Here is a 115,343-nt window from a genome sequence, read left to right as displayed (position 1 = left end):
GGGTCGCCGCCGCGAGACGCGTCTTGGCGACGATGAGGCAGCCGGCCGTATCCTTGTCGAGGCGGTGGACGAGGCGCGGCTTCTGCCCGTCCGGTCCGGTCAGGGCCTCTAGCAACCCATCCACGTGGCGCACGGTGCCGGAGCCGCCCTGGACCGCGAGGCCGAAGGGCTTGTTCAGCACCATCATGTCCGCATCCTCGTAGAGGATGAGCGAGCGCAGGAAGTCGGCGTCGGTGGCGTCACGCGCGATACTGCGTGGCCGTTCCGCCACGGGGTCGAGCTTGAGGGGCGGTACGCGCACGCTCATGCCCGGCAGGAGGCGATCGTTCGGCTTGGCGCGCTTGCCATCCACCCGCAGCTCACCCTTGCGGACGATGCTCTGGACACGGGTGAAGGGCAGCTGCGGAAAGCGCGTGGTGAGGAAGCGGTCGATCCGCATCTCCGCCTCGTCTTCCTCCACGATCAGCGTCTGCACGCCGGAGGCCAGGGTCGCGGAGGCGGCGGCGCGCTGCTCTCGCCGGGTCGGGCCTTCGACTGCCGGTTCCGGAGGCTTAGCGCCGGCACGGCGCGGGCGCGGCGCATCGAAGGCTTTCGCCGCGACCTCGTTGCGGGGCGCCCGCGTCCGAGGAGCTCGGGGAGCCGAGGCTTCGTCGTCGGCCGGCGTCTCCGGGGCATCGCCGGGGCGCCAGGGCGCGCGCTTGTCCGCTTCGCCGCGCAATTGCGCCGCGCGCTGGGCGGCATCGAGGGCGCTGGTGCGCGGGCCGGTGCCTTCGCGGTCGGGCCTGCGGAACGCGCCGGGCTTGCCGGGACGGTAGGGCTTACCGCCACTGCCCGGCGGCCTGCCCTTGCCGGCGCCGGAACCTTTGCGTCCGGCATTGCCGCGTGATGGTGGTCTGGTGGTCATCGGGTGCTCGTAACACCCTCGCCCCTCTCGGCAAAGCGCTTCGCGAGCGGGGCGATGCGTGAACCGGAGGTCAGGCCGCGCGGCGGCCCGCCTCGATGGTGAGGCCGGTCCCGACCGAGCCGAACGTGTCGCCGTCAACAACGCGGGCGTTCGGCACGCCCGCCACCAAGGCGGCACGGACATGCGGCAGGCCCGTCGACCCGCCGGTGAGGAACAGGGCGTCGATGCCCTCCGCCGGCAATCCTGCCTGATTCAGGCAACGCCCGATCCTTTCGGCAATTCGCCGTGAGAGCTCCTCCGTCTGAGCCACGAGGCCGGCATGGTCGAGATTGGCGGCGAGGCCCGGCTCGACCCAGCCGAGGGCCACGCCGCCCTGGCCCGCATCCGAGGCCGCGATCTTGGCGCCCTCGACCTCCATCGCCAGGGAATGCCCGCGCTCAGCCTCCACCACGGTGTAGAGCCGCGCGATCAGGTCCGGCCGGCGTGCGTCGCGGCGGACCTCCTCGATCTCGCGCAAGGTCTTGGCGTTGTAGAGCCGGTTGATGCTCGACCAAGTGGCAAGGTCGTGGAAATACCCGCTCGGCACGTCGAGATCGCCCCGGTTCATCGGGCTGCCGAGGCCGAACAGCGGCATCACCGTGCCGAGGCTGAGGCGCCGGTCGAAATCGGTGCCGCCAATGCGCACGCCATCATTGGCGAGGATGTCGCCGGACCGGTCGACCTTGGCATGGCGTTCCGGCGAGAGCCGCACGATGGAGAAATCCGAAGTGCCGCCGCCGATATCGGCAATGAGCGCGATCTCCTCACCCGTCACCTGCTGCTCGTAATCGAGCGCCGCGGCGATAGGCTCGTACTGGAAAGAGACGTGGCGGAAGCCGATGCTCCGGGCGATCTCGCGCAGGGCATCCTCGGCGCGGGCGTCGCCCTCCGGGTCGCCATCGACGAAATGGACCGGACGGCCATGGACCACTGTGTCGATCCCGGTGTCTGCCTGCGCCTCGGCGCGCGTCTTCACGGCGGAGAGGTAGCGGGCGATGACGTCGCGGAAGCGGATGCGCTCACGCCCTACCGGCGTCGTCTCCTCGAGCAGGGAGGAACCGAGCACCGATTTGAGACTGCGCATCAGCCGGCCCGGCGTGCCCTCCACATACTCCGCCATGGCCGCTCGGCCGACGAGGGGCGTCCCGCCCGGTGGGAAGAAGATCGCACTGGGAATCGTGACGTGGTCGCCCTCCAGCCGCAGCAGGGCGGGCCGCCCCTCGGTGACGAGACCGAGCGTGGTGTTGGACGTGCCGAAATCGAGGCCGCAGGCCGCCATGTAGAATCTCCGGACGGTCTGTCCGCTGTAAGGGGGGCCGCCGACCTACAAGCTGCGCCCCGCCGGGTCTACCGGTCTCAGCGCCCGAAATCGCCGGCCCGGCTCGTCTTCAACGCAGGGCTCCCGCCGGTGAGCCGGCGCTTGAGCCGCACGATCGCCTCGCGCTGCAGCTCGCTTGCGGCGGAATGGGCGCTGGCGACTTGCGAGAGCATGTCGATGAAGTGCAGGCGCTCGGCCTCGGTCAGGTTATCCCGGAGCAAGGGCAGCAAGTCGTCGGCCACGAGGGAGAACGGCCGCCGGGCCTCAGTGTAGGTCCATGCCCGTTCGAACGTGGCCGAGATGGACTCGATCCGGAGCGGAGAATCCATGAATTCCAGGATTTTCGTTTTCTCGGCGGCGGTGACCGGGCTGCCCGTGCGCACGAGTTGGATCATCAGGATCACCGCTGCGAGCCGTACGTCCCGTACCCGCTTCAGCGGCGTGCCGATGATCTCCTCCAGGGTCGATTTTGCCCGGCGCTGAAGGCCCTTTGTGTCGCGGTTGACTTCCCTCAGCGCCGTCGCGGTCCCGTGCGCGCGGAGTATCCAGAACAGGATGGCACCTGCGATCCCGATCACTGCGACGATGACGACCATCGGAATGTCCCTTTCTCCAGAGCCGGACCGGACGGACGGTTGAATCAATCGTCAGCTTAGCGTCGCAGATGGAGCGGCAAAACCCGAAGCGTGCGCGACCCTGCGAGGGATCGCCCCGGCGCGATCGATTCGTAATCGGTCGATGCGGGCGTTCAGCCTTCCCCGAGATAACGGTGGCGCAGGTGGCGCATGTAATCCTCGGCCCCCAGGGGCTTGCCGGTGGCGGCGACGAGCATCTCGTCGGTCTCCATGAGACTGCCGCGCCCGTGCACGTTCCCGCGCAGCCAACCTCGCAAGGCGGTGAAATCGCCCTCTGCCAGATCGGCGGGGATGCCGGGCAGGCTCTCGCGAGCGGCACGGAAGAGCTGCGCTGACGCCATGGCGCCGAGGGTATAGGTCGGAAAATAGCCGAAGCTGCCGCCGGGCCAGTGGATGTCCTGCAGGCAGCCGAGCCGATCGTTCGGTACGGTCAGACCGAGTAGGCCTCGAATGCCATCGTCGAAAGCGCCGGGCAGGTCGGCGACAGCGAGGTCGCCAGCGATCATTGCCGTTTCAAGGTCGTAGCGCAGGAGGATGTGCGCCGGATAGGTCACCTCGTCGGCATCAACCCGGATCAGGCCCGGCTCCACCCGCGTGTAGAGGCGGTGCAGGTTGTCCGCGTCCCAGGCGCTGCCCTCTCCGCCAAAAGCCTCGCGCAGGCGAGGCGCGAGGTAGGCGCAGAACTCGGCCGAGCGGCAGGCCTGCATCTCGATCAGCAGCGACTGACTCTCGTGCAGGCTCATCCCCCGCGCGTTCCCCACGGGCTGATGGAGCCATTGGGCCGGGCGGCCCTGCTCGTAAAGGGCGTGACCGGTCTCATGCAGCACGCCCATCAAGGCGCCGGTGGCGTCGGTCTCGTCGTAGCGCGTAGTGATGCGCACGTCGTCGGTGGCCCCACCACAGAATGGGTGCAGGCTGATATCGAGCCGTCCGCGCTCGAAATCGAATCCGGCGGCGCGCATCAGCGCCAACCCCAGAGCTTTCTGCGCTTCCACCGGGAACGGCCCCGGCAGCGGGATCGGCGCCGGCATCGCCGCCTGCCGGTCACGGATCGTCCCGATCAGCCCCGGCAGCGTCGCGCGAAGCTCAGCGAAGAGCGGATCGATTGCGGCCCGGCGCATGCCGGGATCGTAGCCGTCGAGGAGGGCATCGTAAGGGGCGAGCCCCAATGCTGCGCCCTTGGTCTCCCCGACCTCCCGTTGCAGGCGCAGGGTTTCGGCGAGGTGAGGCGCCAACATCCCGAAATCGGATGCCGCTCGCGCTTCCCGCCAGACCATTTCGGAATGGGACGAGGCCTTGGAACTCGCGGCCACGAGATCGCCCGGCACGGCCGAGGCGTGACGATAGGTGCGGCGCATCTCACGCAGGTTGGCCCGTTCCCATGCACCGAGGCAGGCCTCGTCGTCCGAGGCCTGCGCGATCAGGTCGCCGGTCTCGGCAGCCGTGAGGATCTCGTGGGCGATGACCCGAAGCTGGGCGAGCTGCTCGGCCCGGCCTTCCGCCGCGCCATTGGGCATCAGCGTCTGGGCGTCCCAACCGAGGATGCCGGCGGCATCCTCGATGGTGCCGATGCGGGCAAAGCGGGTGGCGAGGTTCCGATAGGCGTGCATGGTCGTGGATGGCCGTCCTTCATGACTGAGCGCCGCCCTATCACGGGATTGAGGGGCGGACGAAGACCTCAGCGCTCCTCTTCACGGCGTTGCCTCCGCAAGGCCTCCCAATGGGCGAGGCGGTCGCCGTAGCGGATCTCCATGCCCCGGTCCGTGGGCTCGTAGAAATGCTGCCGGCCGAGCGCCTCGGGCCAGTAATCCTGGCCGGAGAACGCATCCGGCTCGTCGTGATCGTAGCGGTAGCCCTCGCCGTAGCCGATCTTGCGCATGAGCTTGGTCGAGCCGTTGAGGATGGTCCGGGGCGGCGGCAGCGAGCCGTGCTCTTTGGCTACCCGCGTCGCCGCCTTGTAGGCGTTGTAGACCGCGTTCGATTTCGGCGCGCAGGCGAGATAGACGGTGACCTGCGCCAGAGCGAGTTCACCCTCCGGCGAGCCGAGGAAGTCGAACGCATCCTTGGCGGCGGTGGCGACGACGAGGGCCTGCGGGTCGGCGAGCCCAATATCCTCCACTGCCATGCGTACGAGGCGCCGGGCGATGAACAGCCTGTCCTCCCCGCCGTCGAGCATGCGGCAGAGGTAGTAGAGCGCTGCATCGGGGTCGGACCCACGCACGGTCTTATGAAGGGCGCTGATGAGGTTGTAGTGCCCCTCCTGGCTCTTGTCGTAGATCGGCGCACGGCGCTGGACGATCTCCTGCAGGGTAGCGGCATCGAAGATCTCGTCGCGCTTGGCCGAGCGCCAGACCTCTTCGGCGAGGGTCAGGCAGGCGCGCCCATCGCCATCGGCCATGCGGACCAGGGCGCTACGGGCTTCCTCGTCCAGCGGCAGCGGCCGTTCGGTCAACGCCTCGGCGCGGACCAGTAGCTTGGCGATGGCCGCATCGTCGAGGGAGCGGAACAGCAGTACGCGGGCGCGCGAGAGCAGAGCGGCGTTGAGCTCGAAGGACGGGTTTTCCGTCGTAGCGCCGACGAGCGTCACGGTTCCGTCCTCCATGACGGGAAGGAAAGCGTCGAGCTGCGCCCGGTTGAAGCGGTGGATCTCGTCCACGAAGAGCAGCGTCCCCTGCCCCATTGTCCGGCGCTGGCGCGCCGCCTCGAAGACCTTCTTCAGGTCGGCGATGCCGGAGAAGATCGCCGAAATCTGCTCGAACTTGAGATCGGTCTCGTGGGCCAGGAGGCGGGCCACAGTGGTCTTGCCGGTGCCCGGCGGACCCCAGAACACGAGCGAGCCAAAGGATTTTCCGCTGAGAAGTCGGGTCAGGGAGCCGTCCGGCCCGGTCAGGTGCTCCTGCCCCACCACTTCGGCGAGGGAACGCGGGCGCAGGCGGTCGGCAAGTGGGCGCGGCGCGTCGTTCTGCAGACCGGCGGAGGCGAAAAGATCGGACATCGACGCATAGAAGACGCGGCCCGCGTCATCCCGCAATCCGCAAATGGCGCCGTCCCCGCGTTTCGGTGGACCTGCCCCGGTGCAGCTGTTGCTCCTTGCCGTGTTCGAGGAGTGTCCCGTCCGCCCCGTGGATGATGCATTTGGGCGGCCTTTTGGCTCCCCATGAGAACAATATGAACAGAGTTTGGTCGAAGGTCAGGCGCGGCCATGCAATGGCTTTGTCGTCGTCTCTTTCCGCCATGAGATCGGCATAAGCCAGGCCGGGAGCTGTGCCACGTGGCTCTCCCGCGAGCGCATCCAGGGACACGTGCCTACCACTCATACTGCCAAAATCGCGATGCTCCTGGTTCTACCCCTCTGGTTTGAGGCAGTGCAGAAGGCTGCATCCGGATGAATGGCCCCGGATGCCGGCCGCGTGAACCGACGTAAGACCCTACCCTCCGAACACCGAGGTCAGCACGGCACCGCCCCGGTTGATCGCGATCTCCCACATACCGGAGTTGGACCGCGTCAGGCGCTCGAGGTCCTTGGTGGTGGTTACCGGGGCGCCATTGATGGCGACGATCACGTCGCCGATCTGCAGGCCGGCGCGGGCCGCCATGGACCCTTCGTCGATGGACGAGACCGCAACCCCGTCGCTGGCGAAATCCTTCTGCAGTTCCTCGGCCACGGCCGGCGAGGTATTGACCAGGGTGGCCCCAAGGAAGGGCGAGCGCGTACGCACCTTCACCGCATCGCGCGGCCGCGTCTCGGGGGCCGAGGCGAGTTTGACCGAGATGGTGGAGCGGGTGGTGCCGCGCAGGATACCGAACTTCGCGGTTCCACTGATCCCCTTGAGGGCGAAGCGGTAGCCGAAAGCTTCCGGATCATCGACAACCTTGTCGTCCACCGTGAGGATCAGGTCGCCGCGCTTGAGGCCGGCCTCCTCGGCCGGGCTCTTCGGCTGCAGGGTCGCCACCAGCACCCCGGTCGGGTGGTCGAGGCCCATGCTCTCGGCGATGTCGGGCGTAACGTTCTGCACCCGTGCCCCGAGCCAGGGGCGACGCACGGTGGTGGCGCCACCCTTGGCCGTCTCGACCACGGCGCGGACCATGCTGGTGGGAATCGCGAAGCCAATGCCGTGGCTCCCCCCCGATTGCGAGTAGATCGCCGTGTTGATGCCCACGAGCCGACCTTTAAGATCCACGAGGGAGCCGCCGGAATTGCCCGGATTGATCGCGGCATCGGTCTGAATGAAGAACTGGTAATCGGACGAACCGACCTGCGTCCGCGCCAGGGCCGAGACGATGCCCTGTGTCACCGTCTGGCCGACCCCGAACGGATTGCCGATCGCCATGACGAAGTCGCCGACCTCGAGGGCTTCCGAATCGCCCATGGGCATGGGCACGAGACCGCCTACGGGGCTCTTGATCTTGATCACGGCGAGATCGGTGCGGGGATCGCGCAGGACGATGCTCGCCTCGAATTCCCGCCGATCAGAGAGCGAAACACGAACTTCGTTCATGTTGTCGATGACGTGATTGTTAGTGATGACGAGGCCGGATTCATCGACGATGACGCCGGAGCCGAGCGACTTCTGCGCCCGCTCGCCCGGCATGCCCTGGCCGCGGCCTGAGCCTTGCTCGCCGAAGAACCGGCGCATGAATTCGTCCATGGCGCTGCGCGATGTGCCGCGCTGCTCCACATGCGAGGCGTAGACGTTCACCACCGAGGGCGCCGCCCGCTTCACCACCGGCGCGAAGGAGAGATCGACCTCGCCCTTCGAATTCGGCACGGTCTTAGCCGGCGCGTGAGCCTCCTGCGTCTTCATCATCTGCGCCTGGGCGCTTGGCGAGACGACGATGGTCGCCGTGACGAGGCAGGCGAGCAGCGGCCGATGAAACATCGCGATCTCCCGGATGGCAGGCGCAGACGGCGGAACCGCTGCGGAATCCGGGATATCTAGACGCGCTGGGGCTTCAGCGCGAGGGGTGTCAGGGGCGGCGGAGCGTTGCGGCGATGCGCCCTGCCCGGCGTGCGAGACTTGCAATGCAATTGAGCGAGGCATCGGCTGCCCGCTGCATCTCGGTGACCTGGAGGCGCAGTGCATCGGCCGGATTCTTCGCCGTCGACAGGGCGCGCCAATGCGCGAACGTAGCGATGCTCTCGTTGCGGACATAGGTCACCAGCGTGTCGTTGGCGGCCGTGATCTCGGTCAACGCCGAGGCGGTGACGGCGGCGGTGTGCGCCGGCGGCGCGGCGAGATCCTGCGCCGAGGCGATCGCGCTTTCGATCTCGGCAGGCAGCAGGGAATCCTGAGCCGCCTCACCCTTGCCTTGTGTGCTGACGTCGGAAGGAGCGTGATTCGTCGAATCGTCATCAGCGACGGCGGCCACGGCATCGGCGGCAGGCGGGCTGTCCTGAGGTTTGGCCTCGTCCGAGGGGGCGGTTTCCGGAACGACGAGAACAGCTTCCGCCACAGCTTGTCCGGTCAGCAGCGCATCCGGCGACACGCTCTCCATCAAGGTCTCGGTCACGGGGGACGCGGCGTCAGGTATGGATGCCGCGATCAGTCCATGGTCCACAGGTGGGGTCTGCGAAACCGGTTTCAGGTCAGGAGCGGTCTCGGCAGTCGTGTCCGCGCCGGAGAGCTGCGCCGATTGCCCAGTTTTGCTTCCCCCGCGATCGACGAAGCGTGATTGTCGGCGTGTGGCCATGATTTGCGTCCCCTTCGTCTACAATCGGTCGCGCATGGCCCGGCCCCGGGGTGCGCCCATGGTCCGAGCCACGATACCGCGTCCACGCCCTACACGCGAACCGGGCCGGTTCGCGCGAAGGGGCCGGGATCAGACGCCTTTGGCGGCGGACTGAGCCAAGGCGCCGAGATCCTTGGCCTGGGCCTGGAGCGTCGCAATCTGGCTGCGCAGGAACTCGCTCTGCAATTCGAAAGCCTCTTTCGGATCGCGGGTACGCACCAATTTCTGGGCGAAATCGAAGGTCGTGCTCGCATTGGTCTGAACCTGGTCGAGGCCCTTGGCGATCACGGATTGGATCGCCCCATGCACCGTTGTCGAGGAGGTCTGGAGCTGTTCGGCGGATTTCACCACCGTGCCGAGCAGGTTGGTCACGGCGGTGCGGGCTTGCTCGACACTCTTTTCCGCAAAGTCGCGCAATTCGGCGGGGATCTCAAAGGTCGGCGCGTTCATGTCGGTCCTCACTCAATCAACGGGAGCGACACGGAATAACGCGCCGCACCATTGATATGTTGCAGTGCAATATGAGAGTCAAGAAGGGGGTTGAGCAAATGCACGACAGTAGCGGTGCAATCCGGCCTCTCGCTCGCAATAAACCAAACAGAGACGGAATTTGAGCGCGCAGTCTAAGAAAGCACATCGAGGACCATCAAATGCAATGCGCGTAGTAATGACACGTCGGCGGCTGTGTTATGTATGCAGGGACGCTGGATTCTTCCGCGTGATGGGGGGGCGGCTGCGAAGCACGACCGCGCGGGGCTTGTGCGAGGACGGCTATCCTGATGTTCCGAGGATGTCGGTCGGTGTGAGCGATACGTTTCGCGCGATCCTTCGATAGAGGTGGACGAGAGCATCGGCATGGTCGTCGATGGACATGGGGGCGTCCCAGTAATGGGCGTGAGCGGCGCGCCCGAGCGTTTCCGCCGTGCTGGCGTCGAGATTCCGGAACGCCGTCGCGAGGGCTGCCCGCTCCGGCGCAACAACATAGCCGGTGACGCCGTCGATGACTTTCTCCGCGGCCCCGGACCGGTCCGACGCGACCACTGGCACCCCGGTGGCCAGGGCCTCGTAGACGGTCAGAGGGCCGGTCTCGAACCACCGCGACGGCGCGGCCAGCGCCCTCGCCCCTCGAATGAGGATGGCGGACACCTCGTTCGGTGAACGCCATCCGAGCATCTCGACATGCGGCTGCGCCCGTAGTTCCGCCTCCAGCGGGCCGGTGCCGATGAAGAGCGCTGGCATGCCGGCATCCCGCGCCGCCTCGGCGACGAGATCTGCGCCCTTCTCGCGGGTCAAGCGGCCAACATAGGCCATGGCTTTCCCGGCCGCCGGATTGGCCCGCACTTCCTTCTCCACGCGCACGGGATTGTCGATGCGGTGATGGGTGATGGACAGGGAGCCGAGGAGATCGCCCATCCGACGGACGCTGGCATCGCAGACATGGACCACGTGGAGATGGCGGCGACGCAAGGCGCGGTTCTGGGCGATGCTCCGCCCGACCCGTATTGCCTTGTGAAGGCGGCTTTTCGGGTCGCAGGGAGCCGCGACGCATGAGGCGGAGAGCGGCGTCAGTCCGCACGGGCGATCCTGATCGAAGCGGTAATAAACTCCGTTGGGGCAGGCCAGGAAGTAATCGTGCAGGGTCACCACCAGCGGGATGCCGCTGTCGAGCAGGACGGGGAACACGCTCGGCGACAGGCTGCGGGTCCATTGATGCAGATGGACGATATCCGCCGGTCGCGGGAGGGCGCCGAGTACAGCGCGCAAACGGTCGGCTGAATCTCGGCTCCAGATGCCGGACAGCGCAGCCTCCAGGGCCGGGCGGTTCCAGATGTCGGTATTGCCGAGGCAGACGCGCCGGATGTTCGGATGATCGAGGAGCGGATCCGCTGGTCCTTCGATCGCCTGGATGAAGGTGATGTCGACCCCCGCTCTGGCGAGGCCGTACGCCGACTCCACCGCGACCTTCTCGGCACCGCCGCTCGCCACGGCGAACTCTGCGAGGATCACGATATGCATGGCCTGCCCGGAACCTCGGCCGGCCTTCGGGTCAGTCCTGCCCATGCCGCTACGGCGACGCTAGGGGCTATCGCCTCACGTCCGGTAAACGCCACCGGCCGAGCGGCAAGCCGTTATGTCGGCGGCGACGAAAGGGATCGGGCATCGTCTCCTCGCGTTGGTCAAGGTGAATCCGCCGCCCCTGGTGGCGGGCAGGCGAGCCAGAGGAAGCACCCATGTCGAACCCCAAGCCAACATCCACGCCAGACACCGACGAGAAGCGTCGCGTGGATCCGGCGCCCAGCAACGACGAGATGAATCCCGAAAATCATCAGGACGAAATGAGCGAGCGCCTGGACGAGGCGCTGGAAGAGACGTTCCCGTCAAGCGACCCGGTCTCGGTCAAGATCACGAAGTAACCGGCCATAGAGGCGAAAAACGCCAAAGCCGAGATGCGGTGCATCTCGGCTTTGGCAACAATCCGCTGTCGGGCGGTCGCGCATCAGACCTCGCGCGACACCATCATCTTCTTGATCTCGGCGATGGCCTTTGCCGGGTTCAGGCTTTTCGGGCACGCATTGGCGCAGTTCATGATCGTGTGGCAGCGATAGAGCCGGAACGGGTCATGAAGGGCGTCGAGGCGCTCGCCCGTATTCTCGTCGCGGCTGTCGATGAGCCAGCGATAGGCTTGCAACAGGGCCGCCGGGCCGAGGAAGCGGTCGCCATTCCACCAGTAGCTCGGGCACGACGTGGTGCAGCATGCGCACAGGATGCACTCATAGAGACCGTCGAGTTGGGCGCGATCCTCAGGGGTCTGCTTCCACTCCCCTTCGGGCGCAGGGGTCTCGGTCTGGAGCCAGGGCTCGACCGAGGCGTGCTGGGCGAAGAAGTTGGTGAGGTCGGGAACGAGATCCTTGAGCACAGGCATGTGCGGCAGCGGGTAGATCCGCACCGCGCCGGTCTTCTTGCCCTTCGCATGCTCCTGGCACTCGTCGATGCCCATGGTGCAGGCGAGCGCATTCTGACCCTCGATGTTCATGGCGCAGGAGCCGCAGATGCCCTCGCGGCAGGAGCGGCGGAACACCAGGGTCGAATCGACCTTGGCCTTGATCCAGAGCAGCGCGTCGAGGACCATCGGTCCGCAATCGTCGCGGTCGACCTGATAGACGTCGACGCGCGGATTAGCGCCGTCATCCGGGTTCCAGCGATAGATGCGGAACTCTTGAAGGTTGTTGCCCCCGGTTGGCCGGGGCCAAGTCTTGCCTTCAGTGACCTGCGAGTTCTTGGGAAGGTTGAATTGAGCCATGGTTCGGCGTGCCTAAATCCGTCTCGTGAGTACCATCGTCGGGGGCAATTTCCGTCTTTTCCCTAGTAAACGCGAGCCTTCGGTTCGATGTACTGAATCTCATTTGACATTGTATAGGTATGAACCGGGCGGTAATCGATATTCACCTGCTGGGATTTATCGTCGAGCCACGAAAGGGTGTGCTTCATCCACTCCTTGTCGTCACGGTCGGGGAAGTCCTCGCGGGCATGCGCGCCACGGCTTTCCTTGCGGTTGGCCGCGGATTCCATAGTGACGACGGCCTGACCGATCAGGTTGTCGAATTCCAGCGTCTCCAGCAGGTCGGTGTTCCAGATCAGCGAGCGGTCGGTGATCCTGATGTCGGCTTCGCCCTGCCAGACCTTATGGATCAAGGTCTTGCCCTCCTCCAGCACTTCACCTGTGCGGAACACCGCGCAATTGTTCTGCATGGTCTTCTGCATCTCGGCGCGGAGTTCCGCCGTCGGCGTACCGCCATTCGCGTAGCGGAAGCGGTCGAGGCGAGCGAGCGCCTTGTCGGCGGAATCCTTCGGCAGGTCCATCTGGCGGGCGCCGGGCTCGACGATCTCGGCACAGCGCAAGCCTGCTGCGCGGCCGAACACCACGAGGTCGATGAGCGAGTTCGACCCGAGGCGGTTGGCACCGTGCACGGAGACGCAAGCCGCTTCGCCGAGCGCCATCAGGCCCGGCACCACTGTGTCGGGGTTGCCGTTCTTCAAGGTCAGCACCTCGCCGTGGTAGTTCGTCGGGATACCGCCCATGTTGTAATGGACCGTGGGCAGGACCGGGATCGGCTCTTTGGTGACGTCGACGCCCGCGAAAATCTTGGCCGATTCCGAGATGCCCGGCAGGCGCTGGTGCAGGATCGCCGGGTCGAGATGGTCGAGGTGGAGGTAGATGTGGTCGCTCGTCTTGCCGACGCCGCGACCCGCCCGGATCTCCATGGTCATCGAGCGCGAGACCACGTCTCGGGAAGCCAGATCCTTGGCGCTGGGAGCGTAACGCTCCATGAAGCGCTCGCCCTCGGAATTCGTCAGGTATCCGCCCTCTCCACGCGCGCCCTCGGTGATGAGACAACCGGCGCCGTAGATGCCGGTGGGGTGGAACTGCACGAATTCCATGTCTTGCAGCGGCAGACCGGCGCGCAGCACCATCGCGTTGCCGTCACCCGTGCAGGTATGGGCTGAGGTTGCCGAGAAGTACGAACGGCCATAGCCGCCGGTGGCCAGGATCGTCATCTGGGCCCGGAAGCGATGGATCTCGCCGGAGGCCTGATCAATGGCGATGACGCCCAGGCAGCGGCCCTCCTCATCCATGATGAGGTCGAGCGCGAAGTACTCGATGAAGAAGTTAGTGTGGTTCTTCACCGCCTGCCCGTAGAGGGTGTGAAGCATGGCGTGGCCGGTCCGGTCGGCCGCCGCACAGGTGCGCTGGGCGGTGCCCTTGCCGTAATCCGTTGTCATGCCGCCGAACGGGCGCTGGTAGATCTTGCCCTCCTCGGTCCGCGAGAACGGCACGCCCCAATGCTCAAGCTCGTAGACGGCGGCGGGTGCGTTGCGCACGAGATACTCGATGGCGTCCTGGTCGCCGAGCCAGTCCGACCCCTTCACGGTGTCGTACATGTGCCAGCGCCAATCGTCGGGCCCCATATTGCCAAGCGAAGCGGAGATGCCGCCCTGGGCCGCCACGGTGTGCGAGCGGGTGGGGAAGACCTTCGAGATACAGGCGGTGCGTAGGCCCGCTTGCGAGCAGCCCACGGTGGCGCGCAGACCGGCGCCGCCAGCGCCGACGATCACAACGTCGAACGTATGGTCGATGATGGAATAAGCGGGCGCGCCGTTGCCGTTGGTTCCGTTGGTGGCCATGGGCAGATCCTTCGGGTTCGGGGGGCGGTCAGACGAGCTTGCCGAGGCTCACGCGTAGGATCGCGTAGAGGCAGGCAACGGCGACGATGACCGCGTAGGCATTGTTGGCGAACAAGCTGGCGAGCTTCAGTCCCTTGGAGTGGACGTAATCCTCGATCACGACTTGCATGCCGATCCTCATGTGGAGCGTGACCGAGATCACGGCGAGGATCAGGACGAGCGCGACGAGCGGGTGCGACATCAGCGCGACTGCTTCAGGGTATGGCCGGTTGGCCATCATCGCGACGATGACGATGAAGCCTAGCATCAGCGGCGCGTTGGCGGCGGCGGTGAGACGCTGCTGCCAGAAGTGGCCGGCCCCGTGGCCAGAGGCGCCGAGGCCCTTCACCCGGGCACGCGGGGTCCGCATGGTCACGTTGGTGGTCTGACGGTTGTCTGTCATGGCGATCGCTCCTCAGCGTAAGGTGAGGGCGAGCGCCCAGATCAGGACGGTCAGGATCACAGAGCCGATCAGAGTAGCGCGGGCGAGGCCCATGCGCTGCTCGCGGTCGAAGCCGTAGCCAAAATCCCAGATGAAATGGCGCAGGCCACCCAACATGTGGTGCATCAGGATCCAGGTATAGGCGAAAAGGACCAGCCTCCCGATGATCGAGCCGAAGAACCACGCCACCCAGCCATAGGCCGCCGGGCCGGAGGCGAGTGCAACGAGCCAGATCGCCACCAGACCGGTGCCGCCATAGAGCGCGGTGCCGGTGACGCGGTGGAACACCGACATCGCCATTGTCCAGGTCCAACGGTAGATCTGGAGGTGGGGCGAGAGCGGCGGAGCGACCGTGGGTCTGACGGTAGGTGCCATTCTGCGAAAGTCCTCGGCGCTGTGGAGCCAATGCCAGCAGGGATGCTGCTCAGATTGGACCGTCTCTAAAGGGGTACGCCCTGCGCGCCAATGCGCAAGCCGTGTTGATGTGCATTGCGGTGTGACACACGGAACCGATCGTCATTCGGCTAGCGCTCATGGAAACCGGCCCAGAATGTGCCACCAGAGGTAGTTCAGCGGAGCGATGACGAAGAGTGAGGCGAGACCGACCACGAGGGTCAGGATAGTCGCCGACCGGAGCGGTACCCGCCCCAGATCCATTGCCATCACGATGGGTGGGGCTTGGTAGGGCAGGAACAGGGTCGAGTACCCCACGACCTGAATCATCACCACGTTGGCCAGGTCCAGACCGCTCGCGCGCGACATCTCGCCGGCCAAGGCCGTGTAAAGGGCCGGAGCGCCGTTAGCGGTGACGACGACGGCGAAGAGCGACGCGATGATCGTCAGCACGCCGAAATTCTGCGCCGGGGCTCCGTGTTCCAGGGGGGCGACCGCGAGTAGAGCATGGCCGAGCCTGGCGCCCAGGCCCGTCTCGTCGACCACCGCCACCAGTCCCAACAGCGCGGCCACGTAGAAGCAGGTTCGCAGGTTCACCGCACCGAAGGCTTCCGCAGGCAACACGCCGATGCGGGGTAGTAGGCAGATCACCGCCGCCGTCAATCCGACCCAGGCCGGGGCGATATGGTGGAGACTGTCCGTCACCCAGAAGACCAAGGTCAAGGCGAGGATGATCGTGAGCCGCCGCTCCTCCGGCGAGAATGCCGGCGCGGGCTCGTCCGTATCCGCGGCGGCGGGGCTCATCCGGTCCGGGAACAGGCGCACGATGGCTGCCACTAGGAGCATGCCCTTCACGCCGGCAAGGACGGGGGCGTGGAGCAGAAGGTAGGGCAAATAGGCGAGGTGCAGGCCGTATTGCGTCTCCGCAGTGCCGGCCATGACGAGATTAGGAACGTTGGCAGGCAGGATCGCCGCGGACAGCAGCGGCGTCGCTAGCGCTACTGCAAGAACCGCCCCGCTCCGGCCGGCGCGGCCGGGCTCCAGGCCGAACGTGTCGCAGAGCGCCAACACCACCGGGATCATCAGGGCAATGCGCCCGAGGTTAGAGGGCATCACGAAGGCAAGGACGAAGGACAGGGTGACGACGGCGGCGATGAAGCCCGCGTAGGAGCCCGACAGCCGGCCCGCGAGGCTGCGCGCGAGGCGGGTGCCGAGGCCGGTCCGGGTGATCGCAAGGCCGACCACCATCCCGCTCAGCACGAGCCAGAAGGCCGATGAGGAGAAGCCGGAAAAGACCGTCGATGCAGGCGCGAGCTTCAGTAGCATCGCCGCAGCAAAGAACAGCATCGCGGTCACGACTTCGGCAACGATGCCACTTGCCCACAGGCCCATGCAAACGACGAGCAGCATTGCGGTCACGAGAACCGTCTGTTCGTCTGCGAGGATGGATGCCGCCTGCATCTGCGGGAAATGCTCCGCTGGAGCCGGGCAGGAATGGGTGCCCCGTCTCACGGCGCGAACATTGATCTCGAATTGGAGTTGTTCGCAATTCGGATGTCGCCGACCGATCCTTCGCGAGCGGCGAAGGATCTGCGATGCGTGGGGCATCGAGGACGCTGTTCAGCGCACCCGCTTCTCCTGCTCCACGGCGAGGCGAATGAGATCCGCCAAGGTCCGGACGCCGAGTTTCTGGCGCATAGCGGAACAGGTGTTGAGGACGGTGCGGTACTTGATCGACAGCGTGTCGGCGATGCTCTGATACGAGGTGCCGCGGCTGAGGAGGGAAAGGATCTCGCGCTCGCGGTTGCTTAGATCGGCCAGGGGCGAGCGGCGAGCTCCGGCCTGCAGCACTGCGATCTCTACCGCAAGGTCGTGATCGAGGTAGCTTCGCCCCGCGCGTACCGCTTCGAAGGCCTTGAGGAATTCCGCTGTCCGAACATCCTTGAAGACGTAGCCGATGGCGCCGCTTTCGAGGGCGCGGGAAACGATCACCGGGTCGTTGTGCATGCTGAAGGCGAGGATGCGCGTCTCCCGCGCGAGGGTGTGGATCCGCCGGATCAGCGACAGGCCGGACAGCCCCTCCCCCTGCAGGCTGAGGTCGGCCACCACCATCTGCGGGCGCAGGCGGTGGAAGATCCGGTAGGCGGACATGATGTCGGTGGCTTCATGGATGGTCTCGACCCCGGCATCCTCCATGAGGCGCCGGAAGCCGCGCAGGACCACGGGATGATCGTCCACCACGAGGACGGCGGTCACGGGCTCACGCGTCCTTCGCCCTGGAGCGAGTAGCGCTCCTTCAGCTTTGCAAGGGCGGTGGCCCGGTCGGCTCCCTGCTGGCGGGTGTTGTAATAGTGCTGGCACATCTCGCCGAAGAGCTGCTTGCGATGGGTGGCGGCGGCGACCTCCTCCAAACCGTCGAGGAGATCGGCATAGGGTTCGGGCTTTCCCGCCTCGGCCAGCATCTCGCCGAGCTGGACGATGCGGTTGGCCATCATGCGCGGATCCTCGATGAAGACCTCCCTGGCGCGGGCGAGGCTGTGGCGGAGATGCTCGGTCTGCGAGCCCACCTCCGCGGCGGGCCTGCCGATCTCGCGGCTGGCGAGCCACCGGGCGGGCTCCGTCGGGTCGGTATGCGAGAGCCAGGTCGGAACGTCGGCATCGGATTTCGTGGCGACGAGGGCCTGATCCCCGGTGCTCGCGGCCTCGCTGCCGGCGTCTTCGCCCTTGTCGCAGGCCGCCAGGGCAAGGGGGAGGCACAGGATCGCGTGTCTGATCCGTTTCATCGCACCGCCTCCGGGTTCGAGCCGACGGTGAGGCTGCGCGGCCCCTCCGCCACGGGGATGCGGGCGGTTTCCGTCAGCGACTTCAGGTCGATGACCGAAACCGAATCCGAGAACCAATTCGCCACATAGGCGAAGGCCCCGTCCACCGCGATCCCTTCCGGATAGAGCCCGACCGGGATCGTCGCCTTGAGGCCGAGGCTGCCCGAGTCGAGCACCGCCACGGTGCCCGCCTGCTGATTGGTGACGAGGACGAGGCTGCCATCCTCGCTGGTCGCGACGCCGTAGGGCATCCCGCCGATCCTCACCGTGGCGGTCACCGTCAAGGTGCGGGTGTCGACGACGCTGAGGTCGCCGCTGCGCACGTTGCCCACGTAGAGCCTGTCTTCCCCTGGGCTCAGACCGAGGGCGAACGGGCCCTCGCCCACCGGCACCGTCGCCACCCGCTCCATCCGCGCGGTGTCGATGACGCTCACCTGGCGGCTCTCGCGGTCGGCGACGTAGAGCCGGCCCTTGCGGTCGAGGACGAGGCCGGCCGGGTCCTTGCCCACGGGGCAGTCGCCCTCGACGGCGCCGGTCGATGCGGAGAGGCGGACCACCCGTCCCCCGGCCCAGTCGCCGACGAAGAGACTCGTCCCGTCCGCCGAGGCGGCGATGCCGAAGGCCTGGCCTGGAAACGGCAGGCGCTCCAGCACGGTGCCGTTTCGCCTGTCGACCACGTCGATTCCCGCATGGTCCGGCTGGCTCAGATAGAGGCGGCCGTTCGGTCCGGCCGCCACCTGCGCGATCCCCTGCCCCACCGCGATGGTGGCCGCGACCGTGGTTGCCCCGGCCTCGATGCGGCTCAGTGTCCCGGCTCCCTGGCTCGCCACATAGACCGGCCCAGCCTCCACCCGAGGGGTGGAGAGCGTCAGGACGAGACCGGCAAGGAGCATCGGGAACACAGGATTCATCGCGCCGTCTTGCCCTCCAGGCGCGCCTTCAGACCCTTGAGTCCATTGCTGAAATAGAGGTTCATCGCATCCTTGCCGGCGGCATCGCTGAGCTCCTCCGGCGGCTCGTTGCCGGTATCGCCGCGATAGAAGCGGCCGAGCCACTCGACCTTCGAACCCTCGCCCTCCGGCGTGACGGAGAGCGTCGCCGAGTAGGACGAGACCGGCAGCGCCTTCAGGTCGGCATCACCGAGACGGTAGGAATAGCTGCGCTTGGCCGCGTCCCATTCGTCGAGGCCTTCATCGAGGGTGCCGCCGTTCTTTAGGGTCAGGGTGCGACGACCGCCCGAGGCGTTGCCGCCGGTGCCGACGCTTTTCGCCACGTCCGGATGCCAGTTCGAGATGCCGGCGAAGTCGCCGACCACGGCCCAGACGGCATCGGGCTTTGCCGCGATGGCGATGGACTGATCCACCTTCTGCGGCGTCGGGCCATGCGCGAGGGCCGTGGTTGCGAGGAAGGCGGTGGCTGCCAGGGGAGCGAGGAACGCAGACGGCAGGGCAAAACGCATCGATCAGACCTTTTTTACCGGGACAGAACGGCCGGCCCCGAGCAGAGGGGCGGCGAAGACGGCGAGGATCAGCGCGAGGGCGATCCCGCCGAATAGGGGGCGCAGGTCGAGGCTGCCGGGGAGCGGGCGCGGGGTCGCCGTGCGGACCAGCGCGGGGCCGAGCCCGGCAGGGCCGTCGAGATGGGCGTAGGTCAGGCCCGTCGCCTGAGCGAGGGTCTTGAGGTACGGCTCGCGCACCGAAGAGAGATGCTCGGTGCCGGAGGCCGCCGCGGCGCCGAAGGGGGCGTTGCGCGGGTTGTAGCCCTCGCGGCTCTCGGCATCGGCGGGGGGCGGTCCGAACCGGTTCTCCTGCTGGACGTCGCCCGACCCGTAGAACCCGGTCTCGCGGCCGCGATCGTTGTAGCGCGGGATCGGGGACAGGGCGTAGGCCCCCGCTCCGACGATGAGGCCGCGCACGGCGCCCGGCTTGCCGTCGAAGGCGGGGCCGCCGGTGCTGGGCAGGGGCGGCGCTTCCTGGCCGTCGGTGATGAAGACGAGGTCGGTGCCGAGACTGGCCGCCATCTCCACCGATCGGAACAGGCCGGCCGAGATGCGGCTGTCGCCCTCCCAGGCCATGCGCCAGTCCACGGCCCCGAGAGCACCGTCGAGGGGGGCAAAGTCGGCGCAGACTTCGATGGGGGTGAACAGGAGGAACGGCCGGCGCTCGGTGAACAGGCCCAACCCCACCCGCGACCCGCAGGGCAGCGAGGTGACGAGTTCGCGCAGGGCCGCCTTCGCCGTCTCGAGACGGCTTTCCGGTTTGCCGTCCGCCCCGACGTAATCGCGGACATTCATGCTGCCGGTGATGTCGAGGATCGCCAGAATCTCGACGCCGTTGCGGGTCAGCGGCAGGGGGCGGGCCACGAAGGTCAGGGCCACGAGCGCCAATGCGCCGGCCAGGAGCTGGAACCGCCGGTCGCGCAGGTTTCGCCGGACGAGGCCGGGCGCGCTCACGGTTCGCCCCGCGGTTGGCCGGGGATTTCGGTCCAGATCTTCTTCGGTTCGGCCTTCAGCTCGTCGCCGGTCTTGCGATCGAATTCTGGGAAGTCGCGGAGCAGGCGCGAGGCCACGTCGAGGTTGAACTTGGCGTCCCACAGGTCCGGCCGGCCCTGGAGCGCGCGCCGATAATCCTGACGGGCCAAGGTGATGAGCGGTCCGGCCGGATCGAGATTGCTCCGTTCGAGATGGTCGAAGGCCTGGCGCAGGCGGGCATTGCCGAGCGCATAACGGGCGCGCGCGGAGAGGTCGGTCTCGCCCCGGCGGTCGAGGGCTTCGATCAGCGGCTCGATCTCCTCGGTCACGCCGCGGCGGGCGAGATGCTGCACCCGCGCCAGCAGGAGCGGAGCCGGGGCGTCGAGGGAGACCGGGACGTCTTTGCCGGCCACCAGAGCCGCGATTGCGGCGTTGTCGCGCGCCGCCCGCCAGGCCGCTGCGCCGAAGCCGAGGGCCACGAGGAGCAGGAGGATCGGCAGGGCGAGGAGGAGGTGCGGGCGGGCACGGCGCAGGGCCTTGCCGAGCGTGGCACCGGCTCCCCCTCGCCCCTCTGCGGGAGCGGGTGGCCCTCGCGTCAGCGAGGGTCGGGAGAGGGGAGCGCGCTGCCCGGAGAGGTCGCCCCCTCTCCCGGTCGCTCCGCGACCACCCTCCCCCGTAGAGGTTACTGGATGCACAGATTTGCTCCACGGCTGTTCGCTTACCCAAGAGGGCTCGACATGAGGCGCGACGGGCTCCCTCTCCTGGAAGGAGAGGGTTGGGGTGAGGTGTGGTCCATCTCCGGAGGGGTCACGCACCTCACCCTGTCCCTCTCCTTCCAGGAGAGGGGACCCGTGGTGCACGCCAGACGGTTGAATATCGTAGTCCGCAGAGGGGGGAGGGTTGGCGCGCTGCGGCGATACAGGATTCAAAAGCGCCTTCATGCGGCGAGCCTCTGTGGCTGAGGCGCCGGCGCGGCGGAAGTGGAAACCACTGGCCGGCGCAGGCTAAGATCCGCCTCGGCGAGCTTGGCCGCGACGAGCAGGATCAAGCCCAACAGGCTGAGTCCATAGGCCCATCCGGCGAGGTCGCGACGCGGACGCTGCTCGCTATAGGGGATCGGGTCGCGCTCCAGGCGCTCGATCTGGCCGATGGCATCGGCCACCGCCTCGGCGCCCTCGGCCTCGAAGGCGCGGTAGGGCGTGCCGAGGCTCTTGAAGAACAGGTCGAGATGACGTTCGGGCGCGGCCTGAGGGGTATCCTCGCCCGACGGCCTGTCGGAGATGGACGGCGAGCCCTTGGTGCGCAGGAACAGCCAGTAGAGGTTCGGGCGAATACGCGCGAACTCGGCGCGCAGGGTCCCCTGGACGCGGGGATCGATCACCGCCGCGCCGTCGGAGACGATGAGCAGGGCGCGCGAGACGTTGGCGGTACTGGCGCCGAACTGCGAGAGTGCCATGCCGAGACCGCGCGCCACGTTGGTGTAGTCGAGGCCCGGCCGGTCGATGGCGGCGATGGCCGCGCGAACGGCTTCGTGCCGGTCGGTCATCGGCACCACGAGCATGGGGGCCGTGGAGAAGGCCGAGACGGCGAACTGGTCATGGGCGCGGCTGCCGACGAACTCGCCGAGGAGCCGGCGCGAGGCCGCCGCCTTCGATTCCTCGGCGCCCGAGGGCTGCAATCCGGCGAAGGTCTCGTTCATGCTGCCAGAGCGATCGACGAGGATCGAGACCTGGGCGCCGATGCCTGTCCGGGTGATGGTCTCGCCCTGGCGATAGGGGCCGGACAGGGCGACGACGAGGCCGGCGATGGCGAGGATGCCGGCCGCGCGCAGGCTCCAGCCGATGAGGCGCGACAGGCCGTCGACGGGGCTCGCCGCGATGCTGGAGAGGGGGGTGACCCGCTGGCTCGACGCGGCGAGCGGCAGCAGCGCCAACGGCAGCAGCCACAGGACCCAGGGAAAATCCGCCATCAGGCGCATGACACCACCGCCATCAGACCCATGCTTCGACCGCCATCGGACGGGTTTTCGGCCCGTTCATGATTCCCGCTCGATGGCGGTGAGTTTTCGGGTCAGGACGACGATGTCGGCCAGTGGCAGACGCCGCATGGCGGCCGCCGGACCGGGTCCGAAGAAGCTGTGACGCGACGCGTCGAGGAAGGCGGCGAGGCTGGCCCGTTCCCGCGCATAGGCGGGATGGCGGGTGAGGAAGGCCGGCAGGTCGTCGGCCAGGACCCGGCGCCCGTCGGTCTCGTCCAGCGCCCGGTGGAGGGCGAGAAGCGCGGTCTCGTAGGCCGCCTCGTCCTCCCCCCGTTCGGCGAGGGCGCGCAGGCGGCGCAGGCACGCCGCGAAGGCCCTTCCTCCGCGTTTGGCGAAGGGCCACCAGGTCCGGTCCCAGGCCAGGCCGGCGAAGGCCAGCACGGCCATGGCCGCAAAGCCGGCGCCGCCGACGACGAGGGGCTGCGTGTCGAGGGAGGCGACCCGCCCGTCCGGACGCAGGTAGGTTCTCGGGTCTTCGCGGGCCGGCGGCTGGACCTCGCGCAGGGGCGAGATGTTGAACGACCAGGGCGGGATCTGGGCCTTGGCCGTGGTTGCGCCCTTGTCCGTATCGCTCACGAAGGTGACGACGAAGCCGGGGATCTCCAGGGCGCGGGCATCGAGGGCGGCGTAGAAGTTCTGATAGGTGAGATCGAGGCGGACCCGGCTGCCGCCGCTCACGGAATCCTGCGTCACCGCGACGGTGCGAAGGTCGAGCCAATAGGTGATCGCGCCGGGCTGGGGCAGCGAGGCGGCCTGCAGGGCAAAGCCCGGCTCGACCACGATATCGATTTGGGCGCGGACGAGATCGCCGAGGAAGTAGCCGAACGGGCGCGGCGTGCGCACCTCGACGGTCCGCACCTGGGAATGGGCGGCAAGGGACGAGCAGAGCAGGAAGAGGAGCGGGGCGAGGCGGCGCATGGGATGCCTCACTGCGCCAGTAGGTGGCGGCTGACCGCGTCCGGGTCGAAGCGGCCCGCGAGACGGAAGGGCGGACGGCCGTAGGTGGAGGCGATCCGGCGCAGGGTCTCGGCCCGCTCGGCTTCGCGCGCGATCCAGCGGCGGCGCAGGCTAGGGCGCATGAAGACCACGCGGCGGCCGGCGCCTTCGAGATCATCGAGCTCCATCAGGCCCCATTCGGGCAGATTGTCTTCCTCGGCGGCGTCGGCCAACACCACCGGCACGAGGTCGTGGCGCGACAGGCTCGCGAAGGTCCCGGCGATCAGGGCCTCCGGCCAGCGGAAATCGGAGACCAGGAACACGATCTTGGGACGGCCGACGAGGCGGCGGGCCGCTTGCTCCATCCCGTCGGCGCGGTCCCCGGTACAGGCCGCGCCCGCCAGCCGGGAGACCACGTCGCCCGCCATGCTGCGGCGCCGGCTCGCGGGCAGGAACACGTCCTCGCGCAAGGCGGCGTCACAGCCGATCAGGCCGAAGGCGTCGCCGATGCGCGTGGCCGAGGCCGCGAGGCAGCCGCACAGGCGCGAGACCAGTGCCATCCGGTCCGCCTCGCCGGAGAAGCGCATGGAGGCGGAGAGATCGACCAGCGCCCAGACTTCGAGGGCCGTGCGGCTCTCGAAGCGGCGGACATAGGTGCCCTCGAACGGATCGCGCAGGGTGGCGCGGACATCGATGCGGCGGGCATCCGGCATGCGCAGGAATGGCACCTGATCGCGGAAGGTGCCCAGCCCCCCGGCATCGCGGCCGCGATGGGCGCCCGCCACCATGCCGGGCACACGGCCGCGCGGGCGATAGACGATGTCCGGCGTCGGCTCCTGGGGCGTTGTCTCGGGCGCCGTCACGGGGCGGGCACGGTGTCGAACACGGCGCGGCAGAGCTCCGGCACGATGGTGCTGCGGCGCATCTCGTAGATCGGCTCGAGGAAGACGCGGTGGGCCATCACTTCGGGAAAGATCGCGCGGATGTCTTCCGGCACGAGCCAGTCGCGGCCTTCCAGCCAGGCACGGACGCGGGCGGCCCGAACGAGGAAGGCGACGCCGCGCGGCGAGGCCCCGCCCTGGATCAGCGCCGACATGTCGATGCCGGGCAGGCGGATGCCGGCCTCGTGCGGGCGGACCAGGGCCTCCCACAGAGCGACGACATAGGTTTCGATGGCCGGGCTCGCCTGGATGCCGTGCTGGATCGCCGCGCCGATCCCCGCCATGGCGGCGTGATCGAGGACGCCGCTTTCGATGCCGGCGATGAGGGCGTCGGTGTCGTGGAAGCGCGGATCGAAGACGAGGGCGCGGCGCGCCTCGGCGTCCCGCGGCGCTTCGAGCCCGATCTCCATTAGGAAGCGGTCGCGGGCGGCGGCGGGGAGTTCGAAGGTCTCCTCGCGCTCGACGCGGTTGCGGTCGGCGAAGACCTGAAGGTTGGGGAAGCGGTATTCGCGGTTGAACGCGGTCAGGCTGCGCTCGGCCATCAGGCGGAGCAGGAGCGAATGGACCTGCGGACGGGCGCGGTTGATCTCGTTGAAGAAGAAGATCGACAGGTCTTCGGATTGCCGCAGCACCGGCCCCGGCTCCACCCGCGGGCGGCCGTCATTGGCGAGGTAGGTGTGATAGATGAGGTCGGACGGCATCATGTCCACCGTGCCCTCGATGCGCTCGTAGGCGCCGCCGAGCGCCCGCGCCACGGCGCGCAGCAGGGTGGTCTTGCCGACGCCGACATCGCCTTCCAGCAGTACGTGGCCGCGGGCGAAGAGCGCGATGGTGAGAAGCCGGATGGCGCGGTCCTGGCCCACCACGGCACCGCGCACCGCGCGTTCGAAACGGCCGGCCGCCTCGCGCCAATCGGTGAGCATCGCGTCGCCGGAGCGGATGTCGTTCATGGGGTTTGCCTTTGAGGACAGCGGCCGCGATCCCCGGACGGAGCGGTCCAGGCGCCTGAGGGGATCGCGGTCACCGTGAGGGCCGCCCAGAGCGATGGGCGGCGACGACGTCAGTTGGAGGAGATCTTGGTGACGTCGTATTCGAACTTGCCGGTCTTCTTGGCGGCTTCGATGCGCTTCTTGTTGCGCTCTTCCATCTGCTTGATCGAATCGGCCTGCTTGTTCAGTTCCTTCGGATCGTGCTTCGGGTCGTATTTCGTGCCGGCGATCTTCTCGGGGAAGCCGGGCTTGGGCTGCCAGCAATCGCCGGCGGCCTTGCACTTGGTGCCGTCATAGGCGAGCGCGGGAACGGCGAGCAGCGCGCCCGCACCGATTGCGAGAGCCGTGATGAGTGTCCGCATGGTCGTCTCCTCTGGTTTTGATTGTTACGGCGTTCGCCGCTTCTCGCTCACCGCGCGGGGCATCCCCGCGCGCCGTGACTTCCCAAGACCGCTACTCCAGCGGTGGGCACTGGCCCGGAGCGTCCTTGGGGAAGGTCTCGCCCTGCTTGTAGGGCGTGTATTTCTTCTTCTGCTCGTCGTTGAGCCAGACGGCGTCCTTGACCGGACCGGTATAGAGATGCCGGATCCAGGCGATCGTCTGCAGCATCTCGTCGGGCGTCAGGTTCTCGTTGTGCGGACCCATCATGCCGTTGGCGCCGCCGAAGATGGTGGCGAACAGGCCGGTATCCTCGGTGTTGGACGGATAGGTCCAGTAATTGTCGTTGAGGCCGGGGCCGAGCTTGCCTTCGGCCAGGTGACCGTGACAGCCCGAGCATGAGGTCGCGAACAGCGACTCGCCGTTGCGCAGGCAGGACTTGTCGTCGATGTAGACGTTCTTGCCGGTCTGGAAGAATTCCTTGACGGCTGGAGTGTCGCGTCCGCCCTCCTTGCCTTCCGAGACGTTCAGTTCTTCGCCGGTCACCGTGTTGCGGAAGGTGATCCCCGTCGAGGGGCCCGCGGAGGGCTGGGCCAGGGCCGCCAGACCGGCGGAGGCGAGGCCGAGCCCGAGAAGGGCGGCGAGGACACGGTTCGTGTGACGCATCAATTTGCTCTGTTTATCCCCGGACTTGCGGCCGAGGTGGGCGTACCGGTGCGCAGCGCGCCGGCGACGCGGGACAGGGTGGGAGATCAGTTGGAGACGGGGGTGACGGGCACGCCGTCCTGGCGCAGGATCGCCTCGATCTGCGGGCGGGCCTTGGCGATCGCGGCATCGAGCGCCGTCTTCAGGGCCTGGTCGTCACGCCGCACGCCCATGGACTGGTCGAAGCTCTGCGGCATCTTCTGGCCGTCGCTGCGCACCGTATCGTCGGGCACGGGCGTCATGCGCAGGGGCTGGCTCGAATCCTTGACGTAGCGGGCGACGTCCGGCGCGAAGGCCACCGCCACGTCGGCCTTGTTGGCGACGACTTCGCTGACCATCCGGGCCGGATCGATTTGCGTGTAGGTGTTGCGGGCCGCGCGGAAGTTCACCAGCGAGTAGAGGTAGGCCATGTCCTCCTCGTAGCGGCCGATATCCTTGAGCATCGCCTCGCCGGGCGTGCCGAAACCGACGACCATATGGTCGATGGTCTTGAGGCGCGGATCGGACCAGGACTTGATGTCGAGATCCCGGTCGGCGCGGGTGATGAAGACGTAGCCGCTGCGGTAATAGGGTTTCGTGGCGAGGACGCGCGGGTCGTCGCTGTCGAGGCCGACCACCACGTCGCAGAGCTTCTTGTCGAGGCTGTCGCGCACGAGATAGATCGCCGCCTTGTCGGACCAGACGAACTGCGCCTTGCGGCCCATGGCTTCGGCGACGGCGGAGACGATGCGGTTCTCGAGCCCGGACCCGTCCTTCATCGAGAGCGGCGGCTGGTTGGCGGCGCAGACCCGGAGGACGCTGTCATCGGGCGCGGATTTCGTGTCGGCCTGGGCGAACGCGGCACCGCCGAAGGCGAGGACAGCGGCGACGGACAGGCATCCTTTGGCGAAGGACATGAGAGCGTTTCCGTTGTTTTTTTAGGGGTCGGATTTTTTTGGGATCGAGGCGTAGGCCCTCCCCGACGACTCCCGGGCTTGCCCGAAATCGGCCGGCGACGGCATTCACACGATCTCGCAGGATGCTCGGGTTCCCTCTCCTTTCAGGAGAGGGAGTCCTCTGGTGCCTCACGCTCACTCGAAGCTGACCTTCATCATAGTAGTTCGGATGAAGGTCGGCCCCGCCCAAGTTCGGTCAACCGGGCGGGGTCCGCGAGTGAGAAAGGGGCGCTTGGCCTACTTCGCGGCCGCCGTCTGGTACTCGCCGACGCTCGGATCGTCGTAGGGACCCTTGCCGTTGAGCGAGAACACCATCACGCCGCCACCCATCTGGGTGTAGTTGGCGAGCTTCTTGAAGGCGCCGACCGCGCCGAGACCGGCGGTGGGATCCTGAAGGTCGAACACGAGGCCGACACCCGGCCAGCCGCCGACGCCGTAATAGATGGCGACGTACTGATCACCCTTGTGGCTGTAGGTGATCGGGTAGCCGATGGCGCCGGACGGCATCTTGAACTTCCAGAGCAGGTCTCCGTTGTCCGAGTTGCGCGCCTTGATGTAGCCGTCCAGCGTTCCGTAGAACACGAGACCGCCGGCGGTCGCCGTCGTTCCGCCCCACACGGCGAAGCGCTCCATCTTCTCCCATTTGAACTCGCCGGTGATGGCGTTGTAGCCCTTGATCTGGCCCAGACCTTCGTAGTTCTGGCGATCGCCCTTCGGGCCGGGATACATGTTCAGCGTGGCGCCGACGAAGAACTGACCGGCACGGTAGGGAAGCATGAAGGGCTCCCAATCCATGCAGATGTGGTTGATGCCCATGAAGAAGAGCTTGCGCTCCGGATCGTAGGAATCGTGGCCCTGGTTGTGGTAGCCCATCGCCGAGGGACAGATGTCCTTGGCGAGGTGGTCCATGCGGGTGCCGTATTCGGGATCGCGCACCGGCTGGCCGGTCTTCAGGTCGACCGACTTGAACACGTTGACCGTGTCGTCGATCTTGTTGGCCGAGACGAGGGAGCCGTCCGTCCGGTCGAGGGTATAGACGATGCCGTTCCGGTCCGGATGGGTCAGGAGCTTGCGGTCCTTGCCGTCCTTGTCCTTCTGGTTCGACAGCATCATCACGTTGACGCCGGCGTAATCCCACTCGTCGTGCGGAGTCTTCTGGTAGCCGAACTTGGCTTCACCCGTATCGGCGTCGCGGCCGAAGATGGTCATCGTCCACTTGTTGTCGCCGGGACGCATGGTCTCGTTCCACGGCGCCGGGTTGCCGGTGCCGAAGTAGATCAGGTTGGTGCCGGGATCGTAGGCGTACCAGCCCCAGTTGGTGCCGCCGCCGATCTTCCAGGCATCGCCCTCCCAGGTGGCCGTGCCGAGGTTCTTCTGGCCGTAATGGGGGTTCTTGATGTTGAAGTCGGAGCCGAGCAGCAGGTCCTTGTCCGGGCCGGTGGCGTAGGCGCGCCAGACCTGGGAGCCGGTCTTCACGTCGTAGGCGGTGAGGTAGCCGCGCACGCCGAGCTCGGCGCCCGAGGAGCCGATGATGACCTTGTCCTTCACCACGTAGGGGGCGATCGTCAGGGTGGAGCCGACCTTGATGTCGGAATTCTCGACCTTCCACACCGTCTCGCCGGTCTCGGCGTTGAGCGCCATGACGTTGCCGTCGAGCAGCGTCTTGAGGATCAGGGCCGGGGTCTTTCCGTCGCCGGGCCAGTAGGCGAGGCCGCGGTTCACGAGATCGCAGCAGGCGACGGCGCGGGCGGCCGGGTTCTGCTTCGGCTTGTCCTGCCACAGGATCTTGCCCGGATCGTCGAGACCGAGGGCGAAGGTGTTGTTCGGGAAGGAGGTGTGGATATACATCTTGTTGTCGACGACGACGGGCGCGCCCTCGTGGCCGTTGAGCAGGCCGGTCGAGAACGTCCACGAGACCTTGAGGTCCTTCACGTTCGTCGTGTTGATCTGCTTCAGCTTGCTGTAATTGTCCGAGTCGTAGTTCTTGCCCGGCATCACCCAGTTTTCATCGCTGTTCGACAGATCGATGAGCTTGTCGTTGGCTGAGGCGATCCCTGACAGTCCGATCGGTGCCAGGGCCAAGACGGCCAGCACCGAGACTGAATTCAGTAACCTGTTCATTCTGCGTCTCCTGCCCTTCTGCCACGTGCTCGACCCCTGGGGATCGGCCGCGGCCATTGCTTTCGCCGGTTCAGCAAACAGTCAGTCGATCGTTATTATGAACGTATTTATAAGAATAACCTGGCGCCGGCCGCTCTTATAAAAGACTTATTACTGATCCATCGGCTCGCTATATAATCATTTGCTTTGCCTGATGTCTTTAGCCACTTCAACCTTTTTTTACAGGACGATTTGGCAACTTGATCCATACCTTTGTGCAGCGGTTCCCGGTCGAGCCGAGCGGGATTTGCCGGACGACGACATCGGTGAACGGCCGGTCTTTCCCTGTGGGATGAAGCACTTCGCCGGCTGAGCGATCGTGGCCGACGCGATGGAGCGATCCCGCGATCGGCCGCGGAGATGCGCGTTGCGCGGAGGACGCTATGGTCAAGATGCGCAAGCTTTGGCTCGCCCATCGCATCAGGAAAAACGTCCTGTACCCCCGAACCTGCGCTTTACTCGATGTGGACCAGCGCTAAACTAAGGGTGGGTAGGAAACAAAAACGAGACATGCCGATGATCAGAAGAACAACTGCGCTCGTGATTTGCCTGATTGTCCTGCCGTCGATTGCCAATGCGGCACGGTTGACCATGGATGACAAGGTGTCGCGCTGGCCGCGGGCGTCCACGGACGAGAAGATCGACTTCGCCACGCGGATGGGCAAGGCCTTCTCCAGCCTGAACGCCGAGCTCGACAAGAACTACTTCATCCGCTGCCTGGAAGAGACCGCGAACATCGGCAATCCGGGCGAGATCAAGCTGGAATCGGCGGTGAAGATGTGCGTGTCCGTGAAGAAGGACCCGCCGGACTAGGCGGCTCTCATCGGAGGCCCCGGCCTACGCATGACCGACAAGTTCCGAACCGCCCTCCTCCCCCGGATCGAGCGGCGATGGCGCAGCATCAGCATCGGTTCACACCCCAGATGACCCTTGTCGCAGCCGAAAGCCCGATCCGCCACGCCTGGGTCCGCCGGATGCGCAGTCTGGCGCTGGCGGGGCTCGCCGCCTTGGCGACGGGCACCGCATCGGCGGACGAGCTGCGCATGGCCGCCCTGTATCCGCATGACGGGCGCCGCGATCTCACGGGTGCCGACATCACCCGCTATCCCGGCGCGGGCGTCCTGTTCTGCCATCGCCGGCCGGACGGTATTCCGCAGAAGGCGGCCGCCGCCTGGCTCGTGGGGTCGCCGCGTCTCGTGGTGATGAACGCGCACAACTTTCGCAACCGCCGCATGGAGGTGACGCGGGAGGTGGAGGATTGCTTCTTCCAGATCGGCGGGCGGAATTACGGCTTCGTGCCGGCGAGCCTGCGCCTCGGCGCGGCGCCCGACGCCAAGGCCCTGCACATCACCGACGACTGGGCCTTGCTCGACCTCACCGAGGCGGTGGTCGGCGCGCCGCCGCAGCCGGTCCCCGACGCACCGTCGCTGACGACCGGCATCGCGGAGATTCCCGTCGTGATGGTCTCACCCGGCGGGCACGAGAATTATCGCGGGCCGAGCAGCACCGAGACCTGCGCGATCCACCAGATCGATCCGCCGACGGAGGACGACATCCGCCGTGCCCGGCACAATTGCAACGACGGGTTCGGCGGCTCGGGTTCCGGCCTGTTCGACCTGTCGGGCCGTCTCGTGGCGATGCAGAGCGCCTCGCTCTCCATGAACTCGCGGCGCCCCTTCGACCTCGACTTCCATTACGGCTCCGCCCTGCTGTTCGAAGGCGCCCTGCTGGCGGCGATCCGGCAGGCCGTGGCGGCGGAGGGCGCGGCCGCGAAGACCCGGTGAAGCGCCGGGGCGTGTCACAGCCAGTTTTAAGTTGTCTCTCCAGGGCGTTACCTCATCCTGAGGTGCCGCGTAGCGGCCTCGAAGGAGGCGCCCAGGGATCGCTTTGGTGTCTGGAGGGCTCTTTCGAGGCCCGCTCACGCCGGCACCTCAGGATGAGGTGGTCTGATTGGACCATCTACCCTGGGCAGTGATCGACATCGGCATGAGCATCCGCTGAGACATCCGATCAAACACGGGTCTCAATGCACGGTCGGAGCCGGCTCCTCCGGCGCGAGGGTGACGACCTCGGAGAACGGGAATTCGAGGATGGTTTCGCCGGATTCGTCGGTGACCACCAGGATGGCTCCCATCAGGCGGGCCTGGGCCTCCGTTTCGGCCATCGTCGCCTGGATCGTGTCGCGCGCGACCTCCCAGGCATGGTCGGCATCCCGCAGCTCGGTGCCGGTGGCATCGGTGATGACCTCCCCGCCGATATGAGTGTGAAAGAAGTATCGGGGCATCGTCGCGTTCGATCCGCTCGAGGAACAGCCGACATCACCTGGAACCTGCGGCGCTGTCGTGCAAGGCCTGATGGTTCGTCCTGCAGGGCGAACCGGTCGTCCGCCGCGTGGTCGCGCGGGCAAACGCCCATGAGGCACGCTCATCGCCGTCTGGTCTCGGAGACGGTTTGAGGCGTCGTTCCAACGCTTTACCTCATCCTGAGGTGCCGCGGAGCGGCCTCGAAGGAGGCTTCCAGTCGACGCGCGATCCCTGGAGGGCTCCTTCGAGGTCCGCTGATGCGGGCCCCTCGGGAAGAGGTGATCGCCTTGGATGATCGAGCCTGGCAAGACGATACGTTGCGAAAAATCCGATCAACCAGGCTCTCGGGCGCGCGCCAGTCGCGAATAACGCCGGGAATAGCTGGCGTAGATTACGAGGGCGACGCCGATCCAGATTGCGAAGAGCAGGTAGGTGTCCCGCGGCAGCGCCGCGATGAGCGCGAGGCAGCAGGCGAGGCTTGCGATGGGCACGAGGGGGTAGAGCGGCACGCGAAATCCGCGCGGCAGATCGGGTCGGGTCCGGCGCAGGATGATCACGCCGAGGGAGACCGCCGTGAAGGCGACGAGGGTGCCCATGCTGGTGAGGTTGGCGAGCACGTCGAGGGGGACGAGGGCCGCCAGCGCGGCGACGAAGAGCGCCACCACCAGCGTGTTGCCGTTCGGGCTCCGGCTGCGCCGGTCCACCCGCTGGAACAGCGGCGGCAGCAGCCCGTCCCGGCTCATGGCGAAGAGGATGCGGGTCTGGCCATACATCGTCACCAGGGTCACCGAGAAGATGGAGATGACCGCCCCGATCGACAGGACGAAGGCCGGCCAGGCCGTCCCGGTGACGGTCCGCAGGATCACCGCCAGCCCGGCATCCTGCCCGGCAAAGCGCGTCCAGGGCTGGGCGCCGATCCCCGCGACGGCGACGAGGAGATAGATCGCGGTGACGATGACGAGGGCGAGGAGGATGCCGAGGGGCAGCGTGCGGGCCGGGTCGCGCACCTCTTCGCTCGCCGTGGAGATCGTATCGAGGCCGATATAGGAGAAGAAGATCGTCGAGGCGGCGGTGCCGATGCCGGCCCAGCCGAGCGGGGTGAAGGGCGTGAGGTTCGCCGGCTCGAACGCCGTGAGGGCGATGACGGCGAAGAACACCAGCACGGCGAGCTTCAGCACCACGAGGAACGCGTTGATCGCGGTCGATTCGGCGGCACCGCGCAGGAGCAGCAGGGTGCACAGGCCGATGAGGACGATGGCCGGCAGGTTGACGTAGCCGCCGCGGCCGGGGGGCTGGCTGATCGAATCCGGCATGGTCCAGCCGATGAGCGCCCCGAAGACCTCGTTGAGATACTGGCCCCATCCGACGGCGATGGCCGAGGCGGCAACCGCGTATTCGAGGAGGAGGCAGGCCCCGACGAGGAAGGCCGCGAGTTCACCGAGCGTGGCGTAGGCATAGGAATAGGACGAGCCCGAGAGCGGAAGCGCCGAGGCCAGTTCCGCGTAGCAGAGCGCCGTGAGGCCCGCCGTGACGGCGGCCAGGAGGAACGAGATCAGGATGGCGGGGCCGGCCTCGGGCACCGCCGCGTTCAGGATCACGAAGATGCCGGTGCCCACCGTGGCGCCGACCCCGAGCATGACGAGGCGGAACAGGCCGATGGAGCGTTCGAGGGGCCGGGCTCCGGCATCGGTCTCCTGTGTCGAGGGCGATACGGGTTTGCGCCGCAGCACCGCCCGGCGCCAGTCGCTGCGCCCTCCGTCCGATCCGATCACCGACCCCATCGCGACGCAACCTCGCGGCGACCGGGACGAGAGGTGCCGATCATGGTGCTCCTTTGCCTTGGCCCTCTGCGATCACAGCAAGCGCCATGCCGCCTCGCGCGGGCGCTCCTTATGCCTATGATCGCTGCGAGAGCGTGCGGGACAACGAGGCGTCATGTCGGACAAACTGAATGTCGTTCCCTTCGTTAGCGTCGACAACATGATGCGGCTCGTCCTGGCGATCGGCGTCGAGCGCTTCCTGCGGGAGCTCGCCGCCACGATCGAGGAGGATTTCCGGCGCTGGCACCGGTTCGACAAGCAGCCGCGCCTGGCCTCGCACAGCGCCGACGGGGTGATCGAGCTGATGCCCACCAGCGACGGCACCACCTACGGCTTCAAATACGTCAACGGACACCCGAAGAACGCCCGGAGCGGACGCCAGACCGTGGCGGCCTTCGGCGTGCTCGCCGATGTGGGCAACGGCTATCCGATGCTGCTCACCGAGATGACGATTCTCACGGCTCTGCGCACCGCCGCCATGTCGGCGGTCGCCGCGAAATACCTCGCCCCGACGGGCGCGCGGACCATGGCGATCATCGGCAACGGCGCCCAGGCCGAATTCCAGGCCCTGGCCTTCAGGGCGCTGATCGGAATCGATGTCCTGCGCCTCTACGACATCGACCCGGCCGCCAGCGCCAAGTGCCGGCGCAATCTCGCCGGGTTCGGCTTCCGGATCCAGGTCTGCTCGAGCACCGCTGAGGCGATGGAGGGGGCCGACATCGTCACCACGGCGACGGCGGACAAGCAATGCGCCACCATCCTCACCGACAACCTCGTCGGCCCCGGCATCCACATCAACGCCGTCGGCGGGGATTGCCCCGGCAAGACCGAGCTCCACCCCGACATCCTCCGCCGTTCGGAGATCGTCGTCGAATACGCGCCCCAGACCCGGATCGAGGGCGAGATCCAGCAATTGCCCGCCGATCACCCCGTCACCGAACTCTGGCGGGTGATCGCCGGCGAGGTGCCGGGGCGGCAAGACGACAGGCAGATCACGCTGTTCGATTCCGTCGGCTTTGCGGTCGAGGATTTCTCCGCCCTGCGCTACCTTCGCTCGGTCCTGGCCGGCACCGGCTTCTTCGAGGATCTCGATCTGCTGGCCGACCCGGACGATCCGCGCGATCTGTTCGGCATGCTCCTTCGCGCGGGCCTGACCGGTCCCGATCCTGCCGCGCCGTGATGAGCTCGCGGCGCCTGCCTCACAGGTGTCGTGCGCGGCCCCTATCGTGTCGGCGGATCGGAGAGTGAACCCATGGACGAGAAACGCTGCATCCTCATTGGCGTGCCGGTCCAGGAGGGCACGAGGCGCCTCGGCTGCGACATGGGCCCGAGCGCCTACCGGGCGGCCGGACTGGGCGGTGCCCTCACCGCCCTCGGCCTCGTCGTCGAGGATCGCGGGAACATCGCCCCGCCCCCCGGCGAGGCTCTCGCCCATCCCAATCCGAGTGTCACCAACCTCTCCGATTTCGCGCGCTGGACGGCCGCGCTCAGCGAGGCCGCTTATCGGGCCGGGGGCGAGGGGCTGCCGATCTTCCTCGGCGGCGATCACAGCCTCTCGGCCGGTACGATCTCCGGCATGAGCCGGCGGGCGGCCGAGGAAGGCCGCGAATTGCACGTGCTCTGGCTCGACGCGCATCCCGATCTCCACACCCTGGAGACGACGACGAGCGGCAACCTCCACGGGGTGCCGATGGCCTATGCCATCGGCCTCAAGGGGTTCGGCCCCTACCTGCCGCCGCCCGTGGCGCCGGTGAAGCCGCACAACGTCTGCATGATCGGCCTGCGCAGCGTTGATCCGGCGGAGCGGCGGACAATCCGCGAGGCCGGGATCACCGTGCACGACATGCGCGCCATCGACGAGTTCGGCATCGGCATCCTGCTGAAGGCGTTCCTCGACCGCGTGGCCGCCGCCGGCGGCTGGCTGCATGTGAGCCTCGATGTCGACTTTCTCGATCCCGGCATCGCGCCGGGCGTCGGCACCACTGTTCCGGGCGGGGCGACGTTCCGCGAGGCGCATCTCGCCATGGAGATGCTGCACGATAGCGGCCTCGTGCGCAGCCTCGACCTCGTGGAGCTCAACCCCTTCCTCGACGAGCGCGGCCGCACCGCGATCCTGATGACGGACTTGGCCGCCAGCCTGATGGGACGCAGCGTCCTCGACCGGCCGACGCGGAGTTTTTGACCGACTGGATGCACCCGTCTGCACTTTCATGCAGAGCGCGTCCCTCTCCCCCTTGTGGGCCACTCGCTCTATCCAAAAGGGGTTCGACGTGAGGCGCGACGGGCTCCCTCTCCTGGAAGGAGAGGGCTGGGGTGAGGTGTGGTCCATCTCCGGAGAAGTCGCTCACCTCACCCTGTCCCTCTCCTTCCAGGAGAGGGGACCCGAGGTGCCCGCCAGATGGGTGAATATCGGCGGCTGATTTGGGTCGGCGTCGCGCAAGGCGAACGAAACGGCGTTCAAAGCCGGTCGCGGGCGCCGATCAGGAATGCGCGCAGGTCCTGCGCGGTGGGGAAGTAGATGTCGGCGTCCGTCTCGTTCCACAATCGCTGCAACGTCTCGTCGGAGGCCTCGCGGAGGGCGCGGTCGATGAATTGCCGCAGGCGGACGCGTTCGTCTCCCTTGAAGTCTTTAAGAACAAAGTCGTACATTTCCTCAAGCGTCGGCGCGATGCGATCGATGTCCTGTATGCACCAGCGACCTAACGTCAGAAATTCCGGCGACGCTTGCATCTCAATCTCCGTCGTTGCGCGGATAGGCGGTATGGATGCGGTAACCGCGAGGGTTGCCCGGATCGTGAAGGATAAAGATTCCGACACCGTAAGTCGTACGCATGTACGGCTCAAGCTGCCCCGCCGTGTAGGCTTCCCTCCCGGTTTTATAACCGAAACGGGATGTCAAGAATGCACGGCCCTTTGTCCCGGTTGCGACATCATCAACTTCGGAGGCATTCTGTTCCAAGGTGCGGTTGATGAGATCGTTTGCAGTTTATACAGATTCGAACGAGCCATTTCGCCTGAGGCCATAGTCTACGACCGGGAATCTTCTTTTGCTGGACTGGACGCGTTGCATCATCTGCGCGTCCAACTTGCCGACATGCTCGCGAAGCGTATGCCCGCCGCGCATCTCTTCTTCGGAGAGAACGACCGTGTGCCGACGGTTGGCGTCATCCGAGACTTGGGCGATCCGCGCATCGTCACCGGCATCATATCCGTCGCCCGCACCGCCATCCGTCCATTGGCCGCCATCCGGATGTCCGGCCGGCACGCGGGGTTGATCGGCGTGGTACGCACGGAGCGACAGACGCAATCGCTGAAACGCAACCTGAACACGGCACGACGTGATCAGCCATCTCGCCTGCAGCAGTGCGGTTGTGCTCGAGGACATCGGAATCACCCCCTCGACCAAGCTATCATGCCTATAAAGGAATAATAGCTTAATCTCGATCACGAAATGGGGCGCTAGAACGCGAAACGCCGGAGCCCCCTTCGAGGCCCCGGCGTCGCGGATCGTCCGAAAGGCCGGGCGAGCCCGGCCCGCTCTTCTCAGAGCGAGTAGTACATCGTGAACTCGACCGGATGCGGGGTCATCTCGTAGCGCATCACTTCCGTCATCTTCAGTTCGATGAACGAATCGATCTGGTCGTCCGAGAACACGCCGCCGGCCTTGAGGAAGGCGCGGTCGCGGTCGAGGTTGGTCAGCGCCTCACGCAGGCTGCCGCAGACGGTGGGGATCTTCTTCAACTCGCGCGGGGGCAGGTCGTAGAGATCCTTGTCCATGGCCGGGCCCGGATCGATCTTGTTGATGATGCCGTCGAGGCCGGCCATCAGCAGGGCCGAGAAGGCGAGGTAGGGGTTCGCCATCGGGTCGGGGAAGCGGACCTCGACGCGCTTGGCCTTCGGGTTCGTGGTCCACGGGATACGACAGGAGGCCGAACGGTTGCGGGCCGAGTAGGCCAGCAGCACGGGGGCCTCATAGCCCGGCACCAGGCGCTTGTAGGAGTTGGTGGACGGGTTGGTGAAGGCGTTGAGCGCCTTGGCGTGCTTGATGATGCCGCCGATGTACCAGAGGCATTCCTGGCTGAGATCGGCGTACTTGTCGCCGGCGAAGATCGGCTTGCCGTCCTTCCAGATCGACTGGTGCACGTGCATGCCCGAGCCGTTATCGCCGTAGACGGGCTTGGGCATGAAGGTCGCGGTCTTGCCGTAGCTCTGGGCCACGTTGTGGATCGCGTATTTGTAGATCTGCATGTGGTCGGCGAGCAGGGTCAGCGTGTCGAACTTCATGCCGAGCTCGTGCTGGGCGGAGGCGACCTCGTGGTGGTGCTTCTCGACCTTGACGCCCATGGACTGCATGGCGGCCAGCATCTCGCCGCGCATGTCCTGCGCCGAATCCTGCGGCGGGACGGGGAAGTAGCCGCCCTTGGTGGCGACGCGGTGGCCGAGATTGCCGCCCTCGTAATCGGTGAAGCCGTTGGTGGGCAGTTCGACCGAATCGAGCTGGAAGCCGGTATGGTACGGGTCGGAGCCGAACTTCACGTCGTCGAACACGAAGAACTCGGCCTCGGGGCCGACATAGATCGTGTCGCCGATGCCGGTGGACTTGAGGAAGGCCTCGGCGAGCTTGGCGGTGCTGCGCGGATCGCGCGAATACGGCAGGCCCGACGAGGGCTCAAGCACGTCGCAGACGATCGACATGGTGGAGGCCGAGAAGAACGGATCCATGCAGGCGGTCGCCGGGTCGGGCATCAGCAGCATGTCGGATTCGTTGATCGCCTTCCAGCCGGCGATCGACGAGCCGTCGAACATCGTGCCTTCGGCAAAGATTTCCTCATCGACGAGGGACACGTCGAACGTGACGTGCTGCCACTTGCCCCGGGGATCGGTGAAGCGGAAATCGACGTACTTGACGTCGTTGTCCTTGATGTCCTTGAGGACCTGATCGGCGGTCTTTGCCATCCCTGTGTCTCCTTCGAGGCTCGGCCTGTTTCGGCCGTGGTTTTGCCGCACCACGCGGTGGCGTGCCGCGGATTGGGAAGGGGCGTGCGCGAAGGGGCTTAGCTTCTGGTGGCGCGCGAGGCTAGAGCCGTGCGCGGCCGGATCGTGACAGGTCGATGCCTTCGCATCCCGTCGTGTCGCTCGACCCTTGCCGCTCCACCCTTGCCGTGGACCGGCCGAGGCCCCGCGTCAGATGGCGTCGGTGCCGGTCTCGCCGGTGCGGATGCGAATCGCTTCCTCGATGGTCGAGACGAAGATCTTGCCGTCGCCGATGCGTCCGGTCTGGGCCGACTTGCGGATGGCTTCGACGGCGCCCTCCACCAGGGCGTCGGAGAGGACGATCTCAAGCTTCACCTTGGGCAGGAAGTCGACCACGTATTCGGCGCCGCGATAGAGCTCGGTATGGCCCTTCTGCCGGCCGAACCCCTTGGCTTCGATCACGGTGATGCCCTGAAGACCGACCTCTTGAAGGGCCTCCTTCACCTCGTCCAGCTTGAATGGCTTGATGATCGCTTCGATCTTCTTCATGCCGAACGGGCCTGACCTGAATGCTGCTCCGGGCCCTTTTCCTACCATCGCGGCTCGGCCTTCGCCACGCCGTTTTCCCCGGGACGGGCGTTAAAATGCCTATTTGGTAGGCATTGAATGCAAATCGTTTCAGCCATGACTGCTTTGCGCCTGAAATAGCGGCGCGGCATGAGTGGTGCGCAGGCATGGTCACACGAGACAAGACGAAAGTTTGCAATGCCGTCACACCGTCTGATCACCGTCGACGCGATGCGGAGAATGGATGACGCCGCGATCGCGGCGGGCGTTCCGGGGATCGAACTGATGCGCCGGGCGGGTGCCGCCGTGGCCGCGAGGGCCGCCGCGATGGTGCCTGCGTCCTCCCGCATCCTCGTCCTCTGTGGACCCGGCAACAATGGCGGGGACGGGTTCGTCGCCGCGTGCCTCCTCGGACGGAACGGCTACGCCGTCGAGCTCGTCTGCTCCGTGCCGGTGGAGAGCCTGACCGGGGATGCCGCCCTGGCGGCGGCGGACTGGCAGGGGGTGGTGCTCACCGAGGCCGATCCGGTTGGCGCCGCCCTCGTCGTCGACGCCCTGTTCGGGGCGGGCCTGTCCCGCGACCTCGACGGCGCCGCGAAGGCCCTGATCGAGCGGGTCGCGGCGGCGGGCGTCCCCGTCCTCGCCGTCGACGTTCCGAGCGGGATCGACGGTGATACCGGCGTCATGCGCGGGGTCGCCTTGAGGGCGCGCGAGACGGTGACCTTCGTCGCGCTGAAGCCCGGCCATCTGCTGCAGCCGGGCCGCGACCATTGCGGCCATCTCCATGTGGCCGATATCGGCATCGGCGATGCCGCCCTCGAACAGGGGCTGGTCGGCACGCCGCGGGTGTGGCGCAACGGGCCCGATCTCTGGGGCGGCACCTTCCCGAGGCTCGACGCGGTCAGCCACAAATACACGAGGGGGCACGTCCTCGCCCTGTCCGGTCCCGCCTTCAAGACCGGGGCGATCCGCCTCGCCGCCCGGGCGGCCTTGCGGGTCGGTGCCGGCCTCGTCACCGTGGCCTCCCCCGCCGCCGCCATGGCGGAGAACGCCGCGCATCTCACCGCGATCATGCTGACGCCGTGCGAGACCGCCGACGATCTCGACGATCTCCTCGTGGACGAGCGCCTCAACGTCATCCTCGCCGGTCCCGGCCTGGGGAGCGGCGAGGCGACCCGCGAGCGCGTCGCCGTGGCGGCGGGCGTCGGGCGAAGCCTCGTCCTCGATGCCGACGCGCTCACGAGCTTCAAGGGCGAAGTCGACCAATTGGCCAGCCTCATCGCGGATGGCGGGGGCCAAGCGGTCCTGACCCCGCATGCCGGCGAGTTCGGCCGCCTCTTTTCGGGCACGGATGCCGTCGACCCGACGGCGAGCAAACTCGACCGGGCGCTGAGGGCGGCGTCCCTCGTCGGGGCGGTGGTGGTGCTGAAGGGGGCGGACACCATCGTCGCCGCGCCCAACGGACGCGCCGCCATCAACGACCACGCCACACCCCATCTCGGCACAGCCGGTTCGGGCGACGTCCTCGCCGGTCTCGTCGCCGGTCTGCTGGCGCAGGGCATGCCGGCCTTCGAGGCGGCCTGCGCGGCGGTCTGGCTCCACGGCGATGCCGGATTGCGGCACGGGCCGGGGCTCATCGCCGAGGATCTGCCGGAGATGATGCCGAGCGTCCTCCACGCCCTCCTCACGTCACCTCGAAACTCGTCCACAGCCCGGTGTCGAACCGCTCCAGCACCGTGGAGCCGATGACCCAGCGGCCCGGATTATCCGCCTTGAAGGCGATCCTGGCGGTGCGGCCCTCGAGCAGCTGGAACGTGTCGAGCCAATAGGGCTCCCAGCCGTCGTCCAGCGGGTGGAGCAGCCGGAAGGCGTGGCCGTGAAGATGCAGGGCCTGCGGGAAGGCGGTGTCGTTCCGGATCGCCAGGACCACCACCTGGCCGCGCTTCACCGTGAAGGAGGGCGCGACGCCGGAGGCGCCCGTGATGCCGTTGATGGCCCAGACCCGGTTCGGATCGCCGGTATAGGCCGGCTCGGCGTTGGGCTTGTCCTTGTCGAGCTTGGCGCCGCCGGTGATCGCGATGTCGCGGCGGATTGCGTTCTGCAGCTTGACCTCGGCGGGCAGGAGCTTGTTCACGCCCACCGGCGCGATCGGCGGACGCTTCTCCGTCACCGGCTGGCCCTTGGCGGTGAGGGTCGCCAGAACGAGGCCGTTGCCGATGAGGGCATTGACGGTGACGCTGGCGCCGGCCTCCGCCGGCATGTCGAGCATCAGGTCGTAGCGGGTGCCCGGGGGGAAGGGCAGCGTCGCCCGCAGGGGCTCGAACGTGTCGGTGGGCTGGCCGTCCACCGCCACCACATAGACCTTGGCGCCCTCAAAACGGATGCGGGTTCCGCGCGCGTTGCAGACATTGCCGAGCCGCAGGCGGATGCGCGATCCCGGACGGACCTCGATCGCCGCGGGCACCGGCTTGCCGTTGATCGTGACGAGGTTGCCGAGGCGCCCGGAGGCCGCGGCGAAGGCGGCCTGGCCGAACGGCATCAGCGCGCCGGTCTCCTCCAGCCGCCAATCCTGCATCAGCAGCGCGAGGTCCTGGTCGAGGGAGGGCGGCGCAGTCTCCTCGACGATCAGCGCGCCGGCAAGGCCGCGCCCCGACGGTTCGCTCGAACCGCCCACCACGAGGGGCCGGATCAGGAACGTGCCCGCATCCGGCGGGACGAAGGCGTAGGTGAAGTCCGCCCCCGGAGCGATCGGCGGCTGGGTCACACCGCCGACGCCGTCCATGGCGTTCTGGTTGCGCACCCCGTGCCAATGGAGGGAGAGCGGCTTGTCCGTCTTGTTCTCGACGCGCAGGCGGACGGTCTCGCCGAGCTTCGCCCGGATGACGGGCAGGCTCGCCGTGCCGTCGAAGGTCCAGACCGGCGTCTCGGCCGCGGGCTCCGGCTTCAACCGGTTCGTCCCCGGCCCGGCGACGATCAGGCGCGGCTCGGCCGAGGATTCCAGCGGTTTGGCCGGCGCGGGCGCCGGCTTGGGGGCGGCTTTGCCCGCTCCCGTCTGCGCCTCGGCGCGCGGTATCAGCGCCGGTCCGGCAAGGCCGAGGGCCGCCGCCCGGGCGATCAGGGACCGGCGTGACAGACCGCCCGTCTCCGAGGGGGGGCGGCCATTCTTCGGGTCGGAACTCGGCATGTCACCTCGGACGGAAATCGGCGGACGGGCGGGCGCATCCGCCCCGCCGGCATGCTTGTAGACGGCGCTCCCGCGCGGCGCCAACCACCGCCGCGCCCCCGATGGCCGACGCCTTATTTTTTTGCTGCGGACTTGCGCGCGCATGCTATAGGACCGCGCTCTGGCGGCTGAAAAGGCGCGCCGGGCGTTGGCGCTTGCGGGCGTGGCGGAACTGGTAGACGCGCTGGATTTAGGTTCCAGTGTCGCAAGACGTGGGGGTTCGAGCCCCTCCGCCCGCACCAGCCTCCGCCGACGGGAACGGATTGGCTCACAGCGATGGCCGGCCCGCTCTGCCGCTCGGAGTCGGCCTCCGGTCGGGCGCGCTTCGTCAAACGCCGCCTGTGGTGTCACGCCCTGACGGCGGCGCCACGCGAGAATTTTTGACCGATCACACGGACGACAGCGGGAAGACGACGATGCAGGTGACCGAGACACTCTCCCAGGGTCTGAAGCGCGAGTTCCAGGTGCTTCTGGCCGCCAAGGAGCTCGAAGAGCGCCTGACCACCGAACTGTCCACCCTCAAGGACAAGGCCCAGATCAAGGGCTTCCGCCCCGGCAAGGTGCCGGTGGCCCATCTGCGCAAGCTCTACGGCCGCTCGGTGATGGCCGACGTGCTGCAGAACGCGGTCAACGAGGCCAACCAGAAGATCGTCACCGACAACAACCTCAAGCTCGCCCTCGAGCCGAAGATCGAATTCCCCGGCGAGGCCTCGATCGTCGACCGGGCGCTCGACGCCAAGGACGACCTGTCCTTCAACGTCGCCCTGGAAATCCTGCCGAGCTTCGAGCTCGCCGACCTGTCCGACGTCACCCTGACGAAGCAGGTGGCCAAGCCCAGCGATGAGGAAGTCGACGAGGCGATTACCCGCATGGCCTCGTCCAACCGCGCCTTCACCCCGAAGGACGAGGGCGCCGAGGCCGCCACCGGCGACCGCGTCACCATCGACTTCGTCGGCAAGATCGACGGCGTCGAGTTCGATGGCGGCAAGGGCGAGGGTGTCGATCTGGAGCTCGGTTCGGGCTCGTTCATCCCCGGCTTCGAGGACCAGCTGGTCGGCGCCAAGGTCGGCCAGTCGCTGGTGGTGAAGTCGACCTTCCCGGAGGCCTACGGTGCCGAGCACCTCGCCGGCAAGGACGCCGAGTTCGACGTGACCGTCACGGCGATCCAGGCTCCGGGCGAGACCAAGATCGACGACGAACTCGCCAAGGGCTTCGGCATGGACTCGCTGGAGAAGCTGAAGGAGGCCGTCGCCGGCGCCCTCGGCGGTGATTTCGAGGCCCAGTCGCGCCGCAAGCTCAAGAAGGAGCTCCTCGACGCCCTCGACGGCAAATACGCCTTCGACCTGCCCCCGAGCCTCGTCCACCAGGAATTCGCGGCCGTATGGGCCCAGGTCGAGCAGGATCTGAAGACCCGCGGCAAGACCTTCGAGGACGAGGGAACCACCGAGGAAAAGGCCACGGCCGAATACCGCAAGATCGCCGAGCGGCGCGTCCGTCTCGGCTTGGTGCTTGCGCAGGTGGGCGAGACCGCCGATATCAAGGTCAGCGACGACGAGGTGAACCAGGCCCTGATCGCCCGTGTCCGGCAATATCCCGGGCAGGAGCAGCAGGTCTGGGACTTCTACCGGAAGAACGCACAGGCCCTGGCCGAGCTTCGCGCACCCCTGTTCGAGGAGAAGGTCGTCGACCATGTCCTCGCCCAGGTGAAGCTGGTCGAAGAGCCCGTCTCGAAGGATGCTTTGTTCGCCGACGAGGATGCCGATGCGGCCAGCGCCGAATCGACGGAGTCGAAGACGGACGAATCCCAGGCTCCTTCGGGTGACGATCTGCCGGCCGTCGCAAAGGCCGATTGAGCTCGAGGCTCCCAAAAGGGCGGCGGGCTTGGATGTAAAGGCGGCGTTCACCGCCGCCGTAGTTCGCTGACACGTCCGGCCCGCGCGCGATTCGCGCGGCCGGACCCCTTGAAGCCTGGGGCACGAGAATGATGAGAGATCCGGTCGACTACTATAACAGCGCACTCGTTCCCATGGTGGTCGAGCAGTCGAGCCGCGGCGAGCGCGCGTTCGACATCTATTCCCGCCTGCTGCGTGAGCGGATCATCTTCCTCACCGGCCCGGTCGAGGATTACGGCGCCTCGCTGATCGTCGCGCAGCTGCTGTTCCTCGAAGCCGAGAACCCGAAGAAGGAAATTTCCTTCTACATCAACTCGCCCGGCGGCGTGGTGACCTCGGGCCTGTCGATCTACGACACGATGCAGTTCATCCGCTGCCCGGTGACGACCCTCTGCGTCGGCCAGGCCGCCTCGATGGGGTCGCTGCTGCTCACCGCCGGCGAGCCCGGCCATCGCTTCGCCCTGCCGAACGCCCGCATCATGGTCCACCAGCCCTCTGGCGGGTTCCAGGGCCAGGCGACGGACATCCTGATCCATGCCCGCGAGATCGAAGCGCTGAAGAAGCGCCTCAACGAGATCTACGTGAAGCATACCGGGCGCGACTACGACACCATCGTCCAGGCCCTCGAGCGCGACAATTTCATGACCGCCGACGCGGCCAAGGAATTCGGCCTGATCGACGAAGTGATCCAGAAGCGTCCCGAGCCGGCCGCCGCCTGATTTCGACCGCGCCGTGGCCGCAAGGCGGTCCCGGCGCGTCCTTTAGAGGCGGACCGCGCGTGCGGCTTTGCCTTGATCCCGTCGCGGCAGCATGCTTGCATCGCGAGTCTGACCTACCGGCAGAAAGCGCGCAGGTGACTGTTTCTTTAGGCGGGCGCCCTTAGAACTTAAAAGATGCGCGTGCGCCCCGGGGCTGGCGTCGCACCCGCGAACGGAGACCGACATGAGCAAGACTGGCGGCAACGACTCGAAGAGCACGCTGTACTGCTCGTTTTGCGGCAAGAGCCAGCACGAGGTCCGCAAGCTGATCGCGGGCCCGACGGTGTTCATCTGCGACGAGTGTGTCGAACTGTGCATGGACATCATCCGCGAGGAATCGAAGTCCTCCCTGGTGAAATCGCGCGACGGCGTGCCCACGCCGAAGGAGATCCGCCGCGTTCTGGACGATTACGTCATCGGCCAGGATTTCGCGAAGAAGGTTCTCTCCGTCGCGGTCCACAACCATTACAAGCGCCTCGCCCACGCCTCGAAGCACAACGACGTCGAGCTGGCGAAGTCGAACATCATGCTGATCGGGCCCACCGGTTCGGGCAAGACCCTGCTCGCGCAGACCCTGGCCCGCATCCTCGACGTGCCGTTCACCATGGCCGATGCGACGACGCTGACCGAGGCCGGCTATGTCGGCGAGGACGTCGAGAACATCATCCTGAAGCTGCTCCAGGCCTCCGACTACAACGTCGAGCGGGCGCAGCGCGGCATCGTCTACATCGACGAGATCGACAAGATCTCGCGCAAATCCGACAACCCGTCGATCACCCGCGACGTGTCGGGCGAAGGCGTGCAGCAGGCCCTCCTGAAGATCATGGAAGGCACCGTCGCCTCCGTGCCTCCCCAGGGCGGCCGCAAGCACCCGCAGCAGGAATTCCTGCAGGTCGACACCACCAACATCCTCTTCATCTGCGGCGGCGCCTTCGCCGGCCTGGAGCGGATCATCTCGGCACGCGGCAAGGGCACCTCGATCGGCTTCGGCGCCACGGTTCAGGCGCCGGACGACCGCCGCACCGGCGAGATCTTCCGCAATGTCGAGCCCGAGGATCTGCTGAAGTTCGGCCTGATCCCGGAATTCGTCGGCCGTCTGCCCGTGCTGGCGACGCTGGAGGACCTCGACGAGATCGCGCTCAAGCGCATCCTGCAGGAGCCGAAGAACGCACTCGTCAAGCAGTACCAGCGCCTGTTCGAGATGGAGAATGTCGACCTCACCTTCCAGGACGAGGCGCTCTCCATGGTGGCCCGCAAGGCCATCGAGCGGAAGACCGGTGCCCGTGGTCTGCGCTCGATTCTCGAGACGATCCTGCTCGAGACGATGTACGACCTGCCCGGTCTCGAATCCGTGGAGCAGGTGGTGATCGGTCCGGAAGTTGTGGAGGGCAAGTCGCGCCCCCTCTACATCCATGGCGACCGCAACAAGGACGTTCCGGCGAGCGTCAGCGCCTGAGGGTGCGACTCGGCGGCCGAGGTTAGCCGCCGAAACGGTCCGGGGAGAATTCTTGAAAAAGTCCTCCCCGGCTTCCATCTGAATTGTCAGACGCGACGGCCGCACGCTCACCTTCTGAGGTGCGGTGTCCGCCTCCAGCCTCACAGTTCAACGATGTCCCCGACCCCGCGATGCGGCCCGGTCGGCCCGTGGCAGGATGCTTGCTCATTTCGAGGAGCTAGAGCCCGGAGTCCATCAAGAGGAAGTCCGACATGTCCCAATCGAAATCTCGCCAGCCGGTCGTCCCGGGTTCGACGGGCTCCTACGCCGTTCTGCCCTTGCGCGACATCGTCGTCTTCCCGCACATGATCGTGCCGCTCTTCGTCGGCCGCGAGAAGTCGATCCGCGCCCTCGAAGAGGCCGTCCGTACCGACCGCCACATCCTGCTGGCCACCCAGATCAATGCCAGCGACGACGATCCGTCCACCGACGCGATCTACAAGATCGGCACCCTCGCCAGCGTCCTGCAACTGCTGAAGCTGCCCGACGGCACCGTGAAGGTGCTCGTCGAAGGCGCCGGCCGCGCCAAGATCACGAACTTCAACAAGTCGGATTCGTTCTACGAGGCCGAGGTCGAGACCCTCACCGACGAGCTCGGCGATCCCGTCGAGGCCGAGGCCCTCGCCCGCTCGGTCATCTCCGAGTTCGAGAACTACGTGAAGCTCAACAAGAAGATCTCGCCCGAGGTCGTCTCCGCCGTCACTCAGATCGACGAGCCCTCGAAGCTCGCCGACACCGTCGGCTCGCATCTCGCGGTCAAGATCGCCGACAAGCAGGCGATCCTCGAAATCCCCACGGTGGCGGAGCGCCTCGAGCGCGTCCTGTCGCTGATGGAGAGCGAGATCTCCGTGCTCCAGGTGGAAAAGCGTATCCGGACCCGCGTGAAGCGGCAGATGGAGAAGACCCAGCGCGAGTACTACCTCAACGAGCAGATGAAGGCGATCCAGAAGGAGCTGGGCGATTCCGAGGACGGCAAGGACGAGCTCGCCGAAATCGAGGAGAAGATCGAGAAGACCAAGTTCTCGAAGGAAGCCCGCGAGAAGGCGATGGCCGAGCTGAAGAAGCTCCGCCAGATGTCGCCGATGTCGGCCGAGGCCACCGTCGTGCGCAACTACCTCGACTGGATGCTCGGCATCCCGTGGTCGAAGCGGTCGCGGATCAAGAAGGATCTGCTCGGCGCGCAGGTCATGCTCGATCACGACCATTTCGGTCTGGAGAAGGTCAAGGAGCGCATCGTCGAGTATCTTGCCGTGCAGCAGCGCGCCAACAAGCTCACCGGCCCGATCCTCTGCCTCGTCGGCCCTCCCGGCGTCGGCAAGACCTCGCTCGGCAAGTCCATCGCCAAGGCGACCGGACGCGAGTTCGTGCGGATGTCGCTCGGCGGCGTGCGTGACGAGGCCGAGATCCGCGGTCACCGCCGGACCTATATCGGCTCGATGCCCGGCAAGATCGTCCAGTCGATGCGCAAGGCCAAGACCTCGAACCCGCTCATCCTGCTCGATGAGATCGACAAGATGGGCCAGGATTTCCGTGGCGATCCGTCCGCGGCGCTCCTCGAGGTGCTGGACCCCGAGCAGAACGGCACGTTCAACGATCACTACCTCGAGGTGGATTACGACCTCTCGGACGTGATGTTCGTGACGACGGCGAACACGCTCAACATCCCTGCGCCCCTGATGGATCGCATGGAGGTGATCCGTATCGCCGGCTACACCGAGGAAGAGAAGCTTCAGATCGCGCGCAAGCATCTCATCCCGGGGGCGGTGAAGAAGCACGGCCTGACGGTCAAGGAATGGGAGATCGACGATTCCGGCATCCTCATGCTCATCCGCCGTTACACGCGGGAAGCGGGCGTGCGTAACCTGGAGCGCGAGATCTCGAACCTGATCCGTAAGGCGGTGAAGGAGATCCTCATCACCAAGGTGAAGGCCGTCGCCGTCACCGAAGAGAACCTGCCGAATTTCCTCGGTGCGCCGAAGTTCCGCTACGGCGAGATCGACGAGGAGGATCAGGTCGGCGTGGTGACGGGACTTGCCTGGACCGAGGTCGGCGGCGAGTTGCTGACGATCGAAGGCGTCATGATGCCCGGCAAGGGCAAGATGACGGTCACCGGCAACCTGCGTGACGTGATGAAGGAGTCGATCTCGGCGGCGGCGAGCTATGTCCGCTCCCGCGCCGTCGATTTCGGCATCGAGCCGCCCTTGTTCGAGCGTCGCGACATCCACGTCCACGTTCCGGAAGGGGCGACCCCGAAGGACGGTCCGTCGGCCGGTATCGGCATGGCCACCGCCATCATCTCCACCCTGACCGGGATCCCGGTGAGGAAGGATGTGGCGATGACCGGAGAGGTCACCCTGCGTGGCCGCATCCTGCCCATCGGCGGTCTCAAGGAGAAGCTGCTCGCGGCCCTGCGCGGCGGGATCAAGACCGTCCTCATCCCCGAGGAAAACGCCAAGGACATCGCCGAGGTGCCCGACAGTGTGAAGAACGGGATGGAGATCATCCCGGTCGCGCGGATGGACCAGGTGCTGAAGCACGCTTTGGTGCGGCAGCCGGTGCCGATCGAATGGGAGGAGCCCCTCCCCGTCGCCCGCCGCCCCGTGGTCGGCGAGGACGAGCCGACGACGGTCATCGCTCACTGAGCGATAGGACGTTCTGATAATGGAAAGGCCCCGGAGCATGCTCCGGGGCCTTTTCTTTGTGGCCGCCGAGGGTTGCCATCCCGACGATGCTTGGATTAACGATGCGGCGCGCATCGGGCGGTTAGCTCAGTTGGTAGAGCGTCTCCTTTACACGGAGAGGGTCGGCGGTTCGAGCCCGTCACCGCCCACCATATATCGCAATGACTTAGCGTCGTTCTTAGAAGGCGCTGCACCCCGGAAATTATCGTTGGGGTGCATACGGGGCGCACCAGAGGGCCTTTGCTGCCACGAATGCCCGGACGTTCTCAAAGCTGGTGATATCGTTGAACTGCGCCGGGTCGATGCCGAGCTGAGCGAAAACCCTCAGTTCGAGCTTGTGCCGGCGCGTGGCCTCACGCTTGGTGATCGAAGGATCCTCGTAGTCGCCGATCACTCGCTCAATTGCACCGTCCAGGCTCCAAGCCACGGCTGATGGATCGGATGGCGTGACTGGCCGGCCGGCTGCGTCTCGTGCCGTTGCGCCCTTCGTCCAGGCAGCGAAGCTGGGGTACAGGTCTAGAACTCTGTCCAGCACTTCATTGACAGCCAGCGTCCGCGCGATGGCGCTCGGGCGTTTCCATTTCAGGGTATTCGTCATAGGCGTTCCCATCATCGTGATATCACTGATGATGAACCAACTTAATTTGATGTCAATGATTAATCTGATATCACCGATGCGTCTGATTTTTGGGGGTCGGCTTGATGGCGAAAGAGAAAACGATGGCCCCCCAGAGGACCATCCTCAGCATGCCGCCTGAGTTAAAAGAGCGCATAAGCTCGTTCCGGTTCGCGGAGCGCATCGGCACCGAGGCGGAAGCCATCCGCCAGCTTATAACCGAAGCCTTGGATGCACGAGACGTGAAGGCCGGCGATCCGAAGCGGTTGGGCTGAGGTGCTAGACAACGAGTTTCAAGCAACATACCATCCACTCGGTTTGAAGCGGCTCAGTTTGGGTTTAACGATGGCTAATTTCATTGTTCTAAATAAAGAGCAAGAGGCTTATATAGAAGTTCTCAAATCTAAGAGTGAAGTGTTTGGGAAAGATAGCCGCCTAATTGGCGTTCCTGAACTCATTGAAAGTGCTAGGCTGTCTATAATTCATGCGGTCGATATTGGTTTGCCTCTGCAAGCTTATATCGACTTGCAAAATTATGTTTCAATGTATGACCGCGACCAAAGATTGCCAGAACATTTGAGGCGTGATTGGTCGAAGTTCACATAACTAACCTCCCGCCGCGACGCGTTTGATCAGCGTCTTGAGCGCGCCGCCGCGCGAAATGTTGTCCCCGATAGCGTGGACGAAGTCGTTCGGCCCCGGCTGGGGCACCTGATCCCGGTCCACCACGTAGACGTTGCTCTCAGCTCGGGCCGAGCTGCCGAAGCGGGCCGGCTCCACCGGGCGCGCCTTCGCCATCACGCCCGCGCCCATGGCGTTCATGCGGTCCAAGCTCTCCCGCCCGATCACGTCCACGGCCGAGCGCTTCAGGACGAACTCACCAGGCATGAGGGTCCGAGGCACGCTATCCCGGTTCGGTGTACCACCGGAGACAATTCCGCCGGTCGCCATGCCGGGACCGATGGGGCTGGGGTAGAGCGTCACCCCGTCGATACCGCCACCACTGCCGCCACCGAGACCAACGGCGCTCATGATGCCAGAGAGGAAGCCGCCCCCCGAGCTAGTACCAGCTCCGGTGCCCCCGATCATGTCGCCGAACAGGGACTTCATGATTTGGTTGGACAGGGCCTTGGACGCGATCTGCGCCATGTCGGTGAGGATCGAGGTGGCGAAGCTCTTGAAGGCGTCCTTTCCCTTGATCGTGCCGGTGGCCAGGCCGGTGAAGAGGTTCGACATGCTGCTGGACATGCCGGACATGGACTGCTGCCAATAGCCGGCCATCTCCTGTGCCGCCGTCTTGAACTCCCCGGTCTTGCGGTCGATCATCCCGGCCGACGTGAAGAAGTCGAGCGAGCCCCGGCTGAGGGCCGCGCCGTAGTTCTCTCCGTGTGCCTCCACGCCTTTCTGGAGGCTGGCGTTCGCGCCATACTCGGCTTCCCTCTTCTTCAGCTCGGTGATGCGCTCCTGGATCGCAGCCCGGCCGGTCTCGGATAGAAGGCCCTTGTCTCGGAGCTGCGCGAGCTGCTGTTCCAGGGCCAGCTCCTCCGCGCGGATCGCGGCGGCCTGGCCTTCCAGCTTCAGCTTCTCCGATGCCTGGCGCGCGGCGGCCTCGGCCGCTTGCACCTGCCCGGCCGAGACCTTGCCCGAGGTCTCATCGCTCTTGAGGTAGTCGGCCCGTGCCTTGGTGCGGTCGGCCTCCTCCCGGTAGGTCTTCAGCGTGGCCTCACCGATGGCCTTCGCGTTCTCCTCCACCAGCTTGGCGGCTCGGTCGGCATAGCTGCGCTGGATGCGGGCCACCTGGTCGCCCTGCTCATCCGGGGCCAGGGCCGTGAAGCGGTCGCTGGTGCGCTCGCGCTCCAGGTCTTTGTCCCGGAGCCCGGCGAGGTCGGTGATGGTCCGGGTGGCCGGCGCGAGGTCGGCCGTGCGACCCACCGCACGCTTGTCCAGCGCGAGCTGGTCGGACAGGCCCTGCTCATCCCGAGCGAGCTGCCGTTGCTGGAGGGCCAGGCGCTTCTGGCGGATCGCGCGAGCGTTGCCCTCCTCGGTGGTCGCGGCCTCGGCCCGAGCCTTCCGGCCGGCGGCCTCACCTTCGTCCAAGGCTTCCCCGGTGGGTGTCACTAGGCGGTCGGCCCTGGTGGCCTTGGCGTTGAAGGCGGCCAACAGCCTGTTGGTGAATTCGGCCGAGCTGTCGCCCTCACGACCGCCATTGGCGGTGATCGCCTGCGCGGCCTTCCGAGCCTCCACGCCCACGTCGAGGAGCGCCTGGACGGCGTTCATCGTCGGGTTGGCCAGGAGCGCCGAGCCGCCAGTCTCGCCCTGATTATAGAGGACATACCGGTTGTCATCCGAGAGGTTCAGGCCCTTGCCCCGGAGGGTCTTATCAATCGCGTCGAAGTACCGGATCGCGGCCAGGGCCGACTGCGCCACGTTGGTGGGGTCGGCCAGGCCGTAGTCGCCGGCCGTGCCCTTGGTGAACTGGAAAACGCCCTTTGCGCCCGTCGAGCTGACGGCCTGCGGGTTGAAATCGCTCTCGAAGGAGCCGAACCGGAGGAGCGTGCGAAGCCGATCATTCCGGCCGGCACCCTCGGCCGCGTCCGCCACCTGGCGGGCGACGGCGTTGGCCTCCTCACCAAGAGCGGGGGCGCGATTGAAGCCGGTCGGCGCCGTGACGGCCTCGCGGGCCAGGCGCAGGCTGGCCTGCCGGTCCACGATGTCGATGCCCTGCTGAAGGAGGTCGCGGACCTTCGCGGCCAGCTCGGCCGCCTTGTCCACGGTGGTGGCCGGGTCGCGTATCTGCTTATCGAGCTGCGCCACCTGCGCATCCACGACAGCCTTCTGTCGACCGAGCGCTCGTTCCTGCGATGCTAGCAGGCTCTCGGTGATCCGCTTCCGGGCCTCCGCCACGCGGTCGGTGTAGCCGGCCAGGCGCGCGTCCAGCTCCTCATTGGCCTGCGCCAGCCGCTCCTTCAGCTCGGGCCGGCTGTCCACCTCATCCGGGTTGGCGGTCTCGGCCTCGATCAGCTTCCGGGCGATGCCGCGCTGGCGCTCGACCAGGGCCATCACCTGCGCCTCGATCTCGGCCGGCCCAGCCGTGTCTCGGGTGGTGCCGGCCCGCTTCATCAGCGTGTCGATCTGCGCGGAGGTGTTCTTCCGCTCGGCCTGTAGCTCGCGCGTGAGGTCCGGGCGGATCGAGGCCGCGATCTCGTCCAGCTCCTTCGTCACGCCCCGGCGTAGGCTCTTCAGCTGGTCGGTGATCCGGGCGCCGGCCTCGGTGACCGTCTTGTCGGCGGCACCAGCCGCCTTTTGGCTGTCCAGGTAGGTGCTGAACTCCGCCTCCAGGCGCGCGGCCTCGGCTTGCGTGTCCCGGATCGCGGCGACGATGCCGTCCTTCTTCTCGGTGCCGGACAGGCTCCGGTTGCCTTCCATGGCCCGGCTCCGCTCGGCCAGCCCGGCCTGGAGGTCGGCACTCCGCTGTCCGAACGCCTGGAACTCCGGGGCCTGCCGAAGCCGCGAGACGTTGGCTCGCGCGTCCAGCTCGGTGAGCTTGCCCTGTGCCGCGATGGTTCCGGCGTTGGTCTTCACCGCATCCGAGAACAGCACCGCGATCTTGTCGAGCTTGTCCAAGGTGTCGGTGATGGCCGCCAGGCGGCGCGGGTCCGATGCGTCCAGGCGCAGGGGCGCGGCCTCGCGCTCCAGCCGCTGGCGCTGGTCCAGGATGATCTGCTGATAGCGCGATACCCCGAGCGGATCGTCCTGGCCGAGCGAGGCCGGGTTGCGGATCACGTCCAGAAGCGGCTTCAGGGCTGACAGGCCAGCACGCTGGAGCATTTGGTCGTCGGTGGCGCGCGGCGCATCCGGGATGATCGCGCCTTCCATGCCGAGTGCCACGCTCGGCCCGGCATCGGCACCGAGTGCATCCGTGATGCGCTGGTCCGCGCCGCGCCGGTCCACCCGACCCTTGGTAACCAAGGCGTCCAGCTCCTTCGCGGTGACCGCGAACTGGCGCTGTAGGAGTTCGGTGTTTTGGGACTGAAGCTCGGTGCGCAGGCGGTGATAGGCGGCCACCAGTTCGTCAATCGACGCGGCATTGGCCGAGATCGAGAGGCCGAGATCCCCGAACGCCTTCTGGGCTTCTAAGATGACGTTGCGGCGCAGGACCGGATCGGCGTTCAGCTTCTCCCGGCGCTCCATCAGGATGCCGAGCTGCTGGTCCACCCCGCTGATACCGGTCTCGATGGATTGCTGTTGGGCCAGCACCTCGTTGCGGACGGCCCGCACCTGGTCCAGCGCATCCTTCGCGCGCTCGGTGTCGGAAATGATCCGGGCAAGGTAAACGCCGCCACCGATGGCCGCGCCGGCCGCTGCGAGGGCGAGCACCGCCGGATTGGCGAGACCGGCCAGGAGCGGGGCGAGACTGGCCGCAAGCGTTCCGAGACGCAGGCCGGCGGCGGCCACCGCGATGGCCCCGAGGCCGGTGCCGACCACGGGGAGCACGATGCCGAGCTTGCCGGCCGCCTCGGCCAGGGCCGCTGCCCCATCCACCGCGTTGGTGAGGCCGGTGACCATCGGCCGGAGGCTCCGGTCCAGGAGCGCGAAGGAGACGTTGCCGAAGCGCGTCAAGGACGCGGTGAGGCTTTCATTCGCCTTTGCCGCGCCCTCGGCCGCCGCGTTGGACAGGGTGAGGTCGCCGCCGAGCTGGCGGATGGTGTCGAGCTGGCCAAGCATGGCCGAGAACGCGGAGGCCGCCCGGAGGTCCAGAGATCGCAGGGCCTCGGCCGTACCGAAGCCGGCCCGGCGCAGGTTCTCGATAACGCCGATGAGACCGTTGGCCCGGAGGTCCACGTCCGCCATGGACAGGCCGACCTGGCGCAGGCCGTCCTTCAGCTTGTCGGTGGGGGCGGTGAACTCCTGGAAGAACTGGCGCAGGCCGGTGCCGAGCGTCGAACCCGAGCGGATGCCGGCCTGCGCCATGCCGCCGAGCGCCGCCGTCAGCTCGGTGAAGGACACCCCGCTGTCTCGGGCCACGTTGGCGGCATAGGAGACACCAAGCTGGAGCTGTTCCATCCCGAGCTTGGTGCGGTTCAGGGCACCCACGAACACGTCCGCCACGTCGCCGGAGCGCGAGGCCTCCAGATTGTAGGCGCCGAGCACCGAGGTGATGGCCTCCACCGATTGCTGGAGGGTGGACCCGGACGCGGCGGCGAGATCGAGGACCGGCTTCAGCGTCTGGCCGACGCCTCGGGCCGAGAGGCCGATCTGGCCGAGCTGGATCGAGACGGCGGCCAGCTCGGTGACCGAGAAGCGGGAGGTCGCGGCCACGTCCAGGAGCCGGTCCCGGAAGGTGACCATCTCGGTGTTGGTGGTCTCGGTGATCGCCTGGAACTGGCGGAGCTTGTCATCGAACTCGGCGATGTCCTTCAGCCCGGCGCGCAGCACCGTGATCCCGGCACCGATGGTAGCGTAGTTGGCTGCGATCTGCGCCTGGAGCGGGAACAGGCCGCCGGCACCACCGGCACCCTGGCCGCCACCGGCTCCACTCCCTGGTGAACCACCAGGGGTGAGAGGCGGGACGCCGCCAGGACCGCCCTGGCCCGAGCTACCGCCCGATCCTGATGCCGGGGTGGGTGCCGACGCGGCGGCGCGGGCGGCTGTCAGCGCAGCGGTCGCGGCCCGAAGGTCGGCTTCGGCGGTGCGGAGCTGTTCCCGGAGGGCGGTCTGGAGCGGGGCCGCTGCCAGCTCCCGGCGGAGGGTGGTCACCGAGGTGAGGAGCGGGTCCACGCTGCGCACCGTGGCCGCAAACTGGTCCGTGAGACCACGCGCGGCCAGGACAGCCTCACGCACCCCCTGCGCGGTGCGGGCAAGGCTGGCATTCAGCGCGGCATCGTCCAAGCTGATGCCGACTTCGATTTCGGTGCCGTCAGCCATTGATGGCCCCCATGAAGGCTTGCATGTCAGACACGCTGTTGAGGTCTTTCGCCGCGCTGGACTGTTTCGCTCCGAAGATCTGGCCAGCTGTGAAAAGAAGGCTCTCAGTGAAGGACATGGCCTTCACCATCTCGAATTGGACCTTTAGGTCGGTCAGCAGGATCAGATCTTCGAAGGTGTGTGACCAGTACACGGCACGCATCGCGCTCGGCTTGGCGCCGAGCGTGAAGATTATGGTGTCGTGGAAGCTGAGACCGCCAAGCCACTCAGAGAGGACCCGACACCCGTCAGTCGCTCCGCGTTGCTCGTGAGGTTGGCCAGATGCTTCTCCAGCCGACCGAGCAAAAAATCCGAGAGGTGCGCCCGCATCCAGTCGAGGAGGGCTTCACCGTCAGAAATCGTGAGATCGTACAGGCTCACCGGCTCGTCGTCGGTGCGGCGGCCGAGCGCATCGCGAGGAGCGAGACAGATTTCCAGCGCGGCGGCACGAGTGGAGGCGTCGAAATCGAGGTTCGGCAGCTGTTCGAAGGAGCCGACCAGCTCGGCCAGCTCATGCAAGCGGCCGAAGAACATGGTGATCTCGGTGGGCGTCTCGCTGATCTTAATGTTGATCGAGGGTGTTGGGGCAGGAATGTTCATCGTATTATCTCCAGTCGATCCTGGAGTTAATGTGGCTATTGATACAGATCGCTTAAAGGATTTTAGAGGATAGACCTTCAATTTATTGCGCTACCATCCCTCGGTGGGACGGCAAATTTTTATCGAGCATATCGAGAGAAATATTCAATGTTCAGTAGCTGCCAACAATTGAGACGACCTTTTGACAATGAGCACGTAACTCAACCTCAGTAGGAGGGTTTCCGCCACCATGCATATTTGATCGCGTATATTCATTCAGAGCAAAAAGGTCGGATACAGAGGTTGCGAGTGGATCAGTTGGACCAGCATCTCGAACTGCATTCGCCATCTCGAAAATATGGGCTTGATCTGCGAACCGTCCTGGAAAACGAAGCCGAAGATAATCCTCCATGAACGGACGAATGCATTGATGAATGCTATTAAGGCTTTGACCCTTCAGAAGTTTTTTATGGCTAGCATATTCTCTTATTATTTCTGACTGCTGTAGATACAGAGATTTTAATTCATCGGCGCTTGACCAGCGCTCTATAAAACCTATTCCTTCGTCGCTGCATTGCAGCTGGTATGTCGACGTTATAGCATTATTGGCGTTCTTTTCGATCAATTGTAGAAAACGAGGATCATGAGATAATACAATAGTCTGACAGGAATTTTCACATATAGAACGGATGTGGCTCGAAGTTTGAAACTGTCTGTCCAAATCTTGGCTGCTGAAAGGATCATCAAATACTATCACTGCTGTGTCGAGTTTGGGGTCCGCTTCAATCTGTGAGATAAAAAATGCGAGTGCTAATGTCGTTTTGTCGCCAGTGCTTAGTACTGTCTTGAAGCACGGGTCAATTTTCGATTTTTCCCCCGCCTTTACTTTGTGCGTACCTATCTCAATTGCGAACTCGGTATTTGGTTCGCGACCAATAAAAGTTGTTTCAGCATCCACAACTCGGAAGTTCGCCCCAAAATCTGAAAGGAGCTTGTTTAAGGCGATCTGCCGGGCAGCCATCGTTTTTTTGGTGTAGGAGGTAAGTGCTGTTTGCGCCGTGATTTTCTCCTTTTTGATGTCTGCCAGCCGATTTTCTGCGGCGATAAACGCGGCAATCAAAACTTTGACTTCCTCTTCACTCCTCATACCCATGGCAAGCCATTTTTCATGGGTGACCTCAAGTTTGCTTAGGTCTCCTTGGGCTGTATCGGTTCGTGCTTCGTCTATAACCGAGTTGCATTTCAATACATCGTTGTTATAGCATTGGATGCTCTCAATTGCGCACGTAATGGATGAAGCATCCTCGCCCATCTTTAAAGGCTCAAGAATATTTCGCCGCTTCTCTTCAATAATTTCCTTCAGTCTGATCATTGAAGCGCCAATGCTGGCAATGTCGGATGGTATGATCGTAGGCTCTGTTGGAATATCACAGATTTTTACCCAATACGCAAAGTCAGCGTTATTGTTTGTGATCAGTTCAGACAGCTTTTCTGGTAATAGAGCATCCGCAGAATTCCATAATTCATCGACGCGGGTCTTTAGTGCTTTGACTTCATCGCTAAAAAACACTTGATATGCGGCGACCAAGGGAACGCCTGAGGTTGCCTGAGCACAGTAAGGACAATGCCCTTCGGGTGCGTGCGTGGTCCCATATTCGAGCCAAGCATGTGCCTTCGCACCGAGCTGGTGGGTCTCAATGTGTTTGGTAATAAGCTGCGTGGCATTCTCCGCAATGCCATCTATGCTTTCAGACAGAACTTTCTCTGTATCAGCAATGTTTCCAATCGCAATTAGGCGTATGTTCTTCTTTTGCTTTACGACCGTAGCCTGTTTGTTTAGCTCTACTCGACGTGCGGCCGCGTCTATTTTAGCTTCCACGTCAGGTGGGACTTCCGCTTTGCAGAATGCCGAGACTTCTTTCTCCAAAATTCCACGGCATTTCAACATTATCTGTCGAGACAACCGCTTACGTTCGTCGTCAACTTCGCGCTGCTCTTTGTCGAGTTTTAAAACTTCATCCGCTAATAGCACTCCCTGATCACCTAAAACTATCGGCAGCAGGCTTCGCTTATTATCTCTGGTTACACTGTCGCCTACGTGAAGGTTCCTGGCGACGTATTCTTGATCAAATATATGAACAGTGCCGGGACAAGCATTCCACTTTTCGATGCTATATGAGAATGTAGTGCTTGACCCCCATAAAGTTTCTACGCGCGGGTCGTTGACGGCACTAAGACGTTTACGTGTAGTAATGTGGCTAGAATTAAGTTCGGACGCAGATCGCAAAATTGCACACAGCGTGCTTTTACCGTATCCATTTCTTCCAAATATCAGGGAAAGCTTCGTGAACGGTTCTGCGCGTTGCGTAAGCTTAGAAAAACGGCCAATTTCTTCAATGGCCTTAAATTTCTTCAGCATCTATCCACCCCGTTTGAAGGGAGCCTACGGGTATAAGCATCGAACTTCAAGCTACAGAATGGGCGCGCTAGGGGGTATTGAAACTATCCGGTCAGATCCCTCGCTTGTATCTTTTCCTGCACCCGCCTCACTGCCTCGAGGATCCAGCCAGTACCTATTGGGGTGGCTTTGCCGCGATGACCCCGCCTAATCGTCAGATCCGCAAAGAAGGAGCGCAGTTCGGCAATGTGTCCGGCGAGAACATTCGCACGGGACTGCGCCTTACCTGAACGGATCAAAAAGGTGGCCGCCGCCGGCTTTCTGGCGAGGGCTGGGGGCGGGCATACCCTCGGATATCGGCAGGCTATGCCGCTTCGATCCTAGTCAGGACACGCCGCACAGCGGTGGCCGTCCATGCTGTGCCCCTCGGGGTGGTTAGGCCACGCTGGCCGAGACCTGCCGCCAAGTCCCGGAGGGATACGGCGCCTTCAGTGCGCAGCTCGGCGATGTCCCTCGCAAGATCGTCGGCGCGGGACTGCGCCCTGCCGGACCGGATGGATGCGGATGCCGCCGCTGCCTTGCCGGCCTGTGCCGGGAGGTGGTGGGTCGGTCCACCGAGCTTAACGCCCCGCTCCTTCGCCGCTGCGAGCGCGACCTTGGTCCGGGAAGAGATCATCTTCCGCTCCGCCTGCGCTACCACCGCCATGATCCCGACTACCATCTCATTGGCTTCAGGCATGTCGGCCGCGACGAAGCACACACCGGCCCGCTGAAGCCCAAGGAGGAAATGGGCATCGCGGCTCAACCGATCCAGCTTCGCGATCACCAGGGTGGCGTTGTGGAGGCGGCACAGGCGCAGGGCCTCGGTGAGCTTTGGCCTGTCGTTGCGCTTGCCGCTCTCGACTTCCACCACCTCGGTGACCAGCGACCAGGCACCACCATTGAGGAAGTCAGTGACTGCCTTGCGCTGTCCCTCCAGGCCGAGACCGCTGTCGCCCTGCCGCTTGGTGCTAACCCGGAGGTAGGAGACGAAACGACCTTCAGCCATAGCGAGGAACCTCATGTCACTTGCCGGTACGACCGTACTGGCTAATGACACACCTATGCCTGAAGACGGATATGAGGGTCAATGAACAAAATCAAGCTTTCAATCGAATATATCTCTTGACTTTGATCGATACATGGGTGGGTTCTTTTCGATATATCTTACACTTTGCAACAAACACTATGCTAAATTTACATGCCGGAAATTTTTTAAAAATCTGTATTTGATAACAGCGATGCAAGGTAAGCTTGAAAGCCATCAGGCGTGAACCGCACACCGGGTTCAGGGTTCGGCCCTGCCGCTCGCCCATAGAGGTGTGCCTGCCGGCGCAGCTCGCTGGGGTCAGCGATCTCGGCCTCTAGCTCGGTGCGAAACCAGTCTCGCCACAGGGTGCTAGTGTCGGTGCGCTCCCCCCGCCGACTAGCGATCCAGACAAGAACGGTATCGGCCTGATAGTAGAGTGGGCGACCGTTGCCGACGCGGAACCAGGAGGCCGGTAGCTCGTCCGGCCCGATGCCACGGCACCGCCAGACCGCCCATGCTCCACGGTCCACCCCCAACGCGGCGACAAGGCTTGTCGTAGTGAGGACCGCCCATGGCGGACGACCATCAAGGTTCACCTCTAAGGGCGCTGGCAGCGTCGCCAGGGAGGTGGGGCGGCGGCTGATAATAACCTCGCCGGCTGTCTCACGTCTCACGTCTCACACCCTTTAAATTCTTAGGGGAAAAAAAAGATTTAGAAAAAAGAGAGATAGAAGCGGGGGAGGTTTCCCGCGCTGTGAGACGTGAGACCGTGAGACAGCTCAGGCCGTGCCCGCCGCCGTCGCCGACTGGAGAAAGTCCATCAGGGTCCGGTGCGGCGGCATCGGTGGATGGGGGAACGTTACAATGTTTGCGCTTTCGCCCTTCTCGGTGCCAGCGGCCGGCCGTGCCGTGCCGAATGAGCGCAGGTACTCGTCCTTGATCTCATCCAGGCCAGTCGAAGCCCAGTATGCTCCGTTCCGCGTCGCCCAAGCCCGGATCTTCTTGCCCCCAGGAAGCCGGATGTCGCCGCTGTCGTTGAGCCGCCGGCCACCGATGTCCTTGATCGCAGCGACGACCTTGCCATCGCGGAGGCGCTCAGTGGCCGGAAAGTAGCCGGAGGCCAGCAGGGCGGCGCGCACCTCCTCGACGGTGACGATGTCTCGGTGGAATGGGTACATGCCGTTCGTCATGATGGTCTTGAGTGCGTCGGCGGTGGGCGTCATCGAGGCATCCTGTGCCCGCGCCTTCGCCTCTGTCATCGGCGGCTTGGCCTTCGGATTGAACGCCGAGATGTCTCGCGCATGGAGCCACGCAGCGAAGGCTGGCAGGGTCACCCCGTCATTAAGCGCCGCATAAAGCGCCTTGAAGTAGTCGGGTGTGGCTGGCGTCTCGGTGGTCTCGCTGACGTGGAGGCGGCGATCCTCCCCCGTGACGGTGATTGCCGCGTCATGGTTGGTAAGCAGTATCATCCCTCGCGGGCACCGGCCGTCGTAGAGCGGCACGCCCTTGTCCTGCACCGTGAAGGTCTCGCCCGTGAACAACTCCTTGAACCGCTCGTAGATCTCATAGCGCTGACCGTGTGCAGCTTCCTCGATCATCAACACTTGGACGTTCACCAGCCGTGAGGTCCACTTGTCTTTCAGTTCGTCACCCTCGACCTTGCGCGCGTTCCGGTCGCCGATGAGTGCGCGGACGATGAGGCCGACCGTGCTCTTGCCGGTGCCCTGAGTGCCGGTGATCATGAGACCGTGAGCGATCTTCACGCCGGGGTGCTGGATCAAGTGAGCGATGTAATTCAGCACATGATCACGCTCGGCCGTCTTGGGCCAAAGGTACCCGAAGTGCCGGAGGATCGGCCCGGCGTCGCCCGCGACCGGGACCACGCCGTCCGGCTTCCACATGTTGACTGTCGGCTGAGCGCCCCCGCTGGTGATCATGAGCCGGGTCTCTCCGGGCAGGTAGTCCAGGCGGCGGGCCAGGGGCATCGTCCGCGAGGCAAACAGCCGGTCGAGCGGGTCTTTCCCGATGGTCGGCCGGGTCACGGCCTGCACAGCAGTCCGCCGCAGAACGTCGCCGTTCGACGGGACGTAGAAGCGGTCGGTCTCCAAGTCGTAGATCGCGTCGAGCTGTGCTTCGACGATAGCCATCTCCTGATACCCGAGGGCAATCGGCGAGTTGATGCCTCCGTAGAAGGGGCAGGTCTTGCAGCCCTCGAACCCCAACACCTCGGCGGCGTGAGCACAGAGCATGGGCTTCGCCGCCGTGACCGCCTGCATCAGCTTCGCGTCGGTCGCCTCAGCGCTGTAGCCGGGGTGCGCCGCACTGGTCTCGTGCGCGATCTCGTGACCGGTCTCGCAGAACCCGATGAGGCTCAGGTAGGCGTACCAATGCGGCTCCGACAGCGTCGCGGCGTTCTCGATGCAGTGCCGGACGAAGGCGCAGCCCAGGATCATCGGGGCTGCCTCAGGCGTCGAGGAAATGCCCTTGAGCGACGAGCTAGCCGCCGAAGAGAGGATGCCCGCGAGCGCCTCCGATCCCGCCGGCTCGGTGGGGGCTTCCATCTCCCCGACCACCAGGGCAATGGCGGCGGCCTGGTCGATCCGCTCGCCACGCGAGACGATGCGGACCGGCACGGCGCCGCCGTTCTTCCGATTGAAGGTGCCCGGCACCCGGACCACGCGGGACAGATCCTGGGTCGCGTCGAGGATGTAGCCGCGCGCTATGAAGGTGCGTCGCAGCTTGGCTTGCCAAGCCGCCGACAGCATTTTGGCGGTGGCCCGATCCTCTGCCGTCTCGATCATCAGGGGATCGATGAAGTTCCAGTAGGTGTGCGCGCCGCCGCCTGTGAATACGGTCATGGTAGGCGCAGGCAGGCCAGCCTCGTGGATCAATTCCATCGCCTCGGTCATGTCAGCCGGGAGGGTAGCCGCCGCCGCTGAGTGCTCCCCACCACGGAAGTCGATGTCCGCGAAGAGACCGCCGACGAAGACGACTTCCTCCTGTTTGCCGCGCTTCGCACCGTTCTTGGGCTCAGCCTGCAAGCCACGACCCACGTACACGTCGTCAACCGATAGCCCCGTTGCCTTGCTCGACGCCTTCACCAGATCCGAAACGTCGAAGCTGACCGACTTCCCTGACTGCTTCACCCACAGCACGGCGTTGCCCTTGCGGGCACCACGGAAAATTTCATTGAAGAAGTCGAGCGTCTCGTTGCCAGACGACTGGCTCATCACTAAGTTAGACATGCTAGCACCCATTATTGAGTTTTTACGCTGAAAATTTCGAGGGCTCGACTGTTTGCCCAGTCGGGCCCTTTGCTATGCCGGCCCGTTAGTGCGCGCGGCGTGCTTCACTCGGGATGTGTTTGTCGAAGAAGGCCTCGGCGTCGGCCGACTTCATCCAGACTTCCACCGCAGCAAGGCCACGGATCGTCTCGTTCAGGTGGTTCTCGTCCAGGTGCTGAGCGAAGGAGGCGACCAGGGTCCGGCCAAGTCGATCCCAAGCGGAACTGCCGAAAGAGTGCGGCGAACCAGCGTGAAGCTGGAACATCATTCCCAACGCCATCGGGGAACCCTCCCCGACGAACAAAGGATTGGTGCTGTCGTCGTAACCCTTCAGGCGCTTGCTCACCTCGGCAAGCGAGATGAAGATCTTGCCACCAATCTTGATCCGGGGGAGGTGACGGTCGATGAAGGTCAATGACCAGCCCGTCATCTTCCGAACCTGCTGGCGCGACACGAAGTTATTCAGATCGTCCATGATCTACATCCTATAATGAGCGATGTTTCCGCAGATTATTAGATGTGAATTTGGACAGTCATGCGCAAATTTGTGTTCCTAACGGTTAGGAGCTGCGCTGAAGACCCTGGTTCGTGAAGATGATCTAGCTCACAGCCTCGCGGCTCTTCAGCCAGTCGTCCAAGTCGGCGCGACGAATGCCAATGCGGCGCTCAGAAAGCCGGATCATGCGAGGGCCACGGCCAGCCTTCATCAGGCGGCGCATCGTGGACACGGATATTCTCGCTTCGTCGCAAGCGGTCTGGAACAAGAGGACTGCGCGCGCGGCGGATGTTGGAGACTTCATGGGGAGGGTCCAGTTCATTGACCGGGACCGGCCAGCGCAATGCGCTTCGCCGTCCTCGAATGGGTGAGGGTCAACTAGAATTTGAACTGGAACTGAGGGTGTCGTAGCGGGTCATAAAGCATCAGGCAAGTCCAAATTCTCAGAAACCTTCACCTGCGTGGGCGGGCTCCTGGGAGCTATGGGTTGCGGTCGCCGCCGTATCTCCGCATAAAAAGCCGGACGCAGAACGAACTACGCTACCACCGTGGCGGGAGATTGCCTTGGCACTTTTAGAATACGACCCCAAAACAGTCCTGTATCACTATTGTTCAGCTGAGGCATTTTTGGGGATAATCAATACGAAGGAAATTTGGTTTTCTAATCTGAAATCTTCGAATGATCCCCGTGAACTTAAGTACGGCTATGACAACGTATTTGAAATTCTAAGGGCTACACGGGAGCAGACCGAAAGCGCAGAGATCAAGCGGGTGATAGATTTTTTGGAGGACCGCCTTACTCCATTCTATAACAGGGTGAATGTTTTCTGCACCTGTTTTACTCACGATGGCGATAGCTTGCCGATGTGGCGCGAGTACGGCGGTGCTTACAAAGGCCTGGCCATTGGTTTTAGGCCTACCGCTATTACTGGCATGCCAGCCCGTTTGCAGAAAGTACGATATGTTTCGAATGGGAATACCAAGGAATTAGGCGACGTCCTCATCGAGGTCGTTTCGAATTTCCATGGTTGGGGAAACCAGATGGAGGAAATAAACTTAGTCGCGTCCACGTTATCAACTATTGTCGCCATGAAGCATTCTACGTGGGAGTATGAGAGAGAGGTGCGTATGACTTACGTTCAAGTTCGTGATAGGCCTGTCACCTCAGGTGACAATCTCGAAAATATGGTTTCGATGAAGAATAACATGGAGCCTATATATTGGCAGCAGCCAAATATCAGATCTGTGCATGGGTCTGATACGGAATACCTCAAATTTCCTTACGGAAGAGACTTGGGCGAGCGGCATGACGCAAGAATGGCAATAAAGGAAGTAATAGCTGGCCCTAATTGCGCTCTTACTAAGGACGAAATCGCCAATGCGCTGGTAGCGAATGGATTTTTAAACTACTTAATTAAAGGCTCTGATTGCCAGATAAGATAAGGCTTTTGGCTAACTTATTGGTCATTTTAGCGAAAAGACTTGAAGGTTTCAGCCCACAGGTCTAGCGCGGCTCGCTTCTCGGCCGCGTAGGTGGCGCGGTTGTAGATGCCGGCCACCCCGGCGCGTGAGCCTGAGACGTGGTTCAACACCGCCTCCACGACATGGGGGAGCGCCCCAAGGTCGGCCATGCCCGTGGCGGCTGTCCTGCGCAGATCGTGGATACGCCAGGGCTCATTGATGTCGAGCGTCTTGTCGAGACGCACCTTCGCTTTCGAGAACCCGGAGAAGGGGCCAGCACCGTCGCCGAACACCAAGGCCCGCCCCTCGCGTTGAGGCGCATCGGCGACGATATCCAGCGCTGGCTTTGATAGCGGCACGTCATGGGCGATCCCGTTCTTCGACCTCGCCGCCGGCAACCGCCACAGCGCGCCCTGAAAGTCGATTTCACCCCACGTCATGCCCGCCACCTCATCCCGCCGCTGGCCCGTCAGGATGAGCAGCCGGATGATGCGTCCAAAGTGGGTGGTCGGCGGGCACGCCCCCCAAACGTCAGCAAGCTCGCGCTCATTGAGCACCCTGTCTCGCCGAACCTCCACCCCTGGTGGATTGGTGCCGACTACGGGGTTCGCCTCCACTAACCCCTCCCCTATCGCCCAGGCGAACACGGTCGATAGGGTGCGCCGCGCGCGCAGCGCCGCATGGGGACCAGAGGAGGCCGTGATGCTCCGAAGTTGCTCCGCCACGTCCGCCCGTCGCACCGAGGCCAGTGGCGCGGCGTGCAGGCCCTTCCAATGCTGGTTCAGGTGCGTCTTGAGGTTCGCGAGCGTCGAAGGCCGCAAGCGCTTCTGAGCGTCATCAGAGTAGCGTTCGAACACGGTCTCCACCGTGAGCCCCGCCTGCGCCCGTTCGGTGCGGCGTGTCTCACGTGGGTTGGTCCCGTTCGCAAGCTGCTCCAGGGCGGCCCGTCGCGCCGCCGCGACCTCCATCAGATGCACTTGACCAATCGTTATCAGCGACGACCGCCCACCGTTCCTCGGTGGGCGGATGACCCATGTTGCCCTACCGTTGCGGAGGCGATAGCCGAACCCCGGCAAGTCGCAGTCCCACCAAACCCGCTCAGGTTGATCGGGCTCCAAAGCCAGGGTTTTGATTGTGGTACGCGAGAGGCGCACTAGGTTATTGGCATCAGCGCGGCGGGCCATAGGGCGAAGTCCGGGGGTGCATCGGGGGTGCAAACGGTGAACTACCTGCACCACTAAGACTAGAACGTGAGAGAGTACCAGAGCGAAATGAACCCTCCCGGTGCACCCCGAAACCCAGTGACATCCTAGGCTATCCCTTTTACACGGAGAGGGTCGGCGGTTCGAGCCCGTCACCGCCCACCACGCCTCTTCCCGTTCCCTTGCCCCTCCCCGGCTACAGAGACCAGCGATGACGGCGCGCGGCTTCCCCACCCCCTGGCTCGTCGTCGAGAAGGTCGAGAGTTTTTGCATCGAGGATGCGGAGGGGGCGGCCGTCGCCTGGACCTACTTTTCCGACGAGGCGGACAAGCGTGAGGCAACCGGCCTCATGACCCGCGAGGAAGCCTTGCGGATCGCCAGGGCCATCGCGATGATCCCCGAGATGCGTACGATCATCCGCAGCATCCAGGACGGGCTGGCCGAAACGGATCAACCCACGGACTGAGCGGCGCGGGCGTATTCTCCTCAGTTTCCGGCGAGGACCAGGGCCCAGAAGCGCTTGTAGCGCGTGCCCGGCGCGTCGACGCGGGCGATGCCGATCCGCTTGAGCTGAGGCATCAGCATGTTCTTGTTGTGCTCGGACGAATTCTTCCAGCGCGCGAGCACCTCGTCGAACGTGTTCGAGCCGGCGCTGAGGTTCTCGGCTGCGAAGGAACGGCCGAATCCCGCCCGCGCCATGCGGGAATCGAAGGTGCCGCCGATCTCGTGGCTGAGCCTGCCGGCCCGGGCATTGGATTCCGCCTGGTAGGAAGCGGCCCGGATCAGGCTGGAATCCAGCACCACCGGGCCGAGGCCGTGCGACGCCCGGTAGCGGGAGATCGCCGCGGCGGCGGCACCCTCGTCGAGGATCACCGGGCTGGTGAGGTTGTCGGCCTCGGGCAGGATCGTCGGCCCGCCGCAGCCGCTGAGCGCCAGGAGGCTCCCCACTAAGGCGGCGGCGCGCAGGCGCGACAGAATGGGGGACAAGGGGAAGGGGATCATCGTTCGGTGCCGGTTCGCTGCGCTGCCGTGTCGTCGGCTCCGCCATCCCGGTCCGATGGGGCGAAATCGCGGCGGCGGCGCGACCCCGGTCGCAGGACGGTCGGATGTGTCCGATCCGCCACTCCATCATGACCGTGCGGATGGACTCAGGCGAAGGTCGACCTCGTCAGATCCGCGTGCCGAGATCGCGGGGCGGTGAACCACAGCGCCATGCGGTGATGCGATAATCGGGATGGGTGTCGATCCACCGCGCCAGCTGCGGCTGCGCCACGCGGATGCACCCCCTCGCATCGACCACATCGAGCGGCAGACGCTTCGATTCGCAGGTCTCCGGCGCATTGGCCATGCAGGCGGTGAAGTAGAGGAAGAAGAAGCCTGCCATGGTTCGGACAGCCCGTTTCGCGAGTCACACTCGGGAAAAGGCTAGGGCGCGAACGTCCCGTGTCGAGGGTACCCCCCGACGCGACCCGTATCGAGGCTGCACGATCGGCGATTTTGATTTTCAGAATGGCGCGGGCGACGGGACTCGAACCCGCGACCTCCGGCGTGACAGGCCGGCACTCTAACCAACTGAGCTACGCCCGCGTATCTGGGTAGCCGGGCATTCGGATCGTCCAACACAACGCATGTCGATGATGGACGTGGCGCGGGCGACGGGACTCGAACCCGCGACCTCCGGCGTGACAGGCCGGCACTCTAACCAACTGAGCTACGCCCGCACGGCGTCCCGCCCCGTTTCCGGCGGTGTCGGGGGTCTAGTTTCCGCACCCCGGCCTGTCAAGCAACCGGACGCCGCATTTCCATGAAAATCCGGTCACCGTCGTTTCGAGGAGGGAGCGAGCGGGAGGGTCGACGGCCCGGCGTGCGCCGCCGCCATTGAAACCACGTCTCTTTTCTGTCATACGCCCCCTCGCGTTGAACCGCCCGGCCGATAGGGCTGCCGTGGCGGTTCGTGCTGCTCCATCAGAAGCATCAACCGAGCGCACGCCTTCGACCTGTCCCAGGGTCGGAGGGCATGCGCGTTCAGGAGAGCCAAATGCCCAAGCTGAAAACCAAGTCGGGCGCGAAGAAGCGCTTCAAGATCACCGGCACCGGCAAGGTCATGTATGCCCAGGCCGGCAAGCGCCACGGAATGATCAAGCGGACGACGAAGCAGATCCGCAACCTGCGCGGCACCACCACCCTGTTCGAGGGCGATGCTGCCAACGTGAAGAAGTATTTCCTGCCCAACAGCCGGTAATCCTTCGCCGCAGCCGATACTGTTTTCGTAATCCAGGAGAGAACCCATGGCCCGCGTCAAGCGCGGCGTGACCAGTCACGCAAAGCACAAGAAAGTCCTCAAGGCCGCCCGTGGTTATTACGGCCGGCGCAAGAACACGATCCGGATCGCCAAGCAGGCGGTCGAGAAGGGCATGCAGTATGCCTACCGCGATCGTAAGAATAAGAAGCGCACGTTCCGCGCTCTCTGGATCCAGCGCCTCAACGCCGCTGTCCGCGAGCACGGCCTGACATACTCGCGCTTCATCAACGGTCTCGCGAAGTCCGGCATCGAGGTGGACCGCAAGGCTCTGTCCGAGCTCGCCATTCACGAGCCGGCCAGCTTCGCGGTGGTGGTGGAGAAGGCCAAGGCCGCTCTCCCGGATCTCGCCAAGGCTGCCTGAACCTTGAAGGCTGCCTGAGGCGCGTTCATTCGCCCTCTCATTCGTCGATGCGAAAGGCGCGGACCGAAAGGTGCCGCGCCTTCGTTTTTCGCAAAGGATCGTCGGCAGGCGTGCTTGCATTGGCGGCGCTTACCCGCAAAACCGCTCGCGGGGGCCGCACACGATCCGAAGGCCAGATGCCAACCGGTGGTTTGAACCGATGACCGATCTCGAAACCCTCGAAGGCGATCTGCTCGGGCAGGTCGGCAGCGCGTCCGACGAGGCCTCTCTCGATGCCGTGCGCGTCGCGGCGCTCGGCAAGAAGGGCTCGATCTCCGACCTGCTCAAGACCCTCGGCAGCATGACGCCGGACGAGCGCAAGGAGCGCGGTCCGCTCATCAACGGCCTGCGCGACAGGGTCCAGGGCGCCATCGCCACGCGGCGTGATGCGCTTGCCGAGGCCGCCCTCGAAGCTCGCCTCGCGGCGGAGCGGATCGACGTCACCCTGCCGGTGCGCGAGGCGCCGGAAACGCGCGGGCGCATCCATCCGATCAGCCAGGTCATGGACGAGATCACCGCGATCTTCGCCGATATGGGCTTCTCGGTGGCGGAAGGTCCGGACATCGAGACCGACGATTACAATTTCACCGCCCTCAACTTCCCGCCCGGCCATCCGGCGCGCGAGATGCACGACACGTTCTTCCTGGCCCCCGACCGCAACGGCCAGCGCAAGGTGCTGCGCACCCATACGTCTCCGGTCCAGATCCGCACCATGCGGGCCCAGGAGCCGCCGATCCGGGTGATCTGCCCCGGCCGCACCTATCGCCACGATTCCGACCAGACCCACACGCCGATGTTCCATCAGGTGGAGGGGCTGGTGATCGACAAGAGCGCCACCATCGCCAACCTGAAATGGGTGCTGGAGGAGTTCTGCCGCACGTTCTTCGAGGTCGAGGCGGTGAAGATGCGGTTCCGACCGTCGTTCTTCCCCTTCACCGAGCCGTCGGCGGAGGTCGACATCCAGTGTTCGCGCAAAGGCGGCGAGATCCGCTTCGGCGAAGGCACCGACTGGCTCGAGATCCTCGGCTGCGGCATGGTCCATCCGAACGTGCTCAGGAATTGCGGCTACGACCCCGACTTCCTCCAGGGCTTCGCCTTCGGCATGGGCATCGACCGGATCGCGATGCTGAAATACGGCACGCCCGATCTGCGCCCGTTCTTCGAGGCGGATGTGCGCTGGCTGGAGCATTACGGCTTCCGCCCGCTGGACATCCCGAGCTTGGTGGCCGGGCTGACGAGTTGAAGTACCGAGGGAGGGATCGCGCATGACCGAGCAGGAGATCCGACAGGTCGCCAACGAGGTGCTGCGGGAAACGCTCGGGCCCCACGGGTTCGAGCGCGCCGATGTCCGCCCGGCGCCCGATTTCGACGGCGAGCCCTCGCTCTACGTGACGGCGCATTTCAGGCCGCAGGCAGGAGTGACCAGCGGAGAAGCCTCGACCAGGGCGCTGTCGTCCTTGCGTAGGCGCCTCCTCGACAGGGGCGAGGAGCGATTTCCATACATCCGCTACGACTATCCGGATGACGAAGTGCTCGGCGATGACCCTTCGGATACGATGTCGGACCGGCACTGATGCCGAGGCTTGGCAATCCACTTGTCTACGATCTGCTCGAAACGTCCCGCGCGCTCGCGGACACGCGCGGCCGGGTCAACCTTCGTAAAGCGGCCATGCGCCGGGCGATCAGTGGGGCCTATTATTCTGTCTTCCACGCTCTCTGCTTCATCTGCGCGAGCGAGCTGATCGGGTGGACCCAGGAGAACGACATCGTCGAACCGATCTATCGCCTGCTTGATCATGGAACGGCAAAGAAGCGTCTCAACAGCCGGGATGCGAACCTGATCGGATCGACGGTTACCGATATCGGCAATAACTTCCTGACTTTGCAGGAGGCCCGAAACGCCGCCGACTATTCTGCGCCTACTCTGAAAGTTCGTCATGACGAGACGTTGCGCCACATCGAACTCGCGGAACGGACCGTGACGTTGATCGAATCTCTCACGACCCCCGACCGCAAGAAGCTTGCGGTTCTCCTGATCGCCAGAACCCGGCCCCTCTGAGCCGAAGAGACGAACCCATGAAATTCACCCTCTCCTGGCTCAAGGAACACCTCGAGACCGAGTCGTCCCTGGAGAACATCTCCGAGACGCTGACGCGGATCGGCCTCGAGGTCGAAGGCATCGAGGACAAGGCGGCGTCGCTCGCCCCCTATGTCGTCGCCCATGTGCTCACGGCCGAGCAGCACCCCAATGCCGACCGCCTGCGTGTCTGCACGGTGGATGCCGGCGACGGACAGCCTCTGCAGGTCGTCTGCGGAGCGCCGAATGCGCGGGCCGGGATGAAGTCGGTCTTCGCGCCGCCGGGCACCTACGTGCCGGGCAAGAACATCACCCTGTCGGTGGGGAGCATTCGCGGCGTCGAGAGCCGGGGCATGCTCTGCTCCGGGGCCGAGCTCGGCCTCGGTGACGACCATGACGGCATCCTGGACCTGCCGGCGGACGCCCCGGTGGGCCAGGCCTACGCGCTCTATGCCGGGCTCGACGATCCGGTCATCGAGATCAACCTCACCCCGAACCGCCCGGATTGCACCTCGATCCACGGCATCGCCCGCGACCTGTCGGCCGCCGGCATCGGCGTGTTGAAGCGCGAGCCGATGCCGCCTGTGCGCGGCGAAGGCGAGTGCCCCGTGCCGGTGTCCCTCGATTTCGAGCCCGCGGACAAGGGATTGTGCCCGTATTTCGCCCTGCGCCTCGTGCGCGGCGTGAAGAACGGCCCCTCCCCCGACTGGATGCAGGCGCGCCTGCGCGCCATCGGCCTTCGCCCGATCAATGCCCTCGTCGACATCACCAACTACCTGACCTTCGATCGCGGCCGCCCGCTCCACGTCTTCGATGCGGCCAAGGTGAAGGGCGCTCTCACGGTCCGTCGCGCCCGCGACGGCGAGAGCCTGAAGGCCCTCGACGGCAAGACCTATGCGCTCGATGACGGCATCGTCGTCATCGCCGACGACAACGGCCCCGAATCCATCGGCGGCATCATCGGCGGTGAGGCCTCCGGCTGCGATGACGGCACCGTGGACGTCATCATCGAATCCGCCCTGTGGGACCCGGTGAACATCGCCCAGACCGGGCGGCGCCTCGGCATCATCACCGATGCGCGCTACCGCTTCGAGCGCGGCGTCGATCCCGTCTTCGCCCTGCCGGGGCTCGATCTCGCCACCCGCATGGTCGTCGAGATCTGCGGCGGCACGCCGAGCGAGGCGGTGATCGCCGGTGACTTGCCCGAGACCGAGCGGGTCATCGATTTTCCCTGGACCGAGACCCGCCGCCTTGCGGGGATCGAGCTGTCCCGCGCCGAGATGAAGGTGACGCTGGAGACCCTCGGCTTCCACGTGGCCGGCGCAGGCGACCGGGTGAAGGTCCTCACCCCGTCCTGGCGCCCGGATGTGGAGGGCAAGGCCGATCTCGTGGAGGAGATCATCCGCATCGCCGGCCTTGACCGGATCGAGCCGAAGCCGCTGGCGCGCGGCGATGCCGCTATCGGCAAGGCGACGCTGACGCCCCTGCAGAAGCGCACGCGTCTCGCCAAGCGCGCTCTGGCGACGCGCGGCCTCGTGGAGGCGGTGACGTGGTCGTTCATCCCGCATGACGACGCCGTCCTGTTCGGCGGCGGCAAGGCGGATCTGGCGCTGGCCAACCCCATCGCCGCCGATCTCTCCGACATGCGCCCGAGCCTGGTGCCGGGCCTGCTCCGGGCGGCCCAGCGCAATGCCGACCGGGGCTACGGCGACGTCGCCCTGTTCGAAGTCGGCCAGTGCTTCGAGAGCGACCAGCCCGAGGGCCAGTCGATCCGCGCCACGGCCATACGGCGGGGCACCGCACGCCACGACGGCGCCGGCCGCCATTGGGCGGGCGCCGCCGCCCCCGTCGATGCGTTCGAAGCCAAGGCCGACGCCCTGGCGCTCCTCTCCGCACTTGGCGTGCCGACCGGCGGTCTTCAGATCGTGGCGGGTGGCCCCGGCTGGCTGCATCCCGGACGGTCCGGCACGATGCAGTTCGGGCCGAAGAACCAGATCGGCTATTTCGGCGAGATCCACCCCCGCGTGATGAAGGCGCTCGACCTGAAGGGCACGCTCGTCGCCTTCGAGATCACCCTGGATGCGATCCCCCTGCCGAAATACCGCCCGACCAAGGTCAAGCCCGCTCTCGCCTTGTCCGATTTCCAGCCGATCTCCCGCGACTTCGCCTTCGTGGTCGGGCGCGACGTGGCGGCGGGCGACGTGGTGAAGGCGGCGCAAAGTGCCGAGCGCAAGCTCATCGCCGGGATCGACGTCTTCGACATCTACGAGGGGACGGGCATCCCCGAAGGCGCGAAATCCGTCGCCATCGCGGTGAGGCTCCAGCCGGTGGAGCGCACCCTCACCGATGCGGAGATCGAGGCCGTGACGGCCAAGATCGTCGCCGAGGTCGCCCGCAAGACCGGCGCGACTTTGAGAGGCTGAAATCGGCTCGTAGGATCCCAGACAAGGAAGCCGACCGCATGGCGGATCACATGGCGAACCAGGAACTGATCGACGTCTTGTCGGCCGCCAAGCATCTGCCGAAGGAGGCGATGCTCCAAGCCCTGGCGAACCCCTCCGACGTCGCCGAACCCGTCCTCGCCGTCCTGACCCTGGCGGCGGAGGGCAAGGATCTCGACGAGGAACAGGGCAACCTGCTGTTCTGGGGGCTTCATATCCTGGCGGCGGCCGGCGACACGCGGGCCTTCGCCCCGCTCCTCGGTATCCTGCGGCGCCAGGATTCCGACGGCCTCGACGCGCTCCTGGGTGATGCCCTCACCATCACCATGGCGAAGATGCTCACCAGCCTCTTCGACGGCAATGTCACGCCGATGCACGCGCTGCTGCTCGACTCGACGGTGGACGGCTTTGCCCGCAACGAGGTCTTCGCCGCCCTCGCCTACCTGACCCAGACCGGACGCATCGACCGGACTCAGACCCACGACCTCCTCGTCCGCTTCGACGACAAGCGCGCCGCCGTCGAGGGCGATGTCGCCTGGGTCGGCTGGGAGGAGACCATCGCCCTCCTCGGCTTTGCCGATCTCGCCCTGCGGAGCACGGCCGCCCGGGCCGATGGCCGCCTGAGCGACGAGTTCAGCGATGCAGGGTGGTTTCACACCACCCTGCGCCGGGCGACCGCGAAGCCGAACGACCTGCAGCGGTTCGACGGACAGAACTACGGCACGTTCGACGACCCGATCGGGGCCTTGGCTTGGACCGCCGAGGGGGCGGGCCTTCCGATCCGCAACCCGGTGAAGATCGGCCGCAACGACCCCTGCCCGTGCGGAAGCGGCAAGAAATACAAGAAGTGCTGCCTCAACGCAGCGTGACGATGGGGCCTGGGCAAGCGAAGCGTTGACCGGCCCACCACCCGCGACAGAATCCGTCTCCGGCGATACGATGGACCGACAGCGTTCAACCCTGCCGGAGCAGCATCATGTCCCTCGTGATCCCCGTCATCCTCGGTTCCGTCCGCAGTGAGCGGCAGGGCCTGCGCGGTGCGCGCTTCGTGATCCGGCTGCTGGAGGAACGCGGCATCGAGGCGCCCTTGGTGGACCCGGCGGAGTTGAAGCTGCCGCTCCTCGACAGGATGTACAAGGAATATCCCAAGGGCGAGGCCCCCCCCGCGCTGGAAGAGCTCGCCACGCTCTACCGCCGGTCGGACGCCTTCGTGGTCGTGTCGGCCGAATACAACCATTCGATCCCGCCGGCCCTCTCCAACACCCTCGACCATTTCCTCGAAGAGTATTTCTGGCGGCCCTCGGCCATCGTCTGCTACTCGGCCGGGCAATATGGCGGCGTCCGCGCGGCGATGCAGCTGAGGGCAATGATGGCCGAGCTCGGCGCGCCGAGCATTGCCTCGCTCCTGCCGATTCCGCGCATCGGCAAGGCCCTCGACGCGGAGGGCGTGCCGCAGGAGGAGTGGCTGTCGAAGGCCGCGAAGCGCTTCCTCGACGAACTCGTCTGGCACGCCGAGGCGTTGAAGGTGCAGCGCGCGAAGGGCACCCCCTACTGAGCAAGAGCGCTCCGTCCCGAAACCTCGCCGATGCGAGGCCCGGCGCGGGTCTTGCGCGTTGGGCTGCCAGGATGCCGGAGGCCACAACACCAATGACGACACTTCAAACTCTTCTCGCCAGTCTCGTGAAGGCGGCCCTGATCTCGGACGATACGGAAAGCCTGCGCTGGCGCGAGGAGGCGCGGCGCGCCCATGCCGCCCTGGTCTCCGATGCCGAGGCGGCGAAATCCCTCAAGATCGATGGGATCTGGACCCTGGCCGTGGGCGAGGCCGAGGCGCCCGAATTCCAGGCTTCGGAAGGCCGGGTGTCGTTCGGCCTGCCGGTCGCCTGCCCGTTCACCCTCGCCGATCTGCTCGATCCCGGATTCGATGTCGATTGCGCGGTGGAGCGGATCGCCGGATCGGCCTCCACCGGTTGATGACATACGATCGTCCGCCAAACGGCGTTGCCGCGAGGCACGGACGGTCCCATGTTTGCCAACAATGGAGAGTTCGACTTCGAGAACTGTCCAATCCCGCGCCGGCCTCGAGGTTTCGGCGCGCCACACGACCCCGAGCCCAGAGACCTTTGGCCAAACGCATCAATCCGAACCCCGGGCAAAGCGCCCTGCCCTCCCGCGAGCAGATCGTCGCCTTCATCGAGCAGGCGACGGAGAAGGTGGGCAAGCGCGAGATCGCCGCAGCCTTCGACATCAAGGGCGCCGACCGCATCGGCTTGAAGCGCATCCTCAAGGAGATCGAGGTGGACGGCGAGATCGAGCGCGGGCGTGGCGGCCTGGCCCAGGCCGGCCGGCTGCCGCCGGTGACGCTCGCCGACATCAAGTCGCGGGATCGCGACGGCGACTTCTTCGCCGTTCCCGTCGAATGGGACCATGCCAAGGGGCCGCCGCCGAAGATCCTGGTGTCCTCGCCGCGCAGCGGCAAGAAGCCCGGCCGTGCCGCACCGGGTATCGGCGATCGCGCTTTGCTGCGCGTGGAGCCGATCCCCGGCGAAAGCGGGCGCTATTCCGGCCGCGTCATCAAGGTGATCGGCAAGAACAAGGCCGAGGTGATCGGCGTCTACCGCTCGGGCCCCGACGGCGGTCGCATCGTCCCCGTGGAGAAGCGGGCGCAGGGCCGCGAGATCGCGATCCCGGCCGGCGAGGAAGGCGAGGCGCGGGACGGCGACCTCGTCAGCGTCAGCCTTGTCAGCGAGAGCCGGTTCGGCCTGCCGCGGGGGCGCGTGACCGAACGCCTCGGCTCCCTCGGCTCCGAGCGCGCCGTGAGCCTGATCGCCCTGCATCTCCATCACATCCCCCATGTCTTCGCCGCCGACACCCTGGCCGAGGCCGACGCGGTGGAGCCGGTGGGGATGAAGGGCCGCGAGGATTGGCGGGCCGAGCCGCTTCTGACCATCGATCCGCCCGACGCCAAGGACCATGACGACGCCGTCATGGCGGTGCCGGACTCGGACGAGGCCAATCGGGGCGGCTTCGTCGTCACCGTCGCCATCGCCGATGTGGCCGCCTATGTCCGCCCCGGCTCGGCCCTCGACCGAGAAGCGCTGCTGCGCGGCAACTCGGTCTATTTCCCCGACCGGGTCGTGCCGATGCTGCCGGAACGCATCTCCAACGACCTCTGCTCGCTGAGGGAGAAGGAGGATCGCCCCGCCATCGCGGTGCGCCTAGTGATCGGCGCCGATGGGGCGAAGAAGCGCCACAGCTTCCACCGGGTCATGATGCGCTCGCGCGCCAAGCTGTCCTACGCCCAGGCCCAGGCAGCCATCGACGGATTTGCCGACGAGACCACGGCGCCGCTGCTGGAGCCGATCCTGCGTCCGCTTTGGGCCGCCTATGCGGCCCTGACGGAGGCGCGCGACGCACGCGGCCCCCTCGCCCTCGACCTGCCCGAGCGCAAGGTGCTGCTGACGCCGGACGGCGCCGTCGACCGGGTCGTGGTGCCGGCCCGCCTCGATGCGCATCGGCTCATCGAGGAGTTCATGATCCAGGCGAACGTCGCCGCCGCCGAGACCCTGGAACAGGCCAAGCAGCCGCTGATCTACCGGGTCCACGACGAGCCGGCCCTGGAGAAGATGCGCGCGCTCGGCGAGGTGCTGGCTTCCATCGGCATCAAGATTCCGAAGGAAGGGGCACTCCGCCCCGCTCTGTTCAACCGCATCCTCGGCTCGGTGGCTGAGACCGAGCACGCGATCTTCATCAACGAGGTCGTGCTGCGATCGCAGGCGCAAGCCGTCTATGCCGCGCAGAATCTCGGGCATTTCGGGCTCAATCTCAGGCGCTACGCCCATTTCACCTCGCCGATCCGGCGCTACGCCGATCTCATCGTCCACCGGGCGCTGATCGCCGCGTGCCGGCTGGGATCGGACGGCCTGTCCTCCGACGTGACGGTCGGCGCCCTCGACCAGATCGGTGAGCAGATCTCGGCGGCCGAGCGTCGCGCCATGGCGGCGGAGCGCGAGACCATCGACCGGCTCATCGCGCATCACCTCGCCGACCGGGTCGGCGCCAACTTCACCGGCCAGATCTCGGGCGTCACCCGCGCCGGGCTGTTCATCAAGCTCGACGAGACTGGGGCCGACGGCTTCGTGCCGATCTCCACCATCGGCAACGATTTCTACCATCACGACGAGGCGCGCCATGCCCTGGTCGGCTCGCGGAGCGGCGAGACCCATCGCCTCGGCGACCGGGTGGAGGTGAGGCTGGTGGAGGCGGCGGCCGTGGCCGGTGCCTTGCGCTTCGAACTGCTCTCCGAAGGCCAGACCAGGCCGCAGGCCGGGGGGACGAAATCCCCGCGCTCGCCGAGCTTCCACAAGGCCGGTCCGCCCGGCCGGCCCGCCGGCATCCGCAACGCCGGGTCGCGCCATCGCGGGTCGCGCCGCTAGGGCGGCTGGTGTAGGATCGCGTATCGTCGGAACGTTTCCTCCCAGTCGCCGACCTAATTCTCGGGCGCCGCGCCAGCGGACTCGAATGTGGGCCCCAGCCGGCTCCGAGGCCGCTGGAGGGCTCCTTCGAGGCCCGCTTCGCGGCCATCTCAGGATGAGGTTGCGGTGTTGGACATCCGAAGCGGAAGGTAGATCGCTATGACAGCCAGCGTCGAGACCCGGCCCGGTGAACGCATCGGCCTCGTCAAATCCATGGCTCGCGGCTTCGTGTGCCGCTGCCCGCATTGCGGCGAAGGCAAGCTCTTCGGCAAGTTCCTCAAGGTCCGGCCGGCCTGCGACGAGTGCGGGCTCGAATTCCACCACCACCGGGCCGACGACCTGCCGCCCTACGTCGTGATCTTCATCATCGGCCACATCGTCGGGTATTTCATCCTCGAACTCGAGACGAACTACGACGTGCCGTTGTGGTTTCAGCTCTCGTTCTGGCCGATCGTCACCCTCGGATCCGCCCTCGCCCTGCTCCAGCCGGTGAAGGGCGCCGTGGTCGGGTTGCAGTACGCCCTTGGCATGGGGGGCTTTGCCACGCTACCGACGGGCCCAAGCGTGGCAATTGCGCGCTCCGAGGAGGTTCAGCTTGGACCAAGCGACAATCCTACCCCCGGCCTCGGCCGCGCCTGAACCCATCAGGCGCCCCGCCACTCTGCGGCCCCGCAACGCGGCGACCCTCATCATCATCGACCGCACGGCGCGGCATCCCAAATTCCTGATGGGCAAGCGGCACGAGGGCCTCGCCTTCATGCCCGGCAAGTTCGTGTTTCCCGGCGGGCGGATCGAGCCCGGCGACCGGCGCATGAGCGTGGCGGGAGCGCTCTCGTCGCGGGCCGAGGATGCCCTGGTCAAGCGCGTGCCCCGCGCCTCGCACTCCCTCGGGCGGGCGCTCGCCCTGGCGGCGATCCGCGAGACCCACGAGGAGACCGGTCTCTTCCTCGGCACCACCGAATACGGCCCGCCCGAGACCGCGCCGGAGGGAAGCTGGCAGGCGTTCAAGCAGTTCGGGGTGATGCCGGACCTCGAAGCGCTCCACCTCGTGGCGCGGGCGATCACGCCGCCGGGCCGGCCGCGCCGGTTCGATACGCGCTTCTTCACCATCGACCGCAAGGCCGTGGCCGCCGAGAAGCCGGGGATCGTCACGCCGACATCCGAATTGGTGGAGCTCGCCTGGGTGAGTTTCGCCGAGGCGCGGGAGCTCGACCTGCCGCGAATCACCCGCGTGGTCCTCGACGAGCTGGAGTTGCAGATCGCCGGCGGGTTCGCGCCGTACCTGCCGATCCCGTTCTTCTACGAGCGCAGCGGCCGGAACGTGAGGGATGTTCTATAGACAGAATTCGGAACCGGACCCGCTCACATTCCGTTGAACAAACGAGGATAGAGTTGGAGTACGACCATGATGAAGGGCGGTTTGCTGTGGTTGATCGGGATTCCATTGCCGATCATTCTGCTGATCTACTTCTTCACGTCCTGGCTGCACTGAGCTGCGCCGGAACGTAAATATCCGTCGGCGAGATGGCATCGCGGCGGATGTGAAATAGGAAAGCCCTCTCTCCCTTGCCGGGAGAGAGGGCTTCTTTCATAAGGCCGGCCTTGGTCCGAGGTTACTCGGCGGCGTCGAAGCGAGGGCGGACGATCTCGGCGCGCTCACGCTTGACCAGTTCCGCCGTGAGGAACGCGACTTCGAGCGCCTGCTCGGCATTGAGCCGGGGATCGCAATAGGTGTGGTAGCGATCCTGCAGGTCGTCGGCCGTCAGAGCGCGGGCGCCGCCGGTACATTCCGTCACGTTCTTGCCGGTCATCTCGAGATGAATGCCGCCGGCGATGGTCCCCTCCGCCCGGTGGACACCGAAGAAGCCTTCGATCTCCGTCATCACCCGCTCGAACGGCCGGGTCTTGTAGCGGCCGGCCGAGATGGTGTTGCCGTGCATCGGATCGCAGACCCACACGACCTTGCGGCCCTCGCGCTCGACGGTGCGGATCAGCCCGGGCAGGTGCTCGCCGACCTTGTCCGCGCCGAAGCGGCAAATCAGGGTCAGGCGGCCGGCCTCGTTCGCCGGGTTGAGCTGGTCGATCAACGTGATCAGCCCCTCGGAGGTCATCGACGGCCCGCATTTCAGCCCGATCGGGTTCTTGATGCCGCGCGCATATTCGATATGCGCGTGGTCGGCCTGACGGGTGCGGTCACCGACCCAGAGCATGTGGCCGGACGTGGCGTACCAGTCGCCGCTGGTGGAATCGACGCGGGTCAGCGCTTCCTCGTAGCCCAGCAGCAGGGCCTCGTGGCTGGTGAAGAAGTCCGTGGTGCGGACTTCCTGATGCGTCTCCGGATTGATGCCGATGGCGCGCATGAAGTCGAGGGCATCGCTCATCCGCTCCGCCACGTCCTGGTAGCGCGAGGATTGCGGGCTATCCTTGACGAAGCCGAGCATCCAGCGATGCGCGTTCTCGAGGTTGGCATAGCCGCCCGAGGCGAAGGCGCGCAGCAGGTTGAGCGTCGCCGCCGACTGGCGGTACGCCTCGAGCTGCCGGCGCGGATCGGGGACGCGCGCCTCCTCGGAGAAGGTGATGCCGTTGACGATGTCGCCCCGGTAGCTCGGCAGGCTCACCCCGTCCATCGTCTCGGTGGGCGAGGAGCGCGGCTTGGCGAACTGCCCGGCGATGCGACCGACCTTCACCACCGGCGAGCCGCCCGCGAAGGTGAGCACCAGGGCCATCTGCAGGAAGACGCGGAAGAAATCGCGGATGTTGTCGGCCGAATGCTCGTCGAAGCTCTCGGCGCAATCGCCGCCCTGGAGCAGGAACGCTTCCCCGGTGGAGACGCGGGCGAGCGCGGATGTCAGCTTGCGCGCCTCACCTGCAAAAACGAGGGGCGGAAAGCTCGCGAGCTGGGTCTCGACCGCCTGCAGGGCGGCCGCATCCGGATAGGCCGGCACCTGCTGGATCGGCAGGTTGCGCCACGATGTCGGCGTCCAGCCAGTCTTCGGTGTCCAACGCTCGCCCATGATAATCTCCCGTCCACCTCTCGGCCGGCTTCGCGACAAGGGAGAATCCCTTGCGAAGAGCGCGGCTTATAGAGCGGTTCTCGAACAGAAGCGAGGGATACGCGCCGGCTGCGAGGTGGTCCCGCCCGATAAGGCCAAGGTTCATCCCGGAGATGGAGATTGGCGTGCGTCGACTCAAGGCGACGCCCGATCAAGGCGCCGTCCGCGAGAGTGGAGACGAGATACTAGTCCCCCTCGCCGTCCTCCACGGCGATGCCGTGTTCCGACAGGATCCAGAAGATCGCTTCGAGATCCTCGGCCGTGACGTCGCGCGGAGGCAGGGCCTCCTCGAGATCTTCGTAGGTCAGGCGACGCGCCCGCTGTGCTTCCGCCTTGGCGAGGAGGCGATCCACCGTGTCGCGCATGTCCTCCGGCAGGGCATCATGGCTCGGCAGGCGACGGTCGGCCTCCGGGAACAGAGACTGCTCCAGCATGCGGTCGATGATCGCCTGGCGCCGGTCATGCGCGTCGTCGTTCTTTGCCATACCGATGTTATGGAGTGCGAAAGCCGCCCGAAACAAGAGAGTCCCGCGCGCCTCACGCTTAATACCAAGCGGCACTGATCCCGACCGACAGCCGGCATCAGTGCGTTCGGCGGAGGCCCGCCGCCGCGCGCTCGCGCGGGCAAACGGCGATGAGGTCTCCTCATCGTCGTCTGCTATGAAAGCCGGGCCCGGACGGCGGCTTCACCCGTGGAGAGCCGGGGCAGAGCGCGCGATCCGCACCGGGATCGCCTTGGCGGCCGGTGTCTTCGCTTGCTCGTCATGGTGCCAGAGCGGGATCAGCGGATTGAGCTCGGGGTAGTAGCCCGCGCAGTTTCCCGGCGGGATGTTGTAGGCGACGATGCGGAGCCCCTTCACCGTCCGGACCCTGTCCTCCGCCTCCGTCGTCACATCGACGATCTCGGCATCGGCTAGCCCCAGGCGCGCGATGTCGTCGGCGTTCATGAACAGGATCGTCCGCGTGCCCTTCACGCCACGAAAGCGGTCATCATAGCCATAGACCGTGGTGTTGAACTGGTCGTTCGAACGCAGGGTGATGAGGTCGAGGGCGTCGGGACTCCGCAGCGGCATGTCGGGATCGGCCTCGATGCCTTCCGGCACGGAGAAATTGGCCTTGCCCGTCTCCGTCTCCCAGCGGCGGTCGCGGGCGGCCAAGGGCTTGTGAATGCCGCCGGGCTCGAACATCCGGCCTTCGAGATTGTGGAACACCGCGGGGTAGGTCGCCTCCATGGCCCCGCGAACGCGGGAATAATCGCCGACCCACGCGTCCCAGGGCACGTTCGGGTTCGGCGCGACGGTGGCCTTGGCGATCTCGGCGACGATCCAGGGCTCCGAGCGGACCTGATCGCTCACCGGCTTCGTCTTGCCGCGCGAGCCGTGGAAGCACGAGGTCGAGCTTTCCATCGAGACCGCCTGCGGCCCACTCGCCTGGGTGTCGATCTCGATCCGACCCAAGCAGGGCAGGATATAGGCGACCTCACCGTTGACGAGGTGGGAGCGGTTGAGCTTGGTCGAGATCTGCACGGTGAGGCGCATCGTCCGCCACGCTTCCTCCATCTGCACCGTCTCGGGGATGGCGCGGACGAAGTTGCCGCCGAGGCTGATGAAGGCCCTCACGTCGCCGGACACGATGCCCTCGCAGGCCTCCACCGTGTTGAGGCCCTTCTCGCGCGGCGGCTCGAAACCGTATTGCTCCTTCAGGACATCGAGGGGGGCGAGTTCCGGCTTCTCGGTGATCCCAACCGTACGCTGGCCCTGGACGTTGGAATGGCCGCGCACCGGACAGGGACCGGCGCCCTTGCGCCCGATATTCCCGCGCAGGAGCAGGAGGTTCACCAGCATCTGCACGGATTCCGTGCCTTTGCGATGCTGGGTCAATCCCATGCCGTAGACGCCGATGACGGCCCGTGCGCGGGCATAGACGGTCGCCGCCGCCTCGATGGCGGCGCGGGTCAGGCCCGAGCGGCCTTCGAGGGCCGCCCAATCCTGGTTGTCGCAATAGGCGGCGAAGGCGTCGAACCCATGGGTGTGTTCGTCGATGAAGCTCCGGTCGAGGATGCCGGGCCGCCCGACGCTCAGCGCCTCGCGGTCGGCGGCGATGAGCGCCTTGCACATCCCGGTGATCGCCGCGAGATCGCCCCCCGCCTTCACCTGATGATACTGGGTCGAGATCTCGGTGGCGTGGCGCGTCGCCATCTCCACCACCGATTGCGGGTTGGTGAAGCGCTCAAGCCCACGCTCGCGCAGGGGGTTGAAGGTGATGATCGGAACCCGGCGTTTGCGTGCCTCCTGCAGCTGGTGGAGCATCCGGGGCGCGTTCGAGCCGACATTCTGGCCGAAGAACAGGATCAGGTCGGTGGTGTCGAAATCCTCGAGAACCACGGTTCCCACGGGGACGCCGATCGACGCCTTGAGGCCGACGGAGGTCGGCTCGTGGCACATGTTGGAGGAATCGGGCAGGTTGTTGTTGCCGTACATCCGGGCGAGGAGCCCATACATGTAGGACGTCTCGAGGGACGCCCGGCCCGACGCGTAGAACACCGCCGATTTCGGATCGAGGGCCCGCAATTCCCGTCCGATCGCCGCCGTTGCCTCGTCCCACGATACCGGGACGTAGTGATCGCTGTCCGGATCGTAGCGCATGGGGTGCGTGAGCCGGCCCTGCTCCTCGAGCGCGTAATCCGTCCAGTCGCGGAGTTCCGTCACCGTGTGCTTGGCGAAGAAGTCCGGCCCGCAGCGCTTGGCGGTCTGCTCCCAGGCCGTGGCCTTCGCGCCGTTCTCGCAATATTCGAAGGTCAGCGGCTTGGCGGGCTTGGCCCAGGCGCAGGACACGCACATGAAGCCGTCCGGCTTGTTCTGCTTCATCAGCAGCGCCGCACCGGTGACGGGGATCTCCTCCCGCAGCAGGATCTCGGTGAGGGACTGCGCCGAGCCCCAGCCGCCGGCCGGCCCGTCATAGGCCTCGATCTTCGGCTCCGCCATCTTGTCGGTCATTCACAAGGCCTCTGACGCTAGGTCGGTCGGCAAGCCAACGGCAGCGCCGAGTCCCTGTTCCGGGGTGCGGCTCTAACCCACTCCCTCCGGCCGCTTGGTCACGGCGGGGACCCGCATGGTGACGAGTTCTTCGCCCGCCGTGGGATGCACCGCGATGGTCCGGTCGAAATCGGCTTTCGTGGCCCCCATCGTCACGGCGATCGCCACCGCCTGTATGATCTCGCCGGCATCGTGTCCGACGATATGGACACCGAGCACCCTGTCGCTGGCGCAATCCACGATCATCTTCATCAGGACACGCTCGGCGCTGTTGGACAGCGTCGCCTTCATGGAGCGGAAGCTCGACTTGTAAATGTCGATCATCTCGAACCGCTCGCGGGCCTGATCCTCGGTGAGGCCGACCGTGCCGATCTCGGGCGTCGAGAACACCGCCGTCGCGATGAGGTCGTGGTTCACCGCCCAGGGTTTGGCGCCGAACACCGTATCGGCGAAGGCGTGGCCCTCGCGGATGGCGATGGGCGTCAGGGCGGCGCGGTTGGTGACGTCGCCCACCGCGTAGATCGAGGGCACGCGGGTCTGCGAGAAGGCGTCCACCGGGATCGCGCCGCTCTCGTCGGTCCCGATGCCCACATTCTCCAGACCGAGGCCGCTCACCGCCGGCTTGCGCCCCGTGGCGACGAGGACCTGATCGACCTCGATCACGCTGCCGTCGCCGAGGGTGGCGGCGATGCCGCCCTCCCGCCGTTCGAGGCGCTCCACCGTCTGGTTGAGCCGCAGATCCAGGCGCTTGTCGAAGGCGAGGCCGAGGGCGTCGCGGACCTCGTCGTCGAACCCGCGCAGCAGGCGGTCGCCCCGGTGCAGCAGGGTCGTGCGCGATCCGAGATGCGCGAAGACGCTGGCGAATTCGACCGCGATGTAGCCGCCGCCGATGACGAGGATGCGCTCCGGCAGGGTCTCCAGCTCGAAGACCTCGTTGGAGGTGATGCCGAGATCGCCGCCGGGAATGACCGGGACCTTCACCGGATACGCGCCCACCGCCACGAGGATGTATTTCGCCCGCACGCGGCGTCCCGAGCCGGTGAGATGGACAGTGTGGGCATCCTCGATGACGGCCCGCTCCGCGATGACGGTGACGCCAGCCCGTTCGAGATTGGTGTCGTAGATCGATTCGAGGCGCGAGACCTCGGCGTCGCGGCGGGCCTTCAGGACGCTCCAGTCGAAGCGCGGCTCGCCCACCGACCAGCCGAACCCGGCCGCGTCCTCGAACTCGTCGGCGAAGCGCCCGGCATAGACCATCAGCTTCTTCGGGACGCAGCCGCGGATCACGCAGGTGCCGCCGATCCGGTATTCTTCGGCGAGGCTGACCCTGGCGCCGTAACCGGCCGCGATGCGCGCCGCGCGCACGCCCCCCGAGCCGCCACCGATGACGAACAGATCGACGTCGAACTCGTCGGTCATGGCAGATTCCTCACAGTGACGGATGCGGGTTCGGCGATCCTGGCGGAACGCGGGGCTGGTTCCGTCCGCTCTATCGCAGGAACACGATGCCCGTCATCGCCGAACGTCGAGAATCCATCGTCGCAGATGGTTCTGCCGGGCTGGGATGGCTGCCCAGCCCCGGGCTCGACGTCCGATCGACGTGCCGGCTACAGGAGGAAGTCACTGGCGTGCAGGGTATCCACCACGTTCTTGAGGGAGATCTGGAAATCGGCCTTGCCGTCGCCGGTCACGTCGCCCTCCACGATCGTCGCACTGCCTGAAACGAGGGCGTGGAGCTGGCCCGCCTGCTTGCTGAAGGCGGCGTCGCCGATGAAGTTGAATGGCTGATCGCCGGTCGCTCCCGTCACGGCTTGGATCAGGTGCAGATCGATATGGTCGGCACCGATGGTGAAATCCGTGATCTGGTCTCGGTGCTCGGCGCCCACCGCGCTGTCCCTGATGGACTTGAACTGGAAGGTGTCGTCGCCCGCCCCGCCGAGGAGAACGTCGCGGCCGCGTCCGCCGATCAGTGCATCGTCCCCCGCGCCGCCCTTCAGCGTGTTTGCGGCGGCGTTACCGGTGAGAACGTTGTCCCCGGTGTTGCCGGTGCCGTTGATGGCCGACGTCCCCGTGAGCGTCAGGTTCTCGATGAATTGGCCGCCGATGGAGAAGGACACGGAGGACTTGACGAGGTCGACACCATTCAAGCTCCGCTCGACGACGCGATCGCCGGAATTATCGACGATGTAGACGTCGTTACCATCGCCGCCCATCATCGTATCGGCGCCGGTATATCCATTGATGTAGTCGGAATACCGCGAGCCGTTAATCGTGTCGTTCCCGGCGAAGATGTCCTTCAGCACGTATTGCGTGTCGTTGTGATCGTAGAATGTCTGCTCGTGGGCCACCGTCACGTCGATGCCGCGCAACGTGCTGTAGAGGCCCGCGCCGTCGTCGTAATCGAGTGCCGTCGTCGTCCCGGATGTCGGGTCTCCGTTCCTCGCGTAAGTCAGATCGTGGCCCTGGACCAGGATGGCCGTCCCGTCGTTGAAATCGAGCTCGTATCCGGTCGGGGCGAGATCGTAATAAAGTCCGCCCGTCTTATCGAGGTGCCAGATATCCAGCGTCCGAAAATCGACTTTGTCGTAGACGTTATACGTCGCCATCGTTTCCACCCGTGTTCGAGCAGCGGTGTCAGGGCCTGACGGTGCCTATGGCCGGATCATCGCCTGGGCGTTCGGTATCCGGGGCCAGGATCGTTGTACATTCACACATTTGCGACGTGCCGGACCGGAACGAAGCCGTCTTCGACGTGGTCGTTTCCGTAAGCTCGCAGGCAGGAACCTGGCGATATCGACATGCATCTGAGCCATGGCCGGCGGCCTGAAGCATGGCCGCAATGGTAATGCTCAATATTTTTCGAGACGGCCGCGGTCCCAGTTACGCTTAGCGGCCGTGTATCGAGTGATATCTACGGAACGCTTTGGCTTCCCTCGGAATTGAATGGGTCCGATGAGGGAGATTATTATGCGACATCAGCTGGCTACACTCGCCTTTGTGGCGATTCTTGGCTCGAGCGCGGCCTACGCGCAGACCACCGTGACCGGCAAGCCCGCCACCGATGCCGAGACCAGCGCCAAATCCGGCGGTCAGGAATCCGTGACGCGGCCCAACACCGACAAGCCCGACGCGAACCGCCCCGCCACCACACAGGCGACAGCGGCCAACGCAAAGCTGGAGGAAGGCGCCAACAGCTTCACCGAGGGCCAGACCCGCAGCCGGCTGGAGCAGGCGGGCTACAAGGACATCAAGGAACTCAAGAAGGACGACAAGGGCATCTGGCGTGGGGCGGCGACGCTCAACGGCAAGCCGGTCACCGTCGGCGTCGACTTCAAGGGCAACGTCGCGGCCAACTAGCTGCGTCCCTGAAGCCGCCGGCCTGTCGATACAGTGAGAGGAACGATCCCATGGCAAACCAGACCATTACCGCGCTCTACGATTCGTACGACGACGCCGGCAAGGCCGTCGCCAAGCTCGAAGCGTCGGGCATCAGCCACAGCGACATCAGCATCGTCAGCAGCAACGAGAACGACCGGCATGCCGGGCGCGTGACGACGGGCGATCACACCCGTGCGGACACCACCGAGTCGGCATCGACCGGTGCGGGCACCGGAGCCGGCGTCGGTACGCTGCTCGGTGGCGCCGCCGGCCTCCTGACGGGGCTCGGCCTGCTGGCGATCCCGGGCGTCGGCCCCGTCGTTGCCGCCGGTTGGCTCGTCACCACCCTGGCCGGTGCCGGCATCGGTGCCGCGGCCGGTGGCCTTGTCGGTGGTCTGACCGGCGCGGGCTTGAGCGAAGCCGATGCCCACACCTACAGCGAAGGCGTACGTCGCGGCGGCACCCTCGTGACCGTCAAGGCCGACGATGCCCGCGCGTCGCAGGTGATGGACGTGCTCGAAGAGCACGGTTCGGTGAACGTCACCGAGCGCGCCGAAGGCTGGAAGGCCGATGGCTGGACCGCGCCGAGCACGACGCCCTCCGATGCCACGACGCTTCCCGGCGCCCGTCCGGGCGTGCGCTCCTACCCCACCGCGCCGCTGTAACTCCGGCACCGATCCGAAACGGAAAAAGCCGCCCGAAAGGGCGGCTTTTTTGTGCCGTCTCGATAAGGAGACGCGGCTTACTTGATCTTGGTTTCCTTGAAGTCGACATGCTTGCGCACGACGGGGTCGTACTTCTTCATGGACAGCTTCTCGGTCTGCGTCCGGGAGTTCTTCTTCGTAACGTAGAAGTAGCCGGTGTCGGCGGTCGAGATCAGCTTGACTTTAACGGTGACGGCCTTGGCCATGGCGCGGTGCTCCTGAAGATGGCGGCATTCCGCTTGAGCGAAACGCAAAATGGCCGGCGCGGACCGGCTGAATTCCGGGCGGTCATTGCCTCATCGGGCTCACTTCGTCAAGGCCGGGGCGGTTATCCGAAGCCGCCAGAGGACGAGGCCGGCATAGGCGACGAGCACGCCGCACATGGCATAGGCGAAGCCCTGGGGCGGCACCAGGTCCATGCCACCACCGATGATTGGAGGTCCGACCATCAGGCCGACATTGTAGAAAATCAGGAAGGCGGCATTCGCTCCGGCGAGTTCGGCCCCGCGCACACTGGCTCCGAGATGGGCCAGGCCGACGGTGTAGAGCGTGCCGGTCAGGCCGCCCCAGATCAGCAGAAGCACGGCGAGCCATGCCGGGGAGGCCGAGGCCACCGGGATCAGCGCCGCGCCGATCGCACCGCCGAGGGCTGAGGTGAGAAGGAGGTGGCGGCGGTCGAACCGGTCGGCGAGCAGGCCGAACGGAATCTGGAACAGGACGTGGCCGAGGGCGAGCATGCTGACGAGACCGGCGGCACTCTCGGCATCGAACCCGATCCGGAGGCCGTAGAGCGGCAGGATGGCGAATCCCCCGGTCTCGACGGCGCCGTAGACCAGGGCCGCAAAGATGGCGGCCGGCGCCAGCCGGACATAGCCGAGGAAGCCACGGCTGCTCTTGCCCTCGATCGCCGGCGCCAGGCCGCGCGCCAGGGCGATGGGGACGGTGCCGAGCAGGAACAGGGCGGCCCCGGCGCAATACGGCGCATAGCCCTGGGTGCCGATGACGACGAGGAGCGTCGGCCCCACCGCGAAGCCCAGGGCCAGCACCGTCGCGTAGATGCCCATGACGAGGCCGCGCCGGGCCGGGGGCGCGACCTCGTTGATCCAGAACTCCGACAGGACGAAGAGCACACCCAGCGTCGCCGAGAAGACGAAGCGGAGGGGGAACCACCAGCGGATATCGTGGAGCAGCTTGAACCCGACGAGGGAGGCCGCGCCGACGCAGATCGCCAGGATGAGAAAGCGCACCACGCCGATCCGGGCGGCGAGACGCGGCACGAACGGCACGGTGACGATGCTGGCGAGACCCGCCAGGGCCGTGTTGATCCCGATGAGCGTACTCGACACACCCATGCGCTCCATCTCCAGGGAGAGGAGCGGGATCGATAGGCTGAGGCCGATGCCGACCACCGCGACGCAGGTGATCGCGGCGCTCATCGCCGCCACATGGGCGCGATCGAGAGTGTCCGAGGCGGGGCGGTCGAGCATGCGCGGAGACGTTCCGGAAACCGCGCGCTAATCTTGCGCGGAAACGCGTGTCTCTACCTCATCCACCCGCGCGGATGGAACCGGCCGAACGGCTTGGCTGGGCTGCGCCCGCGTCCAGCCGGTCTCATCGTGCGGCGGATTTCAGCGCCTTGCCGTCCTGCTTCGACGGCTGGCGCTCCATCGTCTGCCCGTCATGCAGATCCACGGGCGGGCTCAGCACGATCTGCTCGCCGCCGTCCAAGCCCTGGTCGATCTCGATCGTGGTGCCGAGGTCGCGCTGGATGTGGACGCCGCGCCATTCCACCGTGCCGTCGTCGCGGGAGATCGCCACCTGCGTGCCGCGCTGGTTGAACACCAGGGCCTCGGCCGGAATGACCGTGTTCCTCCCCGTCCGCGGCACCTTGAGCGTTACGTAGACATAGAGGCCGGGCCGCAGGCTGCCGTCGCCATTGGGAACGTCCACCTGCGTGGTCAGGGTCCGGGAGGAGGTCAGCAGGGCGACCGAGCTGCGCTCGACCTTGCCGGAGAAGGTCCGGTCCGGGATCTGCGGCACCTTGATTGTGGCGGCGACGCCCGGATTCACCCCGACGGCGAGATTCTGGGGCACGTTGACGACCACGCGCAGGACGTCGTCCCGGTCCATGGACAGCAGGGCGGTGCCGGTGCCGTCGGCCTGGACGAGATCGCCGATATCGACGCTGCGGGCGGTGACGACGCCGTCGAAGGGGGCGATCACGTCCTTGAAGCCGGTCAGCGCCTTCAGCCTGTCCACGGTGGCCCGCTGCGCCTTGATGTTGGCCTCGGCCACCTTCACCCCCGCTTCCGCCGAGGCGAGGCTCGCGCCCTGGCTCAGGACGCTGGCCTGGGAATTGTCCGCGTTCTGCTTCGAGGCCCAGCCCTGCACGGCGAGGGTCGAGGTCCGGCTGTTGGTGGCGGTGGCGAGATTCACGTTGGCCTTCGCCTGATCCACCATGGCCCTGGCCTGAAGGAGCTGGGCTTCGAGCTGGCCCACCTGCGCCTGGGCCTGCGCCAGCTGCTGGTCGAGATCGGGGGCGGCGATGCGGATGAGGATGTCGCCCTGCTTCACCCGCGTGCCGATATCGACCCGGCGCTCGGCGATGTAGCCCGTGGCACGGGCGAACAGGGACGCCCTGGCGAAGGCGTCGGTCTGTCCGGGCAGGGTGATGTCGACGGGCTGGTCGGCCCGCTCCACCGCGATGGTCCGCAACTTCGGCACGAACTCCCGGGCCTTGCGCTGCGTCTCCTGCGCCGCGGCACCCTTCTGCCAATGGCCGTAGCCGCCCCAGCCGAGCAGGCCGACGGCAATGAGCCCGGCCACGAGGAACGGTCCCTTCCCCGGCGGCGGCGGGATCTCCGCCGGGCCTCGCCCGGAGCCATCACCCGAACCATGCCCCGAACCATGAGCCGTCACCGTGCCGGTCTTCTCATCGGTCGTGTCACCAGGGCTGTTCCCGCTCATGCGTAATCCTGAAGCGGCTTGACCTCGCCCCGCCTGAGGAGGGTGTAGAGGAAGGGCACGAAGAGCAAGGTCGAGGGCGTCCCGATGGCGATGCCGCCCATCACGGCGCGGGCGAGAGCCGCGTTCTGCTCGCCGCCCTCCCCGGTGCCCAACGCCATGGGGATCAAGCCGAGGAACATTGCGCCCGCCGTCATCAGCACCGGCCGCAGCCGGGTGTCGCCCGCGAGCAAGGCCGCCTCCGCCGCGCTGCAGCCCGTCGCCTCCCGGTGCTCCTTGGCGAAGGTGACGAGGAGGATGGAGTTGGCGGAGGCGATCCCCACCGACATGATCGCCCCGAACAGCGACGGGATCGAGAAGGTGGTGCCGGTGATGAACAGGCTCGCCACGATCCCGCAGAAGGCCAGCGGCAGCGCCGCCAGGACCACGAGGGGATCGCCCCAGCTCTGGAAATTCACCGCCATCAGCAGATAGACCGCCACCAGGGCGATGGAGAGGCCGATTCCCATGCGGAAGAACGCCGATTGCATGTTCTCGATCTGCCCGCGCACGGTGATCTTGTCCGGGGCCGGCAGGGCCTTCTGTTCCTCTTCGACGATCCGGCGGATGTCTTTCGCCACCGAGCCGAGATCGGAATCCTGCACCGCCGCGTAGATGTTGAAGGTCGGCTGCGTGTTGACGTGGTTGATCACCGTCTGCGACCCCTCGCGGCGCATGGTCGAGACGCTGGAGAGCAGCGTCAGCACGCCGGGCGCGTCGGAATTGCCGGTGACGAGGAGCGGCGTGTTCTGGATCGCGGTGAGGCTGTCGTTGCGGTATTCCGGCGTCTGCACCCAGAGCTGATAGGGAATGCCGGTCTTCGGGTCGGTCCAGAAGTTCGGCGTCACTTGGAAGGAGCCCGACAGGGAGACGTTGAGGCCTTGCGCGATCTGCTGCTCGGTGAGGCCGAGCTCGGAGGCGAGGCGCCGGTCGACATCCACGAAGAATTGCGGCGTGCCGACGATCTGATGGAGATGGACGTCCACCGCCCCGCGCGTCTCCTTGAGGCGGCGGACGATGTTCTGCGCGGCGGCGAGGTCCTTGGCGGTGTTGCGGCCGGAGACCTGGATGTCGATCTGCGCCAGCGTCCCGAAGTTCAGGATCTGCGTGATGATGTCGGACGGTTGGAAATAGACGATCAGGTCGGGGAAGCGCTCGCGCAGCACCTCGCGCAGGCGCTTGGTGTAGCCGGCGACCGAGCCGTGGCCTTCCTTCAGGTTGATGAGCATCTGCCCGTCGTTGTTGGCGACGAACGACCCGTCCGAGAAGGCGAAATTGTAGTTGTTCGCGGGCAGTCCGAGATTGTCGAGAACCTGATCGATCTCGCCCTCGGGAATGACCTCGCGGACCACCGACTGGACCTGCGCGAAGGTCTGCAAGGCGGTCTCGATGCGCATGCCCGGCCGGGTGCGCAGGTGCAGCGTCATCTGGCTCGATTCGACCTGCGGGAAGTAATCCTGGCCGACGAAGCCGAACAGGCCCGCCGTGCCGGCGAAGATCACCGCCACCGTGGCCAGCGTGACGACCCGGCGGCGCAGGACCACATGCAACAGGCCCAGATAGCCGCGATGGAAGCGGGCGAAGCGCGCCTCGAACCCCTGGCGGAAGCGGCCGGCGAGGCGGTGGAGCGGCCCGAACAGCCATCCCAGCGCGCGGGCGACGCGGCCCCGTCGCGGAGCCTGCCCGCCCTTGCCGTGATGCGCCTCGTATTCCCGCGCCACCAGCACGTCGATCAGCACCGGCACCAGGGTGCGCGACAGGACGTAGGAGGTCAGCATCGCGAAGACGACGGCGAGCGCCTGGGGGGTGAACAGGTATTTCGGCGTGTCCGTCAGCGCGAAGACCGAGACGAAGGCGGCGCAGATCGAGAGCGTCGAGATCAGGGCTGGTTTGGCGATGCCGGCCGCGCCCTCCACCACGGATTTGCGGAACGGCTCACCCTCCTCGAACAGCCGATACGTGTTCTCGATGGCCACCGTGGCGTCGTCCACGAGGATGCCCACGGCCAGGGCGAGACCGCCCAGCGTCATGACGTTGATCGTCTCGCCGAGGGCCGTGAGGATCGAGAGCGAGGTCAGGATCGAGAGCGGGATCGAGACGAGCACCACGATGGTGGAGCGCCATGAGCCGAGGAACAGCAGGATCGTCAGGCCGGTCAGCGCGGCGGCGATGACCGCCTCGTGGATCACGCCCTCGATGGCGGCGGAGACGAAGACCGACTGGTCGAACAATTCGCGCAGGGCCATGCCCTCAGGGGCGGCGGCGCGGATGTCCGGCAGGGCCTTCTTCACGTTGTTGACGACGTCGAGGGTCGAGGCGGTGCCGTTCTTGAAGATCCGCATCAGCACCGAGTTCAGGCCGTCGGCCCGCACGATGTTCACCTGCGGCGGGCCGCCGTCGCGGACATTGGCGACGTCGCGCACCAGCACCGGCTGTCCGCCGACCACCCGGATCGGCACCTGGTTGAGTGCCTCGATGGCGTCCGGCGTGGCGTTGAGCTGGATCGGGTATTGCTGCTCGCCGATCTTGGCGAGGCCGGAGGGCACGGTGAGATTCTGCGCCGTCATGGCGTTGGTGACGTCCAGCGCCGTCAGGCCCAGCGCCCGCAGGGCCTGCAGGTCGAGATCGACCATGATCTGGCGCGGCGTGCCGCCGAAGGGCGAGGGCAGCGTCGAGCCTGGCACCTGGGTCAGGCGCTGGCGGATGCGGTACTGGGCGTAATCGTAGACCTTGGTCAGGCTCTGGCTGGTGGAGGAGAGCGAGAGCTGGATCACCGGGACGGAGGAGGCCGAGAACCGCAGGACGATGGGCGGCTGGACGCCGGGCGGCATGGTCGAGCGGATCGAGTTCATCGCCGAGACGGTCTGGGCGATGGCGAGATCGATGCTCACCGATTGGTCGAAATACACTTTCTGGATCGCCGTGCCCTGCAGCGTCGTCGATTCCATCCGGGCGATGTTGTTGACGTTGTTGGAGAGCGAGAACTCGGCATAGGTGGTGATGCGACGCTCCATCTCGGAGGTCGAGAGGCCGGTATAGGTCCACACCACCACGACGACCGGGATGTCCACGGTGGGCAACACGTCTTTCGGCGCCACGATCACCGCGGCCGCGCCGCCGAGCATCATCAGCACGGCGAGCACGTAGATCGTGATGCGAAACTTCAGAGCATACTGGACGAGGCCCATACGGTATCCGCGCAAACCTGTTCGGGCTGGTGTACCACGTTCGTCGCATGTCACGAGGTGATCTGTAGCCGTGACGACGCGACGCAAGCAGCGGACCGGGACAGGATATTTGTTTCCGGATGTAACTCGGGCGCCAATACGCTCCGCCCGGGACCGCGCCTATTTGGCGGATGTGGCCGGGACGTTGCGGCAGATGCCCTTCAGCGTCGCCCATTCGGTCTCGTCGAGAATGCGCCGGCCGACCGTCTCCGTCCCCGCCATCGCGCGGATGCGGTTGGCGCGCTCCTTCGTGAAGGGATGGCTGCGGAGCAAGCTCGCGAACTCGGCCTTGTCGTCGTCCTTTCCGTCGTCCTTGGCGATGCGTTCGAGGATCGTCGCCAGCGCCGTGGCATCCCCGCCCGACCGGCGCATGACCCCCACCGAATAGGAATCCGCCGCGTTCTCCGCCTCGCGGGAATAGCCGGCCGAGAGGGCCGCCTGTCCCACCGCGATGATGATCGTGGAGCCGGTCAGGTCGCCGAGGACGAGGCTCAGGAGGAACGAGCTTCCGCTCGCCGCCAGCAGCGCGCGCATGGGATCGTGCGCGGCCACATGGCCGAATTCGTGGGCCAGCACGCCGGCGAACTCGTCGGGCGTGCGGGACTGCTCGATGAGGTCCGACAATACGACGACCCGTCCGCCGGGAAGGGTCAGGGCGTTGGCGATGGCGTGCCGGCGGACGGTGATCGCGGGACCGACCGGCAGGCCGGCATCCGCCGTCATCCGCTCGATCAACCGGTCGAGGACGGCCCGCGCCGGGGCGTTGTCGCAGACCGGCGGGTCGCCCAGGATCTTGCCGATCTGCCCGTCCACCGCCCCGCCGAGCCGTGCCTCGATCGCCGCCGGAATCACGGGCGCCAGACGCACGGCAATGGCCGGAACACCGCAGATCGCCAGCAGGATCACCGAAATCCCGGCCGCGATCGACCACAGCACGAGACGCAGGCGACCGGCCGAGGCGGAGGGATCGGTGCGGTACAGGTCGGGGCAGCGATCCTTGAGCGCCGCGGCCAGGGCCTCGTCGGTGAACTCGACGCGGGCGGCATGTCCCGCCGGGCCGAGCCGCATGAAGGGGGGCGCCGTGTCGCCGGCCGCGAGATCGGGGAGAGGCCAGGCGAGGCGCAGGTCGCGCCCGGTGATCTCCAGGCTGTCCTCGAGGACCAGGGTCACCGGATGGGCCCTGGCGCTCAAGCCATCGTAATACGTGCCCTGAACCCGAAGTGCCGGCACTAGAACCCCACTTCGAGGGCGCCGCCGACATCGAGCGCGTCGGCGAGACCCTCATTGAGGCCGCTGCCCACGCGCCGGCTCGACGCGAGCACGGCATCGAGGCCGCCGGCATTCTCGACCGATGTTGTGGTGGCGACCGCCGCCCAGAGCCGCGCCGTGATGACGCGGACATAGAGCACCGCGAAGAACAGGGCGCCGCCGAGATAGCCGAACACCATGCCGAAGACGATCGCCCAGTGGAATCCGCTTTCCATGCCTCGGGCCTGCAAGAGCAGGCCGGCACCGCCGATGACGAGGCCGAGGATCAGGACGAAGCCGATCACGGAGAGAAGGTAGACGAGGTAGGGCCAGTAGAACTGGCGGGCCTTCAGAGTCGAGATCAGCCGCACGGGGCCGAGGCTGGCCGCGTTCATGAAGAGCCGCGTCTCCCGTGCCCGGTAGAACGGGATGAGCAGGAGCCCGAGGGGGATGGTGATGCCGAGCGTACTGAGGAGGAGCGCCCCGAAGGTGGCGATGGGCGTGTCCTCGTAATCGCTGTTGAACTCCGTCTCGCCGGGTTTGCCCCCCTCCTTGGGGATGAACAGGTCGTCGGGGATGGTGAAATCGGCGGCCACGAGGAAGGCGAGCAGCGCGCCGGCGATGGGCAGGAGCACCACCACGTAGAATGCCAGCCAGGGAATGAGGAGCGAGCGCCCGCGCGCGGTGGATTCCATCCGGCTCGACCCAATGAGGGTATGGTTGATCCGGTACCGTTCCAGGCTCGCGCGCATGAAGGGGAAGGCGAGGCCGAGGGTCAGGAGCGTCAGTAGAGACCAGCCAATGGCCATCAGCGCATAGGTGATCGCCGATCCGTCCTGCCCGAGGCGGATGCCGCGCCACAGGGTGCGCGAGGCGCGGTAGCGGCGGCCGCGATAGAGCGCGAACTGGCCGAGGACGAAGAGGATGAGGAAGGACAGGACGCTGCCGAAGGCCGCGAGCCAGGGCGCCGAGATCGTCGCGACGAAGATCAGGACGTAGACGGGGATCAGGATGGCGATGGCGACGAGGAAGCCGAGGAACAGTTCCTTGCCGGTCCCGGTATACTCGGCCGGACTGCCGTCGACGACGGTCCGGTTCCAGAAGTAGCGCCGTAGCTCGGTGATGTACCAGAACCGGTAGATGCCGAAGGTGACGAGGGACAGGAGGAAGCCACGGACGGCGATGCCGGTGAGGCCCTTGAATGTCCTGTCGAAGGTGATCGCGCCGAAGCGGTCCATCCCGGATCGCGTCTCGGTCATTGGCGGCTGCGACATGACACCTCCTCTCTCGGGAGGCGACATATAAGCCTATCGTCTCCGACGAGGCCACCCGCCGATGCGTCTTTCCATCGGCCTGCTCTCGTTTCGATGAAGTATGGGGGCGCGGACTTTGCCAAAAAATCCTGGCCAGGTCTTCGAATATCTGCCTGGCGGACAGTATCCAGAACTTATTCGTCACGCGATCGCGGATGAGAAGACGATCTATCTCGCTGACTGCCGAATGATCGAAGACGAGCGGTCAGATCAGCAGCAGCGGAATCCATTCCGGTTACCGACGCCGAACCGGGCATTCTCCCGGTTGCGGTAGAATTCGCGCTCGGTCATCGGCTCCTGGTCGACATGGGTCCGGCGGATATGGGCGGCATAGGCTTCGTAATCGCCCTGCCCCACCATGAGGCGGGCGCCGTCGCAGACGCATTTCGAGAAGGTCTTGAGCCGGTCCCGCAACTCCGTCGACGACAGCGCCATGGTGCTTACTCCGCCGGGACGGGGGACGGGCCGCCGCTCTCGAGCGCCGTCCAGCGGTCGGCCCTGTAGGCCTTCAGGCAGGCCTGGACGCCGAAGACCGCGATGGCCACGACGAGGCCGACGAACATGACGGCGAGCGCCGCGTCGATCCGGTCGTTGAAGACGATCTTGTGCATGTCGGCCATGTTCTTGGCCGGACCCAGCACCTTGCCTTCGGCGATCGCCGCCGAGAACCGGTCGGCATGGGACAGGAAGCCGATCTTGGGATCGGCCGAGAAGATCTTCTGCCAGCCCGCGGTGAGCGTGCAGATCAACAGCCAGACGGTGGGGATGATCGTGACGAAGGCGTAGCGCTCGCGCTTCATCTTGAAGATCACCACGGTGGCCAGCGTCAGCGCCACGGCCGCCAGCATCTGGTTCGAGATGCCAAACAGCGGCCACAGGGTGTAGATGCCGCCGAGCGGGTCGGTGACGCCCTGGTAGAGGAAGTAGCCCCAGGCCGAGACGCAGAGGGCCGTGGCCAGGATGCTGGGCGCCCAGGCCGAGGTGTCCTTGAAGGTCGGCGAGATCAGGCCGAGCAGATCCTGCAGCATGAAGCGTCCCGCCCGCGTGCCGGCATCCACCGCGGTGAGGATGAACAGGGCCTCGAACAGGATCGCGAAATGGTACCAGAAGGCCATCATCGTCTTGCCGCCGATGGCCGACGAGATGATGTGGGCCATGCCGACGGCGAGGGTCGGGGCGCCGCCGGTGCGCGAGATGATCGAGTGCTCGCCGACATCCCTGGCGGTCTGGGTGATCAGATCGGCGGAGATCGGAAAGCCGAGATTGGTCACGGCGGCGGCCGCGCTCTCGGCGGAGGTGCCGAGCAGGGCGCCCGGCGAGTTCATGGTGAAGTAGATGCCCGGATCGATCACGCTCGCGGCGACCAGCGCCATGATCGCGACGAAGCTCTCCATGAGCATGCCGCCGTAGCCGATGAAGCGGGTGTCGGCTTCGTTGTCGATGAGTTTCGGGGTCGTGCCGGACGAGATCAGCGCGTGGAAGCCCGAGACCGCGCCGCAGGCGATGGTGATGAACAGGAACGGGAACAGGGAGCCCGCCCAGACCGGGCCGGTGCCGTCGACGAATTTCGTCATGGCCGGCATCTGCAGATGCGGGGCGACGACGACGATGCCGAGCGCGAGGCCGATGATGGTGCCGATCTTGAGGAAGGTCGAGAGGTAGTCGCGCGGGGCGAGCAGGAGCCAGACCGGCAGGATCGAGGCGACGAAGCCGTAGCCGATCAGCATCCAGGTGAGCTGCGTCCCGGTGAAGGTGAAGGCCGGTCCCCAGACCGGGTGTTCGTTGATCTGGCCGCCGCCGACGATGGCGGCCATGAGCAGGACGAAGCCGAGGATCGAGACTTCGCCGATCTTGCCCGGCCGGATGAAGCGCGCGTAGAGGCCCATCAGGATCGCGATCGGAATCGTGGCCGCTACGGTGAAGGTGCCCCATGGGCTTTCGGCCAGCGCCTTGACGACGATCATCGCCAGCACGGCGAGCAGGATCACCATGATCATGAAGGTGCCGAACAGCGCGATCACGCCGGGGATCACGCCGAGCTCGGCCCGGATCAGCTCACCGAGGGAGCGCCCGTCGCGGCGCATGGAAATGAACAGGATCATGAAGTCCTGGACCGCACCCGCGAGCACGACGCCCGCCAGGATCCAGAGCATGCCGGGCAGGTAACCCATCTGCGCGGCCAGGACCGGGCCGACGAGGGGCCCCGCACCGGCGATCGCCGCGAAATGGTGTCCGAACAGGACGGTCTTGTTGGTGGGGACGTAATCGAGCCCGTCGTTGTGACGGTGGGCCGGGGTCTTGCGGCTCGGATCGAGCTGCATCACCTTGTCGGAGATGTAGAGCGAGTAATAGCGGTAGGCGATGAGATAGACGCAGACCGCGGCCACGACGATCCACAGGGCGTTGATCGATTCCCCGCGGCTCGTGGCGACGATCGCCAGGGCCGCCGCGCCCAACGCACCGACAAGGGCCCAGGGCCCGTGCTTCTGTATCGCACTCATCGACGTCTCGCTCCCGCGACCCGTCCTTGATGGCGGATCATCACCTTTCTTCTCGCTCAAAAATTCTTTCGGTGCCAGCGAGAAAAATACAAACGCGCGGAGGTTGTCAGTCCGTGACGATCACACGGTTCGGCAACTCGTCGATATCCCCCGCCTCGCGCGGCAAATGCTGTGCGAGGATCGCGCCGATCCCCTCCACGGCCGAGACGAGACCGTCGGCCGCCGCGCCCCGTCGAAGGGAAGTCAGCAGCGAGTCGATGGCCGAGGACCACGCCGCCGGGGATATGCGCGAGGCGATGCCCGAATCGGCGACGATCTCCGCATGGCCCTCGGCGAGAGCGAGGTAGATCAGGATGCCCGTGCGGCCACGCGTCCGGGCCAATCCGCGGGCGGTAAACTCCCGCGATGCCGCCTCGTGCGCCCTCGCCCGGCGGATCGAGCGTGGAACCAGGAGGAGGCGGGCTAGCGGATGGGCGGCAGCGGCCAGAGCCGCCAGAACGATGGCGGTCTGCGCCAGGGCGATCGTCGCTGCGCTCCACGGGGTGAGCAGGATCAGCGGCCAGGGCGCGGCGAGCCCGAGGGCCAAAGCCGGCACCAATGCGGCCGACCGGTAGAGGCCGGCGCGGGCAGCCACAAGAACCACGATCTCCGCCGACGTGGTCGATTCCGCGGTGGCGATCGCCTCGGCGATCCGGGTCCTGTCGGTGTCGCTCAGCATCCTACCAATCCCCGGAGGCGCCGCCGCCTCCCGATGAGCCGCCACCGCCCGAGAATCCTCCGCCATCCCCGAAGCCGCCGGAGACGCCGCCGCTCCATCCTCCGGAGGATGGGCCGGGCAGGATGATGAAGCCACCGCCGCGGCGCCCCCGGTTCATTCGGTACACGAGGAACAGAATCACCAGGAACAGGACGATGAAGCCGACGACGTGGGACGGCTCGGCCTCGTCGCTTCGCACCTTGCCCTTGCGCTGCCATTCCTCGGCGTCACCGCTCAGGATCGACAGCATGGCATCGATTCCGGCCTTGATGCCGCCGCCGTAATCGCCCGTCTTGAAGCGCGGCGTGACGGCCGTGGTGATGATGACCTTGGACAGGGCGTCGGTGAGCGCCCCTTCGAGGCCGTAGCCGACCTCGATCCTGACCTTGCGCTCGTTGGGGGCCACGAGAAGGAGCGCGCCGTTGTTGGTCTTGGCCTGCCCGATGGCCCAGGACCGGAACAGCCGGTTGCCGTAATCCTCGATCGTCAATCCCTGGAGGTTCGGCACCGTCGCCACGACGACCTGATCGGAGGTCTTCTCCTCGTAGGCCTTCAGCTGCGCTTCGAGCCCGGCCTTCTCGTCCGGCTTGAGGATGCCGGCGGCATCCACGACCCGGCCGCTGAGGGCCGGGAAGGTCGGCTCCGCCGCCAGGGCCTCGCCGCGCGCCAGCAGCACCAGCCCGGCCAGGACGACGAGGACGAGCGCCGCGAACGACGCGCGTGCACCCCGTTGAAGAACCGTGGCCCTCGTCACCACCCTAGAACTTCACGGCCGGCGGCTTGTCCGAATTGGGCGTCGCCGTGAACGTCTCCATCGGCTTCGATTCGGGATAGAACCACGCCGCGATCCAGCGGCCCGGGATGGTGCGGACCTCGGTGTTGTAGGCCTGGACGGCACCGATATAGTCGCGGCGCGCCACAGCGATCCGGTTCTCGGTGCCCTCCAGCTGCGATTGCAGCGCCAGGAAGTTCTGGTTCGACTTGAGGTCGGGATAACGCTCGACGGTGACGAGGAGACGGCTCAGCGCTCCGGAGAGCTGGTTCTGGGCGTCCTGGAATTCCTTGAACTTCTGGGGGTCGGAGACGGTGGAGGCATCGACCTTGACGCTCGACGCCTTGGCGCGCGCTTCCGTGACGCCGACGAGGACATCCTTCTCCTGCTGTGCGTAGCCTTTCACCGTCTCGACGAGGTTCGGGATCAGATCGGCGCGGCGCTGGTACTGGTTCTGAACCTCGCTCCACGAGGATTTCGCGCTCTCCTCCAGGGTGGGCACCCGGTTGATCGCGCCGCAGCCCGACAGGGTCGTGGCCAGGGCGACGGCGACCAGCGCGGACCGCATCCGGCGGAGCAGCGAAGGGCGGGGTGAGCGCGCGAAGGGCGCGGCGGCGGGACGCAGAACGGACGGCATCGGGGGCTCCTCGCGGACGGGCGCGGCATCGGGCGCGGCATGACGGGTCCACGCCTCTGCCGCCCGGCTACGCTCGTGAAGATAGGGCGCGATGCCGCGGGTGAAAGGCCGGGCGGGCCTGCGTCCGCCGTCAAACGCCCTGTCTATCCGTCGGCCGAACCGTTCCGGCGACGGGCCAACTCTGACGGTGGCAGGTTGACAAGGCACCGTGCATGGGTCGCTGTGCCGGCCATGGATGAAACGCCACCTGCCCCACAGGTCGAGAAACCCAGGGTTTCCATCACCTACTGCACGCAGTGTCAGTGGCTCCTGCGCGCCGGCTGGATGGCACAGGAGCTCCTCTCCACCTTCCGCGACGAGATCGGCGAGGTCGCCCTGATTCCGGGGACCGGCGGCGTCTTCCTGATCGTCTGTGGATCGGAGACGATCTGGGACCGGACGCGGGACGGGGGATTTCCCGACGTGAAGACCTTGAAGCAGCGTGTCCGCGATCGGCTAGCGCCGTCCCGCGACCTCGGTCACATCGACAGGCCATGACCGCCGAGACCCATCACGACGCCGAGCCCAAGAACCCCATCGACCCCGCCTCCGAGCGGACGACGAGCGGTGGGTGGCAGGGCACCGCCCCGGGCCGGCTGTTCGCGCGCATCCGGCAGCGCGGGTTCTCGACGCAGGTCTACCTCGTCGCCCTCGTTGTCGCGTTGATCGGGCCGGGACTGCTGTTCACGGCGATCCTCCTGTTTCGCTATGCCGGGACCGAACGGGCGCGTTTCGAGCAGGATGCGCGCGAGAACGTTCGCGGGATCGCCCTGTCCATCGACCGCGACACGGCGGGGCTCGTCTCCGTACTGCAGACCCTGGCGACGTCGCCGCGCCTGAAGGACGCGGAGTTCGAGAATTTCGACGCGCAGGCGCGGCTCGTCCGCGAAACCGTCGGGCTCGACATCCTGCTGCGCCGGCCGGACGGCCAGCAACTGGTGAACACCTCGGTCCCGCGCGGAGCGCCGCTGCCGAAGACCGCCCTGCCCTTCGACCGCGAGATCGCGTCGGGCACGCAGCGGGCGATGATCTCCGGCATCCTGTCGGGCAGCATGCCGGAGCGCGCGACCTATGCCATCGCCGTCCCGGTCCAGAACGAGGGCGAGGTCGCCTATCTCCTCAGCTTCCTCGCGCCGGTGAGCCGGCTGCAGGGCATCCTCGGCCGGGAATACGTCCAGGGCTGGATGACGGGCGTGTCGGACCGGGATGGCATCGCCCTCGCCCGCATCCCCGATCCGGCATCGATCGTCGGGCGGCCGCGCCTCGCGACCCTTCGCCAGCGCCAGACCGAGACGCCGGGGGTCTGGGAAGGCAAGGATTTCAACATGCGCCCCGTCACCGTGGTCGAGGCGCGCTCGCGCCTCACCGGCTGGACGGTGAGCGCGGTGATCCCGAAGGCGTTGGTGGATGCGCGGCTGCGCGGATGGATCTGGGCCTTCACCGGCTTCGGCTTCCTCGTCCTCGCGACCTCGTCGATCCTCGCGATCAATCTCTGGTCGAAGGTCTCGCAGCCCCTGCGCCGCCTCGTGGCGACGGGGCCGGCCTTGGCGCGCGGCGAGGCCATCCCGCGCATCACCTCGCCGATCCACGAGATCCGCCGCCTCGGCGACGTGCTGGCGGACGCCTCCCTGCGCCTGCGCACCCGGGGCGAGGAGCGCGACACGGCGCTCGCCGAGACGGAACGCGGCCTCTCGGCCCTGCGCGAGAGCGAGGCCCGATTCCGGCACATGGCGGATTCCGCGCCCGCCTTGATCTGGATGACGGACGAGGTCGGGGAGATCAGCTTCGCCAACCTGCATTTCGACCATCTGTTCGGCAAGCCGGCCAGCGCCCTCGCGGCCGGCGGCTGGCAGACGATCATCCATCCGGACGATCTGCCGGTGTTCTCCGCCAAGTTCTCGGACGCTTTCGCCGGCCGCGTTCCCGTCAGGGCGGAGGTCCGGGTCGTGGATCGCGACGGCGTGGTGCGCTGGCTGCGGTGCGAAGGCGTGCCGCGCCTCGACGATACCGGAACCTTCCTCGGCTATACCGGCTGCAACGTCGACATCACCGATGCCAAGCGCGCGGAAGAGCATCTGCTCCTGCTCATCCACGAACTCAACCACCGCGTGAAGAACACCCTCGCCACCGTCCAGTCCATCGCCATTCAATCCCTGCGCGGTCTCGACACGCCGGAGGCGGCGGCGGCCAAGGCCGCGTTCGAAGCGAGGCTCCTGGCGCTCGCCCGCGTCCACGACGTACTCACCCGCGAAAGCTGGGAGGGGGCGGAGCTCGGAAACGTGGTGGCGGATGCCACCGCTCCCCTGGATTCCACCGAAGCGGGTCGATCCCGCTTCATCGTGTCCGGGCCGCATTTGCGCCTGCCGCCCCGGCTCGCCCTCTCCATCGCCATGGCGCTGCACGAACTCGGCACCAACGCGGTCAAATACGGCTCGCTCTCGCAGGAGGGTGGCACAGTGACGATCACCTGGAGCGTGGTGAAGGAACCGGAAGCCCGCCTCCTCCTGCGCTGGAGCGAGAGCGGCGGGCCGCCGGTGACGCAGCCGACACGCACCGGGTTCGGCTCGCGCCTCATCGAGCGCAGCCTCGCCCGCGAGCTCGACGGCGAGGTCCAGCTTCTGTTCGCGGCCAGCGGGGTGGTCTGCTCGATCGAAGCGCCCGTTCCTCCGCCGACCTTGCTCGAGCGCAAGGCGGGTCTCGTCCCGCTGCGACCCGTGCCGCTTCTCCCCCATTCGGCCTGATGTCTCGACGACTTGGACGCGTCCGGGGTTTCGTTCGGCCGAGCAATGCTTTCACGCGTGCGTGTGCGAAATTGGAAAGACCTTACTTCAGGATATTCGCGGAATGTGAAATATAATTCATGAAATGATTCTGTACTTGCTGTTACTAGCCTGAGATCGGTGATTTTTATATCAAAATATCAACAATCTAGTTTTAAGTCCCAGCGTTTTTGCTCGGGGGCTATATTGGTAGCGCTTTAAATAATAAAAATAATTATTAATTCAGATGTGCAGCCTCCGCAATCATGAACTGGAAAAGCTTTCGGGGATCGGGCGTGTTGTTTCCGTTCGAGACTGGCAACGGAATAGCGGGAGATCGACGCTCTCTCCACTCGCGCGGGTGCCGAGACGATGCCTGCTAAGGCACCATTAAACAATGGAGTCTATAAGCTTGCCTTAGCGATATCTCAGGGTTGTGCTTTTATGATCGGCTTCTCCCGCAAGCGTCTGGCCTCCGACACGGTTGCGGTGCCGACCGCAGCCCAGCAGAGCGAGGCCGACGACCTTCGTCTGGGCGCGGCGGTGGACGCGCTGATGTCGAGCCAGGGTCTGTCGGCGGTCGACCTGCCCGATGGAAAGCTCAGATCCGCGATCGAGCGTCTTCGCGGCCGTGGCGAGGACGACAATCAACGCAACCTGTCCTCCATCGCCTCCATGGCGAAGGAGGCGTCCGAGGCGGCCATCAACATCGGCTGGATGACCTACGATGTCGGCGAAGTCGCCAGCGCCACGCAGACGATCGCCGGCGCCACGGAAGAGATGGCGGCCTCCATCGCCGAGGTCTCCCAGACATCCGACACCGTCGTCACCGTTGCCCAGGACGCCCTGACCGCCATGAGCGCCTGTATCGGCGACGGGCGCGAGGCCAAGTCGGCGATGCAGGAGATCGACGTCCGCACGTCGCTGATCTCCGAGCGTGTGGTGGTGCTGGAGCGGGCCATCGCCCAGATCGAGGTGATGGCGACCGCCATCGCGTCGATCTCCGCCCAGACCAACCTGCTCGCCCTGAACGCCACCATCGAGGCCGCGCGGGCCGGCGAGGCCGGGCGCGGCTTCTCCGTGGTCGCGGCCGAGGTGAAGTCGCTCTCTGCCCAGACCGCTAAATCCACGGGCGAGATCCGCGGACTTCTCAGCACGCTGACGTCCGAGATGGCGGCCATCTCCACCGCCGTCGGCGAGAGCCGGAACGCCGTCACCTCCGGACGGGCCATCGTCGAGCAACTGGAGACGCGGGTCGAGCAGACCAACGAGCGGATCTCCCATGCCAGCGACCTGAATCAGGCGATTTCGCAGATGCTCGCCCAGCAGCGTTCGGCCACCGCCGAAATCTCCACCAGCGTCCAGAACATCGCCGGCAAGGCCGCCAAGACCCACGAGGAGATCGACAAGATCACGATCCGCTTGGTGAAGGCCGAGGATTTCGGCCGCACCGCCCTCGCGGCGGAAAGCGGAGGCGTCAAGGCGCATGGCCTGGTCTGCCTGCCGGCAGATGTCGGCATGTGGAAGCGCAAGCTCGCCCGCATTCTCGTCGGGCTCGCCCCGGCCGCGTCCTCCGATCCGACGATGCTCGGCCGCGCGGATTACAGCGTCTGCACCGACCTGCGGAACGGCCCGTTGCGCGATCATCCGGCGCTGGCCCGTCTCGCCGATGCCGAGAAGACCGCTCTCGACCAGGCCAAGACGATGACCGATGCCGTTGCCGCCAACAATTGGGACGTGGGCACGCCGGCCTATCAGGCCGCGTCCGCCGCCATGAAGGCGATGCTCGCCGCAGCCAACGAGTTGCTGGCCGTCAAGACGGCGTGATCCTCGGCCATCGCTGATAGCGCGCATCCGAACGGTCCGAAGTCCCGCGGTCGGCCCTTGTTGCCGGCCGCGGCTTTCGGCATGGCTTGAACGCGTCGCCACGCGAGAACCCGAACCGTTTCCATGATCCGACCGGACGCTCCTCCACCGGCCCGTTTCAATGCCGCCCGTCATTGTCTCGCTGAGAATGCGCGTCTGCGGCCGGACAAGACCGCGCTGATCATGGCGGGCGCGGAGGGCGGGGCGTTCCACCTGACCTTCGCCGAGGCCGACCGCGCCGTGCGCGGCATCGCCGCCGGCTTCCTCGCCCTCGGCCTGCGCCGCGGCGACCGCGTGATGATCCGGATGGGCAACGAGGCGGATTACGTTCTCGTCTATTTCGGGGCGCTCGCCGCCGGCCTCGTGGCCCTCCCCTCCTCGCCCCAGCTGACGCCGGCGGAAGCCGCGTTCCTCATGGAGAATTCCGGTGCCGCCGTCGTGGTGACCGGGGCGGGCCACCGCCTCGACCCGGCGGAATCCGCCGGTCGGATCGTCTTCGGCCCCTCCGAGATCGCCGCGATGAAGCGTGCCGAGCCGGTGGCGGATTACGCCGACACCGCGGCGGACGATCCGGCGACCCTGGTCTACACCTCCGGCACCACCAGCCGGCCGAAGGGCGTGCTCCATGCCCATCGGGCGATCTGGGGGCGCCGCCCGATGCATGCGCATTGGCTGGGGCTGACGGAGGCCGACGTGATGCTGCATGCCGGCACCATGAACTGGACCTACACGCTCGGCGTCGGCATCACCGATCCGTGGTCCTGCGGCGCCACGAGCGTCCTCTATGACGGGCCCCGCGATCCCGCCGTCTGGCCCGCCCTCATCGCGCGGCACGGCGCCACGCTGTTTGCCGCCGTGCCGAGCCTCTACCGCCAGATCCTGAAATACGCCGACCTGTCCGCGCACGACCTGTCCCGGCTGCGCCACGGCTGCACCGCCGGCGAGGCCCTGCCCGCGGAATTGCTGGACGCCTGGACCGCCGCCACCGGCAAGCCCCTCTACGAGGCGCTCGGCATGAGCGAGATCTCGACCTACGTCTCCAGCGGTCCCACCATCCCGGTGAAGCCCGGCTCCCCCGGCAAGCCCCAGCCCGGGCGCCGCGTGGCGATCCTGCCGGTGGACGGGCCGAACGAGCCCCTGCCGGAGGGTGAGACCGGGCTTCTGGCGATCCACCGCACGGAGCCGGGCCTGATGCTCGGCTACTGGAACCGGCCCGAGGAAGAGGCCATCGTTCTGCGCGGCGAATGGTTCGCGGGCGGGGATCTGGCGAGCCTCGACGGGGACGGCTACCTCTGGTTCCACGGGCGCAACGACGACCTGATGAACGCCCTCGGCTACCGGGTCTCGCCCAACGAGGTCGAGGGCGTGGTCGGGGGGCATCCGTCCGTGGCGGAAGTCGGCGTCGCCGAACTCGCCGTCCGGGCCGACCTGAAGGTCATCGCCGCCTTCATCGTCCTGAAGCCGGGTGAAACGGCGGACGGAGCCTCGATCCTGGCCTGGTGCGGCGAGAGATTGGCCGCCTACAAGTGCCCGCGCGAGGTCCGCTTCCTCGATGCCCTGCCCCGCACCGCCAATGGCAAGGTCCAGCGCAAGCGGCTGGCCGACCAGCCGGTCGTGGCATGAGGTCGAGGCCGCTCCCGTGCCCTGTCTGAAAAAGGGGTATCGGCCAGGCGGATCGATATCGTAGAGCCGTCTCCATGTCCGCGCCGCCGCTCTCGATCTTCCTCATCGCCTTCAACGAAGCCGACCGGATCGGCGCGACCATCCGCGCGGTCCGCGATCTGACCAACGACCTCGTGGTGGTCGATTCCGGCTCCAGCGATGGAACGCAGGCCCTGGCGGCCTCCCTCGGCGCGCGGGTGATCCACAACGACTGGTCCGGCTACGGCCCGCAGAAGCGCTTCGCCGAGACCGTCTGCCGTCACGACTGGCTGCTGAACCTCGATGCGGACGAGGTGGTGCCTCCGGACCTGTCCGACGCCATCCGGGCCCTGTTCGCCGCCGGCGAGCCTGCCCACCCGGCCTACCGTATCGCCATTGCGGAGATCTTCCCCGGCGAGGCGAGGCCGCATCCCTGGGCTTATGCCCTGCATCCCGTGCGCCTCTACCGCAAGGACAGGGGCCGCTACTCGCCCTCCCCCGTCCACGACCGAGTGGAACTCGATCCCGGCGCCAGCGTCGGCCGCGTGAAGGGGGTCATCCATCACTATTCCGTACGCTCGCTGGGGGACCAGCTCGACAAGCTCAACCGCTATTCCGACCAGCAGGCCAGGGATCTCGAAGCCCGCGGCGTCACGATCCCCACCTGGCGAATCTTCGTCGAACTGCCGCTGAATTTCCTCAAGGCCTATCTCGGCCGTCGCCATTTCGTCAGGGGCGTCTACGGCTTCCTGACCGCCGCGAACTACGCGATCTCCCGTCATCTTAGGGTGGCCAAACACTACGAACGGCGCAACGCGCTGATTTCCACCCCATTGCCGCCTATCGAACCCGCGAAGCGGGTTGACCCGTCCGACGCGAAATTCTAGAGCCACCCCTACGGAGACGTGGCCGAGCGGCTGAAGGCACTCGTTTGCTAAATGAGCATACCCCGAAAGGGGTATCGAGGGTTCGAATCCCTCCGTCTCCGCCATTTGGCCCCTAAGTCCTTGCGATGACGGTATCTTTCTGATGCCGCAGGCTTCTAAGCGCGCTTGTGCTACGAAGTCATGAGGTGGATGGTGGGTCTGGTCCAGCGTCGGGGCTTCTTCTTTTTTCGTCGCACCATACCGATAGCGTTGCGCACGGACATGCCGGGCTTGGCATTGCAAGCCTGGGCTACGTCAGCCCGGTCGAGTTCGAAAAACGAGCCCAATTAGCTTGGGATCGGGTCTACAAAACCGGCAGGCGGCCATATGGGTGGATCGACGTCTCGCGCATGGCGGCTGCCATGCCATGGTCGCTCGACCGCTCCAAGGCTGGGACAACCTCGTCCTGCGGTTGAGATAAGACGAGCCGGTGTCGGCAGCCCTGGCCTGTGCCGTCTTGCTCACTCCCCGGCCGCTTCACGGACGAGATTGGCACCGCGTCCGCAGAAACAGCAGAGCGTTGTCCGATTGCGTACCAAGTACATCGGAGCAGGAACGGCTGGCAGCCTAAGTTTTTTTCGTGTTGCATTGCAATTGTGCTGGGAATGCACTGCAATGATCGGACTCGCAGAACTCGAAGACATCCGAATGGATTCCGAAGCCGCGAGGCTCGTGCGCGAAGCCGCTATAATTGCGACACGGGTCGCATTAGAATCCCCGCCGCCCCGATCTGATCACGGAGCCGGCGGGGTGGGTCGTCCATCTCACGCGAGCCGCTACGCAACTTGGCTCGACCGAGAGGATGGCCAGGGGAGGTTAGCGGAAGGACAAGTCGCCGAATTTTCCAATGCCCAAATCGGGATGGCTGATCGAGCAGGCGGGCATTCTCACAGCGCCTATCGTGGGTCTGGTCGTGAATGGCCGGACTATCTCATCCGCTAAGACATTGCCCCAATCGAGATTTCCAGAGCGACAAAGCGGATGGGGGATCCGCTTTGTGAATTAGTCAGGGGCCGTTCGAAGAAATAGGCAAGCACGGATAATTGGTTTTTTATTGTATCACGACGTCGATAGACATCTTAATCCTGATCGCACAGATGGAAAGCTCCTCAACGGGTCGATCACTTGTCGGCACGGGATTGTCCGCCCCGGCGACGATGCCTGCGCGCTCACAGGTGCGAGCTTCATCGCGACACTGTCGCGGTAGCAGACGTTGCAAGGCAATCACCCCAGCAACTCATCTTTGCCCCGGCGCTGCTGGTTGGCTGCAGTGATCTTCTTCATCAGGCGGATCAGGGTCGCTTGCTCCTCTTTCGAGAGCGGGTCGAGCGTTGCGTCGTGGGCCTGTCGTGCGGCCGTCTCCATCCGACCCAGCAGGGCGCGGCCGGCCTGGGTCAGGCGGCAGCGTTGAGAACGTCGGTCAATCGGCGAAGCAGAGCGTTCGACGAATCCGCGTAGTTCCAGGCGTTTGAGGGCGCCGGTCGTCGTCGTCCTGTCGAGGGCGACCGCATTGGCCAAGGTTGTCTGGTCGGCTTCTTCGCGTTCTGCCAGCAGAGAGAGCAGGCTGTATTGCAGGGGAGTGACGCGGAAAGCGCCACAACGCTCTGAAAATAGGCTGACATGGATCTGATGCAGCCTCCGCATCAGAAAACCCGGCCGTTCCGGCAGGAGCCAAGACGTTCCGAGGGGCTGAAGAGCCTCTCGTGATGACGCCGCCTCCGCTTCAGCCAGCCCGCTCTCGTCCATCTGCATCCCGTCTCCCGCTCCCGATCCGAAGCCCGGACGGCTGCTGGCACGTAACATGCCTGGACAGATATACGAAGCATACTTCGCATTTCCTGGTCGCGTCTGTGCGAGGCAAGTCGATGGCCGATGCGAGACGATGGAGGAGACGAAATGGACGTTGGTCGCTACGACACGCTGCTGCGCGGCGGACGGGTCATCTGCCCGGTCTCCGGCATCGACGGCATCAAGGACGTCGCCATCCGTGACGGGCGGATCGCCGCCGTCGAGGACCATATCGTCCCCTCCGCCTCGACCGAGGTGGTGAACGTCCAGGGCAAGCTGGTGCTGCCGGGGATGATCGACACGCACGGTCACGTCTACCAGTACGTCACCGGCCGGTTCGGCCTGCCGCCGGATATGGTCGGCGTGCGCTCGGGCGTGACCACGGTCATCGATCAGGGCGGCGCGTCCTGCATGACCCTGCCGGGCTTCCGCCACTTCGTCGCGGAGAAGGCCGAGACCCGCATCTACGCCTTCCTCTCCGCCTATCTGGTCGGTGGCCTCGAAGGGCATTTCTATCCGAATCTGTACAGCCCGGACGGCGTCGACATCGAGGCGACGGTGAAGTCGGCGGTAGAGAACCGCGACCTTGTGCGCGGCATCAAGGGACACGCCGAGATCGGAGGCTTTGCCCGCTGGGGCATCAAGGTGATGGAGATGGCGGCCGAGATCAGCCGCCGGGCCGACCTGCCGCTCTACGTGCATTTCGGCCAGCTCTGGGGCCTGCCCGAGAGCGGCGCCAATGGCGAGGACGCCAATACCATCATGGAGCGGGTGATCCCGCTGCTGCGCCCCGGGGACTTCCTCGCCCACCCGTTCACGCGTCATCCGGGCGGCTTCATCAACGAAGAGGGCGTGGTTCACCCGATCATCCGGGCTGCGATGGATGCCGGCCTGCGGGTGGATGTCGGGCACGGCAGCCACTTCTCCTACCGGGTCGCCCGCGCCTCCCTGCCGGCGGGCGTCGTGCCCTACACGCTCGGCGCCGACATGCACGGCTACAACACCGAGGTGCCGCGGCCGGCGGGCACGCCCGACGAGCACCACGACGACGAGAACCATCCCTTCCTCGGCCAGGCACGCTTCAGCCTGACCCAGGCCATGAGCTCAATGATGGCCTTGGGCCTCAGCCTCGAAGAGGTCGTGCCCATGGTGACGAAGCATCCGGCCGAGATGCTGGGCCTCTCCGACCGGATCGGCGCCCTGACGCCGGGTTTCGCCGCCGACGTCTCGGTGCTCCACGACCATCGCGGCCGCTTCCTGCTTCGGGACAACGAGGACACCCAGGTCATCGCCCAGCGCCTGCTGCAGCCAGCCTTCTGCCTGCGCGCCGGCAAGCGCTTCGACGCCGACTCGCCGATCCTGCCCAGCGCCATCGCGGCCTGACTCTGGTACCCAAGGAGACGACCGCATGAGGGCCGATCCGTCCCCGCTGCCGCCCGACCCCCGGCACGTCTGGTCCCGCCTCGACCGGGCGGCGCGCGACGCCGCCTACGACAACAACGCGGCGGTGCCCGATGCCGCCGCCCAGGCGGCCGTGCGCAACGCGGCCTCTGCCGCCTACCGCGCCGCGCATCCGGGAGCCCTCGATATCCCCTATGCGCCCGCGCCGCGGACGGCCCTCGACCTCTATCCGGGGAAAAATCCGGCGGCGCCCTGCCTCGTCTTCATCCATGGCGGCTACTGGCAGCGCAATTCCCGCGACCTGTTCGCCTGCTTCGCCGAAGGTCCCGCCGCCGCTGGCTGGTCCGTAGCGATGCCCGGCCACACCCTCGCCCCCGAGGCGAGCCTGACGCGGATCGTCGAGGAGATCGGCCTTGCCCTCGACTGGCTGGCCGAGCACGGGCCGGCGCACGGCATCGCGGGTCCCCTGGTGCTCGCCGGCTGGTCGGCGGGGGCGCATCTCGCGGCGATGCAATTGCATCACCCGGCCGTGGCGGCGGGGCTCGCCATCTCGGGCGTCTACGAACTCGGACCCATCCGCGACACCGGCCTGAACGACGCCCTCTCCCTTACCGACGCGGAGGTCGCTGGCCTTTCACCCTTGCGCCAGCCGGTGGTGGGAAAGCCCCTGGCCATCGCCTACGGCACGGCCGAGCGCCCGGCCCTCGTCCACGATGCCCGCGACTTCCACGCCCTGCGCAGCGCCCGCCATGCGCCGGGGCCGTTGCTCCCCGTAGCGGGGGCCGAGCATTTTTCCATCCTAAACGAACTGCGTCGTCCCGGCGGCGTGCTGGTGCGCGCCGCGATCGATCTCGTGGAAAGCCTCGACCTCACAGGAACATCCGCATGAGCGATGCGAACGGCCTTACCGAGGGCGTCGGCGCACGCCTGCCCCGCAAGGAGGACGACCGCCTGATGCGCGGGCGCGGGCAGTATGTTGGCGACCTGCGCCTGCCGGGCCTGCAGGACGTGGCCTTCGTGCGCAGCCCCCTGGCGCATGCCCGCATCCGGGCGATCCAGGTGCCGGAGGCGTTTCGCGACCAAGTGTTCACCGCGGCCGATCTCGAAGGCGTTCTCCCCATCCGGGCGGTCTCCGGGCTTTCCGGCTTCAAGGTGTCCGAGCAGCCCATCCTCGCCAAGGACAAGGTGCGTCAGGTCGGCGAGTTGCTGGCGATCTGCCTCGCACCGACGCGGGCGCAAGCCGAGGACATCGCCGCCGCCATCGTCCTCGACCTCGAGGAGCTGCCGGCGATCCACGACATGCTCGCCGCCCGCGAGCCCGGTTCCGCCCTGGTCCACGAGGATTGGGGCGACAACGTCTTTCTTGAAACCCTGGTCGACGTGAACTTCGCCTCGGCCCTTGATGCCCCGATCAAGGTCTCGCGGACCATCTCCACGGGTCGCCAGTGCATGGCGCCCATCGAGGGGCGGGGAACGGTGGTCCATCTCGACCACCGCATGGACCAGCTCGTGGTCCACACGGCGAGCCAGATGCCCCACATCGTGCGCAACGGCCTCTCCGAATGTCTCGGGATCGAGCAGGGACGCCTGCGCATCGTCTCGCCCGATGTCGGCGGCGGCTTCGGCTACAAGGCGATCCTGCTCGCCGAGGATGTCTGCCTCGCCTGGCTGGCGCTCCGCGTCGGCCACCCCGTGCGCTGGCTCGAGGACCGGCGCGAGCACCTCACCGCCAACGCCAATTGCCGCGAGCACCATTACCGCATCACGGCCTATGCGGAGCGGGACGGCACCCTCCGGGGCATCGATTGCGAGGCCACCGTCGATTCCGGGGCCTACTCGGCCTACCCGTTCTCCGCCTGCCTGGAGGCGGCGCAGGTGGCGAGCATCCTGCCCGGCCCCTACGACTTTCCCGCCTATCGCTGCCGCACCTGGTCGGTCGCCACCAACAAGTGCCCGATCCTGCCCTATCGCGGGGTCGCCCGGACCGGCGTGTGCTTTGCCATGGAACTGATCCTCGACGCAGTGGCGGCCGAGGCGGGCATCGAGCCCTGGACGGTGCGCGAGAAGAATCTTGTGCGGGCGAACCAGATGCCCTTCGACAACATCACCGCCAAGCATTTCGACAGCGGCGACTACCCGCAGGCGCTGAGACGCGCCCTGAAAGCCATCGACGTGGATGCCGTGCGGGCGCGCCAGCGGACACCAGAGCCCGATGGGCGCCGCATCGGCCTCGGGCTCTCGATCTATTGCGAGCAGGCGGCGCACGGCACCTCGGTCTATTCCGGCTGGGGCATCCCCATGGTGCCGGGTCACGAGCAGGCCGGGGCGCGGCTCACCCCCGATGGCGGGCTTGAACTGCGCATCGGCGCCCATTCGCATGGGCAAGGGCTGGAAACGACCCTGGCGCAGGTGGCGCACGAGATCCTCGGCGTGCCGGTGGCCCGCACGCGCCTCGTCTACGGCGACACCGCCATGACGCCCTATTCCACCGGCTCCTGGGGCTCGCGCGTCATGGTCATGGCGGGCGGCGCCGTGGCGGCGGCCTGCCGCGAGCTCAGCCTGCGGGCGGTCCGCATCGGGGCGCATCTCCTCCAGGCCGACCCGGCCGCCTGCCGCTTCGAGGCGGGGCGCGTCATCGGCCCCTCGGGCGATGTCGGCCTCGCCCAGATCGCCCACACCTGGTACCGGCGGCCGCAGGATCTCGCCCTCGACGTCGATCCGGGCGGCCTCGAAGTCACCGCCGGCTACAAGCCACAACGCGATTCCGGCACCTTCTCCTACGCGGCGCACGCGGCCCTCGTTGCCGTGGACCCGGACCTCGGGGCGGTGGAGATCCTCGACTACGTCATCGTCGAGGATGGCGGCACCCTCGTGAACCCGCTGGTGGTCGACGGCCAGATCTATGGCGGCCTCGCGCAGGGGATCGGTACGGCGCTCTACGAGGAGATGCGCTTCGATTCCCGGGGCCAGCCGCTGGCCTCCACCTTCGCCGATTACCTCCTGCCGGGGCCGGCGGAGGTGCCCGAACCTCGCATCGACCACATGGCGACGCCCTCGCCCTACACGCAGTTCGGCGTGAAGGGGATCGGCGAGGGCGGGGCCATCGCGCCCCCGGCCGCGCTCGCCAACGCCATCAACGACGCCCTGCGCCCGCTGGGCGTCGCCATGCTGCACTCGCCGGTGAGCCAGCATCGGATCGTCGAAGCCGTCTTGGAGGCCCGTGACGCGGCCACTGCCCGCAGCCGGGAGGCCGCATGAAACCCGCGCGCTTCGCCTACGAGCGCCCCGGCGATCTTCCCGGCCTGCTCGCCCGGCTCGCCACCGCCGAGGGCAGCGTGAAGCTGATGGCCGGGGGACAATCCCTCGGACCGATGCTGAACCTGCGCCTCGTCGAGCCGGACCTCGTCCTCGACATTACCGGCATCCCCGAGCTGCGCCGGGCGTCGGTCGAGGGGGAGACCCTGGTGCTCGGCACCTGCGTCACCCACGCGGATATCGAGGACGGTCGCGTCCCTGACCTCACCGGCGGCGCCATGGCGCGGGTGGCGATGGCCATCGCCTACCGGCCGGTGCGCAATCGCGGCACGATCGGCGGCTCCCTCGTGCATGCCGATCCGGCCGCCGACTGGGTCACGTCGCTCATCGCGCTCGGCGCCGAGGTCGAGCTGGCCTCGGCCTCCGGTCGCCGCCGCCTCGCCCTGGAGGCCTTCGTCACCGGTGCCCTCGACGTGGCCCTGGCGCCCGGCGAGATGCTGATCGC

General features: G+C 66.1%; 102 protein-coding genes and 5 tRNA genes (1 of these 107 running past the window's edge). 40 read left to right on the top strand and 67 right to left on the bottom strand.

The window, feature by feature from the left end; genetic code table 11:
- The 9 genes from FPV16_RS07160 to FPV16_RS07120 form a co-directional block, all read right to left on the bottom strand.
- Positions 1–904 carry the 5' portion of an RluA family pseudouridine synthase gene (locus FPV16_RS07160; protein WP_227437423.1) on the bottom strand. It extends 515 nt beyond the left edge of the window, so only the first 904 of its 1,419 coding nucleotides appear in the window; the start codon lies at positions 902–904; the stop codon falls past the left edge of the window.
- Between the two features lie 70 nt (positions 905–974).
- Positions 975–2,222, bottom strand: coding sequence for an Hsp70 family protein (locus FPV16_RS07155; RefSeq protein ID WP_227437421.1), 1,248 nt, complete (start codon positions 2,220–2,222; stop codon positions 975–977).
- A gap of 77 nt (positions 2,223–2,299) precedes the next feature.
- Positions 2,300–2,857 (bottom strand): TerB family tellurite resistance protein, encoded by a 558-nt coding sequence (locus tag FPV16_RS07150; protein WP_227437420.1) that lies wholly within the window; start codon positions 2,855–2,857, stop codon positions 2,300–2,302.
- Positions 2,858–3,009: 152 nt separating this feature from the next.
- Positions 3,010–4,506 carry a carboxypeptidase M32 gene (locus FPV16_RS07145; RefSeq protein ID WP_227437418.1) on the bottom strand — a complete coding sequence of 499 codons (1,497 nt, stop codon included), beginning with the start codon at positions 4,504–4,506 and terminating at the stop codon, positions 3,010–3,012.
- A 68-nt stretch (positions 4,507–4,574) separates the two neighbouring features.
- Positions 4,575–5,891 carry a replication-associated recombination protein A gene (locus FPV16_RS07140; protein WP_227437416.1) on the bottom strand — a complete coding sequence of 439 codons (1,317 nt, stop codon included), beginning with the start codon at positions 5,889–5,891 and terminating at the stop codon, positions 4,575–4,577.
- A gap of 433 nt (positions 5,892–6,324) precedes the next feature.
- On the bottom strand, positions 6,325–7,776 hold the full coding sequence (locus FPV16_RS07135; RefSeq protein ID WP_227437413.1) for a DegQ family serine endoprotease: 1,452 nt from the start codon (positions 7,774–7,776) through the stop codon (positions 6,325–6,327).
- 88 nt (positions 7,777–7,864) lie between these two features.
- A complete protein-coding gene (locus tag FPV16_RS07130) occupies positions 7,865–8,407 on the bottom strand; it encodes a hypothetical protein (RefSeq protein WP_227437411.1) in 543 nt (180 codons plus the stop codon).
- Positions 8,408–8,716: 309 nt separating this feature from the next.
- On the bottom strand, positions 8,717–9,076 hold the full coding sequence (locus FPV16_RS07125; RefSeq protein WP_227437409.1) for a phasin: 360 nt from the start codon (positions 9,074–9,076) through the stop codon (positions 8,717–8,719).
- Between the two features lie 321 nt (positions 9,077–9,397).
- Positions 9,398–10,642 carry a glycosyltransferase gene (locus FPV16_RS07120; RefSeq protein ID WP_227437407.1) on the bottom strand — a complete coding sequence of 415 codons (1,245 nt, stop codon included), beginning with the start codon at positions 10,640–10,642 and terminating at the stop codon, positions 9,398–9,400.
- Between the two features lie 215 nt (positions 10,643–10,857).
- Here FPV16_RS07120 and FPV16_RS07115 point away from each other — a divergent pair, with 215 nt between their 5' ends.
- On the top strand, positions 10,858–11,040 hold the full coding sequence (locus FPV16_RS07115; protein ID WP_227437404.1) for a hypothetical protein: 183 nt from the start codon (positions 10,858–10,860) through the stop codon (positions 11,038–11,040).
- Between the two features lie 83 nt (positions 11,041–11,123).
- Here the strand turns inward: FPV16_RS07115 and FPV16_RS07110 are convergent, their stop codons facing one another.
- The 19 genes from FPV16_RS07110 to FPV16_RS07020 form a co-directional block, all read right to left on the bottom strand.
- On the bottom strand, positions 11,124–11,927 hold the full coding sequence (locus tag FPV16_RS07110) for a succinate dehydrogenase iron-sulfur subunit (protein ID WP_227437402.1): 804 nt from the start codon (positions 11,925–11,927) through the stop codon (positions 11,124–11,126).
- Between the two features lie 62 nt (positions 11,928–11,989).
- Positions 11,990–13,810: a succinate dehydrogenase flavoprotein subunit gene (sdhA, locus tag FPV16_RS07105; protein WP_227437400.1), complete on the bottom strand. Its 1,821-nt coding sequence runs from the start codon at positions 13,808–13,810 to the stop codon at positions 11,990–11,992.
- Between the two features lie 28 nt (positions 13,811–13,838).
- Positions 13,839–14,252: a succinate dehydrogenase, hydrophobic membrane anchor protein gene (gene sdhD / locus FPV16_RS07100; protein WP_227437398.1), complete on the bottom strand. Its 414-nt coding sequence runs from the start codon at positions 14,250–14,252 to the stop codon at positions 13,839–13,841.
- 12 nt (positions 14,253–14,264) lie between these two features.
- Positions 14,265–14,666 carry a succinate dehydrogenase, cytochrome b556 subunit gene (gene sdhC / locus FPV16_RS07095; protein ID WP_227437396.1) on the bottom strand — a complete coding sequence of 134 codons (402 nt, stop codon included), beginning with the start codon at positions 14,664–14,666 and terminating at the stop codon, positions 14,265–14,267.
- Positions 14,667–14,822: 156 nt separating this feature from the next.
- On the bottom strand, positions 14,823–16,145 hold the full coding sequence (locus tag FPV16_RS07090; protein WP_227437394.1) for an SLC13 family permease: 1,323 nt from the start codon (positions 16,143–16,145) through the stop codon (positions 14,823–14,825).
- A 159-nt stretch (positions 16,146–16,304) separates the two neighbouring features.
- Positions 16,305–16,940: a response regulator transcription factor gene (locus FPV16_RS07085; RefSeq protein WP_227437392.1), complete on the bottom strand. Its 636-nt coding sequence runs from the start codon at positions 16,938–16,940 to the stop codon at positions 16,305–16,307.
- Positions 16,937–17,467, bottom strand: a complete 531-nt coding sequence (locus tag FPV16_RS07080) for a hypothetical protein (protein WP_227437390.1) — start codon at positions 17,465–17,467, stop codon at positions 16,937–16,939. Before FPV16_RS07080 ends, FPV16_RS07085 begins: the two co-directional genes overlap by 4 nt.
- Entirely contained in the window at positions 17,464–18,417 is a 954-nt protein-coding gene (locus tag FPV16_RS07075; RefSeq protein ID WP_413629215.1) for a YncE family protein, read from the bottom strand. The genes FPV16_RS07080 and FPV16_RS07075 overlap by 4 nt, the downstream gene beginning before the upstream one ends.
- Positions 18,414–18,965: an SRPBCC family protein gene (locus tag FPV16_RS07070; RefSeq protein WP_227437388.1), complete on the bottom strand. Its 552-nt coding sequence runs from the start codon at positions 18,963–18,965 to the stop codon at positions 18,414–18,416. The genes FPV16_RS07075 and FPV16_RS07070 overlap by 4 nt, the downstream gene beginning before the upstream one ends.
- 3 nt (positions 18,966–18,968) lie before the next feature.
- Positions 18,969–19,958 carry a vWA domain-containing protein gene (locus FPV16_RS07065; RefSeq protein WP_227437386.1) on the bottom strand — a complete coding sequence of 330 codons (990 nt, stop codon included), beginning with the start codon at positions 19,956–19,958 and terminating at the stop codon, positions 18,969–18,971.
- Positions 19,955–20,575 (bottom strand): MxaK protein, encoded by a 621-nt coding sequence (locus FPV16_RS07060; protein WP_319802223.1) that lies wholly within the window; start codon positions 20,573–20,575, stop codon positions 19,955–19,957. The genes FPV16_RS07065 and FPV16_RS07060 overlap by 4 nt, the downstream gene beginning before the upstream one ends.
- Positions 20,576–20,913: 338 nt before the next feature.
- Positions 20,914–21,954, bottom strand: a complete 1,041-nt coding sequence (locus FPV16_RS07055; RefSeq protein ID WP_227437384.1) for a vWA domain-containing protein — start codon at positions 21,952–21,954, stop codon at positions 20,914–20,916.
- Positions 21,955–22,011: 57 nt separating this feature from the next.
- Positions 22,012–22,932: a nonribosomal peptide synthetase MxaA gene (locus FPV16_RS07050; protein WP_227437381.1), complete on the bottom strand. Its 921-nt coding sequence runs from the start codon at positions 22,930–22,932 to the stop codon at positions 22,012–22,014.
- An 8-nt stretch (positions 22,933–22,940) separates the two neighbouring features.
- On the bottom strand, positions 22,941–23,738 hold the full coding sequence (locus tag FPV16_RS07045) for a DUF58 domain-containing protein (RefSeq protein WP_227437476.1): 798 nt from the start codon (positions 23,736–23,738) through the stop codon (positions 22,941–22,943).
- A 71-nt stretch (positions 23,739–23,809) separates the two neighbouring features.
- Positions 23,810–24,841 carry an AAA family ATPase gene (locus FPV16_RS07040; protein WP_227437380.1) on the bottom strand — a complete coding sequence of 344 codons (1,032 nt, stop codon included), beginning with the start codon at positions 24,839–24,841 and terminating at the stop codon, positions 23,810–23,812.
- 110 nt (positions 24,842–24,951) lie between these two features.
- Entirely contained in the window at positions 24,952–25,242 is a 291-nt protein-coding gene (locus FPV16_RS07035; RefSeq protein WP_056255295.1) for a methanol dehydrogenase [cytochrome c] subunit, read from the bottom strand.
- A gap of 91 nt (positions 25,243–25,333) precedes the next feature.
- The gene (gene moxG, locus FPV16_RS07030) at positions 25,334–25,924 is read right to left on the bottom strand and encodes a cytochrome c(L), periplasmic (protein WP_227437378.1); all 591 of its coding nucleotides are present in this window, start codon (positions 25,922–25,924) and stop codon (positions 25,334–25,336) included.
- A gap of 86 nt (positions 25,925–26,010) precedes the next feature.
- On the bottom strand, positions 26,011–26,859 hold the full coding sequence (gene moxJ, locus FPV16_RS07025; RefSeq protein WP_227437375.1) for a methanol oxidation system protein MoxJ: 849 nt from the start codon (positions 26,857–26,859) through the stop codon (positions 26,011–26,013).
- A gap of 276 nt (positions 26,860–27,135) precedes the next feature.
- Complete coding sequence (locus FPV16_RS07020) at positions 27,136–29,019, bottom strand: methanol/ethanol family PQQ-dependent dehydrogenase (RefSeq protein WP_227437373.1); 1,884 nt, start codon at positions 29,017–29,019, stop codon at positions 27,136–27,138.
- 549 nt (positions 29,020–29,568) lie between these two features.
- On the opposite strand from FPV16_RS07020, the gene FPV16_RS07015 reads away from it, so the two are divergent.
- The gene (locus FPV16_RS07015; RefSeq protein ID WP_227437372.1) at positions 29,569–29,871 is read left to right on the top strand and encodes a hypothetical protein; all 303 of its coding nucleotides are present in this window, start codon (positions 29,569–29,571) and stop codon (positions 29,869–29,871) included.
- Between the two features lie 77 nt (positions 29,872–29,948).
- The gene (locus FPV16_RS07010; protein WP_227437370.1) at positions 29,949–30,842 is read left to right on the top strand and encodes a trypsin-like peptidase domain-containing protein; all 894 of its coding nucleotides are present in this window, start codon (positions 29,949–29,951) and stop codon (positions 30,840–30,842) included.
- Between the two features lie 239 nt (positions 30,843–31,081).
- Here the strand turns inward: FPV16_RS07010 and FPV16_RS07005 are convergent, their stop codons facing one another.
- A complete protein-coding gene (locus FPV16_RS07005) occupies positions 31,082–31,342 on the bottom strand; it encodes a DUF6894 family protein (protein WP_227437368.1) in 261 nt (86 codons plus the stop codon).
- A gap of 351 nt (positions 31,343–31,693) precedes the next feature.
- Positions 31,694–33,142, bottom strand: coding sequence for an amino acid permease (locus FPV16_RS07000; RefSeq protein ID WP_227437366.1), 1,449 nt, complete (start codon positions 33,140–33,142; stop codon positions 31,694–31,696).
- A gap of 154 nt (positions 33,143–33,296) precedes the next feature.
- Between FPV16_RS07000 and FPV16_RS06995 the strand changes: the two genes are divergently transcribed.
- A complete protein-coding gene (locus FPV16_RS06995; RefSeq protein ID WP_227437364.1) occupies positions 33,297–34,361 on the top strand; it encodes an ornithine cyclodeaminase in 1,065 nt (354 codons plus the stop codon).
- A 72-nt stretch (positions 34,362–34,433) separates the two neighbouring features.
- Complete coding sequence (gene rocF, locus FPV16_RS06990; RefSeq protein ID WP_227437362.1) at positions 34,434–35,363, top strand: arginase; 930 nt, start codon at positions 34,434–34,436, stop codon at positions 35,361–35,363.
- 275 nt (positions 35,364–35,638) lie between these two features.
- On the opposite strand, the gene FPV16_RS06985 is transcribed toward rocF, so the two are convergent.
- From FPV16_RS06985 to FPV16_RS06970, 5 genes are all read right to left on the bottom strand, one after another.
- Entirely contained in the window at positions 35,639–35,911 is a 273-nt protein-coding gene (locus FPV16_RS06985) for a hypothetical protein (RefSeq protein WP_227437360.1), read from the bottom strand.
- Between the two features lies 1 nt (position 35,912).
- Positions 35,913–36,140 (bottom strand): hypothetical protein, encoded by a 228-nt coding sequence (locus FPV16_RS26385; protein WP_413629214.1) that lies wholly within the window; start codon positions 36,138–36,140, stop codon positions 35,913–35,915.
- Between the two features lie 27 nt (positions 36,141–36,167).
- Positions 36,168–36,566, bottom strand: coding sequence for a hypothetical protein (locus FPV16_RS26380; protein WP_413629212.1), 399 nt, complete (start codon positions 36,564–36,566; stop codon positions 36,168–36,170).
- Positions 36,567–36,724: 158 nt separating this feature from the next.
- Positions 36,725–38,137, bottom strand: a complete 1,413-nt coding sequence (gene glnA / locus FPV16_RS06975; protein WP_227437356.1) for a type I glutamate--ammonia ligase — start codon at positions 38,135–38,137, stop codon at positions 36,725–36,727.
- A gap of 228 nt (positions 38,138–38,365) precedes the next feature.
- Positions 38,366–38,704, bottom strand: a complete 339-nt coding sequence (locus FPV16_RS06970; protein WP_003600526.1) for a P-II family nitrogen regulator — start codon at positions 38,702–38,704, stop codon at positions 38,366–38,368.
- A gap of 216 nt (positions 38,705–38,920) precedes the next feature.
- Here FPV16_RS06970 and FPV16_RS06965 point away from each other — a divergent pair, with 216 nt between their 5' ends.
- The gene (locus tag FPV16_RS06965; protein WP_227437354.1) at positions 38,921–40,471 is read left to right on the top strand and encodes an NAD(P)H-hydrate dehydratase; all 1,551 of its coding nucleotides are present in this window, start codon (positions 38,921–38,923) and stop codon (positions 40,469–40,471) included.
- On the opposite strand, the gene FPV16_RS06960 is transcribed toward FPV16_RS06965, so the two are convergent.
- On the bottom strand, positions 40,407–41,906 hold the full coding sequence (locus tag FPV16_RS06960) for a multicopper oxidase family protein (RefSeq protein ID WP_227437352.1): 1,500 nt from the start codon (positions 41,904–41,906) through the stop codon (positions 40,407–40,409). The genes FPV16_RS06965 and FPV16_RS06960 overlap by 65 nt on opposite strands.
- 196 nt (positions 41,907–42,102) lie before the next feature.
- On the opposite strand from FPV16_RS06960, the gene FPV16_RS06955 reads away from it, so the two are divergent.
- The 6 genes from FPV16_RS06955 (at position 42,103) to FPV16_RS06930 (ending at position 48,923) form a co-directional block, all read left to right on the top strand.
- Positions 42,103–42,187 (top strand) — tRNA-Leu (locus FPV16_RS06955).
- A 174-nt stretch (positions 42,188–42,361) separates the two neighbouring features.
- Positions 42,362–43,798 (top strand): trigger factor, encoded by a 1,437-nt coding sequence (gene tig, locus FPV16_RS06950; RefSeq protein ID WP_227437474.1) that lies wholly within the window; start codon positions 42,362–42,364, stop codon positions 43,796–43,798.
- Positions 43,799–43,929: 131 nt separating this feature from the next.
- Complete coding sequence (locus FPV16_RS06945; RefSeq protein WP_026176059.1) at positions 43,930–44,556, top strand: ATP-dependent Clp protease proteolytic subunit; 627 nt, start codon at positions 43,930–43,932, stop codon at positions 44,554–44,556.
- Positions 44,557–44,779: 223 nt separating this feature from the next.
- Positions 44,780–46,051 (top strand): ATP-dependent Clp protease ATP-binding subunit ClpX, encoded by a 1,272-nt coding sequence (gene clpX, locus FPV16_RS06940; protein ID WP_027172759.1) that lies wholly within the window; start codon positions 44,780–44,782, stop codon positions 46,049–46,051.
- Positions 46,052–46,302: 251 nt separating this feature from the next.
- Positions 46,303–48,732, top strand: a complete 2,430-nt coding sequence (gene lon, locus FPV16_RS06935; protein ID WP_227437350.1) for an endopeptidase La — start codon at positions 46,303–46,305, stop codon at positions 48,730–48,732.
- Between the two features lie 115 nt (positions 48,733–48,847).
- Positions 48,848–48,923, top strand: a tRNA-Val gene (locus tag FPV16_RS06930).
- Between the two features lie 50 nt (positions 48,924–48,973).
- Here FPV16_RS06930 and FPV16_RS06925 read toward each other — a convergent pair.
- On the bottom strand, positions 48,974–49,369 hold the full coding sequence (locus tag FPV16_RS06925) for a hypothetical protein (RefSeq protein ID WP_227437348.1): 396 nt from the start codon (positions 49,367–49,369) through the stop codon (positions 48,974–48,976).
- Positions 49,370–49,473: 104 nt separating this feature from the next.
- Between FPV16_RS06925 and FPV16_RS06920 the strand changes: the two genes are divergently transcribed.
- Together FPV16_RS06920 and FPV16_RS06915 are read left to right on the top strand one after the other, a co-directional pair.
- Positions 49,474–49,662 carry a hypothetical protein gene (locus FPV16_RS06920; protein WP_227437346.1) on the top strand — a complete coding sequence of 63 codons (189 nt, stop codon included), beginning with the start codon at positions 49,474–49,476 and terminating at the stop codon, positions 49,660–49,662.
- Position 49,663: 1 nt separating this feature from the next.
- The gene (locus FPV16_RS06915) at positions 49,664–49,993 is read left to right on the top strand and encodes a hypothetical protein (RefSeq protein WP_227437345.1); all 330 of its coding nucleotides are present in this window, start codon (positions 49,664–49,666) and stop codon (positions 49,991–49,993) included.
- On the opposite strand, the gene FPV16_RS06910 is transcribed toward FPV16_RS06915, so the two are convergent.
- The 8 genes from FPV16_RS06910 to FPV16_RS06875 form a co-directional block, all read right to left on the bottom strand.
- A complete protein-coding gene (locus FPV16_RS06910) occupies positions 49,994–55,312 on the bottom strand; it encodes a phage tail tape measure protein (RefSeq protein WP_227437342.1) in 5,319 nt (1,772 codons plus the stop codon).
- Positions 55,305–55,514: a hypothetical protein gene (locus FPV16_RS06905; protein ID WP_227437341.1), complete on the bottom strand. Its 210-nt coding sequence runs from the start codon at positions 55,512–55,514 to the stop codon at positions 55,305–55,307. The genes FPV16_RS06910 and FPV16_RS06905 overlap by 8 nt, the downstream gene beginning before the upstream one ends.
- Positions 55,515–55,543: 29 nt before the next feature.
- Positions 55,544–55,951, bottom strand: coding sequence for a hypothetical protein (locus FPV16_RS06900; RefSeq protein WP_227437339.1), 408 nt, complete (start codon positions 55,949–55,951; stop codon positions 55,544–55,546).
- 151 nt (positions 55,952–56,102) lie between these two features.
- Positions 56,103–58,349, bottom strand: a complete 2,247-nt coding sequence (locus tag FPV16_RS06895; protein ID WP_227437337.1) for an AAA family ATPase — start codon at positions 58,347–58,349, stop codon at positions 56,103–56,105.
- Between the two features lie 343 nt (positions 58,350–58,692).
- Positions 58,693–59,376: a recombinase family protein gene (locus FPV16_RS06890; protein ID WP_227437335.1), complete on the bottom strand. Its 684-nt coding sequence runs from the start codon at positions 59,374–59,376 to the stop codon at positions 58,693–58,695.
- An 800-nt stretch (positions 59,377–60,176) separates the two neighbouring features.
- On the bottom strand, positions 60,177–62,642 hold the full coding sequence (locus tag FPV16_RS06885) for a primase-helicase family protein (RefSeq protein WP_227437333.1): 2,466 nt from the start codon (positions 62,640–62,642) through the stop codon (positions 60,177–60,179).
- Positions 62,643–62,727: 85 nt separating this feature from the next.
- Positions 62,728–63,156: a hypothetical protein gene (locus tag FPV16_RS06880; RefSeq protein WP_227437331.1), complete on the bottom strand. Its 429-nt coding sequence runs from the start codon at positions 63,154–63,156 to the stop codon at positions 62,728–62,730.
- A 124-nt stretch (positions 63,157–63,280) separates the two neighbouring features.
- Positions 63,281–63,481, bottom strand: a complete 201-nt coding sequence (locus FPV16_RS06875) for a helix-turn-helix transcriptional regulator (RefSeq protein WP_227437471.1) — start codon at positions 63,479–63,481, stop codon at positions 63,281–63,283.
- A 260-nt stretch (positions 63,482–63,741) separates the two neighbouring features.
- Between FPV16_RS06875 and FPV16_RS06870 the strand changes: the two genes are divergently transcribed.
- Positions 63,742–64,620 (top strand): DUF2971 domain-containing protein, encoded by an 879-nt coding sequence (locus FPV16_RS06870; protein WP_227437329.1) that lies wholly within the window; start codon positions 63,742–63,744, stop codon positions 64,618–64,620.
- Between the two features lie 26 nt (positions 64,621–64,646).
- On the opposite strand, the gene FPV16_RS06865 is transcribed toward FPV16_RS06870, so the two are convergent.
- The gene (locus FPV16_RS06865) at positions 64,647–65,822 is read right to left on the bottom strand and encodes a tyrosine-type recombinase/integrase (protein ID WP_227437327.1); all 1,176 of its coding nucleotides are present in this window, start codon (positions 65,820–65,822) and stop codon (positions 64,647–64,649) included.
- Between the two features lie 229 nt (positions 65,823–66,051).
- Between FPV16_RS06865 and FPV16_RS06860 the strand changes: the two genes are divergently transcribed.
- Entirely contained in the window at positions 66,052–66,306 is a 255-nt protein-coding gene (locus FPV16_RS06860; protein ID WP_227437325.1) for a hypothetical protein, read from the top strand.
- Between the two features lie 20 nt (positions 66,307–66,326).
- On the opposite strand, the gene FPV16_RS06855 is transcribed toward FPV16_RS06860, so the two are convergent.
- The 4 genes from FPV16_RS06855 to FPV16_RS06840 form a co-directional block, all read right to left on the bottom strand.
- On the bottom strand, positions 66,327–66,842 hold the full coding sequence (locus FPV16_RS06855; RefSeq protein WP_227437323.1) for a CAP domain-containing protein: 516 nt from the start codon (positions 66,840–66,842) through the stop codon (positions 66,327–66,329).
- A gap of 166 nt (positions 66,843–67,008) precedes the next feature.
- Positions 67,009–67,224 (bottom strand): hypothetical protein, encoded by a 216-nt coding sequence (locus FPV16_RS06850; RefSeq protein ID WP_227437320.1) that lies wholly within the window; start codon positions 67,222–67,224, stop codon positions 67,009–67,011.
- 126 nt (positions 67,225–67,350) lie between these two features.
- Positions 67,351–67,427 (bottom strand) — tRNA-Asp (locus FPV16_RS06845).
- A 57-nt stretch (positions 67,428–67,484) separates the two neighbouring features.
- A tRNA-Asp gene (locus FPV16_RS06840) sits at positions 67,485–67,561 on the bottom strand.
- Positions 67,562–67,878: 317 nt separating this feature from the next.
- On the opposite strand from FPV16_RS06840, the gene rpmI reads away from it, so the two are divergent.
- The 12 genes from rpmI (at position 67,879) to FPV16_RS06780 (ending at position 78,874) form a co-directional block, all read left to right on the top strand.
- Positions 67,879–68,082, top strand: coding sequence for a 50S ribosomal protein L35 (gene rpmI / locus FPV16_RS06835; RefSeq protein ID WP_018044555.1), 204 nt, complete (start codon positions 67,879–67,881; stop codon positions 68,080–68,082).
- Positions 68,083–68,128: 46 nt separating this feature from the next.
- Positions 68,129–68,503: a 50S ribosomal protein L20 gene (rplT, locus tag FPV16_RS06830; RefSeq protein WP_018044556.1), complete on the top strand. Its 375-nt coding sequence runs from the start codon at positions 68,129–68,131 to the stop codon at positions 68,501–68,503.
- 199 nt (positions 68,504–68,702) lie between these two features.
- Positions 68,703–69,785 (top strand): phenylalanine--tRNA ligase subunit alpha, encoded by a 1,083-nt coding sequence (gene pheS / locus FPV16_RS06825; RefSeq protein WP_227437318.1) that lies wholly within the window; start codon positions 68,703–68,705, stop codon positions 69,783–69,785.
- A 22-nt stretch (positions 69,786–69,807) separates the two neighbouring features.
- On the top strand, positions 69,808–70,116 hold the full coding sequence (locus tag FPV16_RS06820) for a hypothetical protein (protein ID WP_227437316.1): 309 nt from the start codon (positions 69,808–69,810) through the stop codon (positions 70,114–70,116).
- Positions 70,116–70,601 carry a hypothetical protein gene (locus FPV16_RS06815; protein ID WP_227437312.1) on the top strand — a complete coding sequence of 162 codons (486 nt, stop codon included), beginning with the start codon at positions 70,116–70,118 and terminating at the stop codon, positions 70,599–70,601. Before FPV16_RS06820 ends, FPV16_RS06815 begins: the two co-directional genes overlap by 1 nt.
- Before the next feature lie 17 nt (positions 70,602–70,618).
- The gene (gene pheT / locus FPV16_RS06810) at positions 70,619–73,042 is read left to right on the top strand and encodes a phenylalanine--tRNA ligase subunit beta (RefSeq protein WP_227437310.1); all 2,424 of its coding nucleotides are present in this window, start codon (positions 70,619–70,621) and stop codon (positions 73,040–73,042) included.
- 50 nt (positions 73,043–73,092) lie between these two features.
- The gene (locus FPV16_RS06805; RefSeq protein WP_227437469.1) at positions 73,093–73,929 is read left to right on the top strand and encodes a DUF1186 domain-containing protein; all 837 of its coding nucleotides are present in this window, start codon (positions 73,093–73,095) and stop codon (positions 73,927–73,929) included.
- 107 nt (positions 73,930–74,036) lie between these two features.
- Positions 74,037–74,615 (top strand): NADPH-dependent FMN reductase, encoded by a 579-nt coding sequence (locus tag FPV16_RS06800; RefSeq protein ID WP_227437308.1) that lies wholly within the window; start codon positions 74,037–74,039, stop codon positions 74,613–74,615.
- Between the two features lie 92 nt (positions 74,616–74,707).
- Entirely contained in the window at positions 74,708–75,034 is a 327-nt protein-coding gene (locus FPV16_RS06795; protein ID WP_227437306.1) for a hypothetical protein, read from the top strand.
- 149 nt (positions 75,035–75,183) lie between these two features.
- Positions 75,184–77,496 (top strand): ribonuclease R, encoded by a 2,313-nt coding sequence (gene rnr, locus FPV16_RS06790; protein WP_227437304.1) that lies wholly within the window; start codon positions 75,184–75,186, stop codon positions 77,494–77,496.
- 198 nt (positions 77,497–77,694) lie between these two features.
- Entirely contained in the window at positions 77,695–78,174 is a 480-nt protein-coding gene (locus tag FPV16_RS06785; protein ID WP_227437301.1) for a DUF983 domain-containing protein, read from the top strand.
- Entirely contained in the window at positions 78,131–78,874 is a 744-nt protein-coding gene (locus FPV16_RS06780; RefSeq protein ID WP_227437299.1) for an NUDIX hydrolase, read from the top strand. Before FPV16_RS06785 ends, FPV16_RS06780 begins: the two co-directional genes overlap by 44 nt.
- Positions 78,875–79,148: 274 nt before the next feature.
- Here FPV16_RS06780 and FPV16_RS06775 read toward each other — a convergent pair whose 3' ends face one another.
- From FPV16_RS06775 to FPV16_RS06755, 5 genes are all read right to left on the bottom strand, one after another.
- The gene (locus FPV16_RS06775; protein WP_227437298.1) at positions 79,149–80,549 is read right to left on the bottom strand and encodes a class II 3-deoxy-7-phosphoheptulonate synthase; all 1,401 of its coding nucleotides are present in this window, start codon (positions 80,547–80,549) and stop codon (positions 79,149–79,151) included.
- A 224-nt stretch (positions 80,550–80,773) separates the two neighbouring features.
- Positions 80,774–81,073 (bottom strand): RNA polymerase sigma factor region1.1 domain-containing protein, encoded by a 300-nt coding sequence (locus tag FPV16_RS06770; RefSeq protein WP_227437296.1) that lies wholly within the window; start codon positions 81,071–81,073, stop codon positions 80,774–80,776.
- Between the two features lie 201 nt (positions 81,074–81,274).
- Complete coding sequence (locus FPV16_RS06765; RefSeq protein WP_227437466.1) at positions 81,275–83,572, bottom strand: FdhF/YdeP family oxidoreductase; 2,298 nt, start codon at positions 83,570–83,572, stop codon at positions 81,275–81,277.
- A gap of 84 nt (positions 83,573–83,656) precedes the next feature.
- A complete protein-coding gene (gene gor, locus FPV16_RS06760; protein ID WP_227437293.1) occupies positions 83,657–85,042 on the bottom strand; it encodes a glutathione-disulfide reductase in 1,386 nt (461 codons plus the stop codon).
- Between the two features lie 188 nt (positions 85,043–85,230).
- Complete coding sequence (locus FPV16_RS06755) at positions 85,231–86,229, bottom strand: calcium-binding protein (protein ID WP_227437291.1); 999 nt, start codon at positions 86,227–86,229, stop codon at positions 85,231–85,233.
- A 361-nt stretch (positions 86,230–86,590) separates the two neighbouring features.
- Here FPV16_RS06755 and FPV16_RS06750 point away from each other — a divergent pair, with 361 nt between their 5' ends.
- Positions 86,591–86,980 (top strand): hypothetical protein, encoded by a 390-nt coding sequence (locus FPV16_RS06750; RefSeq protein ID WP_227437289.1) that lies wholly within the window; start codon positions 86,591–86,593, stop codon positions 86,978–86,980.
- Positions 86,981–87,030: 50 nt separating this feature from the next.
- Positions 87,031–87,666, top strand: a complete 636-nt coding sequence (locus FPV16_RS06745) for a general stress protein (RefSeq protein ID WP_227437285.1) — start codon at positions 87,031–87,033, stop codon at positions 87,664–87,666.
- A 77-nt stretch (positions 87,667–87,743) separates the two neighbouring features.
- Here FPV16_RS06745 and rpmG read toward each other — a convergent pair whose 3' ends face one another.
- The 11 genes from rpmG to FPV16_RS06690 all read right to left on the bottom strand — a co-directional run bounded on the left by rpmG (position 87,744) and on the right by FPV16_RS06690 (position 101,163).
- Entirely contained in the window at positions 87,744–87,911 is a 168-nt protein-coding gene (gene rpmG / locus FPV16_RS06740; RefSeq protein WP_018044575.1) for a 50S ribosomal protein L33, read from the bottom strand.
- A 99-nt stretch (positions 87,912–88,010) separates the two neighbouring features.
- Entirely contained in the window at positions 88,011–89,192 is a 1,182-nt protein-coding gene (locus FPV16_RS06735) for an MFS transporter (protein WP_227437283.1), read from the bottom strand.
- A 124-nt stretch (positions 89,193–89,316) separates the two neighbouring features.
- The gene (locus FPV16_RS06730) at positions 89,317–90,672 is read right to left on the bottom strand and encodes an efflux RND transporter periplasmic adaptor subunit (RefSeq protein WP_227437281.1); all 1,356 of its coding nucleotides are present in this window, start codon (positions 90,670–90,672) and stop codon (positions 89,317–89,319) included.
- Positions 90,669–93,896 (bottom strand): efflux RND transporter permease subunit, encoded by a 3,228-nt coding sequence (locus tag FPV16_RS06725; protein WP_227437279.1) that lies wholly within the window; start codon positions 93,894–93,896, stop codon positions 90,669–90,671. The genes FPV16_RS06730 and FPV16_RS06725 overlap by 4 nt, the downstream gene beginning before the upstream one ends.
- 159 nt (positions 93,897–94,055) lie before the next feature.
- Positions 94,056–95,126, bottom strand: coding sequence for a M48 family metallopeptidase (locus FPV16_RS06720; protein ID WP_227437277.1), 1,071 nt, complete (start codon positions 95,124–95,126; stop codon positions 94,056–94,058).
- 38 nt (positions 95,127–95,164) lie between these two features.
- Positions 95,165–96,457 carry a YjgN family protein gene (locus FPV16_RS06715; RefSeq protein ID WP_227437275.1) on the bottom strand — a complete coding sequence of 431 codons (1,293 nt, stop codon included), beginning with the start codon at positions 96,455–96,457 and terminating at the stop codon, positions 95,165–95,167.
- A 249-nt stretch (positions 96,458–96,706) separates the two neighbouring features.
- On the bottom strand, positions 96,707–96,931 hold the full coding sequence (locus FPV16_RS06710; protein WP_227437273.1) for a YbdD/YjiX family protein: 225 nt from the start codon (positions 96,929–96,931) through the stop codon (positions 96,707–96,709).
- Between the two features lie 5 nt (positions 96,932–96,936).
- Positions 96,937–98,997: a carbon starvation CstA family protein gene (locus FPV16_RS06705; RefSeq protein WP_027172735.1), complete on the bottom strand. Its 2,061-nt coding sequence runs from the start codon at positions 98,995–98,997 to the stop codon at positions 96,937–96,939.
- Positions 98,998–99,103: 106 nt separating this feature from the next.
- The gene (locus FPV16_RS06700) at positions 99,104–99,715 is read right to left on the bottom strand and encodes a TPM domain-containing protein (RefSeq protein ID WP_227437271.1); all 612 of its coding nucleotides are present in this window, start codon (positions 99,713–99,715) and stop codon (positions 99,104–99,106) included.
- A 1-nt stretch (position 99,716) separates the two neighbouring features.
- On the bottom strand, positions 99,717–100,511 hold the full coding sequence (locus FPV16_RS06695; protein WP_413629209.1) for a TPM domain-containing protein: 795 nt from the start codon (positions 100,509–100,511) through the stop codon (positions 99,717–99,719).
- A gap of 1 nt (position 100,512) precedes the next feature.
- Positions 100,513–101,163, bottom strand: coding sequence for a LemA family protein (locus tag FPV16_RS06690; RefSeq protein ID WP_413629208.1), 651 nt, complete (start codon positions 101,161–101,163; stop codon positions 100,513–100,515).
- Between the two features lie 231 nt (positions 101,164–101,394).
- On the opposite strand from FPV16_RS06690, the gene FPV16_RS06685 reads away from it, so the two are divergent.
- The 6 genes from FPV16_RS06685 to FPV16_RS06660 all read left to right on the top strand — a co-directional run bounded on the left by FPV16_RS06685 (position 101,395) and on the right by FPV16_RS06660 (position 108,459).
- Entirely contained in the window at positions 101,395–101,700 is a 306-nt protein-coding gene (locus tag FPV16_RS06685) for a SelT/SelW/SelH family protein (RefSeq protein WP_227437269.1), read from the top strand.
- A gap of 98 nt (positions 101,701–101,798) precedes the next feature.
- Complete coding sequence (locus FPV16_RS06680) at positions 101,799–103,943, top strand: sensor histidine kinase (protein WP_227437462.1); 2,145 nt, start codon at positions 101,799–101,801, stop codon at positions 103,941–103,943.
- A gap of 462 nt (positions 103,944–104,405) precedes the next feature.
- The gene (locus FPV16_RS06675; protein ID WP_227437267.1) at positions 104,406–105,788 is read left to right on the top strand and encodes a methyl-accepting chemotaxis protein; all 1,383 of its coding nucleotides are present in this window, start codon (positions 104,406–104,408) and stop codon (positions 105,786–105,788) included.
- Between the two features lie 123 nt (positions 105,789–105,911).
- A complete protein-coding gene (locus FPV16_RS06670; RefSeq protein ID WP_227437265.1) occupies positions 105,912–107,450 on the top strand; it encodes a class I adenylate-forming enzyme family protein in 1,539 nt (512 codons plus the stop codon).
- A 74-nt stretch (positions 107,451–107,524) separates the two neighbouring features.
- Positions 107,525–108,355, top strand: a complete 831-nt coding sequence (locus FPV16_RS06665) for a glycosyltransferase family 2 protein (RefSeq protein ID WP_227437262.1) — start codon at positions 107,525–107,527, stop codon at positions 108,353–108,355.
- Positions 108,356–108,367: 12 nt separating this feature from the next.
- Positions 108,368–108,459, top strand: a tRNA-Ser gene (locus FPV16_RS06660).
- Positions 108,460–109,618: 1,159 nt separating this feature from the next.
- On the opposite strand, the gene FPV16_RS06655 is transcribed toward FPV16_RS06660, so the two are convergent.
- Positions 109,619–110,140: a MarR family winged helix-turn-helix transcriptional regulator gene (locus FPV16_RS06655; protein ID WP_227437460.1), complete on the bottom strand. Its 522-nt coding sequence runs from the start codon at positions 110,138–110,140 to the stop codon at positions 109,619–109,621.
- 150 nt (positions 110,141–110,290) lie between these two features.
- Here FPV16_RS06655 and FPV16_RS06650 point away from each other — a divergent pair, with 150 nt between their 5' ends.
- The 4 genes from FPV16_RS06650 to FPV16_RS06635 form a co-directional block, all read left to right on the top strand.
- On the top strand, positions 110,291–111,565 hold the full coding sequence (locus tag FPV16_RS06650; protein WP_227437261.1) for an amidohydrolase/deacetylase family metallohydrolase: 1,275 nt from the start codon (positions 110,291–110,293) through the stop codon (positions 111,563–111,565).
- 25 nt (positions 111,566–111,590) lie between these two features.
- The gene (locus tag FPV16_RS06645) at positions 111,591–112,472 is read left to right on the top strand and encodes an alpha/beta hydrolase (RefSeq protein WP_227437258.1); all 882 of its coding nucleotides are present in this window, start codon (positions 111,591–111,593) and stop codon (positions 112,470–112,472) included.
- On the top strand, positions 112,469–114,841 hold the full coding sequence (locus FPV16_RS06640; protein WP_227437257.1) for a xanthine dehydrogenase family protein molybdopterin-binding subunit: 2,373 nt from the start codon (positions 112,469–112,471) through the stop codon (positions 114,839–114,841). Before FPV16_RS06645 ends, FPV16_RS06640 begins: the two co-directional genes overlap by 4 nt.
- Positions 114,838–115,343, top strand: a 506-nt coding sequence (locus FPV16_RS06635) for an FAD binding domain-containing protein (protein ID WP_227437255.1), incomplete at its 3' end; no start/stop codon positions are given. The genes FPV16_RS06640 and FPV16_RS06635, both read left to right, overlap by 4 nt.

The organism is Methylobacterium sp. W2 (assembly GCF_020662345.1).
Taxonomy (GTDB): Bacteria; Pseudomonadota; Alphaproteobacteria; order Rhizobiales; family Beijerinckiaceae; genus Methylobacterium.
Note: the sequence above shows the minus strand (reverse complement) of the source record. Positions and strands in the feature narration are given on the sequence as shown.

Coding starts and splice junctions, on each gene's coding strand:
- FPV16_RS07155 (WP_227437421.1), bottom strand. CDS start 2,222: ATGGCGGCCTGCGGCCTCGATTTCGGCACGTCCAACACCACGCTCGGT.
- FPV16_RS07150 (WP_227437420.1), bottom strand. CDS start 2,857: ATGGTCGTCATCGTCGCAGTGATCGGGATCGCAGGTGCCATCCTGTTC.
- FPV16_RS07145 (WP_227437418.1), bottom strand. CDS start 4,506: ATGCACGCCTATCGGAACCTCGCCACCCGCTTTGCCCGCATCGGCACC.
- FPV16_RS07140 (WP_227437416.1), bottom strand. CDS start 5,891: ATGTCCGATCTTTTCGCCTCCGCCGGTCTGCAGAACGACGCGCCGCGC.
- FPV16_RS07135 (WP_227437413.1), bottom strand. CDS start 7,776: ATGTTTCATCGGCCGCTGCTCGCCTGCCTCGTCACGGCGACCATCGTC.
- FPV16_RS07125 (WP_227437409.1), bottom strand. CDS start 9,076: ATGAACGCGCCGACCTTTGAGATCCCCGCCGAATTGCGCGACTTTGCG.
- FPV16_RS07120 (WP_227437407.1), bottom strand. CDS start 10,642: ATGCATATCGTGATCCTCGCAGAGTTCGCCGTGGCGAGCGGCGGTGCC.
- FPV16_RS07115 (WP_227437404.1), top strand. CDS start 10,858: ATGTCGAACCCCAAGCCAACATCCACGCCAGACACCGACGAGAAGCGT.
- FPV16_RS07110 (WP_227437402.1), bottom strand. CDS start 11,927: ATGGCTCAATTCAACCTTCCCAAGAACTCGCAGGTCACTGAAGGCAAG.
- sdhA (WP_227437400.1), bottom strand. CDS start 13,810: ATGGCCACCAACGGAACCAACGGCAACGGCGCGCCCGCTTATTCCATC.
- sdhD (WP_227437398.1), bottom strand. CDS start 14,252: ATGACAGACAACCGTCAGACCACCAACGTGACCATGCGGACCCCGCGT.
- sdhC (WP_227437396.1), bottom strand. CDS start 14,666: ATGGCACCTACCGTCAGACCCACGGTCGCTCCGCCGCTCTCGCCCCAC.
- FPV16_RS07090 (WP_227437394.1), bottom strand. CDS start 16,145: ATGCAGGCGGCATCCATCCTCGCAGACGAACAGACGGTTCTCGTGACC.
- FPV16_RS07080 (WP_227437390.1), bottom strand. CDS start 17,467: ATGAAACGGATCAGACACGCGATCCTGTGCCTCCCCCTTGCCCTGGCG.
- FPV16_RS07075 (WP_413629215.1), bottom strand. CDS start 18,417: ATGAATCCTGTGTTCCCGATGCTCCTTGCCGGTCTCGTCCTGACGCTC.
- FPV16_RS07070 (WP_227437388.1), bottom strand. CDS start 18,965: ATGCGTTTTGCCCTGCCGTCTGCGTTCCTCGCTCCCCTGGCAGCCACC.
- FPV16_RS07055 (WP_227437384.1), bottom strand. CDS start 21,954: ATGCGCCTGATGGCGGATTTTCCCTGGGTCCTGTGGCTGCTGCCGTTG.
- FPV16_RS07050 (WP_227437381.1), bottom strand. CDS start 22,932: ATGCGCCGCCTCGCCCCGCTCCTCTTCCTGCTCTGCTCGTCCCTTGCC.
- FPV16_RS07045 (WP_227437476.1), bottom strand. CDS start 23,738: ATGGTGGCGGGCGCCCATCGCGGCCGCGATGCCGGGGGGCTGGGCACC.
- FPV16_RS07040 (WP_227437380.1), bottom strand. CDS start 24,841: ATGAACGACATCCGCTCCGGCGACGCGATGCTCACCGATTGGCGCGAG.
- FPV16_RS07035 (WP_056255295.1), bottom strand. CDS start 25,242: ATGCGGACACTCATCACGGCTCTCGCAATCGGTGCGGGCGCGCTGCTC.
- moxG (WP_227437378.1), bottom strand. CDS start 25,924: ATGCGTCACACGAACCGTGTCCTCGCCGCCCTTCTCGGGCTCGGCCTC.
- moxJ (WP_227437375.1), bottom strand. CDS start 26,859: ATGTCCTTCGCCAAAGGATGCCTGTCCGTCGCCGCTGTCCTCGCCTTC.
- FPV16_RS07020 (WP_227437373.1), bottom strand. CDS start 29,019: ATGAACAGGTTACTGAATTCAGTCTCGGTGCTGGCCGTCTTGGCCCTG.
- FPV16_RS07015 (WP_227437372.1), top strand. CDS start 29,569: ATGCCGATGATCAGAAGAACAACTGCGCTCGTGATTTGCCTGATTGTC.
- FPV16_RS07010 (WP_227437370.1), top strand. CDS start 29,949: ATGGCGCAGCATCAGCATCGGTTCACACCCCAGATGACCCTTGTCGCA.
- FPV16_RS07005 (WP_227437368.1), bottom strand. CDS start 31,342: ATGCCCCGATACTTCTTTCACACTCATATCGGCGGGGAGGTCATCACC.
- FPV16_RS07000 (WP_227437366.1), bottom strand. CDS start 33,142: ATGGGGTCGGTGATCGGATCGGACGGAGGGCGCAGCGACTGGCGCCGG.
- FPV16_RS06995 (WP_227437364.1), top strand. CDS start 33,297: ATGTCGGACAAACTGAATGTCGTTCCCTTCGTTAGCGTCGACAACATG.
- rocF (WP_227437362.1), top strand. CDS start 34,434: ATGGACGAGAAACGCTGCATCCTCATTGGCGTGCCGGTCCAGGAGGGC.
- FPV16_RS06985 (WP_227437360.1), bottom strand. CDS start 35,911: ATGCAAGCGTCGCCGGAATTTCTGACGTTAGGTCGCTGGTGCATACAG.
- FPV16_RS26380 (WP_413629212.1), bottom strand. CDS start 36,566: ATGTCCTCGAGCACAACCGCACTGCTGCAGGCGAGATGGCTGATCACG.
- glnA (WP_227437356.1), bottom strand. CDS start 38,137: ATGGCAAAGACCGCCGATCAGGTCCTCAAGGACATCAAGGACAACGAC.
- FPV16_RS06970 (WP_003600526.1), bottom strand. CDS start 38,704: ATGAAGAAGATCGAAGCGATCATCAAGCCATTCAAGCTGGACGAGGTG.
- FPV16_RS06965 (WP_227437354.1), top strand. CDS start 38,921: ATGCCGTCACACCGTCTGATCACCGTCGACGCGATGCGGAGAATGGAT.
- FPV16_RS06960 (WP_227437352.1), bottom strand. CDS start 41,906: ATGCCGAGTTCCGACCCGAAGAATGGCCGCCCCCCCTCGGAGACGGGC.
- tig (WP_227437474.1), top strand. CDS start 42,362: ATGCAGGTGACCGAGACACTCTCCCAGGGTCTGAAGCGCGAGTTCCAG.
- FPV16_RS06945 (WP_026176059.1), top strand. CDS start 43,930: ATGAGAGATCCGGTCGACTACTATAACAGCGCACTCGTTCCCATGGTG.
- clpX (WP_027172759.1), top strand. CDS start 44,780: ATGAGCAAGACTGGCGGCAACGACTCGAAGAGCACGCTGTACTGCTCG.
- lon (WP_227437350.1), top strand. CDS start 46,303: ATGTCCCAATCGAAATCTCGCCAGCCGGTCGTCCCGGGTTCGACGGGC.
- FPV16_RS06925 (WP_227437348.1), bottom strand. CDS start 49,369: ATGACGAATACCCTGAAATGGAAACGCCCGAGCGCCATCGCGCGGACG.
- FPV16_RS06920 (WP_227437346.1), top strand. CDS start 49,474: ATGGCGAAAGAGAAAACGATGGCCCCCCAGAGGACCATCCTCAGCATG.
- FPV16_RS06910 (WP_227437342.1), bottom strand. CDS start 55,312: ATGGCTGACGGCACCGAAATCGAAGTCGGCATCAGCTTGGACGATGCC.
- FPV16_RS06905 (WP_227437341.1), bottom strand. CDS start 55,514: ATGCGTGCCGTGTACTGGTCACACACCTTCGAAGATCTGATCCTGCTG.
- FPV16_RS06900 (WP_227437339.1), bottom strand. CDS start 55,951: ATGAACATTCCTGCCCCAACACCCTCGATCAACATTAAGATCAGCGAG.
- FPV16_RS06895 (WP_227437337.1), bottom strand. CDS start 58,349: ATGCTGAAGAAATTTAAGGCCATTGAAGAAATTGGCCGTTTTTCTAAG.
- FPV16_RS06890 (WP_227437335.1), bottom strand. CDS start 59,376: ATGGCTGAAGGTCGTTTCGTCTCCTACCTCCGGGTTAGCACCAAGCGG.
- FPV16_RS06885 (WP_227437333.1), bottom strand. CDS start 62,642: ATGTCTAACTTAGTGATGAGCCAGTCGTCTGGCAACGAGACGCTCGAC.
- FPV16_RS06880 (WP_227437331.1), bottom strand. CDS start 63,156: ATGGACGATCTGAATAACTTCGTGTCGCGCCAGCAGGTTCGGAAGATG.
- FPV16_RS06875 (WP_227437471.1), bottom strand. CDS start 63,481: ATGAAGTCTCCAACATCCGCCGCGCGCGCAGTCCTCTTGTTCCAGACC.
- FPV16_RS06865 (WP_227437327.1), bottom strand. CDS start 65,822: ATGGCCCGCCGCGCTGATGCCAATAACCTAGTGCGCCTCTCGCGTACC.
- FPV16_RS06860 (WP_227437325.1), top strand. CDS start 66,052: ATGACGGCGCGCGGCTTCCCCACCCCCTGGCTCGTCGTCGAGAAGGTC.
- FPV16_RS06855 (WP_227437323.1), bottom strand. CDS start 66,842: ATGATCCCCTTCCCCTTGTCCCCCATTCTGTCGCGCCTGCGCGCCGCC.
- FPV16_RS06850 (WP_227437320.1), bottom strand. CDS start 67,224: ATGGCAGGCTTCTTCTTCCTCTACTTCACCGCCTGCATGGCCAATGCG.
- rpmI (WP_018044555.1), top strand. CDS start 67,879: ATGCCCAAGCTGAAAACCAAGTCGGGCGCGAAGAAGCGCTTCAAGATC.
- rplT (WP_018044556.1), top strand. CDS start 68,129: ATGGCCCGCGTCAAGCGCGGCGTGACCAGTCACGCAAAGCACAAGAAA.
- pheS (WP_227437318.1), top strand. CDS start 68,703: ATGACCGATCTCGAAACCCTCGAAGGCGATCTGCTCGGGCAGGTCGGC.
- FPV16_RS06820 (WP_227437316.1), top strand. CDS start 69,808: ATGACCGAGCAGGAGATCCGACAGGTCGCCAACGAGGTGCTGCGGGAA.
- FPV16_RS06815 (WP_227437312.1), top strand. CDS start 70,116: ATGCCGAGGCTTGGCAATCCACTTGTCTACGATCTGCTCGAAACGTCC.
- pheT (WP_227437310.1), top strand. CDS start 70,619: ATGAAATTCACCCTCTCCTGGCTCAAGGAACACCTCGAGACCGAGTCG.
- FPV16_RS06805 (WP_227437469.1), top strand. CDS start 73,093: ATGGCGAACCAGGAACTGATCGACGTCTTGTCGGCCGCCAAGCATCTG.
- FPV16_RS06800 (WP_227437308.1), top strand. CDS start 74,037: ATGTCCCTCGTGATCCCCGTCATCCTCGGTTCCGTCCGCAGTGAGCGG.
- FPV16_RS06795 (WP_227437306.1), top strand. CDS start 74,708: ATGACGACACTTCAAACTCTTCTCGCCAGTCTCGTGAAGGCGGCCCTG.
- FPV16_RS06785 (WP_227437301.1), top strand. CDS start 77,695: ATGACAGCCAGCGTCGAGACCCGGCCCGGTGAACGCATCGGCCTCGTC.
- FPV16_RS06775 (WP_227437298.1), bottom strand. CDS start 80,549: ATGGGCGAGCGTTGGACACCGAAGACTGGCTGGACGCCGACATCGTGG.
- FPV16_RS06770 (WP_227437296.1), bottom strand. CDS start 81,073: ATGGCAAAGAACGACGACGCGCATGACCGGCGCCAGGCGATCATCGAC.
- FPV16_RS06765 (WP_227437466.1), bottom strand. CDS start 83,572: ATGGCGGAGCCGAAGATCGAGGCCTATGACGGGCCGGCCGGCGGCTGG.
- gor (WP_227437293.1), bottom strand. CDS start 85,042: ATGACCGACGAGTTCGACGTCGATCTGTTCGTCATCGGTGGCGGCTCG.
- FPV16_RS06755 (WP_227437291.1), bottom strand. CDS start 86,229: ATGGCGACGTATAACGTCTACGACAAAGTCGATTTTCGGACGCTGGAT.
- FPV16_RS06750 (WP_227437289.1), top strand. CDS start 86,591: ATGCGACATCAGCTGGCTACACTCGCCTTTGTGGCGATTCTTGGCTCG.
- FPV16_RS06745 (WP_227437285.1), top strand. CDS start 87,031: ATGGCAAACCAGACCATTACCGCGCTCTACGATTCGTACGACGACGCC.
- rpmG (WP_018044575.1), bottom strand. CDS start 87,911: ATGGCCAAGGCCGTCACCGTTAAAGTCAAGCTGATCTCGACCGCCGAC.
- FPV16_RS06735 (WP_227437283.1), bottom strand. CDS start 89,192: ATGCTCGACCGCCCCGCCTCGGACACTCTCGATCGCGCCCATGTGGCG.
- FPV16_RS06730 (WP_227437281.1), bottom strand. CDS start 90,672: ATGAGCGGGAACAGCCCTGGTGACACGACCGATGAGAAGACCGGCACG.
- FPV16_RS06725 (WP_227437279.1), bottom strand. CDS start 93,896: ATGGGCCTCGTCCAGTATGCTCTGAAGTTTCGCATCACGATCTACGTG.
- FPV16_RS06715 (WP_227437275.1), bottom strand. CDS start 96,457: ATGTCGCAGCCGCCAATGACCGAGACGCGATCCGGGATGGACCGCTTC.
- FPV16_RS06710 (WP_227437273.1), bottom strand. CDS start 96,931: ATGGCGCTGTCGTCGACGGAGTTGCGGGACCGGCTCAAGACCTTCTCG.
- FPV16_RS06705 (WP_027172735.1), bottom strand. CDS start 98,997: ATGAGTGCGATACAGAAGCACGGGCCCTGGGCCCTTGTCGGTGCGTTG.
- FPV16_RS06700 (WP_227437271.1), bottom strand. CDS start 99,715: ATGCTGAGCGACACCGACAGGACCCGGATCGCCGAGGCGATCGCCACC.
- FPV16_RS06690 (WP_413629208.1), bottom strand. CDS start 101,163: ATGCCGTCCGTTCTGCGTCCCGCCGCCGCGCCCTTCGCGCGCTCACCC.
- FPV16_RS06685 (WP_227437269.1), top strand. CDS start 101,395: ATGGATGAAACGCCACCTGCCCCACAGGTCGAGAAACCCAGGGTTTCC.
- FPV16_RS06675 (WP_227437267.1), top strand. CDS start 104,406: ATGATCGGCTTCTCCCGCAAGCGTCTGGCCTCCGACACGGTTGCGGTG.
- FPV16_RS06670 (WP_227437265.1), top strand. CDS start 105,912: ATGATCCGACCGGACGCTCCTCCACCGGCCCGTTTCAATGCCGCCCGT.
- FPV16_RS06665 (WP_227437262.1), top strand. CDS start 107,525: ATGTCCGCGCCGCCGCTCTCGATCTTCCTCATCGCCTTCAACGAAGCC.
- FPV16_RS06655 (WP_227437460.1), bottom strand. CDS start 110,140: ATGGACGAGAGCGGGCTGGCTGAAGCGGAGGCGGCGTCATCACGAGAG.
- FPV16_RS06650 (WP_227437261.1), top strand. CDS start 110,291: ATGGACGTTGGTCGCTACGACACGCTGCTGCGCGGCGGACGGGTCATC.
- FPV16_RS06645 (WP_227437258.1), top strand. CDS start 111,591: ATGAGGGCCGATCCGTCCCCGCTGCCGCCCGACCCCCGGCACGTCTGG.
- FPV16_RS06640 (WP_227437257.1), top strand. CDS start 112,469: ATGAGCGATGCGAACGGCCTTACCGAGGGCGTCGGCGCACGCCTGCCC.